Below are 115,343 nucleotides of genomic sequence, written 5' to 3' on the forward strand. Positions count from 1 at the left end.
CGACCGATCGAAGCACTTAGAGCAGATTAAGACTATGAGAATAGACATGGATACCTGTGAGGAAATCCTCATTACCATTACAAGAAATAAAACGAGAAGCCTGCTGACTGCATTCGGTGTTTTCTGGGGAATCTTTATGCTCGTTGCCCTTATCGGCGGCGGGCAAGGATTGGAGGACATGATGAAAAAGAACTTTGAAGGATTTGCCACCAATTCCGGTTTCCTTGTCTCGCAAAGAACGGGCGAGGCTTACAAAGGCTTCCGCAAAGGAAGATGGTGGAATCTGGAATCTACCGATATCGACCGCCTTCGCTCCCAAGTGAAAGAGGTGGAGATCATTACTCCTTCCGTAGCCCGTTGGGGTTCCAAAGCTGTATACGAAGATAAGAAATATGATTGTAGCGTGAAAGGATTGTATCCGGATTATCTCCACATTGAATCGCAGGAAATGGCATACGGCAGGTTCATCAATGAGGTGGATATAAAGGAAGCACGCAAAGTATGTGTCATCGGAAAACGAATTTATGAAAGTCTTTTCAAACCGGGAGAAGACCCGTGTGGCAAATATGTAAGAGTAGATGGCATTTATTATCAAGTGATTGGCATGTCTTCTTCCGAAGGGGACATGAATATACAGGGACGGGCTTCGGAAGCTGTCACTCTTCCTTTCACTACGATGCAGCAAACATATAATCTGGGAGGACGAATTGATGTGATCTGTTTCACTGCGAAGCATGGAGTCAAAGTATCTGAAGTACAACCCAAAATGGAACAGGTCATCAAAGCCGCACATTATATCTCTCCGGATGACAAACAGGCTGTTATGTGCCTGAATGCCGAAGCCATGTTCTCTATGGTCGATAACTTGTTTACCGGTATCAACATACTGGTTTGGATGGTAGGATTGGGAACTTTGCTGGCAGGTGCCATCGGCGTATCCAATATTATGATGGTGACCGTCAAAGAACGTACCACTGAAATTGGGATCCGCCGGGCAATCGGTGCACGACCGAAAGATATTCTGCAACAAATTCTATCGGAAAGTATGGTACTTACCACCATTGCAGGAATGTGTGGAATATCCTTTGCCGTCATGGTGTTGCAACTTGTAGAGATGGGAGCCAACGCTGACGGAGGGGACGTCCGTTTTCAAGTCACTTTCGGACTAGCAATCGGCACTTGTGCCCTTCTAATTGCACTGGGAATGTTGGCAGGTCTGGCACCTGCTTACCGGGCCATGGCTATCAAACCGATTGAAGCGATTCGGGATGAATAAGGAAGTGGAACAGTTATCTGGATATGTGAGGAGTTTAGTTTCAATCATCAATCGTAAATAATAAAATTATAAATAAAATCATGAAAAAGTATCTGAAAATCACATTATTGGTAGTCGTTGCTATCATTCTTGTCGGAACATTCGTATTCCTTTATCAGAAATCCAAGCCTAAGGTAATCACTTACGAAACAGTTAGACCGGAAATGACTGATCTCCAAAAAACGACAGTAGCTACCGGAAAGGTGGAACCGAGAGACGAAATTTTAATCAAACCGCAAATTTCGGGTATTATCGACGAAGTATATAAAGAAGCCGGACAAGCCGTAAGAAAAGGGGAAGTTATTGCCAAAGTAAAAGTAATCCCTGAACTCGGACAACTGAATTCTGCAGAAAGTCGTGTGCGCCTGGCAGAAATTAATGCAACCCAGGCAGAAACGGATTTTGCCCGTGTGAAGAAGTTGTATGACGGTCAGTTAATCAGCCGGGAGGAATACGAGAAAAGTGAAGTGGCTTTGAAGCAGGCTCGCGAAGAGAGACAGACGGCCAAAGACAATCTGGAAATCGTAAAAGAAGGAATTACCAAAAACAGTGCCTCTTTCAGTAGCACGATGATTCGCTCTACCATTGACGGGTTAATTCTGGACGTACCTGTAAAAGCTGGTAATTCGGTGATTATGAGTAACACGTTCAATGATGGAACCACGATTGCTACGGTAGCCAACATGAACGACATGATTTTCCGCGGTAATATTGATGAAACAGAAGTGGGACGTATCCACGAACAAATGCCAATCAAACTGACCATCGGAGCTTTACAGAATCTGACTTTCAACGCTATTCTGGAATATATATCTCCCAAAGGGGTGGAAACCAATGGAGCCAACCAGTTTGAAATCAAAGCTGCGATTACCATTCCGGATTCTGTTCAAATTCGTTCCGGATATTCGGCTAATGCGGAAATCGTGTTACAAAGAGCCAATCAGGTATTGGCAGTGCCCGAAAGTACTGTTGAATTTAGTGGTGACTCTACATTTGTGTACATCATGACAGATTCAGTGCCCGAACAAAAGTTCCAGCGTACACAGGTGACTGCTGGTATGAGTGATGGAATCAAGATAGAAATCAAGAAAGGGGTAACCATTCAGGACAAAATACGTGGTGCAGAGAAAAAAGATAAATAATTGAATCCGATGAAAATAATTCGTAAAACCATATCAGCCCTTCTGCTTGCCGGAGTCGGAATCACCTCCATCCAGGCACAGAACAACTCTTCGCAAGCATGGACGCTGCGGCAATGTATCGACTATGCCATTGAGCATAATATAGAAATCCGTCAATCGGCCAATAATGTCGAAGCAGGCAAAGTGAGTGTAAACACCACTAAATGGGCACGCCTTCCGAATTTGAGCGGTAGTGCCAGCCAAAACTGGAGTTGGGGCCGTACTGCTTCTCCGATAGACAACTCGTATAGTGACATTAACAGCGCCAATACCAGTTTCAGCTTGGGAACAAACGTACCTATATTTACCGGTTTGCAATTGTCCAACCAATATTCACTTGCCAAACTAGATTTAAAAGCTGCCATAGAAGATTTGAATAAAGCCAGAGAAGATATTGCAATCAATGTCACTTCTGCTTATTTACAGGTTTTATTCAATCAAGAATTAAGTAAGATTGCTCATAATCAGGTCGATTTAAGCAAAGACCAGTTAAAACGTATTCAAGGTCTTCAGGGAGTGGGTAAGGCATCCTCTTCTGAAGTGGCCGAAGCACAAGCCCGTGTCGCACAGGATGAAATGACTGCTGTACAATCAGACAATACGTACAAACTATCCTTACTGGATCTCACCCAACTCTTGGAATTACCCACGCCTGAAGGATTTGTACTCGAAAACCCTAAGGAAGAATTAGAGTTCGAATCTCTCACTCCGCCGGATGACATATATACACAGGCACTTACTTACAAACCAAGCATTAAGGCTGCAGAATATCGTTTGCAAGGTAGTCTTAATAGTATTCGTATTGCCCAAAGTGCGTTTTATCCACAACTCTCTTTCAGTGCCGGTCTGGGAAGTAATTATTATACAGTTAGCGGAAGATCAGAAAGCAGCTTCGGCAGTCAGATGAAAAACAATCTGAATAAATATATAGGATTTAATTTGAGCGTGCCAATCTTCAACCGTTTTGCCACAAGAAACCGGGTACGCACCGCTCGTTTGCAACAAATAGATTTATCCTTGAAGTTGGATAACAGCAAAAAAGTACTCTATAAAGAAATTCAGCAAGCCTGGTACAATGCTCTGGCAGCAGAAAGTAAATACAACTCCAGTGAAGTGGCAGTAAAAGCCAACGAAGAGTCTTTCCGCCTGATGAGTGAGAAGTTCAATAACGGCAAGGCTACCTTTGTGGAATACAATGAAGCCAAACTTAATCTGACGAAAGCTCTTTCGGATAAGTTGCAGGCAAAATATGACTACCTGTTCCGGACTAAAATTCTGGATTTCTACAAAGGACAGGTCATTGAATAAAAAAGAAATAAAGTTGAGTTTAGTATAGTAGTTCCTTAAAACATATCCGTTGGTTCATTCGTTATTATAGAAAGAACTAACGGATATGAAGTATTTTATCGCTATAGTGATTGTAATGATTAGTAATACATTTTTAGGAGTTGCTAAACCAATGAAGAATCAAGCAGAAATCTATTTTGCGGGAGGATGTTTCTGGGGAACAGAACATTTCCTGAAACAAATTCGAGGAGTAGAAAGTACTCAGGTAGGATATGCCAACAGTAATGTTGCCAATCCGGGTTATGAACAGGTCTGTTCAGGAAAAACCAATGCTGCCGAAACAGTAAAGGTGGTTTATGATCCGAAAACAGTAGATTTGAATTTACTGCTCGATCTATATTTCAAGACAATCGATCCTACCAGCCTCAACCGGCAAGGTAATGACCGGGGAACACAGTATAGAACCGGAATTTATTATGTAGATAAAGAAGATCTCCCTGTCATCAAGCAGGCAATTCAATTATTATCCGCACAATATAAAACTCCTATTGTCCTAGAAGTAAAGCCATTGACAAATTTCTATCCGGCAGAGACTTACCATCAGGACTATCTGGATAAAAATCCGGGTGGATACTGCCATATCAATCCCGCTTTATTCGAAATGGCACGCAAAGCGAATGCGCCGAAAGCTAAAGTGTATCAAAAAGCGGATGATGCAACCCTTCGTAAGGAATTGTCGGCGGAACAATATGCCGTAACCCAAAAGAATGCCACCGAACCAGCTTTCCACAATGAATACTGGAATGAGCATCGTCCCGGCATTTATGTGGATATTACTACCGGAGAACCTCTGTTTGTCTCTACCGACAAGTTTGATTCAGGTTGCGGGTGGCCAAGCTTTTCCCAACCAATTCAAAAAGATCTAATCGCAGAAAAGAAAGATACTTCGCACGGCATGATACGTACGGAAGTACGCAGTAAAACCGGAGATGCTCATTTGGGACACGTATTCACAGATGGGCCGAAAGAGAAAGGTGGATTACGCTATTGCATCAATAGCGCTTCACTTCGTTTTATCCCGAAAGATAAAATGAAAGAGGAAGGTTATGGAGAATATCTACCACTCGTTAAATAGATATTGAAGAGTTACAAAAGCTAATCGTAACTGTTCATTAGAAAAACAGAACGGTGGATTATCCCATAAGGAAATCCACCGTTTTTAATGTAGTTAAATTAAAAGAGAGAGAAGGAGTTTCACAACTCCGATTTATTTTTATCTGCTGGCAGTCAGCAGAGTTGCTTCATTAGTTGCCGGAGTAGATACATTCATAGCCCAGCTAGCAGCGGATTCTTCAATCCATTTATCATTCCACTTATAGTTCATATAAGCAACCGGCATATTAGCGTCGTTCAGTTCATAAACGCTCTTTTCAACAGATGCGTCGTAAGCTCTGTGAGAGTCATTCCAGCGTGCATATACCAAAGTGATTTCATTAGATGAATAAGTATAATCAATTTTGAAGTACGGTATCCATTTTTCAGTAGAAGCATCCCATTTGAAAGCTTCTTTGGAAGACATTCTCTTCTGATCGTCATAGGTAAAATCATATTTCATGTGGCGATAGAGAGAACCATCGAGTCTGTAAATCACTTTCGATACTACAAGATCATCTACTCTTTCTTCATTAGTAATGAAGTTATTACCCTGTGCCTTCACTGTTGTATTAGCGATTCCTGCAAATACCATAGCAACTAAAACGATCATTCTGAATAATACTGTAGTCTTCATAATTGTATATTTTTTATTTGTTCAACATTCTGTTTTTGTTCTTCTGTTTATTAGACGGATCAAGCGTCTCAAACGGTTGCAACCTTCTGAAGTTTTTTTCATTTTTCTTCGTTGCCCGCTTGCGACTATAGAGATGCAACGAGCGTGCCAAAACGATAACTAGCTAATAATCAAGGAAATCATAAAACAGAACGGTGTACGAAAACGAACAGTTGTACGCTCAAAAGCGAACAACCCATTAAGAAACGAACAAATAAGGAAATAATTTACTGACTAATAATGCTATTAAAAGAATGCTCAAAAGGTTCGTCATACAGTGATTTATATTCCCTGCAGAAATGTTCATAAGTAGTCTTAGCCATATATTGCTTACGCATAGATACATAAGTGGCACATTTGAGTCTAAGAGCCGCTTCATTCACGGAATCGAACCGGAAGATAATATCGGATATTAATAATTTGGTATCATAAGCTTCATGCTCATCTAATAAAGTGGCATACTTTAATAAAGATTCAATCAGGCTGTCTGCTATCCGGCTTTTAAAAGTATCGAGCCACAGATAGTCACACTCATTCAGCAAGCCGCCTTTAGCTGTTAGTGCTGCTATGATTTTAATTCGTTCGGTTGTCAGGCTATCGGGACGAATCCGTTCCGGAAGACATTCATAGTAATCCACAAAAGCTGTTTTATCAAATTGCACCCGCCAGTTACCCGAAATCTTGGAGATAGTGCAACCACCAACAGATTCTACCAACACACGCAACTTAGAAAGATTTACTGCCCGGTTATTTTTGGCACTTACATCATCTTTATCAAACCACAACATAGTCGTGAGTTCTTCCGACGATATTCCATTCTCCGCCGACCGCAAAATCAACAAAACAAACAGCTCACGCAGAAGTGGAGAAAAACGTTGCGAGACTTCCTCACCATTACGGTCAAAAACCTGCAATCCGCCAAACAGGTAAACGGCATTATACCGGGGTAACTTAACCCTTTCTCCTTCATCGCCAAATGAGGTGAGTATCTCAATCCGGTTGCTTGCCTTCAATCTCTTCTGACGCCTACGCCGCCAATGCATTCCCAGGAACACAATCATATCCACCACAATAATCAATAAAATCCAGTACCAGGCGGACAGATGTTGCTCCTCCTTTCCAATCGACAACAATTCAGCATGCCCCTCCACCAACTTCAAATGGGAACGTTTATCACCCAGAATATGAAATCGATACCCCCGGTCCGAGCGAATGCCATGCGACGAAAATGCATAAGAATGTTCATTTGCGGATATATAAACCGAATCTGCCGGGAAACGAACCGAAAAGCCTACTGACATGGTATCAGTCCGGATTGAATCTTTTGGAGAGCCTATCCGCACTTTCTCAACCTCTGAATTACACACCCACAGAAGTTCAGTACCTGCCTGCGGAGAACGGGAAAGAATCAGATTATATAATTCTTTATCTGTACTTTCAATGCGCATCAGCGACTCAAACACCACTTTATCCTGCTCGGGAAGCACAATCTGCAATGTGATAATGCTCCCTTTATCCAGATAATTAAACTGTTTCGTATCAAGTATCTGATCTGCCTTCACTCTCTTAATCTCTTCTGCGGGACGTACAGCACGTACGGATACAGTAAAAGAGAGGCAGAATATCAATAGCATAATCTTTTGCCCTAAAGAATACAATCCTTGTATGTACGATGCCGATAGAAACATTTTAAATACCTGTCTGATAAATAGGTCAACAAAAATAAGCTATTTAACCGATGGCTCAAAATTTTAGTCTTACTTAATAGAGTATTTTTGCTCCGGCTGCCGCCATCTTAGCATACTCATGTGCAACACCTGCCACCTCATACTTGTCCCAGTTCAATGAACAACCGTCTTTGGTACTGATACGCTTCGCCTCTGAAAAATAATACTTACCACGCTGATACCTGTTTGCCCCTTGTGCTTCGGCACCTGCTGAAGTGTTCAATCCGTTACGATCCGTATCTGCCGTGCCCAAATGAACAATCAATTTACGGGCAAACAACGATGCCACCCGGGAAGTAGTTGCGACATCCGTATTTTTCAAGCCATAAGGATAAGCAACATCCACATCGGGCAATGTATACCAACCCGCATTGGCACTTACCGCCCTATCAACACGGGTATCAGGCATAAACGTCACATACCGGTGCACGAACTGCGCTCCGGCAGAATGTCCCCACACATCATATTTATTCCGCGAAGAACCGGTATCTTTCCGGACAGTATCAAAAACGGACTCAATAAGTGAGAATGTCCATTCTGAACGATCAAGCAACGTATTTCCCTGAAACATACCTCCTTCGATATACTGTGCAGTAGAGTAAGTCTCCGTAGGAAACTCAAACACAAATACCATTACCTCCCTGTTGGATGCTTCTGCGCGCCATGCATTCAAATAATCATCGGCATTTCTTTCTAATCCGGGAAATACAAACAACACCGGCATTTTTTTCATATCCCCGTTGACAGGGATATGAAAATGTATGCGGACAGGCCGGTCGGCCAAAGGCGCATATCCGGAATATGTCACGATACCGTCTCCCGGAAGAAACCCGGAGGTTTCTCCCAAAGATTCCGATTCGTCGTCTTTAAAACAACTCGTCATCAATATGGCAATGATTAAAATCAATAAGTTTGCTACACGCATCATTATCAAAAGAGAATATGAAGATTCAACTTAACCTGAAATTCCTTAGATCCTGCCCCCACTAACTGATTGTATGAGGTATATGAACCTGCCAGCTGTAGCTTGAACGTATTATTATTGAAATATTTCGATGCTCCGAAAGTGATGTTATCCGCCTCGCGCAAAACACTCTGTTCAGTCTCCTTCCACTCGGGTTTCACTTTACTGTAAGCAATATCAAGTGCCCATAATTTACGGAAAAGATACCCAGCCTGCACATTGAATCCATTTCCCAAAGCCAGATAATTAGCTATCTGATGCGGTTTCAATTTTGCACCTTCATCCTTTTCTACATAAAGCCCGTTCAAACCGTTCGCTGTTGCATTGACATACTCTGCCAACAAGGAGAAACCATTCCACTTGAAGAGTAAATCGGCAGACAACTTACGATAGTCGGGATAATCCGCAGCACCTTCTTTATCATACATCTGAAAATCATTATGTCCCTCACCTACCATATTACTGGCACCGACATTATAACTATAGGCCGCACCGATAGCCAATTTGGGAGATTTCTCACGAATAAAATCATTAAAGACCATTTCATTACCGCTCGTAAAGAAGCCCAACGGATAAACAGTGACACGTCCGCCATATTTCAACCCACCCAAATCAGGGTCAGTGCTTGATGAACCAAATGAATTGCGTCCGTCACCGGAAGTAACAGCAGCGCCCAAATCGAATCCGAGTTTGCCAAGTGACAAGCGGCTTTCAACAAATAATCCCAACTCACGGCCTGTACGGGAGAAAGTACGATCCATCAATGAATGTTCACCAAAAGCAAGTCCCTGATCGAGCATCATCATCTGCCGGGTATTGGTAAAAGTCTGTTTCTGTCCGGCACTGATTTTCAACTGTTTCCAGGGAGCATACGAAACCCATGCATCCAACAAAGGGTAGGAATCTGCAAAATCTGCCTGTAAAAAGAATCCCAGTTTCTCATTCAGGAACGAACTTTCCAGACTTAAATAAGCATGTTCAATATCAAATCCATATTCCGACTCTGCGTTCTTTATGTCCGTATAATAACCTGATCCCTGGAGATAACCGCCAAAACGCAGTTTCTGACCGGGTGTTCTCAAGTTCAAGTCAAGCAAACCATCTTTCAGTTGCGGAAATGCCTCGTTTCCAATTGTCTGAGCATACATACCTGTAGCCAAAATCAAGGAGAAAACTCCTATTATTATCTTTTTCATATCTTGTATTCTATTTATCGTCATTAATTAATCTATTTCATTTTACGATAGACGCCCAGCGTATTGTTTACTGCAGCATCAATCACGCGGTAGTTGACGAAACCATTGGCTGATTCCGGTTCCAGCAATACTGTCACAAGGGTGGCCAAAGGTTGGGACATGGGAATACGATAGCTGCCGGCCGGAAGAGTAATCGTACGGTTACTGGTATTTGTTACCACATTCAACGGTAAAATACCGGCTACCAAATCATGGCTTTCTACTGCTTTTGTAACAGTGTAACACTCCAGTTCAACCGTTTCAGGAGATTCCAGCCGTTCCAGTTCAACCCCATAATGCTGCAATATTTCCACAGCACGATTTTGGTTGGCGTCCAGATAATAGGCAACAGGGCGTTCGCGGGTCAGTACAACTTCCGATTCGGGAGCGATACGGGCCTCAACAGGCACAGTTATCTCTTTACAGGCTAGCATATCGATAAAATTCAACGGATAGTCGGAAGCGGGTTTCGAACGGAAAGTCACGGCAATATCACCATTATAATGAGCAGATTCATCTACAGCTTTTCGTATTTGATCTTCATGCTCAAAAGTAGTACGGGCAAATGACTCTGCCAATTTATAAACAGTATATACCCTACGTTTATAAGAAGTGCGTCCCAAGCCGACACCACGTACTTCCATCAACATTGAAATAGCTCCACGCAATGCCATGATATTAGTGGAAGAGCGGGGAGAGGAACCGCCGATATTGAATATAATTTCTCCACGATTACTTTTAGTAGTAAAATAGGTATGATGTGTCAGTCCTTCCGCATCAGCCATACGACTAGCTTCAGGCACATAAAAATCGTCTACAACAGCACGTAATGCGGGAGATACATTCGGGTTGCTACTCCACAAAAACATAAAGTCGTTAGGATTGGTAACCAGAAGCCCGTCGGTCACTTCTTCGTAAGAGGCACGAAGCGGTTTGTATTCATGGAAATCGATAAACAAATGAGGTTTGACTGTCAGAGCAACCCGTTGTAAAGTGCGTGCTTCCGGGGTTGACAAAAGAGTCTGGTCACGGTTCAGGTCTATACCATTGGCAGTGAGCCGTTCTCCCTGTTCGCTTCCGTCAATATTTACCGAAGGCAGGATATAGAAATCCATCTTATCAAGCAGGGCAGACAGTTGAGGATCACAGGTCAGTTGCTTCATAAAATATAGAAGTCCTTCCGTACCAGCCGGTTCATTTCCATGTACACATCCTGTATAGAGGACACGTAACTTATCACTTCCTCCTTTGCTCACCTTTATCATAGGTATTTCACGTCCACGCTGAGTACGACCTACAATTTGAAGTTTCACCCATTCCGGATGAGCGGTAGCCAAATCATGCAAGAACGTCATCAACTCACGATAAGTGGTGAAACCATGCTTCTTGGCAAATGCCGGTGTATCCATGTCGACCTGTGGATCGGGGAAGAACTTCGCCGTCACCTTTCCGGTCTGTTGAGCATAGAATGGAAGACCGGATAATAAAAGACAGAGTATTAATAATATTCGTTTCATAGCTTCATCAGAATTTAAATTGGAACAATAGGTTTCCTATCCACTCATTACCATTATAGGTGTATGTACTGTCGGGAGTACGGTTTTCACCATTGCTACGGGCCAGTCCGACAGTTAATTGTATTTTGGCAGCATAATTACGTGTCAGATATTTGGAGACACTAAAATCATAAAAGTTATGTCTGTTGAAATACAGATTATTATTCATATATGAATATTCGTCCGGCTTAAGGTATGTATAACGCAAGTCAAAACTCCAAAGACTGCGAAGCATATATCCTGCCTGAATATTAAACCCTTGCCCCAACATCATTCTATTTTTGATATAAGCTTCTACATTCTGCTCTCCGTTCACGTCAAAGGTAGTAGCGGTGGTGCCATCGTTTCTTACCCGTTTCGTAATAGAAGAAGGAACATATCCCCAGGTCTTCGCATATTCTCCCAACATGGAAAATCCGCGATACTTAAAGGCAAAGTCTGCCACTAATTTAGCATAATCGGGAAGATCTATTTCATCACGGTCATTCATATAAAGAATATCCCCGTTACTACGGCCGCCACGACGGTCGGATGTGCCGTCCGCATAGCTATAAGCAACACCCACACTTAACTTCGGAGTCAGTTCGTAAGCCATATCCCCTTCTCTGCTGCCTCCCATCGAACGGAAAGCTCCAAAAGGAAGATAATTCAGTCGGCCGCCATACTTTAATCCACCATAACGTTTTCCTTCCGAAATCGGACCGGAACCGTCAGTGATGGCAATAGCAGGACGTAGAAGACCTTTGCTGCCTACCCGGAAAGAACTTTCGGCAAAGACTCCCAGTTCACGAATCGTGCTAAATGCAGAAGTGATCTTACTACGTTCGCCAAACTGTAAAGTGTGGGAACTCATCTGTAATTCGTAGTTATCCGTAGGAGTGGAACGCTGCCCAAACGAAACGACCAGTTTAGAACCCCAAGGGCGATAGGCTGCATAAGCATCCATCAATAAGGAACCGGAATCATCGTCTGTCTCACTACCTTTCACCAAGTCGAGTCCCAAGCGGAAACGCAATTTATCATGATAGACACTTCCATCAAAACGCACACGGGCACGTCGCACACGGAAGCGGTTGTACATCTGATCCACATCTTCAAAGCGACGGCTTTCTACCGAGGTTTGTACCATTCCGCTAATAACCAGCTTATTGCCGCCCTGTGTTGTGAGTCTTAAGCCATCCCCCATTTTATAGCGATGGAGAACTACCTTGTTGTCGATATCTGATAAACTTTCATCGCTGGCTTCCACTATTTCGGCGTCATCACTACCTTCGTCTGTCTGCGCCATTACCGGAAGGAACAAGAATAGCCCTATCAGGAATAATAGATATTTTTTCATATCCATGTTGTTTTAGTATTACATTTCAAAATTTCCCTTACGTATCACGATGCCTTCATGCATCATTTCCGCACCACGGGCGTAGACACCCTGCAATTTCCATTTATCATCAAATAGCGTTATATCCGCATCCCATCCTTCCCGGAGTTCTCCTTTTCCTTTCAGTTTCATTGTACGGGCAGGATTCGTTGTTATCAGGCGGAAAGCATCCGAAGGGGCAATACCTCCATCCACTATCAACCGGATTACCTGTTCCAGATTTCGATGTAAGGGTGCCACAGTATAACTGTCTTCCCCGGTAACCGGGTCTTTACGACGCACACCGGCATTACCATCCGATGAGAAAGTCATACGATCAATAGATACTCCGGCATTCAATCCCTCCAATACACTTTCATAGGGTTCGCAATATTTCGTTCCGCCTGTGGAAATATCGATCATTCCCCCCATACGGGCAAATTCAATTCCTTGCAAGAACAGATCGTGCGTACGTCCCATGTGGGTAGGAGAAATATAGCTGATTAATGAAGGATATTCCCGCGCTATCTCAAGCAACAGATCAATGCCTCCGGATAAAGCTCCCAAATGCACATGCATCACTCCGCCCTTGGCAGAAGTAAAGCCCCCCAGACGTACTTGCTGAATGATACGCATCAGCTCACTTTTGGTAGGATAGGAACTACGGTCATCGCTTATAGCTATCTTACAGCCGATCACTTTATCAATGAAAATCAAATCATTGGCAATACAATCTGTCAATGTAGGAGTGGGAAGTCCATAGTAGCCGGTAAGCATATAAGCTGATATACCGTCCATGCATAGTGCTTTTGTTTTAGCATAAAGTGCCGGTAATTGCTTCACGAAGCCATCGGTTCCCAATAGTCCGACTACCGTAGTCGTTCCACAAGCCAGTAAACGGCTAAGCGGCACTTCAGGAGCCAGAGAGAAATATCCGGTTTGTCCGCCTCCGCCAATGATATGTACGTGTTGGTCGATACAGCCGGGAGCAGCATTCATGCCTGCTCCATCGATCACTTCTACTTCTATTCCACGAATATCGATATGGGGTGCGATACAAGCAATTTTTTCACCACAAATAAGCAGGTCGTTCATCCCCTTGTCTTCAGGAGCATAAAGATGTATATTTTGAATCAGTTTGAACATCATAATCAGTATTACTTGTTAAATAAAAAAGTGAATAACTATCATGGCAATCAGTGTGATTGTCAGCGGAATGATATTGCGTTTGGCCAAATCGGTAGCCGATACACCAGCGATCTCCGAGATAGCAATAATCACACCGGCAATAGGTGACGCCGCCCGTCCCATGCTCGATGCTAATTGCATAGGCAATATCATATCTACGGGTGCCATACCGACTTTGGTAGCGATTGACGGAACCAGCGGGCCAAACGAGAAGAAAGAAGCATTGCCACTTCCCATCAGGATGGCAGCCAGGAAAAGAATCAGGATAATGACAATAGAAACCAAAGTTCCAGAGAATCCCAGGCTGGTGCATCCTTCAACCAACGCATCAATGAAGCCAAGACTAATTAATCCCTTAGAGAAGATTTCTGCTGCAACAATCAGTGTCACCACATTGGTAAATACCTTACCCATCCCTTCCCAGAATGATTTCATAGTCACAAAAACCGCTTTAAAGGAACGAAGCCGTATCAACTCGAACAACATGGAAACTGCCAGAGAGACGAACATTGCCGTAGTGGTATCCAACTCGATCGGAGGATCGAACAAGTGTACATACTTCGAGAATATGATTAACAGGAACAATGGCAACACTGGCAAAATCGCATAAATCAAAGGAATATCTACCTTGAAATCTTTCGTATCCACCATTTCAGGCTGTGTACGTCCAGACTGGCGATCCTTGCGGTCAAAATAACGATTGGTGAGATAGTAAACAATCATTAGCAAAATAGTAAGCGGAATGGCCAGCGGAAGCTGGTGTTCAACAAAGTACAGCATATTATTTTGACCGACAAGTTCCGCCGCCCGGGCAGTATTGGCCGAACCGGGGCCCATATCAAAAATGGTACAAGCAGAAATAACAGATACTGCCGTCAAACGACTCACTCCCAAGCCTACCAAAATAGGAAAGATAGAAGCGACCAGCAACAGTCCAAGTCCCGTTGCGCTCGGTGTGCAAATGAAAAGCATTTGCCCGATAGGAATGACAATGGAAGCAGCGATATAAGGAAATTTCTTGAATATGGCCAGCGGTTGCATAGACACATATACCAATGCATCACTAGCCTTTATCTTTTTCATGTAAGCTACATAACCTCCAATAGTCATAATCATCAAACCGACACGAAGCATATTCGATGAAAAAGTTTCTTTGATAATCCGGAAGAGATCGAAAACTGGCGTCCCCGTTGTTTCAGTCAGACTTAGCGAATGCATACCAAGCAGCATACTAAGTGCCAACATCAGAATTCCGGCTACCATCAATACTCCCTGCGGATTATTCTTTTTCATTAGCCAATAAGCCACCAATACAATTACCTGTAAGGCTATAAATGCACCTATATATATCATCATAGTATCCTTTATTTGAATTATTCAGCTTCTACGCCTTTATTTTTAGTAGTAGTCAAATTATTAAATATTCCTGCCGGAATCTTGAAATTTGCACCAGGATTACCACTTAAGTCGAGTTCTGTTAGCTTAACCAGATTCGTCACATTGATTGCCTCCAGTTTATTATTTTTCAGATTAAGAGTCTCCAGATTGGATGTATATGAAAGATTAATAGACGACAACGTGCCATATCCACTTTTCGTACTACCATTACAGTTCAGAACACGTAATTTGGGGTTACCACTCAAATCCAATGAACTAACTCCTGCTGTGTTCACTTGCAAGACTTCCAAATTGCTAAGTCCAGTAATCGGAAGTGCCTCGGTAAACTTATTTGAGGTAGCTGTAAATTCAACCAATCCTGTAAAGAACTGTAATCCATCTGCAGAACTTATCAAAGTTTCCGCAGTTGTTAAACCAGCAGCTTGTAATTCAGTAATCGTGTCCTTCATTTTATTGACATTCATAGAAGTGACAGTAGCTGCAATTGTCTTATCCAATTGATATTCATTTCCCTCTTTCACAACAAGTCCTTGTGGCAACTTGCCAGCTGTTGTCGATAGATAATAAAGATACTCTCCAAAAGCCTGATCCGGGATCGTGAACAATTCACCGTCTTCATCGCCTCCTCCTTCAGAGTCAGCCACCACTCCGACAGCAGTAGTCAATTGGTTCATTAAATCCTCCGGAATAGCAAAAGGAGCAGCCGGGTTATTACTCAAATCAAGTTCTTTCAATGCTGAATAGTTTGAAGGAAGAGTAAACCCATTCTCCTGAAGATTCTGTTTCTTTAAATAAATATGTTCTATCACATTATTATTTGCGAAGCTAATTGTCGAAAGTTTGGTAGACGTATCGGTAGTAGTGTTCCCACCATAACGAAAGCGAACGAGTTTAGTGTTCTGTGATAAGTCCAGTGTTGCAACGCAGTTGTTGTTCATCTCAACCGTTTCAAGTTGGGTCAATGCGGTCAGGTCCATACGTTCCACTGAATTGGAGGTGATCTTCAATGTCTTTAGAGCGGTAAAGAACTGCAAACCGTCCATATCTACAATTTTCACTGCAGCCGTAGCCAACCCTGCACTCTCCAATTTAGATATCTGCGCATCGTTTTTTACCAGATAGAGGTTTTCCACGGTAGCGGCTTTTTGGGTGTTCAGATAGAATTTGCCATTTTCCGCAACAGCCATTTCATAAGGAAGCTTGTTTTCGTCTGTACGGCTACAGTTATAAACAAGGTATTCTCCCAACGCACGATCCTTAATTTCATAAAGGTCTTGTTCACCATCTCCCTGTATATCTTCCACATCATTTGTGGTACAAGATGAGAGTCCTCCAAGCAATAATGCCATGCAAAACATTGCAGTAGTCATCGGTTTGTTCATTCGCATCATAATTTCAAAAGTATTGGTTTTGAGCGTAAAAGTAACATTAACGAGTAAACGAAAAGATTAATACAGACCTTAACAAAAGATTAATATTGCAAATAAAGCGCCTTTTTTTGTATTTTCTTCTTTCTACTGATGAATATAACTCTAAAAATGGGAAAATACTCCGCTTGTTGCCCGAATTATTATCTACCTTTGCAGCGATTATCATATCAAGAAAAAGAAGATGGAAACGTCCAGCAAAAAAAGAATTATCATTCTATCGGCTACCGGTATCTTGCTTACCAGCCTTATTTGTCTCTTTGCATTCCGCAATGTCATTTTATGCCATATCGTTGACAAACGAACTACACGTGCCGAACAAACATACGGTCTACAAATTCATTATCAGGAGTTACGAATGAAAGGCTGCAATGAAGTGGCTTTACAAGGACTTTCTATTGTTCCCAACCAACGGGATACCCTCCTGACATTACAATCCGTCAATGTAAAACTAAGTTTTTGGGAATTACTAAAAGGAGAAATCGAAGTACGGAATGTGCTTATGAATGGCCTGGCAATCAACTTCATCAAGCATGATAGCATAGCTAACTACGATTTCCTGTTCTTTAAACGGCAACAAGAAGCAGAACCCCAACCTGTCATAGAAAGTGACTATGCCAACCGTATTGACCGGATATTAAACCTCATTTACGGTTTCCTGCCTGAAAACGGCCAACTCAGTCAAATCAATATAACCGAACGTAAAGATAGTAATTTCGTTGCAGTCAACATTCCTTCTTTTATTATTGAGAACAATCATTTCCAATCAACCATTCAGATAAAAGAAGATACACTTCCTCAACAACTATGGGAAGCGACCGGCGAACTAAACAGAAGAGACTATACATTAAAAGCATCTCTCTTTGCCCCGGAAAAAAGAAAAATCTCACTACCTTATATAACCCGCCGTTTTGGAGCAGAAGTCACTTTCGACACCCTATCTTATAATATGACTAAAGATAAGCGTGCATCCAATCAACTGCTCCTCAAAGGAAAAGCGAGAGTGAACGGACTTGACGTATTTCATAAAGCCCTCTCTCCTGAAGTAATTCATCTTGATCGTGGACAACTCTGTTACGAGATGAACATAAGCGGGCACTCACTCGAACTGGATAGTACGACCATTGTTGATTTCAACAAACTCCAGTTTCATCCTTATTTGCGAGCCGAGAAAGAGAAAGGAAACTGGCATTTCACTGCTGCGGTCAACAAATCCTGGTTTCCGGCAGATGATCTGTTCAGCTCTCTCCCCAAAGGATTATTCAGCAATCTGGAAGGCATCAAGACAAGTGGCGAGTTGGCCTATCATTTTCTATTAGATATTGATTTTGCACAACTGGATAGTCTCAAACTGGAATCCGAACTGAAAGAGAAAGATTTCCGCATCACAAGCTATGGAGCCACTTCACTCTCCAAAATGTCCGGAGAGTTCATTTATACAGCTTATGAGAACGGAATACCGGTACGGACTTTTCCTATTGGCCCTTCGTGCGCACACTTTACACCATTGGATAGCATTTCCCCCATCCTAAGAATGTCCGTTATGCAAAGTGAAGACGGAGCATTCTTTTACCATCACGGTTTCCTGCCCGACGCCCTACGGGAAGCATTGATTTACGACCTACAAGTGAAACGTTTTGCTCGTGGAGGAAGCACGATCACCATGCAACTCGTAAAGAATGTATTCCTGAACCGTAATAAGAACTTTGCACGTAAATTGGAAGAGGCATTGATTGTATGGCTAATAGAAAATGAAAGATTAACTTCTAAAGAACGCATGTACGAAGTATATCTGAACATTGTTGAATGGGGACCGCTCGTTTATGGTATTCAGGAAGCTTCTGCTTATTATTTCAATAAACGCCCTTCACAACTGAACACGGAAGAAAGTATTTTCCTGGCTTCCATTATCCCGAAGCCCAAGCATTTCCGCAGCTCTTTTGCAGAAGGCGGACAGTTAAAGGAGAATATGGAAGGCTATTATAAGTTGATTGCCAAGCGGCTTGCACAGAAAGGAGTAATAAGTGAAATCGAGGCGGATAGTATCCGCCCCGATATCCAAGTTACGGGCGCTGCCCGGAATAGTCTAGCCGGTGAAAACCCGGAGTCTAGTTCTCCTTCCGCTGAGGAGTAATGAGATTGATATAAATAATAAAGGAATAGGTTATCTTCTTGAACTGCTGCTGTTTCTTTCAGAGGAACGGGAAGAACTTTGAGTGCTATTGCTTCTCGTACTTCCAGAAGAAGAGCGTCTTTCTGTTTGTCCACTAGAGACATTGCTCCGGGTAGAGCCGCCACTGCTTCGAGTAGAACTCGAGCTACCGCTACTCCGGTTAGAAGTGGTACTGCTGCTACGACTGGTAGTACTACCGCTACTGCGACCTGAATCACTGCGACTGGAGCTACTACGACTGGAACTACCGCGACTGGAACTGGAAGAGCTGTTATTTCTCTCGGAACTGTTATTTCTATTATAGGAACTACTATCGTTTCGTTTGCTTGAACTTTCTCTCGAACTGCTACTTGTTTTTCCACTTTCACGATTGGAGGAACTGGAACCAGTTGAACTTCCGCTTGTTGGTCTGCGATTAGAGCTTGAAGAACCGGAACCTGTTTCCGGACGACGACCAGAATTACGATCACTTTCTACTCTATTCGTATTCCCATTTTTATCAGGAGCAACATTGTTACCAGGTCTTCCACTTCCGGACGGTGTAGATGGTCTGACAGAAGTCGAAGGCCGATCTCCTCCAGATTCCGGACGGGGACGTGTTGACGTACCAGGTCTTGTTGTCGTTCCGGGACGAGTAGAAGTATCAGGACGAGTAGAGGTAGTTGGGCGAGACGTACCAGGACGCGTTGTCGATGAACCCGGACGGGAAGAATTACCCGGACGTGTCGGTGCATTATGCGGACGAGTGGAAGTATTCGGACGGAACCGGACAGAACCGAAATCCGAACGACGATAAGAGTGGAATACTCGCTGATCTCTCACCCGATGCGGTGCAGAATAATGGTTGAAATTAGTATATCTGCCCCGATAATAACTCACATGGTGAAAGTGTGGACGATAATGTGCTCCACAATAAGTACGGTAATGGTAAGGCACACCAAAATAAAACAAACTACGATTCGGGTAATTAACATAAACCCTGAAACTCCATTTCCCTCCGGTTACATAGATCGGCCGATAGAAATACTCGGCACCGAGGAACCGGTGATACTGTGCATCACTCAATACCCAGCGAAGATCGTCGTTACGGATATCCAACGCTTCATAATAATCATCCAATGCCCATTCGTAACCACGTGCTACGTAATCCATGATATTACGGACAGAATAAATAAAGTCGTAATTAATTTCATACGCATCATTATATTGCTGTGTACTCAAACTCAATTCATATGCCATCTTATCGGTAAGAAAACGCGTCTCCTTACGTACCTTGCTAGTGCTCATTCCAGCCATTACGGTCATATTGGCAGTCAGACCGACAGCAAAGAGTAAAAACAGTATTCGTTTCATAATTCAATCTCCTATCATTTATTATTCTGATGATATTCCTCAATAAACTTACGCATCTCATCTTTATATGCATTAGAAAATAAAATATCGATCACCTTATTAAAATTCCTCTTATCCCTTACATAAGGATACAGCTTCTTCATCATCTCCACCTGGTCAGGAGTATACGAAATCTCCTTCACTATTTTCACACATTGATTTGAAGTGACATCATACGTTCTCAACATCCGATCGACAAGCTTCTTCTGGTCTTCATTCATAACCGTTATTTTGAGCTTATTGATAAATTCATCAAACTCCGGATCAGTCATCAAACGAGCTTCTTCCACCTGTTCATGATTAGGAAAGACTTCAACGGTAGTGTTCACTGCAGGCGGTACTACAACGGAATGCATCGGTGCAGGTCTGCCATAACCTTTGAACGTATCCATACTAACCACCTCTCTATTTACAAACTGAACGATTATCGTCACAGGTTCCGAAGTAAGTACAGGCGTACCGTTATCACGATGGAATTCCCATTCTTCCATATCACCGTCAAAACGCCGGAAATCAGGTTTTCCTAAAACGGACTCTACCTGCGATTGAGTCATTCCCTGATATATACCCATCATCTGTTTGGTAGATACATAGCTGGTAAAACAGCCACTGACCAATATTCCCAACGCCAAACACAGCATCATATGTATCTTTTTCATAACCGTATCGTTTTTAGTTAATAGTATCAACGTTTACCGTACCCTATCATAAAATCCTTCATCTTTTCCTTGCTGGAGCTAAATGTCAGGGTATTAATCACCGTAAAGAAAGCTTCCTTATCTACAATCCGGGGATACATGATCTTCATAATCTCCATCCGGTCATCATCGAATGTATATAGTTTGGTCAGTTGGAGACATTGGGCAGATGTGAAATCAGAACCAGCCAATGCAGCATTGAGCAACTTCATACGGTCATCTTTAAAAGGCTCATTCTTCATCTCTTTATAAAACGTTTGGAAGAGCTGATCGTTCATCACCCTGTTGTAACCATATCCCGGACGATGTTCTCCCTGTTCGGGACGGCCGGGTCTTTCCGGGCGTATGTTATCACGTCCGTCTACCCATATTTCTTTCACTCCTCTCCCATCAAAATAAACGAAATCTTTATATAATTTTTCTCCTTTCCATACTCGCTCTCCCGCACGGGTAAAGCGGGTGGCAAACACTTCAACAGTATAATGTCCGGGATTTAAATTGGCTATAAAGCAGGTAGTAGTGGGTAAACATATCTGGTTCCCTCCCAGGTAAACAAGAATCGGAGTATTCCCGCCATCGATACGGATTCCGTTAACAGACTGCGCTTGTAAAGAGAGGGCAGCGAACAGGATGCAGAAACTTATTATAATCTTACGCATAGCTTATCTAGTTTTTATTATTTATATCTTTAATCTGATAGCACAAAAATAGGGTGAGGAAACTCCCCACCCCAATGATTCTCTCTATTCGTATGTAGGGAAATCCCTATTCTGTTTAGGAATCCGCCAAAGCAATGCCATCCTCATGCAAGGTAATCAGACGTTTCTTATACAAGTCGCCCACTCCTTTCTTAAAGGTTTTCTTGCTAACACCAAACGTGTCATAAATATCTTCCGCAGGGCTTTTATCATTCAAGTAGATTCGTCCTCCATGCGCTTTGATATAGTCGAGCAGCGTTTTCGAAAAATCGTCAATCTTTTCAAAACCGGGTTTCTGAAGAATCAGGTCTACCTTACCATCTTCACGCACCTGTTTCACAAAAGCTTTCATCTCCATTCCTGTTTCCAACGGACAGAATATTTCATTTTCATACAGCAAACCGCTATACTTATTATCTATAATCGCTTTAAAGCCCAAATCCGTCTTCTGCCAGATAAGGATATTCACTTCTGCTTCCGGAGTATATTCCGGCTTTTCTTTCGACAGATAACGTTCCACCTTTGCTGAAGCCACAATACGATAACTCTCTTCATCCAAATGCGCATGAACCACATATTTCCGTCCAACCTGCATTTTCATCTTCTGCTCGCTGAACGGAACGAACAGGTCTTTCATCAATCCCCAGTTCAGGAAAGCTCCATATTGATTCACCCAGGAGACTTCCAGACAAGCAAACTGACCTACCTGCACCAACGGAGTCAGCGTCGTAGCAATCAGTCTTTCATCCATATCCAGATAAAGAAACACGTTCAAAAAATCTCCTATCTTACAGTCCTCGGGCACATAGCGGGTAGGCAACAAAATCTCACCTTCTTCCTCACCATCGAGATATACGCCGAAATCTACTTCTTTCACGACTTCAAGCTGATTGAACTTTCCTAATTCGATGCTCATATTCTTATCTATTTATTGTAATAAAACACAAAGATAATCTATTTTGAATAGATCCTTCAAACAGTCAGCCATAACTTTTCGTTATCGGGCAAAACTATTTGCAATGAACAATCTGCTTTCTAATATGTTAACTTTGTAGCGACAAAAAGAAAAAGTAAATTATTCACCTTTAAACATATAAACTTATGGAATTTCTAACCAACGAGAAACTTACGATTGTAGGAGCTGCCGGAATGATCGGCTCCAATATGGCACAAACAGCCATGATGATGAGACTCACTCCGAATATTTGCCTGTATGATCCATTTGCCCCGGCTCTGGAAGGAGTAGCTGAAGAATTGTATCACTGCGGTTTTGAAGGTGTCAACCTTACATTTACTTCCGATATCAAAGAAGCACTGACAGGAGCTTCTTACATTGTCTCTTCCGGTGGAGCTGCCCGTAAAGCAGGTATGACCCGTGAAGATTTGCTGAAGGGAAATGCAGAAATTGCCGCTCAATTCGGTAAAGATGTTCATCAATATTGTCCGAACGTAAAACACATCGTTGTGATCTTTAATCCTGCAGACATCACCGGATTGATTACTTTGTTGTATTCAGGTTTGAAACCCTCTCAAGTTTCTACACTGGCTGCCCTGGACAGCACCCGTCTGCAAAACGAACTGGTGAAATTCTTCCATATCCCGGCTTCCGACATTCAGAATTGCCGTACGTATGGTGGTCATGGTGAACAAATGGCTGTATTCGCATCTACAACCAAAATAAAAGGAGAACCTTTGACCGATTTCATCGGCACTACCCGCCTTCCATTGGCAGATTGGGAAGCACTGAAAGTACGTGTCATCCAGGGTGGTAAGCATATTATCGACCTGCGCGGTCGTTCTTCTTTCCAAAGCCCGGCTTATCTTTCTATCGAAATGATTGCCGCTGCTATGGGTGGACAACCTTTCCGCTGGCCTGCCGGAACGTATGTTTCTAACGGCAAGTTCGACCATATCATGATGGCGATGGAAACTTCAATAACTAAAGACGGCGTCACTTATAAAGAAGTAGCCGGAACTCCTGCCGAACAGGAAGAATTGGAAAAGAGCTACGAGCATTTATGCAAACTTCGTGATGAAGTGATTGAAATGGGGATCATCCCAGCCATTAAAGACTGGCACGCATTGAACCCCAATATTGACTAATCAAACAACAATATTAGCGAAAAGCCGAAAAAGAGATGTATTTTCTCTTTTTCGGCTTTTATTCCAATTACTCACATATCACATATACCCCATACTTAGTCCATAAATCTTTCAAGACTCCAATTCAAATGACCATGCAAAGTTGGGGATAATTCATCAATTAAAAAACAGATAAAACGGGGAAAGTACCTAAACTGAAGTTACAGGTACTCAAAATGCGAAATATAGTGATTATCCTATCCAAATTAATGAATAGAATAAAACTGCGTATCGAAGTTTATAGAATATCTGTTATTTTTGAGAAGTACATTCGGAACAAATTCCTTTGAGAACATAATTAATGCTATGCAAAGTAAATCCTTTAGGCAAATCAATCACCGGGATATGTGTACCTTCCAGGCAGAAGGTGCGATGACATTTCTCACAATAAAAATGCGAATGTAAATCCTGCACCACACAATTGCAAGAATTGTCGCAAACAGCATACTTCAAAGAGCCGCTTCCATCATCTATGCTATGTATAAGATGATGAGACAAGAAAAGAGCGATTGTTCGGGATATAGTCGATTTATCGACTGTATCGAGCAGTGTTTCCAAATCAAGCAATGACACCGCACGCTCTGCCTGCATCATCGCTTTTATCACCAGAAGTCTTATGGCAGTTGGCTTGATACCTCTTCTGTCCAACTTATCCAAATAAATATCTTCTTCCATCTTTCTCCTATTTTATCATTTTCTGTATTCTGACAGCATTCATAATGGCAAGTAGCGCAACACCCACATCTGCAAAGACAGCTTCCCAAAGAGTAGCAATTCCACCGGCTCCCAGAATCAATACAAGTAATTTCACTCCAAATGCCAGTGATACGTTCTGCCAGATGATTCTTCGTGTCAGTTTTCCTACCTTTATAGCTTCGGCTACCTTTGACGGTTGGTCTGTCTGTATCACGACATCGGCTGTTTCAATAGCCGCATCACTACCCAGTCCACCCATAGCAATGCCAACATGACTTAGAGCGAGCACCGGCGCATCATTCATTCCATCACCGACAAATGCAATCCGGTTTGCCTCATCCTGCCGCAACTCTTCCAGATGATTCACTTTTCCTTCCGGCAACAGGTCACCATAAGCTTTCGATATACCGAGCTTTTCTGCAAAGTTAGTAACAATACTCTGTTTATCACCGGATAGTATCTGGATGTTTTCAATATTTAAAGCTTTTAAATTGTCAATAGCTACCTTTGCGTCCTCTTTCAAGGCATCAGCCAGCAGCAGATAACCTGCATAACGGTTTCCAACAGCACAGACTACGATGGTATCCGTTATTTCCAACAGTTCTTCCGGATAGGATATATCAAACTTAGACAGTAACCGGCAATTACCGACCAGAACCGTAGTCCCGTCTATCGTTGCTTCCAAACCATAGCCGGCAAATTCTTTTGTACCGGTAACAGCTACACGTTCAATATTTTGTTCTTTCGCATAATTCACAACAGCCTTGGCAATCGGATGAGTACTATCACTTTCTACCGAAGCAACCAGTTTCACTAATTCTTCTTCCGAAACCTCACCTGCACTTTTACAGGCCTGTACCTCAAAGGTTCCTTTTGTCAGGGTTCCTGTTTTATCGAATACCACTGTATTGATCTTAGTGATAGCATCCAGATAATTACCACCCTTGAATAAAATTCCCAACCGGGATGCCGCTCCAATTCCCCCAAAGTAGCCTAACGGAATACTAACCACCAATGCACAAGGACACGAAATCACCAGAAAGACCAAAGCCCTGTATAGCCAATCATTAAATGCAAATACAAATGGAGGATTAATAAGTGAATAGACAAACGGACACAAAACAATTAATACTGCAAGCGCTATAACTATAGGTGTATAAATGCGCGCAAACTTACGAATAAACAATTCAGCCGGAGCCTTACGTTCGGAAGCATTCTGAACAAGTTCCAATATTCGGGCAAGTGCGCTCTTATCAAAAGGTCTCGTTACCTCGAGCCGGATAACCTTATCGGTTACAATCATTCCGGCAAGTACTTCTTCACCTTTCCGAATATTACGAGGAACGCTTTCCCCCGTTAATGCGGCTGTATTGAAGGCAGCCACTTCATTCTGCATGGTTCCATCCAATGGTACCCGTTCGCCTGCCTTTATTTCTATGATTTCACCGACTTTTATCTTTTTAGGGCTTTCAATAACAAGATTGCCTTCCCGGAGCACTAATGCTTTTTCGGGTCTTACATCCAATAAGGCTCCGATATTACGTTTGGCTTTATCTACCGCTTTATCCTGAAACAGTTCTCCTACTGTATAGAATAACATCACGGCTACTCCTTCCGGATATTCACCAATATAAAAAGCTCCCAAAGTAGCTATAATCATTAGAGTGAACTCACTGAAATAGTCTTTTTCCCTGATACTTTCCCAGGCTTCTTTCATCACTGGAATTCCTACCGGAAGATAGGCCACGATATACCATATCAAAGCAACAGATCCTTCACGGAAGAATGCTAAATCGAGAGCATTCATAATTATTCCACCTGCCAGAAGCAGGAGAGAAAATATCACTTTCCCATATTCATGGAATACCGAAACCTTTGCATCAACCTTTTTTTCTGCTGCGCATGAATGAGCGCCACAACTACAATGTCCCATAACATTCATCATTTAGTTGATGCAAAGGTAGCAAATGATTCATGCAACAAAGTTGCAAAATCAGTTTCAGAACATATATCCCAACGAGATCATCAGGTTTCTGTTCTTCATTCCTAAATCTTTTGCCACTTCAACGAGTCCAAAATCATAACTGATGGCAACTTGATATTTCTTGCTGAACTCAACCCCTGCTTTCAGTCCAAGACCGAAATCGAAGCGTTTCAGACCATCGTCTCCAAATATATCTTCGGACATGGAGTTACCTCCAATCTCATCAAAATCAAAATAATCACCGTCAACCTTTGCTTTTGCTTTTCCAAACAGTCCGACAGCAATATAAGGACCTACACTACCAAATAACGAAAAATTATCATTTACAGCATATTTGTACCCAACACGTACAGGCACTTCTAAATAGTATGGATTAAATTTTATGCTCGCAAGTGATCCTCCATCAATTTTAGCACCTTTCAATGTAAGCAATGCAGCGAAGTCCATATAGGCACCACTACCATTCGCATCCTGCGACAATCCCAACTCTGCTTTAACACCTGCGTGAAAACCTATCCTGCTGTCAAAACCTGTAATGGTGTATTTACTAACATTCATACCTGCCATCACACCCCATTTCAGATTGTCTTGAGCATTGATACTCACCGCACTTATCGCTACTAAAGCGAATAATAATAAGGCCTTTTTCATACGAATAAATAATTTAATTATTGTTTAGAAATTATGTGATACAAAAATAATAATAATTCGCACAACTCGGAGAAATTTGGTGAAAATATAAAAAATAAACGATATGAACCCTATGAGGTATAGTCATAGCAAGGGAATCAAACTATTTCAAACGATTTTACGAGATATAGAACAAAAACACTCTGTACAGAGAAAAAACAAAGAATGAAAGACTGTATAACTTAATTAATTGTTATCTTTGCACAGTCAGTCGTAGCGCGACTGTATTGTTTGTTTTAAGAAAAAAAGCGTTTAGCTGGTTTCTGTGCTAGAGAAAAGTCCAAAATTCCAAACACACAGAGAAGCAGATAGATGCTCCTTGCAATACGCGGGGAGTGTTTCCTGTTTGTGTGTTTAGGGCTTGGACTCCCTCTCTGGCGGATAGGCAAATGCTCTCCGCTTTTTTTGTGCCTATAAATTTGCGGTAGATACAAACAATAAATTAGTAATAACTACAAAGGCAAGTCAATTCGGATGGAGCGGCACCTGAACGACTGCAAAGTCGAAAACGCAACATTTAGATGTTGCTACTTACCTTTGAAAATATAAGAGACAGAGGCTAGCTACACCTGCAAGGGGAACAAATGGATTCATCCAGGAGTTCCCCTCTATTTTTGTAAAGATGTGTACTATTGGAAAGACAGATATTAGATCTACATATAAATTTGATGATTCTTATTGTCAACTAAAGTTTTTCCCCGATAGTATAATGATTATCACTGGTTTACATGCTGACAATAAGCCATGACAATAGGCTGACAATAAAAAATTAGAACTTCTATTGTCAGCCTGTTCTTTGATCCCTTTGGAGCAAGATTATAAGATTCGTTCCAATGTGTCGATATACTCTGACTTAATTCCCAACTTGATCCATTTCATAAACTACTGAAGACTATCATTGTTTACAGTAACAATGTCATCGGCATAAAGAACACATACGCTTTATAAAATGAATATGCCCCTGTTAAATGAATGCTACATAGCCGGTATCTTTCACTTACCAAGCAGGTATTGTTTCATTAAAGTGTGTAAGCATTCGGTCTCGTGCGTATTCTCTCCAAACTCTTATAAAGTCAAAAGCCAGACGGAGTACGTCTGGCTTTTGACTTTATAAACCTTTCTTGTTTATCCTTTCCAATTAAATGGCAGTAAATCGGAGTAGTCGTTTTTCTCTTCTCTTTCTTTATCCTGTACTCTAATCACCACGTCCTGCATCCATAGTTTTGGGTTCACCTTATTTTCCCTGCAACATCCCATCAGTGAAAAGAATATTGCCGCTGCGTGTGCTGCCTCATGCGATCCGGAGAAGAGTGTATTTTTTCTGTTTACAGTCAACGGTCTAATAGAACGCTCCACCGGATTATTATCAATGCAGAACTGTGCATCATTGACATATCCGGACAGTTGTTCAAAGCGTGTGTACATATAGAATATGGCCTTGGCAACAGGCGATTTATCGACCGTATGTTCATATTCCTCTTTGCACCATTTTTCCAGTCCTTTGATAATAGGGTACGATTTTTCCCGGCGAAGCTTTACTACAGCCTCGCCTTCCAGATGTTCTATCCTGATTTCCTCCTCCACAGCATACAGTCTGCCTATTTGTTCAAGTGCATACCTTGCTCTGGGAGGGTCATTTCCTTCCGCTTCCACAAACTTGCGCCTGACGTGTGCCCAACAGCACAAGTGCAACTTTCCGGGTAGCGTGTCGAACTCGTCATATACTGCAAAGCCGTCACTCTGTACCACGCGGACCTGTCCTGCCAGCAGTGTGTCTATTCCGCTGCTGCCACGCCCCTTGTGATATTCAAAGAAGGGGGTATGAAACCGGGGCAGATAGAAGTTCCACATATACCCGCGATGAAGAGCACCGGGTCGGTCGCTTTCAAGTACGGGGTGGGGCGTCTCATCGGCCATGACGTAATAACTGTCCTTAACCAGTTCACGAAGCTCATTGTAGATCGGCTCCAAACGCTGTGCGGCAGCCATCATCCAGTTACTTACGGTGGAAGGACTCAGATGGATGCCTTCACGCTCAAAAATGTCCAGCTGTCTGTGCAGAGGCAGGTGATCGTAATATTTGGCGGTGGCAATGTGGGACAGTACACTCTCCGAGGCATTGCTGTGAGGGTGTGCCATTACGGGCATGGGAGCAGTTATGATACGACCGTCGGCAAGCCGGTATTTAGGACGGATGATGCGTCTCACATAGAATCGGGCAGGGCTGACGGCATATTGTTCGCTCACTTCCTCCCCCAGCTTCGTCGCTCCCTCCAGAGAAAGACCTTCCGGCATGGGAATGATGATTTCTTCACGGGGAAGGGACGGATCGATGGGCTTACGGGCGTGGGGAGTAATCTTTTGGGTGAAGCTCTTACGGAAACGATTGTAACCATTCTCCGACCGGGCAGATTTCTCAGCCGTTTTCTGCTCCTCCGCTACCGGGTCATTGACATCGGACGGAGATTCAAAACAGATGCTCAATTGGTTGGCATCTTCGGGAAGATGACGTTTTTCACTGGATTTACCCCATAAACGGCGTGTCAAATCAGCCAATTTCCATCTCAGGTCAGCAATGACGGCTGTACAGGCTGAGATTTCCTCAACTTGGCGGGAATACTCCTGCAAAGAGGCTGCGTATTTTCTCTGAAGTTCCGCATGTTCCTTTTCAAGACGTTCACGTTCCTTGCGCAACTCTTCGTACTCTTCCAAAGTAAAGGTAATGACTGGTTCTTTCACTGCATATCCACTTTTTTATTATGTGGCAAAGTTATCAAAATAAACCTGTACGGCTTGTAGGATGGGAGATTACTTTTCAACTGTTTTCCGATACTTTTTAACAGTAAGCAGCTCATTCAGGCGATTCCAGGAAATTTGAAGAAAATCTCTTTTCCGTTCGTCCTTTTTCAAGAAGAAAGAACTGTGGTTCAGACGACGGCATTCCAGTCGGTATTCGTCCTCGCACCGATAGAGGATATGCAATCTGCTACGGGAACGGTCAAGAAAAATATGACAACTCTGCTCTGACACGCAAGAACCCGTGTGCCGGATGACCTCGCCACAAAGACCGTCAATACCTTTATGGAAATTACAACCATTGGGATAAAGGTAATAAGACCAGAAAGGACTGTTACGGAAAAGACCAAGACCTAAGGGGAGAAGTAGATCCTGAGGAGAATGGATGCCAAGACTGGAAGCCGAAACTTTATAACGACGACCACCATCAAATATGAAAAGAACAGAATCAAAATGGTTAGACTCGGATAAGAGACTACGCAGCTTTTCACTTTCACTAGAAAATACTAATACTGAACACATAATGGATTAAGATGATTATGAAGGCACAAAGGTAGGAAAGAAAAGAAGGGAAAGAAACACGCACGAGCCCGAATGCTTACTAAAGTGTAGGTATTGTTAACTCCCCACGGCCGTGACGAGATCTTCCCACGGCCGTGAGAAGAAGTTACCACGGCTGTGACGAACTAAAGATACCGGTGCTTTAGTGGAACAATACTGACACTCTAGAGGAACTATACAGGCATGTTAGCGAAACTATATAGGTATATTAATGAAAGGATATCACTTTGGAAAGCTATTAGAAAAATGCAGTATTATTTCGGAATATACCCATAAAATTATTGTCTATCAAGTTATTAAAGGTATCATAAGAGATAAAAATAAGGTTGACAGTAAAAGTAGATATATTTTATTGTCAGCCTATTATCAGCATCTATTATCAGGTGATATAACACTGATATTCACACACTTAAATATAATCCTGACAGTTTGACAATAAAACAGGTATAAATCAATAGAAACGATCATAAAATTTTTAATTGGGAAGGGTAAAGAATTTATAAAAGAAAGAAAAAGTTTACTGTTCCCTTAAGAATAAACATCGTTGTAACCATGGTTACAGTAACCACAGTTACTAACACAATTCATTGACTATGAGGTTTTATAATAGGGAAGAAGAACTAAAGGAATTAAAACGAATTCAGCAATCGGCATTTGAGCCGAAGAAGGAAAAATTTGTTGATAGAAGAATTTGGAAAAATTATGGAACCTACTTTTCTATTTTAAGCGCAATTGCGGAGGTAAAAATACAGCAACACCAGGAGAAAAAAGCGTAGGTGACTATCTGAAACAGTACTTAGTCAGGCACGGATTACAGGTTTTCTATGAGCTTAGTACCCCATCACCTGTATTCCGTGCCCAATATAATATCATTGTTGGTTTTCTTCCCGGTCTGTCCGGATAAACTCCAGAAGTCGTTCTACCGCCTCTTCTTCAGGAATATTTTTCTCTACGCACACCTTGCCTTTATAGAGACTGATTTTCCCCCGTCCTGCTCCTACATAACCGTAGTCTGCATCTGCCATCTCACCGGGACCATTCACGATGCATCCCATGATACCGATCTTCAGCCCTTTCAAATGTGAAGTGGCTGCCTTGATACGGGCAATAGTCTTTTCCAAGTCGTAAAGTGTACGGCCGCAACCGGGACAAGATATATATTCTGTTTTGGAGGTGCGGGTACGTCCGGCCTGCAAGATTCCGAAAGCAGTAGCATCAACGACGGCATGGCTCAAGTTACCCTGATTGAACAGGAAGATGCCATCACAAAGACCGTCAAAAATCAAAGCTCCCATATCGGCTGCGGACTTTATCTGCAAATTCTCCGCATCATCTTCCGAATAATGCTGGAAGAAAACAACCGGATTTTGTAAGCCTTCCGTCATTAGTTGATGTACCAGTGCACGGTGCTCACCCAAACGGTTCGGATGATTGCTTTGGGAAACAATCACTACTTCCGGATGATGTTTCAGGCAGGCTATCACTTCATCCGTTTGTGCCATGTAGGGCATAAACAGGAATTTAAGTTCTGCATTACATTCTCCCATTAAAGGCAGCTGTGCATGATTGAATGCAGGCCAGGTTCCGTCTTCTCCCTGCCATACATCCGCATCAAGAATATATTCTACTCCGTCTTCCCGTTGATCGGGCAAGGTTCTTCCGGCATAAATATAGTCCGGTGTGAATTGCGGATTTACCTCTGTCTTCCCGTCCATGCGGTCGGCAATAACCACAGGTACATGTTCACCTCCGATATTACGGACGGCTTTTGTCTTGCGACGTTCGGGAGACAGGTAATTGAATTCCGGTGCTTCCAATCCCGGGATATAAGGATGATCCTGCCTCAACAGAACATAATCCACCAGTTTACGGGCCACCGGGATTTCAGCTTCAGGAGCTTCGCTCAAAGATACCCGAATGGTATCTCCCAATCCGTCACTCAACAGCGCACCGATGCCAAGGGCGGACTTGATACGTCCGTCTTCTCCATCTCCGGCTTCTGTCACCCCGAGGTGTAATGGGAAAGCCATCCCTTCTTTTTCCATGACGTCTACCAACAGGCGGACAGTTTTTACCATGACCACCGTATTGGAGGCCTTGATGGAAATCACCACATCCGTGAAGTTTTCCTCTACACAGATACGGAGAAACTCCATGCAGGACTCTACCATCCCTGCGGGGGTATCGCCATAACGGGACATGATACGATCGGACAGAGAGCCATGATTTACTCCGATCCGGATAGCCGTGTGATTCTCTTTACAGATATTCAGGAACGGGACAAACCGGTCATGGATTTTCTGTATTTCCTGCGCATACTCCTCGTCTGTATATTCCAGTTTTTTAAAAGTACGCGCAGCATCTACATAATTTCCCGGATTGATTCGCACCTTTTCCGCGTATTGAGCAGCCACGTCTGCCACTTTCGGATTGAAATGCACATCGGCAACCAACGGAACCATATATCCCTGGCTACGCAGTCCGATGTTAATATTCATCAGGTTTTCAGCTTCTTTGATGCCCTGGGTTGTGAGGCGGACATACTCTCCACCTGCATCAACAATACGTTTCGCCTGTTCCACACAAGCCTGTGTATCCTGCGTAGACGTGTTTGTCATCGACTGGACACGAATAGAATTGGGGCCGCCCAACGGCACAGCCCCAATATTTACTTCTGTGGTTTCTCTTCGAAAATAATTGAATAGATCCATTAGTTCGTTTTATATTCAAACTTCACTTCTTTCAGTTCTTCGTTTGCTTTTACGATTTTCTTTTTCAGTCCTTCCTTGTAAGCAGCAAAAGCTTCGGCCAGTTTCTCATCGCTCAATGCCAGCATCTGGATGGCAAGGATAGCGGCATTCATCGCTCCGTTGATGGCAACCGTTGCTACAGGAATGCCCGGAGGCATCTGAATGATAGAATAAAGTGCGTCCACACCATCGAGCACGGAACCTTTTACAGGTACTCCGATTACCGGCAATGTAGTGTTAGCCGCAATTACACCGGGAAGGGCGGCAGCCATTCCGGCAGCAGCGATAATTACTTTAATGCCGCGGTTGCGGGCATTCTTCGCAAACTCTTCCACAGCTTCGGGCGTGCGGTGAGCAGAAAGAGCGTTCATTTCGAACGGTACATGCATATCATTCAGCAGCTGTGCAGCCTTCTCCATAACAGGAAGGTCGGACGTGCTGCCCATGATAATACTTACAATTGGAGTCATAGAATAAAAATTAAAAGCCTCTTCACAGCCCTTTCACGAAGAGAGGGGGTTCAGCTACATTCAACTTATATTAGTTATATTTCTGTTTGCACTATCCGTTTACCACGGCTTTATAGGCTTCGGCATCCAGCAGATCTTCTACCGCTTTCACATCAGCCGGCTTCACTTTAATCAACCAACCTTCGCCATAGGGATCTTTATTAACCAGTTCCGGGTTTTCTTCCAATGCTTCATTTTGTTCGAGCACCTCACCTGCTATCGGCAGGAAAAGATCGGAAATAGTTTTCACTACTTCAATCGTTCCGAAAGTTTCACCGGCTTCCAACGTTTCACCAACAGTCGGGATATCGACGAACACAATATCGCCCAATTGTTCCTGTGCATAATCGGTGATACCAACGTATGCAATGTCTCCTTCAACGCGAATCCATTCGTGTTCGTTCGTGTACTTTAAATTCTGTGGAAAGTTCATAATGATTAGTTTTTAGGATTTATACTGTTTTAAAATAAAAATACTCGAAATAAGATGTTACTCACCGGATGAAGTACCAAAAGGGCACATATCAGACCGACAGCAAAACCGGAAAGCACCTCACCCAGCGTGTGATGCCCCAGAACAATGCGTGCAGAGCCCAATATACCGGCAATCAAAATAAACAGGCATAGCCATACGACCGGATTGTAACCGAACAAGGCGCTGAAAGAAATCAAGCCTCCGATCACCCCGCCCATTCCTGCCATGTGCTCGCTCAACTTCCATTTGAGGTTTACTGCAATGCAAATGATAGACACTACCAGAGAAGCAAGAATGATACCAGTCATATACCACGGGATATTCAGCTTACGCATCATCAGCAGACAGAACACATACGAGATGATGGTCAGTAGAATAGGCACATAACGTTTCTTACGTTCACTCAACTCCTGACGGGCAAATCCATTGATTTTACGAAACAGGAAAATGGTAATAGTAGGTGTCAGTATGGTGAAGCAGTAAACGATTCCCAACACTATCAACTTATATTGTATCGGCATGATACGAAGATAAGAAAACAGGAATAACACCAGAAACGATAAAAACGGAATAGAAAATGGAGTAAAGACCATCGAAGTGACTCTCGCCACCTGCAACATCGTCTTATCCGCTATGATATGTTCTCTCTCTCTGTCCATCAGCACTAATACTTAATACTTTATACTTAATACTTTATACTCTCATTTCCGCAGTCTCGCCACGGGGATATTCAGTTGTTGACGGTATTTGGCTACTGTCCTGCGGGCAATGGGATAACCTTTCTCTTTCAATATATCCGCCAATTCATCATCGGTCAGAGGTTTCTTCTTGTCCTCGCCTTCAATACACTCTTTCAGGATCTTACGAATCTCACGGACAGACATCTCTTCGCCATCCTCTGTAGTATATCCGTCGCTGAAAAAGTATTTGAGCGGATAGATACCGTAATTCGTCTGTACATATTTACTGTTACTCACACGGGAGATTGTCGAAATATCCAATCCAGTACGTTCGGCTACATCTTTCAGAATCATCGGTTTCAATAGCGATTCATCTCCTTCCAGGAAGAAAGGACGTTGCAGGTCGATAATCGCCTGCATGGTAGTCATCAAGGTATTCTGACGCTGACGGACAGCATCGATAAATCCTTGTGCCGCATCCATTTTCTGTTTCAGAAACATCATCGCTTCTTTAGATTCCTTAGACTGGTTAGCCCTGTTTTTTGTATGCTCCTCCACCATTTCCGTGAAGTCACGACTCATACGGAGTTCGGGAACATTGCGGTTATTGAGGCTTACATTAATGGTTCCGTCATCATACGTTTCCACCATAAAATCGGGAACTATTTGTTGGAGATTCCTGCCGATTGCTTCTCCTAAAGAAGCACCCGGACGTGGATTCAGTTTGGTTATTTCAGTAATGGTTTCCTGGAAAGTCTCTTCATCAATATCCAGTTTCTTTATAATCTTCTCCCAATGTTTACGGGTGAATTCTTCGTAACATTCTCTGATAATCCTTTCTTCCAGATTCAAGATAGGACTGGGAGTTTTCTCTTCCTCTTTTTTCCGGCAAATCTGTATCAACAGACATTCCTGAAGACTACGCGCACCGATACCTGCCGGGTCGAAGTCCTGTAAGATGCTCAATGCTTCTTCCAGTTCCTCCTCGGTCGATTCGATACCGGCATAAATCGCCAGTTCGTCACAGATACTTTCCAAAGATTTGCGAAGCAATCCGTCATCATCCAATGAACCGATCAGGTATTCCACCAAGTCACACTGGTGCTCTGTCAGGTTGCGTTCACGCAACTGTTCTTTCAGGATTTCATAAAAAGAGGTGGAGTCGGAAAATGGAATATCCTCCGCCTGTTCATCTTTCGAACGGTTGTTCTCTTGCAATTTATAATCGGGAATATCGTCTTCTGTCAGATAGTCACTTAAAGAATCATAGTCATTGGCATCGCTATCCATGCCATCCTCTGCATTGTCGGTATCGGAATATTCATCATCCGCAGCATTCTCTTCCTTACCTTCTTCAAGTGCCGGATTTTCAAGCAGTTCAGCATGGATACGGTCTTCCAGCTCTACTGCGGGAAGCTCCAACAGTTTCACGACCAGAATCTGCTGGGGCGAGAGCGTTTGTACCTGCTGTTGCGCCTGAGATTGTATTTGACGGGAACCTTGTGCCATATTCGTTTTTGCTTTCTACTGTTTCTCGCTACAAAAGTAACTTTTTAACGAGAGATTACACAGATTAGGGAGATAATTTTTAATCCTATAACACAAAATTCGTTATCTTTGTTGCACGAACTTAAAAACTAGGACAATATGTTTGCCAAAGAAACGTATATGCAGCGGAGAGCCCTGCTAAAAAAGAACTTAGGCTCCGGAGTGTTGTTATTTCTCGGAAATGACGAGTGCGGACTGAATTACGAAGATAACACATTCCGTTATCGTCAGGATTCCACTTTCCTTTATTATTTCGGACTTTCATGTGCCGGACTTTCGGCTATTATCGATATAGATGAAGACAAAGAAATTATCTTTGGTGATGAGTTGTCTATCGACGCAATCGTATGGATGGGATCACAGCCGACATTACACGAAAAATGCGAACGTGTAGGCGTAAAAAATCTGATGTCGTCTGCTGACATTGTAAGCTATCTCCATCAGTGTGTACAGAAAGGGAAAGCAGTTCACTATCTGCCTCCTTACCGCCCTGAACATAAGCTGAAACTGATGGACTGGCTGGGTATTCCTCCCGCACATCAGGAAGGTTCTGTTCCATTCATCCGTGCCGTGATCGCTCAACGCAACTATAAATCTGCAGAAGAAATCGTAGAAATAGAAAAGGCTTGCGATGTAACTGCTGATATGCATATTACAGCCATGAAGGTACTTCGTCCGGGTATGTACGAATATGAAGTGGTAGCTGAAATGAACCGGGTGGCCGAATCTAATAACTGCCAACTATCATTTGCTACAATTGCCACTATCAACGGACAGACTCTGCACAATCATTATCACGGAAATAAAGTGAAACCGGGTGATTTGTTCTTAATCGATGCCGGTGCAGAAGTAGAATCAGGTTATGCGGGTGATATGTCGTCTACCATTCCTGCCGATAAGAAGTTCACCACCCGTCAGCGTGAAGTATACGAGATTCAGAACGCCATGCACCTGGAATCCGTAAAGGCTCTCCGTCCGGGTATTCCTTATATGGACGTATATGAGCTGTCGGCCCGCGTCATGGTGGACGGCATGAAGGCGCTCGGATTGATGAAAGGGAATACCGAGGATGCTGTACGCGAAGGTGCCCATGCGTTGTTCTATCCGCACGGATTAGGTCACATGATGGGATTGGATGTACATGATATGGAGAATCTGGGAGAGATATGGGTAGGTTACAACGGCCAGCCGAAGAGCACACAGTTCGGTCGCAAATCGCAACGCCTCGCCATTCCATTGGAACCGGGATTCGTACATACGGTAGAACCGGGCATTTACTTTATTCCGGAATTGATCGATATGTGGAAAGCAGAAAAGAAATTCACTGATTTCATTAACTATGATGTGGTCGAGACTTACAAGGATTTCGGCGGCATCCGTAACGAAGAAGATTATCTGATTACTGAAACCGGTGCTCGCAGACTGGGTAAGAAAATACCTTTGACGCCGGAAGAAGTGGAAGCTTTGCGGTAAAAGCAAACTGTCGGAATAAGACGAGATTATATCTATTACACAATAGCGGAAGTTTTTCATTTATATGAGAAACTTCCGCTATTTTCATCAAAGTACCAAATAATCCATTTCTTTGCACATTTTTTCTACACACTTTTTGCCAAATCTTCCGTAATATTGCATCAGAATTTAATTACTTACTTTTATGCTTAATATAAAATGATGAATTACACCATGAAGAAACTACTTTTATTCGTATGCCTGTTGTCAGTAAGTTTACTATCTGCCGTAGCCGAAAATTATCCTTATAAAAGCGATGTGCTTTGGGTTACTGTCCCCAATCATGCCGACTGGCTTTATAAAACAGGAGAAAAAGCGACGGTGGAAGTACAATTTTATAAATATGGTATTCCGGGAGATAACGTAGTTATCAGCTATGAAATAGGCGGAGATATGATGCCTGCCGATACGAAGGGAAGCGTGACACTGAAAAATGGCAGGGCTGTGGTGCCAATCGGTACGATGAAAGAACCCGGATTTCGTGATTGTCGCCTGAAAGCAACTGTTGACGGAAAAACGTATTCGCATCATGTGAAAGTAGGTTTCTCACCGGAAAAGTTAAAACCTTATACTACTATGCCTTCCGATTTCAATGAATTTTGGGAGAAGGCTAAAGCAGGGCAAAAGGACTTTCCGCTGACTTATACAAAAGAACATGTCGAAAAGTATTCTACGGATAAAATAGATTGTTATTTGGTGAAACTTCAATTGAATAGACGTGGCCAATGCGTCTATGGTTATTTATTCTATCCAAAGAAAGAAGGTAAATTTCCGGTTGTATTGTGTCCGCCGGGAGCAGGAATCAAAACGATCAAAGAGCCTTTGCGTCATAAATATTATGCAGAACAAGGATGCATCCGTTTTGAAATAGAAATACACGGTCTTAATCCTGAAATGAGCGAAGAAGACTTTAAGGAAATCAGCAATGCATTCAATGGCAGAGAGAACGGATATTTAACCAATGGACTGGACAGCCGTGATAATTATTATATGAAACGGGTATACCTGGCTTGCGTTCGCAGCATTGACTTCCTGACTTCCTTGCCAGAATGGGATGGTAAGAATGTGATTGCCCAGGGTGGTAGTCAGGGGGGTGCGCTGGCATTAATCACTGCCGGACTAGACCAGCGCGTGACAGCCTGTGTTGCCAATCATCCTGCTTTAAGCGATATGGCCGGATATAAGGCAGGCCGCGCCGGTGGTTATCCTCATTTCTTCAGAAATTCCGTAGACATGGATACGCCTGAAAAGATGAAGACGATGGCTTATTATGATGTGGTAAACTTCGCCAAACAAATCAAGGCGGATACTTATATAACGTGGGGATTCAACGACGATGTATGTCCGCCGACAACCAGCTACATTGTATATAATGTATTAAACTGTCCCAAAGAAGCATTGATTACTCCGATTAACGAACATTGGACGTCAAATGATACTGAATACGGGCATTTGCTTTGGATAAAGAAACATCTGAAATAATGTTTAGCCCTCTTGTAGAATGACAATATTTAAACGCCGGATAACTGACTTTCATTATCAGTATATCCGGCGTTCAAGCATATTTCTATTAAACTTATTTTAGTTCAAGCCACACCATTTCAGAAACTCGCCCTTCGAAACGGAAGCACAACCTGTAGTAGAATGACCACCACCAAAATATGGATAATCACGATCGGGCACCGCACCTTCGCATCCCCAACCTTCATAATACATATATAGCTTATCTCCGTATTCCAAGACCTCTCCAAACCATATACCACCCTGATCCCAAGTTTCAGCTTCTCCTCTTTTAAAGAATGGTTTTGTATTATTTACTTTTGTCCAATTCAACAAATCATCAGAATAAGCCACATGAAAACGTTCCGGAAAATCAAAATGCCGTGTACTTCCCTGATAAATCATAAACCATTTGTTCACATCTTTCAGACGGAATATACGGGAGCCATTCACTGTCATACAGTCGTGATTGGCCGGTCCACCGCCAGGAGTAAGTATTGTTCGGATTTCAGCGTTATCAAAGCTCATCGGATCCGTAGTAATAGCACAATCTATTTTCATATGTGAACCATTGTCATAACCGTAGCCGTAGAATATATAGTATTTTCCGTCATGAAATATTGCGTCACTGCATCCTACCCCATCACGTAGCATAACAGCATCGCTAAATGTATATCCACCATCTGCCGAGTATCGGCACGCCAGCGATCCGCGACGATCTGCATCAGCTGTACCTCTCACTGCCTGATAGTAGAAATATAGTTTCCCATCTCCGCCCATTACCGGAGCACAATCAAGTAAATGCAGTTCGTCACACGTTCCTTTCGCCCCATGTGGAATAACCGGATTAGTCGGGTATGCTTCCCATCCTCCTACAGGATTGAATGAGCTTGCACTTTGTCGAAAAAGTCCAATCTGGTCATGATATTCATTCATTGCGTCATAGCCGCTTCCTCGTGCATACATCCACCAATTTCCGTCAGGTGATTCTGTCGGAGACAAAATTGCAGCATTGGCAATATGTTCGCACATCCAACGTTCAGCCCCTTGATAGGTCAACACAGGATTAGCTTCATAGCGAGTTAATAATTGTTCAGCCTCATTATTTGGTCCGACAATATCATCAAAATAATATACATCTCCTGCCCCGCCCGCAATGCCGGCATCAAAAACAATCACAATTTTGTCATAAGTCTCATCGGGAAGATTCCATGAAGTAAAGTCAAAAGTCAATGTTTCCCACTGATTGGCTACCGTTGTCTTAACGTTCTGCATCTCTTTACTATCTGCCCCACCGGTACTCTCCAGTTTGAAATAAACAGGACTTCCCACTTTAGGCGAGTAGACTTTTACCGTAAAACGTCCGCCATTCTTAGAGAAATTAAACTTTGAGTTATATCTGGACGTAACAGGTTCTGACCAGATAAGTTCCCATTGGTCACCTGCCGCAACGACTTTTCCACACTTACTGCTCGTATTTATACCGCTCATATGAGGATTATCCACAATGCTATACTCTAGCCGGTCATTGGTACGGAATGTGACAAGTGAGGTTTCGAAATTACAATAATTAATATATTGTTTTTCACCCGGCTCCGGTTCCGGCTCTGTTTTCACACCTGTCTTTTGGCGAATATTATCAAAATACCATTCTTCCCCCGAACCCGTCTCACCAGCATCAAAAAGGATAATCACTTTATCATAGACATTATCCGGCAAATTCAATACCGAGAAATCAAACTCCAATGTTTCCCATTCATTAGCTACTTTAGAAACGACGTTCGAGATTTCCTTAGCATCTGCCCCCAACGAGCTTTCAAGTTTAAAGAAAATATGACCGCCTACTTTGGGAGAACGTACCTGCATGCTAAAACAAGCACCGTCTTTTGTAAAATCAAACTTTTTCGCCAACGGATCAGACCAAATCAGTTCCCACATATCACCTGCAGAAACAACCTTTCCACATTTGTTACTGGCATTGACACCCTCTTTATACGGATTATCAACAATATTATACTTCAACTGGTCATTGGTATGAAATGAAACGAGTGTTGTCTCGAAATTACAAAGATCCACAAACGTTTCCTCTTCAACAGGCGGTTCTACAGGCGGCACAATCGAATTTTGTGCCGTTGTTTCATCGCTACAGGAAAATGCGGTCAATGCCAGTACCCATAAATAGCTTTTTATCTTCATTGTTTTCATTTTCTACAAGTTTATAACATTCATCAATTAGTCGGATAACCCGGATTTTGTTCCAACTTCGGATTGGCCAAACGTTCTTCACGCGGAATGGGGAATAAATTACGATAAGAATCGCTGGAATCATGCAAGAACCATTTCTTTGTAGTAAACTGTCCGAAACGAATGAGTTGTTGACGTCTATGACCTTCCTGACAAAATTCCCAGGCGTATTCCTGTAAAAAACGGTCATCATTCAGTTCGGATACTTTCAAGACCTTGTCACCGGTAAAATCGGTAAAAGCACGTTTACGAACATCATTGATAAGATTTACGATATCCTGAGTAGCCACCTTTCCACCTTTGCGATACATTGCTTCAGCTTTCATGAAAAAGACATCAGCGTAACGGAATAATACAAAATCATTAGCCAGCGTGTTCAAAGCTCCTTTTTTTACTTCATATTTATTGAGACGGGCTCCTGTCTGTTCGCCTGTAGTCGGTATATCATCCCCCTCGAACAAAGGAACATCTTTTGTGTAACAAAGTAATTTTCCCGCATCACGAGGGTCCCAAGGATCGCAATACATAGGAGCACCGGGTGTACCGAACTGCCCTGTATTATCATACAACTGCCCAATCATCCATGATTTCTCAAATCGCTTATCATCAGAATGATAACTATTGGCAAACTCCGGCGTAGCACAGCAGCCACCCCAGAAACCCGTTATAGTGGCGGCATGATACTGATATTTCCAATGTTGTGTCCACAGGTGGGGAAGGAAAGTACCTTCGCCATCATAAATATCATCATTACTGATACCCATAATGATTTCAGGCGAATCTTCATTATTGGTCACAAAAGGAGATTTATAATCTGCCTCCAACTGATATTGATGTGAACCGATAATATCGTCACACAGTCCTATCACTTCATCCCAATAAGTTACTCCCTTAGCTTCCCATACTTCTGCATTCAAATAAACCTTGGCCAGTAGCATGGAAGCAGCATTCTTATCCCAACGACCATAACTTTTATCAGCCAAATGTTCTATATTTTGAGAGATTTCATTCACAATGAACTTAAATACATCCGCACGTTTTGAAGTTTCGGGCAGCCATCCTTCCGGAATATCATATTGAGTTACCAACGGAACATTGCCGAACATATCTATAAGTATGTAATACCAGAAGGCACGCGCTACCTTAAGCTCTGCCATAATCATATCATTATCGACACCGGCATTAGTAAACTCGAATAATAACCGGTTGCAATTGTTGATAGCCGTATAAGCCCTGCGCCAGTTACCCAGGAAATGAGCATCGTCATAAAGCCACTTATGTTGATTCAGTCGAAAATAGATTCCACCATCATACCAGGAGCCTCCACGCTTCGGAGTCACCCACAGGTCTGAACATTCTTCATTCGTATATAGATAGCAGCCGGCTGTATGGGCATCAAAACCACCATATAGCATTTTCAAGTCATTATAGACTTTTCCCAACGCTCCGGGTACATCCTTATCGGTGAAACCTTTAAAATATTCATCCGCCGTAAGTTGGTCATAAACTTCTTCTGTCAGGTCGGTGCATGAGCTGAATCCAATCAAGGAGAGCAGCAAACCGCATATAATCTTTGTACTTTTCATTGTCATTCAGTATTAAAATCCTATTTTTACTCCAAGTGAAAATGTTCTCGTTGTCGGATATCCGGTATAGGAATCCATTCCCGGAGTCAGTCCGTTAAAGTTGACCTCCGGATCTACGCCTTTATATCCGGTAAATGTATAAAGGTTCAAACCCGAAAGATAAACCCGCAAATTCTGTATCACCGAAGATTTCAACTTGAAATTGTATCCTAATGTCACGTTATCGATTTTCACATAGTCGCCATTTTCAATATAGTAGCTTACGTAAGCCGGTGACTTTCTTACATACTGTCCATAAACCTTATCCAGCAAGGTTTTCGGGTAATTAAACTGTGTTCCTTTTTCGAATGTCTCATACAGCATACGATACTGATTCAATATCTGATAGTCAAATGCTCCGCGAAGTGACACCGTCAAATCAAAGTTCTTGTAGGATAATGCTGCTGTAAATCCCGCTCTCATAGTGGGAATACCATTTCCGAGCACAGTACGGCTGCTATTATCGCCATATTCTCCTCCTTCAATAACCCATTCGCCACTTTCCGTCATACCGATACTTTTCCATCCATAAAAATTACCGATAGCTCCGCCTTCTTTTACCAGATGAGTGGATTTTTGTACCGGCGCACCGGTAGAACCTAATTCAAGAAAATCTCTTTGATATTTCTCATTCGAGAGTTTCTTCAATTTATTGGTATTATAGGAAAAGTTTGCTGTCAAATTCAGTTTCCAATCCCGGTTATTAACAACCAGTCCTGATAATACGGCTTCTACTCCGGAGTTTTCTACCGTACCGACATTGGCCAGTGTAGTGGAAGCCAAGTTAGGAGGCACCGGCACATTATAGGTATATAGCAAGTCTCTGGTCTCTCTCCGGTAATAGTCAATAGAACCCGACAGGCGGTTTTTAAACAAGGCAAAGTCCAGACCGATATTTAACTCATGTTTTTCTTCCCACTTCAAATCAGGATTGGCATTTTCAGTCGGAGCCACTGTCCGCACCCATTGCCCGTTTATCAAGACCGGATCACCAAACGCATAACGCAAATGAGATTGATAAGGATTGGTCGGTTCAATACCCGTTACACCATATCCGACTTTTAGTTTCAGTTCATTGACAAATTTAACATTCCGCATGAATTTCTCCTGCGAGATACGCCAGGCACCAGACGCTGCATAAAACAAACCCCACTGATGATTTTTACCGAATTTGCTGGAACCTTCATAACGTAAACTACCCGAAAACAGATATTTCTCATCATAATTGTAATTCACGCGCCCAAAGAAGGAAATCAGTTTGTTCATAAATTTATGTCCGTCCATAGACGCAAGTCCTTCTTTTAACGCCATTCCCAAACCGGGTTTCGCGTAGCCCAAGGCATCTGTCGGATAATTATAATTGTACAAATTAAAATTCTGTTCTTCAAAATCATTATAGCTATATCCTCCAAGTATGCTGAAATCGTGTTGTTTGATTGCTTTAGAATATTGTCCGTACAGTTCTAATGTCTTTGATTCATTATACATCGCTTCACGCCACACTTGTCCATCGTGTATGTCATCGTAATTACGGGTAGCAAATGTTCCGTTATTATTATTGTAAGTCCGCAGGCTTCCCAATGCAGTTAATGACAGTTCTTCTATCGGTCGGTAGACAATCTTACCGGTAGAGGTGAATTCATTCCATTTCAAGTCTTTCTGATATTCATTTATCAATCTTACCGGGTTCTCAACTTCATAGAAAGTAGAATATTTACCTGTATTTGCATCGTAAACCGGATTCGTCGGATTTCCTGTCAGGGTAGCAAAATAAACAGCTCCCTGATCGACTGCCGAACCTTTCACTATCACATAATTGATGTCTCCGCCTACTGACAATTTTCCATCAAAAAAGCTACGGTCCAGTCCTATTTTAAAAGTAGTCCGCTCCTGGTCGGTATTTTTCATAATGCCTTCCCGTTTCCGGTAATTCACACTGGCATAATAATTGGTTTGTGCATCTCCACCCTGCAAGGAGATATGATGAGTATGACTCCAGGCATCGCGGAACACTTTATCTTTCCATACGGTATTTGCCCCTCCATCGTTAATAACGGAAACCAGACCGTCTGTTAATTCCGGCAGTCTGCGGAATTCATCAGGAGAAAGAACATCTATCTCATTAGAAATTTGTTCGAGACTAAGATAACCGTGGTAAGATAGGGTCGCCTTCCCTGTACTCCCTTTTTTGGTTGTAATCAAAATAACTCCGTTCGTTCCCCGTGTACCATAAATGGCAGCAGCCGAACCGTCTTTCAAAACGTCAATCGTTTCAATATCATCTACCGATATATTATTTAATGTACCGGGCACTCCATCAATAACGACAAGAGGCTGCTGATTGCCCGTGAGTGTGGATACACCGCGCAACATAAGCTGTACACCACTATCATTCGGATCTCCCGAAGTAGTATTAATGGCCAAACCCGCCACTTTGCCTTGCAATAACTGAAGCGGAGAAGTGACAGCTCCCTGTACGAATTGATCGCTGTTGACGGAAGATACGGCATTAGTCAAAGTACTTCTTTTGACTGTTCCGTATCCCACCACCACGACATCGTCAAGTACAGTGACGTCCTCCGACATTTTGATCTGAAGATTTGTTTGCGAAGGCGCCACTGATTTTTCTATTGTTACATAACCTATTGAAGAAAACACAAGCACAGGATGTGCACCTGTCAATGTTAACGTAAAAGCCCCGTCGAGGTCCGTGCTGACTCCGTTGGTGGTTCCTTTTTCTACTACTGTCACTCCGGGTAGACCGCTGCCGTCAGCGTCTTTCACTGTTCCAGATACTTTCCTGCCTTGTGCTGATATGCTTACAGCAATCAGAAACAGGAAAACACTTAACATGATTTTTTTAAGTTCCAATGTTCCATTCATATGTACTAGTTTTTGTTAATAAGATGTATTGTTTACTCCGCAAACTTAGACAATTGTACATTTTAGGGGATGGACAATTATTTCAAATGGATGGATAATACATCTAAAGGAGCTATTTATGAGTTTTTTAGCTATTTTCGGGCATTATGCCTGATTCACGCCACTGCTTGGGAGACTGTCCGAAACATTTTTTAAATGCACGGCTGAAATAATAAGAATCAGAGAATCCTACTTCATATGCTATTTCGGCAACTGTCTTATCTGTCTCTATCAGCAAACGGGCAGCATACTTCAAACGTATATTCTGAATAAATTCATTGATAGACTGTCCTGTAATTGCATGCAGTTTACGGTAAAGGGATGCTTTACTCATGCCCAGTTCATTGCACAGGAAATCAACATTAAGCTCCGTATCAGCCAGATGTTTAAACACAATGGCTACAGCTTTATTCAAAAATTCTTCATCTGAATTTGAATGAGTAACTTCCACATTGGACAGGTCAATATCAATTTTATATTTTTGTTTCGCCTTGAAACTATTATAAAGTAGGTTTCTAATTCGCAGTTCCAGCAGAGACAATTCAAAAGGTTTGGTCATATAAGCATCTGCTCCCGACTTATATCCGGAATATTTATAACTATCCTCCGACAATACGGTCATTAAGATTATTCTGATATGACTCGTTTCTATATTACTTTTCAAAGTCTTGCACAAATCGTATCCACTCATCTCTTTCATCTTCACATCACTGACAATGATATCCACTTTCTGTTCTGCAATAAAAGAAATTGCAGCCTCAGCACTATCCACTACCGAAACCTTGAATGAAGCTGATAGATAATCGGTAATAATCTCCCGCAAATCCTGGTCATCCTCCGCAACGAGTACATGAGTACCCTCACACATTTTTATAAATTCCGGTTCGGAGAATTCCTCGTTATCCGTATTCTGATAGGGATTCTCTGAGAAAACATCCAATCTGTAATCTACCACCGACCTGGGAGTTGCCTGTGCCAAATTATCACGAAGCGGTATGGAAAAACAAAAACTGGTTGTCTCTTTGGGCAAAGAGGTTGCCGTGATTTCCCCCTCATGCATTTCTACCAATGACTTCACATAGGAAAGTCCGACCCCAGACGAATATCTGTCATAGGAGCTATTGGTAAAGAAACGCTCGAATATAAAAGGTAATTTCTTCGGGTCGATTCCGTCTCCCGTATTGGTAAGCGTGGTAGTTACCTGCCCGGCATCAGACTTCACTTCAATAGTAATGGTACCGTTCTGATTGGTATACTTATAAGCATTCGACAGAAGGTTATCAAAGATCTTCTCCAACTTATCCGCATCGGCATGAATCATCATATCTCCTTCAAAGCCTTTTATTTCGACATGAATTCCTTTAGATTCAAACATCAGCGTATGTTTATGTAACACAGAGACTATGAACTGTTCGTATTGAATAGGTTCTATATGTAGTTTCAGATGTTCCAACTCTCTGAAGGCGAGCAATTCATTAATGAGATTCAACAGTTTATCTGCATTCTTCTTGATTATATTATAATAATGGTTAGCATTCGACTCCTTCACACGATTCTCCATAAATTGGTTGACAGGACCTAATATGAGAGAAAGAGGAGTTTTAAATTCATGAGATATATTCACAAAGAATTTGAATTTCAATTCATTTATTTCCTGGTCTTTTTTCCTTTCCAGCTTTTCCAATGCAAGTGCATGTTTACTTCGGGCATTGGTAAACAAGAGGAAAATTAAATAAAAGGCCGAGCCTAAAAGAATCAATGTAAACGATAGTTTGGCAGGAAGCCGCTGCCACCAGGGAGGACGAATATAGATATTTAGAGTGCGCTTGTTGTCTGCCAGATTTCCCTCTTTATCTACCGTGCAGATGCTCAACTGATAGTGTCCATAATTCAATCCCGTAAAGTCGATTCTGGTTTTGCTGCCCAATTTGTGCCATTGCCCATCCTGACCGGAAAGTTGGTAGGCAAACTGCGGACGATTGTAAGGTTCAAACACATTACATGTAAAATCCACTCCCCAGGAGGTATTACGATAATCCAGGCATATTTCATCTATGATATTCAAATCCTGATGTAGTACATTGTCTTGCCCGATTGTTTGTTTCTCACCATTAATGTAGAGGTTATTCCACCATATCGGGTAGATATACGAGTCATTTTTTTCCTGTTCCGGTTCTACTACAACTAGTCCTTCAGTACTCCCGAAATAAAGTTTACTTCCGATATTTGCCCCTGCTTTATAATTGAAACGGTTCGTAGGCAGACCGTCATTAATGGTATAATGCGTAAAAAGAGAGAAATCAGGATTACATTTACACAATCCCTGATTAGTAGATAACCAAATCTGATTATTCTTATCTTGCAAAATGGCATATATTGTATTATCACACAAACCATTCTTCTCAGTATATCGGCAAATTGACAAATCGGCAGGATTGATGATAGCAAGTCCGGTATTCTCCGAGCCGACAGCTATCCTACCATCATTCAACTCACGAAGGGTTATATTGTTATAAACTTGTTCCGGCAATGCTACGACTTTGTAATTCTGTGATTTATCTAGTAAAAAGACTCCGTAATTATAAGAAGCAATCCATATATTACCGCGTTTATCTTCTAATAAGTCCCAGACAAAAAGATCGGCAGGTAACTCTACAGCAGCACGTTCAATGGTGTGGGTAACGGGATTATACACACACAATCCGCCAAACTGCGTCCCTACCCAAATCGTACCCTTACTATCTTGCAAGATACAATATACATTATTGTATGAGATACTCTTCGAGTCCTGAATATGTTGCCGGTAATGCTTGAATAAAGAACTACCTTTGGAAAGAAGATTCACTCCACCATAATAAGTGCCAATCCAAAGATTCTGCTGATTGTCAACACAGAGTGAATGTATATTGTTACTGCTGATATTACTATCATCCGTATTTAATATACCGATCAAATCATGGTTCATATTAAGAACAAATAATCCGTAGTTTTCTGTCCCTACAAGAATTTTTTCATTTTCACAAAGAATGGAACTAATGGCTCCCCGTTGAATCGAATAATCCCCTTTATTGGCAGCCACTGTGTGGAAAAGTCCCGAATGAGCATAATGTACATTCACTCCACCAAAGAAAGTGCCTATCCACATATTCTTCTTTTCATCCGCATAGATACAATAAATGGCATTATCAGACAAACCGTCCGTTTGAGTACTTTTGGCATATACATACTCTATTCCTGCCTTAGTACAGAGTGTAATACCTTTTTCTGTTCCTATCCAGATATTACCTTTCGCATCCGCTCCAAAATCACGTACTATGTTATTGGAAAGATTCTGCTTTTCTTCACAATAATGGACGGAACATAGCTTTTTTCTATCCAGCCGGAAAGCACCGTCTCCATTGCTTCCAATCCAAAGGTTTCTGTCTTCATCCTCATACAGCCTATTGATATTCTCATGGCAAGGGAGTTGTTCATAAGATAAGGTTTTAAACTCTTTCCGGTCACGGTCATATTTTGACACCAGCCCGTTTCCACCGCCTACCCACAAGCTCTGGTCTGTATCCAGTAATATGGAATAAATAAGATTAGTGACACGGGCATCTGCCGAATCATACAAGCTCTGATAAACAACATTTGTGCCGGCAGCGATATCCAGCTTATTAATTCCCCGGTCTGTTCCTACCCAAATAATGCCGTCTATATCTTCTTTCATACAAAGTATGATATTGGAAGATAAACCAACGGGAGATTCTTTTTCATCGCTATATCGGGTATATTGATTGGATAACCTGTTATAAAGGTACAACCCGTGATCCGTACCGAACCACAGGTTGTTTTTAGAATCTTCATAAACGAAGTATATTTTTGACCGGAAATCATTCTTCAAGTGTTTGAAGGTATATTCTTCAAAACTATATCCATTATAACGATAGGCGCCATATGTCGTAGAGAACCACATATATCCCCTGCTGTCTTTAAATATATTCCACACCCAGGTATATTTAAGCCCCTCCCCACCGGAGACATGCCTGAAAGACATATCGCCAGCCCAAGTCCTGATATGTAATAATAGTATTATAAATACAAAAACAATACGTAGTTTCATCAATTATCGTGGTTTTATGATCTCATAGTCAAAGATATAAAAAATAGTTATGCAGATTATTTTTTAAGCATACTTTTAAGTGTTATTCCGGGCTGTACTCCCCAATTTGCGGAAATTCTGTAATCCGAAGTGTAGTACATCCATAAGGAATTAATTCGATATCCTCTATTTCCTGGGCAACTTCAGCACCAAACATCACTGTGTATGGCAAAGGACCGGCACTCTTGTTATATGATTTCCAGTTTGGCATCATCCGCGCCTTTGTTTTTATAGTGATAGGGGCATTAGCTACATTCCATGGATAGCCATCTTCCTTATTGACTTCGTTCACTTTACTCAAATCTACTTGATAGTGTTCCTGCATATTCTCTTTGGTAGTTTCAATCAGTGTGTAATTCCAAGGAGTCTTGGCTATATGCTGATAATAACTAAGTCCTTCCGCTCCATTCTTTATTTCCTGTTGTTCCACATCTATTTTAAGTGCATAGACAAGAGGTCCTCTCTCCACACTACGTGAATTTTCTTTCCAAACACTCAACTTTACTTCTGGAGTAAATGTGATATCAAGTTTATCTCCTTTTTTCCACGTTCTCATGATAGTAACCAGATTGTTTGAATCTGCTGTATATGAGACCGGTTCACCATTGACTTTTACCACGTTTCCAGTACTCCATGCAGGTATTCTGAAAACAAACGGGAAAGCTGCCTCCTTACTAATATCTGCTACTGTAAAGGTTATCTGTTCGCCGAACGGGTAACTGGTATCTTCTATTATATGTACGTTTACATCATCACCTACTTGTGTAACTACTTCCGACGGAGCATACAATGTTGCAGCAACACCTTTATCAGCCGTAGCATACCATAAATTTTGTACAAACTTAGGCCATCCCTGATGCATATTTGACGTACAACAAGGATAACCCGTCAATAAGCCAAAACAATTATCTAATCCTGAATGATTGACATCGAAATTCCGCTGATGTTGTGACAGTTCTATTTGGTTTACTTGCTGAAAATACTGCCGGGTCTGAAAATGGTCATCTACATGTGCCGGTAGAGCATTATAGGTCACTTTCTCCAAAAGTTCTGCAAAACGCGGATTACCAGTGATTTTATACATGGTTTCCAAAGAGAACATGAACTCTACAATTCCACATAGTTCTATTCCTTGTGTCGGATCATTACCATGAATTGCCTCATCCACACTGAACATCCCGATAGGATAACCCTGAAAATCACGAAGATCATCAAGGGCTATATCCAAAGCATCCAGATATTTAGTTTGAGGATCTGCTTGATAATATACAATAGGAGTTTTCATACCTTGTGCTAAGTTGACCCCATGTATTGTTCCTACTTTTCTCAACATCTCACGTTTAAGAAATAAATCAGTATAAGGTTCCGTTTGTTCATAAACTAATTTACCCAATGTCAACAGGTCATTATTTCCTGTTATATTATAAAGCCAATATATCATCATCAAATTATCACCGCCACGCATTCTTGCCCAAAATGTCCACTTATCCAGCGGAGTTTCTTTCAGGTTTTTGAGCTGATAGTCGAAGTATTTCGTCATAAAATTTATGACTCTTTGGTCGTTTGTAGCCAAGTAATACTGTTGCAGTATTTTTAGAACTACCATTCTGGGCCACCAATCCTGACAATTATCTCTTTGCAGACCGGCTTCAAAAGGATAATCTTTTTCAGGACCAAAATATCCACTTTCCTTTTGACTTTGTAATGCCCATTCTACCCAAGGTTTCGTCTTTGCAATCAAAGCGGAATCTTTAAGGATATAAGCTAAAGGAAGTAAACCATCAATCCAATAAGGGCCACGCTCCCATTGATCTCCATCTCCTCCGAGCCAGCCATTTCTGTCTCCCATCACTTCCGGATATAAAACATCCAGATTTCCGGTGGCTCCTTCTTTCTGCCTTATCAACATTTCTCTGATCCATCCTTTCGGTGAGATACTTCCCAAAGGCAGTTCTGCAAACTGGTTCATGACTAATGGCGCACGATTGAATCCTTGTTGCGTTGTCGCAACTTTCTCTGTTCGTGTGCAACTGTTGAAGCATAGAAGTGATAAACCACCCACAATGATACCTAAACTAAATAGTTTCATAATATACCTTATCAATTTAATATTAGAATTATGTATTATCACTTTTTTGATAGGAGCAAAAATAGGGCTTATACTTCTGAATGGAATGGATTAACAATTCAATAGGATGGACAAACGGCTCAAAAGGGAAATAACAAAGGTTAAAGAAGAGTTATCAAAGGGGGAGAATAAATAAAAAGCCCTTTGTCTTCCATGAAGAAACCAAAGGGCTTTTTATTTGTTTACTTGTTTTTAATCATTCCATCTGGATGCGGGCAATTCTTTTTTCCCATAACCTTTTTTCCAGGCATACGCTTTTCTCTTCCTGAGATAAAGCGTATCGCCACAATGTTTCATTGCCTCCCAATTAAAGATAGAATGGTGACAGATGATCTTTTCAAACCAATAAAGTATGTGATAAGTCACGAATGGCAGCACCATCCACCACCATGAAAACAAGATTGATAAAATAAGTGCTGGTATCAGGGTTAAAGAAAAACATTCCCAATACTGTCTGGCATGAATTCGGAGTTCCATATCTTCCCAGACTTCCAGATATTTATAGCGGGTAAAGAAAAACCAGCCTAACATAAAATAGTGTTTCTTCCCTTTTCCTAAGAACCACTTTGCTAAAAGACTATTATAAAAAATCATATTCACATTTTTTTTGTTGCATGTAGTCCCTTCTTAACAGCAAAAGTAATCAAAGGTTCAATATTTTAAAGTTTTGCATAACAACCATAACATTCTTTCCCTAAATATCACTCAAATATTGTTTATTTTTGTGTTCCCTTGCTTCACTACAACAAAAGGTTTATTTGTATTTTCTGCAAAGGAAACACAATTCACGAATATATCCTAATTTTTCTGCTTAATATTTAAAGCTGCTTCCTCCTAAAAATTCACGCAACAAAGAAGTAGGCGGAATTTCCTTATCCTGTACCGGAACAAAGTATTTGATAAACTTCAACAACCGGTAGGCTTCGCAATATTCAGGACAGTTACGCGGAACACCCATCAAAATAGGCTCTGCATGCAATCGAAGTACGGCAAACTCAAAAAGCAGCGCTGAATTAAACATGACATCAGCATTCTCCTGATAAGGGAATATCCATTTGTCTTCACCGGCACGTACACTAGGCCAGCGTGATATGGTTTCACGTGCAGAATATCCCCGATAATTAAAGTCTCGGATGATACGGCGCAACAAGCGGTTGTCAGTAGTTGGAATCCAGTTATGGTCATCCAACGAAATAGTGGTCAATGCTGAAACGTAAATCTTGAATTTCCGTTCGGCTGGTATATGCGGTGTCAGTTCCGGATTTAAGGCATGAATACCTTCCAGAATCAGAATCGTATTATCTTCTATTTTCAGTTTATCACCTTTATATTCCTTTTTGCCAAGAGAGAAATTAAAACGGGGCAATTCCACCTCCTCTCCACGAAGAAGCGCCTGCAGCTGTTGATTAAACAATTCCAGATCGAGCGCATAAAGTGATTCATAATCATAGTTTCCGTTTTCATCCAAAGGGGTTTCCTCACGGTCTACGAAATAATTATCCAAAGAGATCGGGAATGGCTTCAAGCCATTTGTCATCAGCTGAATAGAAAGCCGTTTGCTGAATGTTGTCTTTCCCGAAGAAGACGGTCCGGCAATCAATACCAGTTTTACCCGGTTGCCGTTTTCACCACGATGGAAGATAGTGTCGGCTATCTGCGCTATCTTTTTCTCCTGCAATGCTTCCGCCACATTAATCAAGTCAGTGGCATGCCCTTCTTCACAGGCAAGATTAAAATCTCCGGCATTATTAAGCCCCATGATATAACTCCAGTTCAGATATTCTTTAAAGACATCCAGCATTTTTTCCTGCTTCACGACCTCTTCGAGCATATTCGGGTTTTCCCGGCTCGGAATCCGGAGTAGCAACCCGTCATAATACTTCACAATATCGAACAATTTAAGATATCCGGTGCTGGGCAGCAGATTACCATAATAATAATCAATAGTATCACCCAACGTATAATAATAGGTATAAAGAGAACCGGAAGTTTCAAGTAATCTCACTTTATCATTCATCCCCCGCTCACTGAAAACCCGTACCGCTTCCGCCGTATGACATTCAATGCGGTGATAAGGAATATTTTCCGCAATGATCTCCTGCATCCGTTGCTTGATACGCGTCACATCCTCGAGTTCAATGGGGCGTCCAATCCGCAAATTGCAGAAATAACCTTTTGAAACAGGATGTTCCACAAACAATTTTCCCTCGGGAAAGAGTTCCGTGACAGCCTTAAACAAGACAAAACAAAGCGAACGGACATAAGTACGCATACCGGACTGATCTCTCACATCCAGAAACTCTACATCCTTATTGTTATATACCCTGAAATTAAGTCCCTCGGAGCGATTATTGACCTTGGCACTCACTACTTGATAAGGAAAATTAAGATTAAAACCGTAATAAATATCCAAAAGTGAGCTTCCGATAGGGAATTCTTTGGAAATATTGTTATTTTTGCAACATATTTGTAACATCTGTTTCATCGAGTTCGTTAAAAGGTGAATAATTTGGGACTAATATACTTATAATCAGATTGAGAACAAATAACCATTAAAAATATTATAGATGGAATATTCTTTTTATGATTTTTTAAAGCTCATAGGCTCATTGGGACTCTTCCTCTACGGAATGAAAATCATGAGCGAGGGCTTACAAAAGGTCGCGGGTGATAGATTGCGAAGTATTCTAACGGCAATGACTACCAATCGGGTAACGGGAGTTCTAACAGGAGTGTTGATTACAGCCCTTATCCAGTCTTCTTCAGCAACGACGGTGATGGTCGTTAGTTTCGTGAACGCCGGGTTACTTACACTTGCCGAATCCATCAGCGTTATTATGGGTGCCAATATCGGTACTACTGTAACTGCCTGGATCATTTCAATTTTCGGTTTTAAGGTCGACATGGCTGCCTTTGCTCTTCCACTTCTAGCCATCGCTCTTCCGCTTATCTTCTCCGGTAAAAGTAACCGCAAGTCCATTGGTGAATTCATTTTCGGTTTTTCTTTCCTCTTCATGGGGCTCTCTTATCTGAAAGCAAACGCCCCCGACCTGAATGCCAACCCGGAAATGCTCGCCTTCGTACAGAACTACACAGATATGGGATTCTTCTCCATTATTCTGTTCTTGCTCATCGGTACCATACTGACCATGATTGTGCAAGCCTCTGCAGCCACCATGGCAATCACATTAATTATGTGTGCCAACGGTTGGATTAGTCTGGAACTAGGAGCAGCACTTGTATTAGGAGAGAACATCGGAACTACGATCACGGCCAATCTTGCCGCACTTACAGCCAACACACAGGCTAAGCGGGCAGCATTGGCCCATTTTGTTTTTAATGTGTTCGGTGTCATCTGGGTATTGGTTATCTTCCATCCTTTCATGGAGTTTGTGAACTGGGTAGTAGATACATTCTTCCAGACAAACAACCCTGAAGTTGCCATTTCTTACAAGCTGTCTGCTTTCCACTCTATCTTCAACATCTGCAACGTATGTATCCTGATATGGGGTGTGAAACTGATTGAACGTACCGTATGCGCTTTAATTCATCCGAAAGAAGAAGACGAAGAACCTCGCCTGCGGTTTATCACTGGTGGTATGCTTTCCACTGCTGAACTTTCTATTCTTCAGGCACGTAAGGAAATCCATCTTTTCGCAGAACGTACGCACCGGATGTTCGGCATGGTGCAGGATCTGTTACATACGGAAAAGGATGACGATTTCAATAAACTGTTCAGCCGGATAGAGAAATACGAAAATATCAGCGACAATATGGAGCTTGAAATAGCCAACTACCTGAATCAGGTATCCGAAGGCCGTTTAAGTTCTGAAAGTAAGCTGCAGATACGCGGTATGTTGCGTGAAGTGACAGAAATTGAAAGTATTGGCGACAGCTGCTATAATCTGGCACGTACCATCAACCGGAAACGTCAGACTAATCAGGACTTTACCGAGAAACAATATGAGCATATTCATTTCATGATGAAGCTGACTAACGACGCACTTGCGCAAATGATTGTGGTAGTAGAAAAAACAGAGCATCAGAGCATTGACGTCAACAAATCCTTCAACATCGAAAACGAAATTAATAATTATCGTAACCAACTGAAAAATCAGAATATTCTGGACGTAAACAACAAAGAATATGATTATCAGATGGGAGTTTACTACATGGATATTATCGCCGAATGTGAAAAACTTGGTGACTATGTAGTGAATGTAGTGGAAGCCAGCAGTGATGTGAAAGAGAAAAGAGCTTCTTAACAGATAAAATAGAGTATAAAAAAGGAGAATCAGTTGTATCAATACATACCTGATTCTCCTTTTTATATCTAATAGTATCTTTTATAAAATCAATTATATACGTATGATTCAGCCAAACGCCAGAACAAGGTAGATTCCGGAACCGTAGTTGTACGAAGCACTTTTGCAGTTCCACCTTCCGAGGCCGGATTTATGTTGGCAAAAATATTCCATCCCTTATAAAAAGAGCAGTTACTATAATAGTATGATTTGTCACTGCCTGTCAATGTAAAAGGACGGTCGGCATACTGATAACTCACCAGTGTAGCTTTTCCGGCAGAAGACCCTTTACCAGACCAGTTGGAAATAGCAATTCGCCCCACTCTTTTATCTCCATTAAAAACAAAGAAATCTCCTAATGTCGCCACAAGAGCATCCGCATCATCAGAGGTTCCTGTCCAATAACCACTCATACCATTACGCCGATCTACTGTCTGGAGCTTTTCCGAAGGAAAACTAGCAGGAAGTGTCATTACTATTTGCCCGTTCTCATAAGGAAAACTAAGAGTCTCAATCACTTGCCAATCAACACCCGTCACTTTCACCTCAACCCGGTTAAATGTGAAGTCCGCAGGTATATTCTGTATATCTTTTACTATAATCGTGCTATAATCCGGAACATCCGGAGCAGGAGGTTGCTCTTCATTCTCATCATCGCTACAACCAGCCATCAGAATACTGAATATCAATAATACAAAGATAACAGGGTATGATAAATACCTTAGATCGGTCATGACAGTTGCTCTATTATACATAACTTCCGATTTTTGCATCAAAGATATTACATTTATAATCAGCAGAATAATTTCCAACCATAAAAATAAAAAATGACCGGGTATATATTTATACACCCAGTCATTCTCCTCTTAATAATTCTCTCTCTTGGTTTTATCCTTCGTACGGTTCAAAGTCTTCTTTTCCGACTCCACATAATGGACAGGTCCAATCATCAGGAATATCTTCAAATGCTGTTCCTGGTTCAATTCCACTTTCCGGATCTCCTTGTTCGGGGTCGTAAATATATTCACAGACCGTGCAAATGTACTTTTTCATAACGTTCGTATTTTTAATTGGTTTTCTAAATAATATAACACAAATAGCAAGATATTTGTTCAACACTATTTTTAAACTAAAGAAAAAAACTATCTTTGTAGTCATATTATCAAGCTAAAACAACAATATTATACTATGCTTATAGCACTATTGTCTACCTTAATAGTTTTATGCGCAGTCCTACTAATCAGTTTTTTATGGGAACGTAGGAAATGCCTGCGGATGCAACACCGATTGTTCCGTGAATCCAGAAAGTTGGAACGTACCAGCCATATCGCCGGTGCCATCTTAAAGAATGTACATGCTTTTATCCTATTAATAGACAATGATTTCAAGGTACTGAAGACCAACTATTATCAAAAAACCGGAACTAAAAAAGGAACAGAAGAGAAAAGAGTAGGCGACCTGTTGCAATGTCGTAATGCTTTGGCAGCCGAAGGAGGTTGCGGCACACATAGTTTCTGCGGTTCTTGCCCGATACGTACCGCCATACGCCAAGCTTTCGAACAGAGACGAAACTTCACGGATCTTGAAGCCACTTTATCCGTAGTTACGTCTGATAATACTACCGTGGAATGTGATGCAGTCATATCCGGTTCTTACTTCCTTCTGAATGAAGAAGAGAACATGGTAATCACCGTACACGATGTCACCCGCCGAAAACAAGCTGAAAAGGAGCTACGGCTAGCCAAAGAAAAAGCAGAAAAAGCAGATATTTCAAAATCTGCCTTTTTAGCCAATATGAGCCATGAAATCCGTACCCCTCTCAATGCTATTACCGGATTTGCAGAGGTATTAGGCAGTGCAACGACAGAAGAGGAAAAGGCTCAATATCAAGAAATCATAAAAATGAATGCCGACCTCCTGATGCAACTGGTCAACGACATTCTCGATATGTCAAAAATCGAAGCCGGAACATTGGAATTTGTACAGACAACGGTTGACGTCAATCAGTTACTTTCAGATTTACAACAACTTTTTCAAATGAGAGTCGATGACGCCGGAGGAAAGATACAAATTATAGCGGAACCGTCCCGCTCTTCCTGTATGATTCAAACCGACCGGAACCGGGTGGCACAAGTGCTTTCCAACTTTGCCGGCAACGCCATTAAGTTCACCCATGAAGGTAGCATCCGCCTCGGCTATGAAGCTAGGGACACCGAGCTTTACTTTTATGTCAGGGATACCGGAGCCGGAATTCCGGCAGAGAAATTACCGGATGTATTCGAACGCTTCGTGAAACTGAATAAAGATAAAAAAGGAGCCGGACTGGGACTTTCCATCTCTCAAACTATTGTCGCCAAACTTGGCGGTCAAATCGGGGCGGATTCCGTAGAAGGTGAAGGCTCTACATTCTGGTTTACAATTCCTTATCGGTCATGTGGTAAACCACGCTAACAAATTCGACTTCATAAAAAGTTTTAATTAAACATTCTATCACAATTTTATGTTGTATTTTTGCGGTTCAAACTAAACGCATGTATCTGCATGAGTACAAATAAAAATGACTATTATCATTTAGGACTTACTGATGACGAAGTCCTACAAAGCAGGGAGAAAAATGGTATTAACCTGTTAACGCCCCCCAAGCGTCCTTCTCTCTGGAAACTTTATCTGGAAAAATTTGAAGACCCGGTTGTCCGTGTATTATTAGTAGCAGCCGCTTTCTCGTTAATCATCTCCATCATCGAAAACGAATATGCCGAAACAATCGGAATTATAGCCGCTATCTTATTGGCTACCGGAATCGGTTTCTTCTTCGAATATGATGCCAGTAAGAAGTTCGATCTGCTGAATGCGGTCAATGAAGAAACCCTGGTAAAAGTGGTCCGAAACGGACGCGTACAGGAAATCCCTCGTAAAGACATAGTGGTAGGTGATATCGTCATTCTGGAAACAGGTGAAGAAATTCCCGCTGATGGAGAGTTGCTGGAAGCTATCTCTCTGCAAGTGAACGAATCCAACTTGACCGGAGAACCTGTTATTAATAAAACTACTGTGGAAGCTGATTTTGATGAAGAAGCCACTTATGCCTCCAATCTGGTGATGCGTGGCACTACAGTGGTGGATGGACATGGTAGCATGCGCGTGCTGCATGTGGGAGATGCTACTGAAATCGGAAAAGTAGCCCGACAGAGTACAGAGGATAACCTCGAACCCACCCCGCTGAACATACAGCTCACCAAACTCGCAAATCTGATCGGAAAGATCGGTTTCACCGTTGCCGGTCTGGCTTTCCTTATTTTCTTTGTAAAAGATGTAGTACTATATTTTGATTTCAGTTCGCTGAACGGATGGCATGAGTGGCTTCCGGTTTTCGAACGGACACTGAAATATTTTATGATGGCAGTTACGCTGATTGTAGTAGCTGTGCCTGAAGGATTGCCAATGAGTGTCACGCTTAGTCTGGCATTGAACATGCGTCGTATGCTTTCCACCAACAATCTGGTACGGAAAATGCATGCTTGCGAAACAATGGGAGCCATCACCGTGATTTGTACGGATAAAACCGGTACACTGACTCAAAATCTGATGCAAGTGCACGAACCCAATTTCTATGGTATCAAAAATGGCAGTGACTTGTCTGATGACGATATCAGCGCACTTATCGCAGAAGGAATCAGCGCCAATTCAACAGCTTTCCTTGAAGAATCAACCAATGGAGAAAAACCCAAAGGCGTAGGAAATCCAACTGAAGTGGCTTTATTGCTCTGGCTTAACAAACAGGGAAGAGATTACCTGCAACTCCGCGAACAAGCTCATGTTCTCGATCAACTCACCTTCTCTACCGAACGGAAATTCATGGCAACTCTAGTTGAATCTCCACTGATCGGCAAAAAAATACTTTATATAAAAGGAGCTCCTGAAATTGTTTTGGGTAAGTGTAAAGAAGTTGTTCTGGATGGACGGCAAGTGGATGCGGTAGAGTATCGTTCTACAGTGGAAGCACAACTGTTGAGCTATCAGAATATGGCTATGCGTACACTTGGATTTGCATTCAAGATTGTCGGAGAAAATGAGCCGAACGATTGCACGGAACTTGTTTCAGCCAACGACCTCAATTTCTTGGGAGTGGTTGCCATCTCCGACCCGATTCGTCCGGATGTACCTGCTGCGGTTGCGAAATGCCAGTCTGCAGGTATCGGTATCAAGATCGTGACCGGTGACACTCCGGGAACTGCCACGGAAATCGCACGCCAGATAGGTCTTTGGAACCCTGAAACTGATACGGAACGAAATCGAATCACCGGTGTTGCATTTGCCGAATTGAGCGATGAAGAAGCACTGGACAGAGTGATGGACTTAAAAATCATGTCTCGCGCCCGTCCGACAGACAAACAACGTCTGGTACAACTGCTTCAACAAAAAGGAGCAGTGGTAGCGGTAACCGGAGACGGAACGAATGATGCCCCGGCTTTGAATCATGCTCAAGTAGGTTTGTCAATGGGTACAGGTACTTCTGTAGCTAAAGAAGCCAGTGATATTACATTGCTCGATGACTCCTTCAACAGTATCGGAACCGCTGTTATGTGGGGACGTTCACTGTATAAGAATATCCAGCGTTTCATCGTTTTCCAGCTAACGATTAACTTTGTGGCATTGCTTATCGTTCTGCTAGGCTCCGTAATCGGTACGGAACTTCCGCTGACTGTAACACAAATGTTATGGGTGAACCTGATTATGGATACTTTTGCCGCTTTGGCTCTTGCCTCCATTCCACCCAGCGAAACGGTGATGCTTGAGAAACCTCGTCGCAGTACCGATTTTATTATCAGTAAGGCAATGCGGGCTAATATAATAGGTGTGGGCTCTATCTTCCTCATCGTACTGCTCGGAATGATTTATTATTTCGACCACAGCACGCAAGGAATGAATGTACACAACCTGACTATTTTCTTCACCTTCTTTGTCATGCTGCAATTCTGGAACCTGTTCAATGCCCGTGTATTCGGTACTACCGATTCGGCATTCAAGGGACTTTCCAAATCGTACGGGATGGAGCTTATTGTACTGGCTATTCTTGCCGGACAATTCCTCATCGTACAGTTCGGTGGAGCCGTATTCCGCACGGAACCGCTCGACTGGCAAACCTGGCTTCTTATTATAGGCGTTTCGTCCACGGTGTTATGGGTTGGAGAACTTGTTCGCCTTGTTCAACGTATTATTCACAAAAAAGACAGAAATGAAAAGTAAAGGAATAAAAAACCTTCTTATTGATTTAGGTGGTGTACTTATCAATCTCGACCGCCAACGTTGCATTGAGCACTTTCAGAAATTGGGGCTCCAAAACGTGGATGCATTGCTGGATATCCAGAACCAGGACGGACTCCTGATGCAACAGGAAAAAGGATTGATTACACCTGCCGAATTCCGTGACGGAGTTCGTAAAATGATAGGCAAAGCAGTTAGCGACAAACAAATAGATGCAGCCTGGAATAGCTTTCTGGTAGATATACCCACACAAAAACTGGATTTATTATTAAAATTACGTGAGAAATATGTCGTCTATTTATTGAGCAATACCAACCAAATTCATTGGGAATGGACATGCGCTCATTTGTTTCCTTACCGCACCTTTAAGGTGGAAGATTATTTTGAAAAAACGTACCTCTCTTTTGAAATGAAAATGGCCAAGCCCGAACCGGAGATATTCAAGGCAATCATAGAGGATGCCGGTATCGAGCCGAAAGAAACGCTTTTTATTGATGACTCTGAAATGAACTGTAAGACAGCCCAAAATTTAGGAATTTCTACCTATACAGCGAAAGCAGGCGAAGACTGGAGCCATCTTTTCAACCTCAAATAATTTTAGAGATATGCAGATTATACGTGACACATCGGCAATTACCCCGGAACCCTGCGTAGCTACCATCGGTTTCTTTGATGGAGTACATGCAGGACATCGCTATCTGATTCAGCAAGTGAAAGAGATAGCCGCCGCCAAAGGTCTACGCTCTGCATTGGTTACTTTTCCCGTTCATCCCCGAAAAGTGATGAATGCGGAGTATCGTCCGGAACTTCTGACTACCCCCGAAGAAAAAATAAGTCTGCTTGCAGACATCGGGGTGGACTACTGCCTGATGCTTGATTTCACTCCGGAAATTTCCCGGCTCACTGCCCGGGAGTTTATGACACAGTTGCTAAAAGAGCGTTATCAGGTAAAATATCTGGTTATCGGCTATGACCATCGTTTCGGGCATAACCGCAGCGAAGGTTTCGAGGATTATGTACGTTATGGAAAAGAAATTGGCATAGAAGTGATTCGCGCCAAAGCGTATACCAGCAATATAGAAATAGGGGACGAGCCCAACATTCCGGTAAGCTCTTCCCTGATCCGTAAACTTCTTCATGAAGGAGAAGTTAGCCTCGCCGCCCATTGTCTGAAATACGAATATTTCCTTGACGGGATCGTAGTAGGCGGCTATCAGGTAGGCAGAAAGATAGGTTTCCCAACAGCCAATTTACGGGTGGATGATCCCGATAAACTGATTCCTGCCGATGGCGTATATGCCGTATGGGTAACATTTGACGGGAAAACGTATATGGGGATGCTGAATATAGGTGTCCGCCCGACGATAGACAATGGTCCGAACCGGACGATTGAGGTGAATATCCTCCACTTCCATTCTGACATATATGATAAATTCATCCGGCTTACTTTTGTTAAACGGACACGTCCCGAACTGAAATTCTCCAGTATCGACGAGTTAATAACACAGCTCCATAAGGATGCTGAAGAGACAGAAACAATTCTTAAAAAATAGATTCTTATGCAAAAGTCATTTATGAGCATCTCTTTGGTGGTAATAGCTATATCCATGTTAGCTATGTTTATCTATAGTTTCTTTACCACTAAATAAAAAAACATGAAAACGGCTATCAAGTTAGTATTAATAGACCTTCTCATTGCGCAGATTATTGCTCCAATCCTGATTATGATTCCCTGTACGATCTATTTGTTCGTCACCACGGGAAATCTGGATAAAGTCACTCTGACGCAAATGATTATGATCCCGGCACAACTAGCCGGTCAGATTATGATGGGTATTTATCTATGGAAAGCCGGTTATATCAGTAAAAAGAAGGCAACATGGTTACCTGTGTCAGCCCCTTATCTGGTCTGTAGTGCCATTGCAATCCTCACTTGCGGGTTTGCAGTCTCCTCACTAATGAGCCTGCTGGATTGGATTCCTAATATCATGGAACAATCTTTCAACATTCTCCAATCCGGTTGGGGCGGCATTCTTGCAATAGCCATCGTAGGTCCCGTACTTGAAGAGTTATTGTTTCGCGGAGCCATTACACACGCTTTACTTCAGCAATACAATCCGACTAAAGCAATTCTGATTTCCGCACTTCTGTTCGGTGTCTTTCATATAAATCCCGCCCAGATCCTTCCGGCTTTTCTGATCGGTATCCTGCTGGCATGGACTTATTACAAAACAGGCAGTCTGATACCTTGTATACTGATGCATGTACTAAACAACTCATTGTCAGTCTATCTTAGCATCAAATATCCCGAAGCTGAAAATATGGACGACCTGATTAACGGTACCCCGTATCTCATCGTCCTATTCGGGTCAATCCTCCTGTTTATCGGTATCATACTGACCATGAACCACCTGACTTCCCAAAAGCAGCAATAAAAAAGGGAAGTTTTTACTTCCCCTCTTTCGCTTTGAATGCTAATGCATACATTCGTATTTGTTTTACCATCGACAGCAAACCGTTGCTACGCGTTGGCGATAGATGCTCTTTCAGTCCGATCTTGTCTATAAAATAAAGATCTGCATTTAAGATTTCATCAGGAGTATGTCCGGAAAGGACTTTAATCAACAAGGCAATAATCCCCTTTACAATCAAAGCATCGCTTTCTGCTTTAAAAACGATTTTACCATCCACATCATCCGCTTGAAGCCATACCCTGCTCTGGCACCCTTCAATCAGATTTTGTTCCGTCTTATATTTTTCTTCAAGTGGTTCCTGCTCATTCCCCAGATCAATAAGTAATTGATAACGGTCCATCCAATCGTCGAAGTCACTGAATTCCGCAATCACTTCATCTTGTAGTTCATTAATTGACATTATAGTAATTATTTAATTAGACAATATACCAGTGTGCGAATAGCAGATGCCGTATTTAAAACCGGCATATCAATCTATCAACACCTTATTATATTATTTCTCAATTCTATTATTTCTCATTGTAAATCACTTCCAATACCGTTTGACCAACTGCTTTCAACGTATTCTTATCAATATGTTCCATATTGTCATTGACAGTATGCCATGTCGGGGTAAAATCACCTTCCTGATTGTAGGGAATAATATCGATCGTTTTAATACGTGCCAGACGATTTATGAACAGATGGTCGTCTGTTACAAATCCTCCGTTTCCATCCATGAAAGTCTTTCCGTAACCCGCTTTCTTTGCCGCTTTCCAAACCTTCTTATTTATGTCCGGAGCAAATTCTTCCGAATACCCTTCTTTCATAAACACACTGCCTTCACCCCCTACCATATCGAGCAGGATACCAAAACGTGCATTATATCCTTGTACATGAGGATTACGTGCCCAATACTGCGATCCCAGACACCAGAATTCCTCCTTATGCTTTCCTGTATAAAACTGTGGCGCACCATAGTCCTCTGCATCCAACAGAATGATATCAATCCCCAATTCCGGTTGTTGCTGATTGACCAGACGAGCTATTTCGAGCAAAGCTCCTACCCCACTGGCACCATCATTTGCACCCAGAATCGGAGTTTTATGGTTCTTCTCGTCAGGATCGTTATCAGCCCATGGGCGTGTATCCCAATGTGCAAACAAAGCGATTCTCTTTTTACTTTCCGGCTTATAAGAACCGATAATGTTTCTCGCTTTCAACAGCGTACCGTCATAAGCAATCAAATCAGCATATTGATTAGTCACTTGAGCACCGAAAGCCTCTAATTGGCCGGCAAGGTAATTGCCACAGGCTACATGTTCTTTAGTGTTAGGAACACGAGGTCCGAAATCTACCTGATTCTTTACATACAAATAAGCACTATCCGCATCAAACTGAGGTACATTCACAACTGTCTTTTCGTCTTGTTCACTCGTACTATTTGCCTTGTTACCTCCACCGCAAGAGAATGCTGATAATAACAAAAAGGCACTCATTAATACTATCATAGTTTTCTTTTTCATCGTCCTTTTATCTATTAAAGCCTCAAAATTAGTCATTTTCACCACAGCATCGTTCAGATGGAATGGATTATTAACATATAAACTTTAGTTCCACATTTTTCTTTCCCACCACAAGCTCTACTTTTGCACCGTTGATAAGCGGAAGATTATGAGTCACATGTCCCACCGGGAAATTGAAACACACGGGATAATCATACTCTTTTACTAAATCTGCCAAAGCAGCATACAGTTCCTTGCCCAACGAACAGTCTTCTTCATATTCTGTAAATTGACCGATAATCAATCCGGACAGTTTTTCTAATACGCCCCCCAGTTTCAAATTATACATCATACGTTCGATGGCATGCGGACGTTCACTAACATCTTCAATAAACAGTATAGTGCCTTCTGCCGGAATATCATAAGGAGTGCCACGCAAACCGTAGGCTACCGCCATGTTACCGCCATGCAAAACGCCTTGTGCCGTCCCCTGCTTGTTCAGTTTATGCTTCTCGCACATGTAAGAAGGAATATTTCCCAATAGAATATCCTTCAGATAGTTCGCACAAAGATCGTCTTCCGGTTCCACCGTAAGATGACGTGCCATCAATGAATGAAGGGAAGCATATCCATTTTTCTGAAACAAATTGTGCAAGGCGGTTATATCGCTAAAGCCCAGTAACCATTTCGGATGTTCACGAAAGGCCGTAAAATCAATTTTATCAATCAAATGTACCGCCCCGTACCCTCCACGACTACAAAGAATAGCCTTCACTTTAGGGTCGTCCATCGCATCCTGCAAATCTTTCAGCCGCTGCTTGATTGTCCCGGCATATCTTCCGGATGAACTTCCGGCATGCTTTCCTATAGCCACTTTCAAGCCCCATGATTCCATCCGTTTCTTGGCTCCTTTCAGGAATTGTTGGTCTATCTTACTCGAAGGTGATACAATAACCACTTTATCACCTTTCTGCAAAAAAGGAGGAAATTGAATATCCATATATGTTCTTATTTTATTGACTTTCGTTGATAAAAACGCACCCAGTCCACTTCCATTTCTACCGGAAGATCCTCGGGAGAGACTGCTCCCACCCACGAGCCTCCCAACTGCATATCAATCAGCAGATAAAAGGGCTGATTAAAAGGGAATTGTCCTTCTTCTTTCGTTTGTATGCGGGGGTAAGTAAACGTATGTACATCATTGACATAAAATGAAAGACTGTCCGAATACATTTCGACTGCAAAAATATTGTAGCGGTCAGGGTGAATCACTCCCGTAGAATGTGATACCGGATGATCCTTGATTCCCAGCGTATAAGTGTAATGGGAATGGACTGTCTGATAAGCAATAGAATCGCTATTCAAACGTTCCATGATATCAATCTCACCGCCAGATGGCCATGCCGCTCCTTCAGGCAACATCCAGATGGCAGGCCACGCTCCTCCCGCCGCATTCAACTTGGCACAAATCTCAATACGCCCGTTCGTAAAAGCCTTTTTACCTTTTGTATACACACCACCTGTCAAATAAGGGGCAGTGTCATTGCGTTGGGTATGATTGACAATACCTCTCAACACCAGTTTGCCTTTACGCATGGCATAGCAGGAATCAAAGTCTGTCATATAGTTATTCCAGTCTGACTTACCTCGTGGAATCTTGCTCCAGACCTGTGAATCGAAACTCTTTTTCTGATTAAAGTTCTCTTCCCAGATCAAAGACCAACCGGAAGACGTCTTGCTGCTTTTACAGGAAACAAGCGTCCAACAAAGGAGAATTAAGCTAAGAAATAATAGATTTTTAAACTGTTTCATGGTGCTTTTATTTTATTGGGGGATTTATTTGCAAAAATACAGGAAAAAACGGTTCCATGCACATCCAACAGCCAAAACAAATAAAATATAGCAAAATGTTACATAATGGATGTAATTTTTTGGGTTATAATCATTATTTTTTCAATCATTTTTCTGATATTTGCTAAAAATCTAACGTTATGGAACCTATTCTAAATTTTGCCCAGTTAACGGCTCATCTTAAAAAACTAAACCATAGAAAACGAATTGCCGTGGTCTGTGCGAACGATCCTAACACTGAATATGCCATCTCCCGTGCTTTGGAAGAAGGGATTGCAGAATTTCTGATGATTGGAGATTCTACCATTCTGAAGAAATATCCCACGCTCAAACAATATCCTGAATACGTAAAAACCATCCACATAGAAAATCCGGATGAAGCGGCGCGCGAAGCTGTCCGCATTGTGCGTGAAGGAGGAGCGGATATTTTGATGAAAGGGATTATCAATACGGACAACTTACTGCATGCCATACTCGACAAAGAAAAAGGTTTGTTACCGAAAGGGAAAATCCTCACGCATCTGGCAGTAATGGAAATTCCTACTTACCATAAACTGCTTTTCTTCTCGGATGCCGCCGTCATTCCGCGTCCTACTTTACAGCAACGTATAGAAATGATCTGGTATGCTATCTGCACCTGCCGTCACTTTGGCATCGAACAACCGCGTGTCGCGTTGATTCACTGCACAGAAAAAGTGAGTGCCAAGTTCCCTCATTCACTAGATTATGTGAATATCGTAGAACTTGCCGAAGCGGGAGAATTCGGAAATGTGATTATTGACGGTCCGCTGGATGTACGTACTGCCTGCGAACAAGCAAGTGGTGATATTAAAGGGATTGTATCTCCTATCAACGGACAGGCAGATGTCTTGATATTCCCGAACATTGAGTCGGGTAATGCATTCTACAAATCCGTCTCTCTGTTCGCACAGGCAGAAATGGCAGGATTGCTGCAAGGTCCTATTTGCCCTGTAGTACTTCCATCGCGTAGTGATTCCGGCTTGTCCAAATATTACAGCATTGCAATGGCCTGCTTACAAGTGTCAGGAGATTGCAAATGCAGAAAACAAGTCAGCCAAGTCACCGGCTCATCATTCTAAATTCACCACTAAAAGCCTACTATTCATGAAAATTCTGGTTATCAACCCCGGTTCTACTTCTACTAAAATAGCAGTTTACGAAAATGAAACTCCGCTGTTTGTCAGTAATATAAAACATTCTGTAGAAGAACTATCCGCTTTTCCGGAGGTAATAGACCAGTTTGAATTCCGGAAAAACCTGGTGTTACAAGAATTGGAAAACAATAAGATACCTTTTTCTTTTGATGCAATCATCGGACGCGGCGGTTTAGTAAAACCGATACCAGGCGGAGTGTATGAGGTAAATGAAGCCATGAAACGTGATACCGTACATGCCATGCGTACCCATGCCTGTAACTTAGGAGGGTTGATTGCCAGCGAGCTGGCTTCTACATTACCCAACTGTCCGGCTTTCATTGCTGATCCGGGAGTGGTGGATGAATTGGAGGATATAGCACGCATTACTGGTTCTCCTTTAATGCCGAAGATCACCATCTGGCATGCATTAAACCAGAAAGCAATCGCCCGCCGCTTTGCCAAAGAGCAGGGAACCCAATACGAAAATCTGGATTTAATTATCTGCCATCTGGGAGGTGGCATCTCTGTCGCAGTCCATCACCACGGACGAGCCATTGACGCCAACAATGCATTGGACGGTGAAGGTCCTTTCTCACCGGAACGTGCCGGTACACTTCCCGCCGGTCAACTGATCGACCTATGTTTTAGCGGTCAACTCACCAAAGACGAATTGAAAAAACGTATCTCCGGACGCGCCGGACTGACCGCCCATCTAGGTACAACCGATGTTCCCGCCATTATACAATCTATCGAAGAAGGAGATAAAAAAGCGGAACTGATACTGGATGCCATGATTTACAATGTTGCAAAAGCAATAGGAGCCAGTGCCACCGTACTTTGTGGGAAGATAGATGCCATCCTTCTGACAGGAGGTATCGCCTATTCGGACCATGTGATTTCAAGACTGAAAAAGAGAATCTCTTTCCTGGCTCCCATCTATGTTTATCCCGGAGAGAATGAAATGGAGTCGTTAGCATTTAATGCCATAGGAGCACTAAAGGGGGAATTGCCGATACAAATCTATAAATAGGCAGTCGCACAAAAAGGCTATTCAGTTATAAATACGACATTGTTTCCTTTAATTAAGGACAACTCCTCCTGATAAACTCTGCAAAGTTACAGAATAGTTTTCCCCCTGTAGCATTTGATATTGCTTTGCAAAAAGTTTATATCTGGTCTTTGCCTCCTTATATAGCCCCTGCTTACAATAAGCACCGATGATTATACGCAATGATTTTTCATTCAACGGGTCTAAATTAAAACTAGCATTAGCCATCGCAATAGCTTTGGTATATTTCTCTTCTTCATACCACACTTCTGCCTGTCTGCTTAATGTAGGTTCTAATTGCGCCTCCACCAGTGCCTTGAAATGGTCGAATAAAGGAATATCCAATGATTTCAGGAAAGCTCCCTGCGATACAATCTCACAGAGTCGTTCATATTGTTCTTCTACAGGATTACCCGTCAATATCTCCATACATTGCAGATAATCACAATAACAAGGTTCCTGCAATATCAAACGAAAAACATTCTTCTCATAAACAAGAGAAATGCCATCCAATTCAGCCAGTGTTTTCCGCAGATGGTTCAGGGTAACTCCCCGGATATTCTTTACCTTATTCTCTGTCTTGTCGGGCCATAATTGTTCACTCAATTCTTGCGAGGTGATTCCTTCGGAAAGACTATATTCGAAAATCAAGATGAAAGCTTGTTTTAGTTTAGGACTGAACAAGTAATTAATTTCCCGATTATGCCGATCCCTGACTGAAAAGTTTCCAAATAAATAAATCGAATTAGGACGATTATGCAGGTTATCCACAATTTCCCCTTCTCCCTCCGGCAACTCCGGTTCCTCATTATCAATTTGATTTTCGGAACGATTCTTTCTTTTTATAAAAATATAAATAGAAACAACAGCCAACAAAGCCGCAATGACAATAACGCCAACAAGCATGATCCAGAAAAATAGACTCGAAGTGTCGTCTACTTCCATCTGCTCTTTTGTGATGGGTGGAAAAGAGAGACTATAAATATTGGAAACTGATGCCTGATCTTGATTATCAAATTCTAAAGTCACTGCATAAAGTTCGTTTCTATTTGCATTGTAATAAAGATTAGCATTGGTTGCTATCTTATCAGAACGCATAGGAATAGAATCACCGTATACTTGGTAAGACCCATCGGATATGGAGAACCGATACAGGCACAAATACGACTGGGAATAATGTTCCGGATAGAACAAAGTATAGAAAGTAGAATCCCCTGGTAAAATCATATTTCTTACCGGCACCATGTTTGCTTGATTCCATTTAATTTCCCACATCTTTTTCAGATGATTCGTATTCAAGTCCAGTTTGTAGAGGTCATAGTAGTATCTTCGCTCAATAGCCTGATCCCCGGACTCATTCCCCATTCCTCCAAAGATATACAGAGAATTGGAAGACGGTTCGTATCCCATAGAAGTAAAATAACGCGGATCAATATGATCGCCCGTATATTTGATTTCACTCCATTTCCCTGTCACCACATCCATCGCATAGAACCGATTAGAAAAGCGATGGTTACCAAAACCGCCAAAAATAATGTACCGATGATTGGTCTCATCATAAAAGGCACTATGATGATGCAGTTGTGTAGGCAGAACATCATAGCTCAATGGAGTCCACTGGTTATTATGCCAATCATACCATGCACTTGCATACCCGCTAAAAGGCGGATCATAAACTTCATAAGCATACAACCGTTCTTGCCCGGTATCGACAAAACTCGTGCCCAAACGGAATTTCATCGGACAAGGAGCAGCATATTCTTTCGTGTTGGAAGTGCCGTTCGTTGTATTATAAGTTGTTATCTGCTTGTCATTAAAATAATAAATTTCCTGGTTGTGAACATTAAACATAGCCCCCGCCACTTCATTCGATTCAAAGGCTACTTTATGTCGCCAGAAATAAGCATCGTTTATCATCCATACCGGACATACCACTTCACCGATACGGCTTCCCTCCGAATCGTGCACTTCATTTCCTTTGTTTTCATTCAAGGGAAATAAGAAAGTAGTTTTATCATCTTTGACGGACAAATTACGAATCCCGAAAGAAGGAATATCAATAATATATTCACTACGTCCGAAATACATCACCGGCTTCCAGCTTTGCTCTGCAAAATTTAAGTCCGGACAAGTTGATCTCTCTTTATTAACCTTTAATGTGACGTCGTTTTTAACCAGATTAAATAGGATTTGCACCTGTTGCCATCGTCGGCGATTGAACTCTTCCTTATTCAAATGCAACGTAACCAGATTCTGTTTTCCTTCTTCATTCAGCTTGAAAATTACATCCTGTTCCTCACTATTAAAGGACAATGTATAAATAAGATTCTGCTTTTCATTCTTGATACGGAGCACATTTCCTCTCATCGACGTTTCTGGTGCCGCATAGTCGAAGGCAATATCAAGCCGGTCTTTAAACGTGTGACTTTTATAGGCAAAGACATTGTATGAGGTTCTGTTTTCAATCGAATTTTCGTCTCTCTGAAATTTTAAGCCTTGAGCACATAAATGATTCGACAAAAAAAGAACACCAATACAAACAATAACAGTAAGGTATATTTGTCTATTCCACATAGATGATGACTGATCTTATAGATTCATGCGGAACAAAGATATATTTTTAGAGTTGAATAACATAATAAAAAGAATACTTTTGCGATAGTTTCTTTAGCGGGGTTAACAAAAAAAGCCCCCATTAACCGCCGCATTAATCCGATTTTAACCACGACTTTAACCCCGAAGCTATACTTTTGTCATGTCTCAACCGGTTGGGACAGTCAACGTTGGCAACACATGAAAACACTGAAAAGTGATTCATAACAAAAGAAATGTAGTCAAATAATTAATTGAATTAACCTTGTATGAGAAATGCATTAAAACCCTGTTCGACAAAAAGTTCCTTAATGGTTCTGTTGTTGATGTTTTTAAGCATTCCTTCATCCGCATCAGAAAAGACGGAAAAGAAGGAAGGCAAATCAGACAGCGAGATCGTATGGCAAAATCAGACGAAAACGAAAAGAATAACAGGACGTGTCACTAATAAAGAAGGTGAGCCACTGCCTGGCGTTAATGTAATGGAGAAAGGTACTCAAAATGGAACGATCTCTAATTTGGACGGACTATATACATTGAATGTATCAGATAAAAATCCACAGGTCGCATTTACCTATATTGGATTCAATCCTGTCACAATCAATATCGGTAGTGCTTCCGTTTACGACATTATCATGGAAGAAACTATTAATGAAATGGATGAACTGGTAGTGGTAGGTTATAGCCAACAACGGAAAATCAGTTCTATCGGTTCGCAATCCTCATTGAAAGTATCGGATATAAAAATGCCTTCCGCAAGTCTGACTTCCGCTTTGGTGGGTAGATTGTCTGGCGTTATTGCCGTTCAGCGTACGGGAGAACCGGGAAAGGATGCATCGGATATATGGATTCGAGGATATTCCACGCCCAACAATTCGAACCCGCTGATGATTGTGGACGGAGTGGAACGTCCGTTCAATGATATCGATCCGGGAGATATAGAATCTATTACCGTACTTAAAGATGCGTCCGCTACTGCTGTGTATGGTGTGCGTGGTGCAAATGGAGTGGTTATCGTAAAAACGAAACCGGGTATCATAGGCAAGCCGGTAGTCAATGTAGACTATTACGAAAGTTTTACCCAATTCACCAAACAGCCTAAATTCGCTGATGGTATCACTTATATGAATACAGCCAACGAGGCATTAACCACCGACGGGTTATCGCCAATGTATCTGCCCTCTTACATTAAAAATACAGAATCGGGCATGGACCCGCTTCTATATCCGAACGTAGACTGGCAAAAAGTAGTATTCAAAGATTGGGGACATCAGCGACGCGTCAATGCAAATATACGGGGAGGTAGCCAAATGGCACAATTCTATGCTTCTATCAGCTATTTCAACGAAAAAGGAATGGTACGGGAAAATGATTATGAGAATTATAATACGGGCATCAATTATGACCGGTACAACTTCCTCACCAATCTGTCTATGAAAGTCACCAGTTCAACTACCGTAGAAATCGGAGCACAGGGACATTTGGGGAATGGTAATTATCCGGGAGTTAATACCGAATCGATTTTCTCCTCAACCATCGAAGTTAACCCGGTTTTGTACCCGGTGATGTTTCGTGCTAATGGAGTAGAATATGTTCCGGGACTCCACACGCAAGGTGGTAACCGCAATCCGTATGCAGAAGCTACTAAAACAGGATACCGCAAAACGATGGATAATAAAATCATGGCGAATGTACGGTTGACCCAGGATTTAAGTATGCTGACCGAAGGGTTAAAATTAAGTGTCATGTATGCATACGACGTTTCCAATCGTCGTGAATCCTCTTATACGAAAAGAGAAAATACATATTACTTCGCCGACCGCACAGGTGAACCGTATGATGCAGCCGGAAATCCCATCTTAAAAACTACTTGGGATCAGGGTAGTAATGCCCTAGCTTTCAGTGGTACTTTCGGTGGTTATCGCAAAGATAATCTCGAAGCTTCCCTGAATTACGACCGCGTATTCGGTAAGCATCGTGTAGGAGCAATGTTCGTATATACCCAACAAAGCAAAACCATCAATGATGCCGGTGATTTTATTGGTTCATTACCTTATCGCCTGCAAGGTATTGCCGGCCGGGCTACTTATTCATGGCACGACCGTTATTTTGCCGAATTCAATATCGGATACAATGGTGGGGAGAACTTCCCTAAAAGCAAACGCTTCGGTACTTTCCCTGCATTCGGTGTCGGCTGGGTACTCTCCAACGAGAAATTCTGGGAACCGATTCAAAATGTATTTTCATTCATGAAGGTACGCTATACAAACGGCCGTGTCGGTAGCAGCGACGTGGATGGTGCAGCCAGACGTTTTATGTATATTGACCAATATGACTGGGCGGCTGACTATGGGGATACTTTCGGTAGCAACGTCGGAGTTGACGGAGTCCGCATTAAAAACCCGGCTACTCCCTTAACTTGGGAAATTGCTCACAAGCAGGATTTAGGTATCGACTTGAAATTCTTCCGTGACGAGCTATCTGTTACTGTTGACTTCTACAAGGAAAATAGAAAGCAAATTCTATTAAACCGCACCAACTCCCTACCCGGATTCGCCGGATTCCAGGAAACGCCTTATGGCAACGTAGGTAAAACCAGAACAAAAGGATACGACCTGTCACTGGAATATTTCAAGCAATTCAATAAAGACCTGGCACTGACCGTAAGAGGTAATTTCACCTATACGGATGTGGTCTGGGTGGATGATGACACTCCTGACAAAAAGTTTCCCTGGAGAAACAGAGAGGGACATAGCCTGAAAGCTCTGGAAGGCTTTACCGCCGACGGACTATATACGCAACAGGATATCGACGCCATAAAGAACTGGCTGGCATTGCCGGAAGCGCAAAGACAAAATACGGCACAACCTTTCCCTACTCCGTATAAGGTAGGCTTGAACCAAGTGCGTGCCGGTGATATCAAGTACAAAGACCTGAATGGAGACGGCACTATCAATGATGATGATATTTCCTGGATAGGAAACGGAGATATTCCCAAGATTAACTATGGATTCGGATTCAACCTTGATTACAAAGCTTTCTCTATTGGAGCATTATTCCAGGGAACTGCCAAAGCCGACCGTTTGATTTCCGGATTTGTGCATGCCTTCAATAATTCTTCCGCTGGAAATGTTTTCAGTAATATCGACGACCGCTGGACAGAAAATAATCCTAACCAGAATGCATTCTATCCCCGCCTTTCTTATGGTAACGATGCACCGGGAAATCAGAATAACTATGTAAACAGCACCTGGTGGTTAAAAGATATGAGTTTCTTCCGTTTGAAAAGCCTGCAACTTTCATATCGTATCCCCGAGACTTTATGCCACAAATTGAATATCAAAAATGCAAGTGTCTATATGATGGGAACCAACCTGTTTACCATCTCCGGCTGGAAACTGTGGGACCCTGAACTGGGAACGAATGACGGTAACAAATATCCGAATACGACGGCATATACGATAGGACTTAATTTCAGTTTTTAAAAGCAGACAGATATGAAAAAGATATATATAAATTGGAGTACATTAATACTGTTATTACTTACAATAACATCTTGTAATGATTATTTCGACCAGGTGCCCGAGAAAGACATGCTCTCTCTGGAGAAGATATTCGAAACCCGCGAAGGGGCTTTGAAATACTTAGCCTCTGTGTACACTTATCTACCGGATGAGTTTCGTCAGCGAAACTCTGCCAACGGTGTTAATACTCAAGGTACTTCCGGTGCATGGGTAGCAGGATGTGACGAAGCTGAATTTGCATGGGATTTCTGCGAAACACAACAAATAAACAATGCTTCCTATACTCCTGAATCCGGTTTCGTTTATGATTATTGGTATAAGTACTACAAAGGAATACGTTCAGCCACCTTATTTATAGAGAACCTTTACCGGTGTCCCAATTTGTCACCGGGAGACTATGACCAGTGGACGGCCGAAGCCAAAGCGTTAAGAGCGATTTATTATTATTATCTCTTCCGGTTATATGGGCCTGTTCCTATCCTGGAGGAAGTAATCTCGGAAAATGCTTCTGCAGAAAGCCTGCAAATCTCACGTAACAGTGTGGAAGAAGTAGTCAATTACATTATTATTCAACTGCAGGAAGCCAAAAGAGAAGGATTGATAGACAATATCAAACTCTCAAAAACGTTAAGTTCAAAATATAATGGTCTGGGACATATTGACAGAGCCATTGCGCAAACATTCATCCTTCAAACCAGAATGTTGGCAGCCAGTGATCTCTTCAACGGAAGTAACTCATACTATGCGGGATTAACCAACAAAGATGGAAAAAAACTATTCCCCGCTTACAGTGAAGAACAAAAGAAGCAGTTATGGGCAGATGCGGCCAATGATGCGAAAGAATTTATAGACCGTTATGTCGGTAATGGTTATGATCTCTGCCGTATCAAGACAAACGGTGTATTAGATCCTTATTTGTCTTATCGCGAAGCTGTAAGAGGTTACATTTCAGAAATGCTGAATGTTTCATCCGGTTCGGCTGCCGAAATGATCTTTTTCAGAGAAAGAGTGAAAGCGTCAGATATTCATTACGAAAGAACTCCGAAACATTTCGGACTACCCAGTAGTGTCAGTGCCTCCAGTAGTATGGCTGCTACCCAGGAAATGGTGGATTCTTACTTCATGGCCAACGGATTGAAACCGATTAACGGATATGAATCGGATAATAAAACTCCTGTTATCAACACGGCTTCAGGCTACGAAGATAATGGTTTCTCGTCTTCCGATTATCTGGACCCTATAACCAAACGCATATTTGCTCCCAAAGGAGCACTAAAAGCATGGGTAGGACGTGAACCGAGATTCTATGCCGATATCACATTTGACGGACAGAAGTGGTTGAATGAAAGTGACGGAGTGGTTTATACAAGTCTGCAATATAGTGGTAATTCCGGTCGTGGGGTAGGTAACTCTAACGACTACTCGAAGACGGGATATATAGTACGCAAATCAGCTCCGCTGGCTGAATGGGATGTAAGCGATCGCATTTGTATTTTAATCCGTTTAGCCCAGATTTATCTGGATTACGCTGAAGCATTGAATGAAAGTGATCCTGGTAATCCGGACATTCTCGTTTATCTGAACCTGATTCGCGAACGTGCCGGAATCCCTCAATATGGAAATGGTAATGGAAAAATTCCCGTTCCGGCAGATATGCGTCAAGCCATCAGAGATGAACGCCGTGTAGAACTTTCATTCGAAACTCAACGCTATTTTGACGTGAGAAGATGGTGTATTGCCGAAGAAACAGAAAGTAAAGCGATTCATGGAATGAATATCAATAAAGACGGTAACGACTTCTTTGTACGTACGAAAGTAGAAGACCGCATCTTCGAAAAGAAGCATTATCTTTTCCCGCTTCCGCAGAAAGACTTGAACATAAACAGAAATCTGGTACAAAACACCGGATGGGATTAATTAATAAAATGAAAAACAGAACGTATATGGAAAAACGATATAATACAAACTGGTACATGACTCTGATGTTCATGTTATCAATGGTAGTATCCTTATCTTTCTCGGCATGTTCGGACGATGACAAAAACAGTTCGGAGCAAGATATGATAAATACTTATGTTACTAAGTTTCAAGAGCAGATTAGTGAAATGACAGCATTAAGAGACGATTCTCCTTATGGTCTCCAACAGGGAATGTATCCCGAAGAAAGTAAAGATATTCTCAATAGCGCCATTGAGAAACTGGAACAAGTCATAGAGAACCTGTCAAACGGAAGTTATGTGGAGCCTGCCAAAAGTAAGTTTGAGCAACTACTGGCAGAAACCAAACGGGCTATCTCCAATTTCAAAGAAAGCATCCGCACTACCGACTATGTGGATCCTAACGAAGATTACGAACTTTATGTGAATGGTCATCAAGGCGGATATATTGATTTTGGAGTCAGTCCTAATTTCTCCCGTTTTGGCTCGGAAGGACAACAGACTTTCACCATCGAACTTTGGATGAAAGTAAAATCTCAAGAAGGTTTTGGTTCCGTCATTTCTACCTTTGTGGAGAAAGGAGATGACAACGATCCGAACCATTATCGCAAAGGCTGGTGCGTAAATCTGTTCGACCAAAAATCATTACGTATGAGTTATGCTTCCGATAACTGGAACTTGATGGAACCAGGATTCGAATTCAACACGCTCAACGAATGGGTACATTTTGCAGCCGTAATGAATGAGAAAGGTTTCAACGGAGAAACGAACGGCAGCGGTAGCCCGATCATCTGCAAAATCTACCTGAACGGTGAACTCAAGACAACACGGGCAAAATCAGATATGGCAGGAAATTATACCTCCAATACTCTCGAAAATACAGCAATGGTAGCATTCGGTCAAATGGATCCGGTCAGTGGTATTAAGGGAGATCGTAAAGTAGAAGGATATATTAAGCACTTCCACATTTGGAAATCTGCCAAATCTGAATCGGATATTAAGAAACTGGCTCAATATCAGTTGTTGGTAACCGGAGACGAATCTGATCTGGTGTGCGGATGGCCTTTCAACAGACTCCCTGATGATTTCAACAATGTCGAAGATTTGACAGGAAGGTATTTCGCTTCTTTGAAAGGAAATTTTCAATGGGTAAATCTAAAATAAATGGATGACAGTGGTTTGCTCTGGTAGTAAAATACCGGGCAAACCTACCTTAAACAAAAAATTATGGTATTGAAAAGTAGTTTTATTCTGTTTTGTATATTCTCTTTCGGTGGTATAAGTTGTATTGCACAACATTCCAAAGAGCAAACGATGTTTCAGACATCGCAGCCGTGGCGTCCGACACTGGATAACAGAGGAGATGTCGCCATCATATATGGAATCAATGGAAATCCGACCGACAAAACGCGGGCCGTACCTTTTACACAACGTGTACACTCCTGGCGCGATCGCGGATATACCACTCATTTCATGACAGGGATCGCCTGGGGAGAATATCAGGACTATTTTACCGGAAAATGGGACGGAGTACCTCACATGGACGAAGGACAAGTGAGGCAAGAAGGAGATACTATCTGGCACGGACATCAAGTGCCCTACATTGTTCCTACAGAGAATTATCTGGCCTATATAAAAGAAGCACATGTAAAGAAGGCCATTGATGCAGGCATTGATGCCATCTATATGGAAGAGCCCGAATTCTGGGCACGTGGTGGATACAGCGAGGCTTTCAAACGGGAATGGAAGAAATATTATGGTTTTGATTGGCAGCCTCAACATGAATCGCCGAATAATACCTATTTGTCGAATAAGTTGAAATACCAGTTGTATTATCATGCTTTGAAGGAGGTATTCACTTACGCTAAAGAATATGGTAGAAGTAAAGGGATGAATGTACGTTGCTATGTGCCTACTCATTCGCTTCTCAATTATTCTCAATGGATGATTGTAAGTCCGGAGGCCAGCCTCGCATCTTTGGATTGTGTGGACGGATACATCGCACAGGTATGGACAGGTACTTCACGGGAACCTAATTTCTACAGCGGTATTCAAAAAGAACGGGTGTTCGAAACTGCCTTCGTCGAATATGGTTCCATGGAATCAATGACAGCACCTACAGGACGTAAGATGACTTTCCTGACTGATCCGATCGAAGACCAGCCACGGGATTGGAGTGACTATAAAAAGAATTACGAGGCTACCTTTACAGCACAACTGCTTTATCCCCGTATCTCTAACTATGAGATCATGCCTTGGCCGGAACGAATCTACGAGGGTTGGTATCGGGCAAGCGCCAATAGCGACGAACGTATCCGAATTCCGCGCCATTATTCCACCCAGATGCAGATTATGATTAATGCACTGAACCATATGCCTGTATCTGATAATCAAGTCAGCGGCAACAAAGGAATCGGCGCATTGATGAGCAACTCATTAATGTTCCAGCGTTTTCCGGAACATGCCGGGTATAGCGATCCATATCTATCCAACTTTTTAGGACAAGTTCTTCCTTTTCTGAAACGTGGAGTACCGGTATCTACCGTACATATAGAAAATGTGGAATATCCCGAAACCTGGAAAGAACTGAAGATTCTTCTTATGTCCTATTCGAACATGAAACCGATGTCACCGGACGCCCATAAATTTATTTCTCAATGGGTACATCAAGGAGGCATACTTGTGTACAGTGGCCGGGATAATGATCCATTTCAGTCTGTTCAGGAATGGTGGAATACAGGAAACCAATCTTATCAAAATCCTTCCGCTCATCTCTTTGAAATGATGGAGATGACAGCTTTTCCACAAACAGGAGAATACAAGTATGGAAAAGGAACTGTATTTATTCTCCGGAACGACCCGAAAGAATATGTATTATCTGCCGGAGGTGATGAAGAGTTGGTAAAAACAGTATCCACCCTCTACCAGAAGAAAACGAAAGAATCTCTTTGTTTTAAAAATTCTTTCGTGCTTGAACGAGGAATGTATAAGATTATTGCAGTACTGGATGAAAGCGTGACTAATGAACCGTATATCGCAAAAGGGAAATACATCGACCTTTTTGATCCCCAATTACCTGTATTGGAAATAAAAGAAGTTTCCCCCGGTACACAGGCTTTACTGATTGACATGGATCGAGTGGATAAAAAGAAGAAAAGCCAGGTTCTAGCATCTTCCTGCAGGATATACGATGAAAAAAGTACTGCGCACACTTATTCATTCACAGGAAAAGCTCCTGTGAATACATCCGGAATGATGCGTATCCTATTACCCGCACGCCCAAAGAGTTGCACAGTCACGAATAATGACAACAGACTTCAGTCGACTGCGGAATGGAAATGGGATGCAAGCAGTAAAACTTGTCTGCTTTCTTGCGAGAATCATCCTGACGGAATTGCAGTCAGCATCGAATGGTAGTAACAGAAAGATAAATAATGAGAACAATGAGGTATATTATCAGCGTAATCGTCGCTTCCTTCTTACTAGTGAGTTGTAGTAATGAAAGATTAGCCAATCCGTCGCAATATGTCAATCCGTTTATCGGAGCGAGCACAAGTACCGGATTAGCCGGAACTTATCATGGAATGGGTAAAACCTTTCCGGGAGCAACAACTCCCTACGGCATGGTTCAGGTAAGTCCTCAAACCATCACTGGTGGAGATAATTCTTCCGGATACAGCTATGAACATAAAACGATAGAGGGATTCGCCTTTACACAAATGAGTGGTGTAGGCTGGTATGGCGATTTGGGGAATTTCTTGACTATGCCTACTACCGGTAAGCTTCAGTTGATCGCAGGACGTGAAGACGGTTCCATCCAAGGATACCGCTCGTTGTATGACAAAAGTTCGGAAGAAGCTTCCGCCGGTTATTATTGTGCTACACTGACCGATTATAACATCAAGGCGGAAGCAACAGCCGCCTCACATAGTGGTATTCTCCGGTTTACCTATCCTGCCAACTCTCAATCCCGTATCCAGATTGATCTGGCACGACGGGTTGGAGGCACTTCCACTACCCAATACATTCAGGTTAAAGATAAACACGCCATTCGTGGCTGGATGAAGTGTACTCCTGAAGGAGGCGGTTGGGGAAATGGTGATGGGAAAGCGGATTATACAGTCTATTTTTACGCTGTATTCAGCAAACCACTGAATCACTACGGTTTCTGGAATGCAGAGATTCCGGATGACTGGAACCGTAAGAAAGATGATGTAATAAGTGATTCCTATCTGCAGCAAGTAAGCCAGGCGCCAATTATTAAAGACGTTAATGAAATAGAAGGTAAACATATCGGCTTTTTCACAGAGTTTGCAACAGAAGAAAATGAAGAAGTAACCATGAAAGTCGGTATTTCATTTGTCGACATGGTAGGGGCAGAAAACAACTACAAGCAGGAAATCGCAGCGAAAGACTTCGATGAAATCCGGCAGGAAGCGGTTGAGAACTGGAACAATGAGCTGTCTCGCATGGAAGCAAGGGGAGGCAGTGAGGAGGGAAAAACAGTCTTCTATACGGCTTTATATCATACAATGATTGATCCCCGTATTGTTACCGACGTGGATGGAAGATATGTTGGAGGAGACGGGAAAGTGTATGAAAAGGAAGGATTTACCAAACGCTCTATCTTCAGCGGTTGGGACGTATTCCGCAGCCAGTTTCCACTCCAGACTCTGATTAACCCGAAGATGGTGAACGATGAAATAAACTCATTAATTTCATTAGCCGAACAAAGTGGGTACGAATATTACGAACGCTGGGAATTTCTGAATTCCTACAGTGGTTGCATGATTGGTAATCCTGCTTTATCAGTACTGACTGACGCCTATCTAAAAGGGATACGGGGATATGACGTAAATAAGGCCTATAAGTATGCTCGAAATACCGCCAACAAATTTGGTAACGGAGAACGGGGGTACATAGTATTAAATGTTTCCGAAACGCTGGAATATGCTTATTTTGACTGGTGTTTGTCACAACTGGCAACTGCTTTAGGACATAAGGAAGACGCCTCTCACTATATGCTCCGCGGGCAAAACTATCGTAACACTTTCGATCCGGAAGTCGGATGGTTCCGTCCTCGCCATGCAGACGGTGTTTATGACTTATGGCCTGAAAATGCACGCACAATAGAAAGTTACGGATGTGTAGAGTCCAACTTGTATCAACAGGGATGGTTTGTCCCCCATGATATTCCGGGTATGATTGAATTGATGGGAGGAAAAGAGAAAACTTTGAACGATTTATCTTCTTTTTTCGAAAAGGCTCCCGAGAGTCTGCTTTGGAATCAATATTACAATCATGCAAATGAACCTGTGCACCTTGTTCCTTTCTTGTTCAATCATTTAGATGCTCCATGGTTGACACAGAAATGGACACGCCATATTTGTGACAAGGCTTACAGGAATGCAGTGGAAGGTATAGTCGGTAACGAAGATGTGGGACAAATGTCCGCTTGGTATGTGCTGGCTGCATCAGGGATACATCCCTCCTGCCCCGGAAGTACGCGTTATGAAATAACCAGTCCCGTATTCAACGAGATCCGTATTCATCTGGACCCGGATTATTTCAAAGGTAAGAAGTTTGTCATTCGAACTTTGAACAATTCAAAAACAAACCGGTATATCCAGAAAGCCCGTCTCAATAATCGAGAGTACAACAAATGTTATCTTGATTTTAAAGACATTGTCGCAGGTGGTATACTTGAACTGACTATGGGAGCTGCTCCTAATCCAAACTGGGGCATCGAAAAAGAATAAAACAATAAGAATATTAATATCTTAAATAAAAGCACTATGAACCTGAAAATGAATATACTTGCAGTAATATGTTTCTTTGGAATAACAATTACCGGTTGTAATGATTCCGATGTAAAGTATGGCTATAATAATGATTATGAGATTGAAGATAACGGGAATGGTTCTTCGGAAGGCACCATATCGTATGAAACGTTGTTTGATCCTATTCACGATGCAGGGCAATACACTTTTCCGGAAATGAAAAGAAAACCGGCACGTTATTGGTCATGCATTGATGCACTGGTAGGCTCTAACCGTAATGCTCCGGACTTGGATAGCAAGGGAGTACAGTATCATTTGCTTTGTCAGTCTATTGCCGGTTTGGTGAACAGAGCGGTAGACGAAGGGAAAAGTGATATAGGTATCTGGTTAAGAGATGAAGAACACAGGGATTCTTATGCGGTGGCATTGAACGGAGTTCAGGCAATGGATGTCACAGAGCAGGGATTACAAACCGGTACTGAATTAGCTGTCAACACTTACCCGGATGAGGACGGATTCAAAAGAAATGTACGACATCTATTCGAAGGATATGTATTGACGGATGTACGGAATAATCCGGAAAGCAGTATTGTAGCTTCAGTTGCCGCTCATGTACACAATTCTATCATAGTAGATGTACGCGACGAACAGACGTTTAAAAATGCAGGTTATGAGATGAAGTATGATGCCCGTAACAAAACAACCCGCAATGCTTGGGAAGAATTCAAGGATAAATGCAACAACGAAGGATTGGTATTGATGCCGGTCAATACGGGTGAACTACGTGATTTTGCCATCCAACACGGATATTTTGTCATTAACTTAAATAGCAGTTATGCCGTACCTGACGGAGCAAACAAAGAACTACTGAAAGAGGTACTTGCCTGGCTTGCTCCCGGTGCTCCCGTTTATGGTTGGGAACAGGTTATTCCTGAAGTGGATTTTGTAGGGCCAGCATCACTGACCGGACATATCTGGATACCTAATGACTGGAGCTATAATCTTGCATTTACCTCACTGGACTATAAGAATCGTCAGTCGGCCAATCTTGCCAAAGTAGTCAATCCCAAGAATATAGACTATTCCTTGCATAAAAATTTCTATTCATTTTATCTAAGTGACGGAGATAATGTACAATGGATGATGAACCACTTTGTGGATGAGTATTATATGGATCCAAACGCAGAATCCACGTATATGGGATTCGGTATTCCGGTCATCAACATAGCCATGCAGTCGCCGGACCAGTTTAAGGAGATTATGAATATGCAGAAATCAAACTATACATTGATTGAAGCATTAGGAGGTGGATATATGTATATCGACACATTCGGGAAAGATGCGCCGGAAGGCCGTTCAGAGAGCTTGAAAAAGGCTGCTGCGAAAGTTGCTGCCAGCATGCGTCAACACCGAATTAAAGTATTGGGGTTACATGCGAGAGATTACACCAATGAAGAAGCTTGCAAAGAAGCCTACCAGGCATTTATCGATGCCAACGATCAACTGGAAGGTATTCTGGTTATCAGTCTGACGGGTTACGCAGATGGTGGAGGAAAAACATATTGGCTGACAAATAAAGACGGACTCCACATACCTGTTATCACCGCCCATTATGCTTTATGGAACCATGAGGGTAACAATATGCGCAACGAAGGTTCTCCGGCGTATCTTGCCAGACTAATGAAAGAGAGTGCCCAGACGAACGGACAGACATTCTCTGTCATTTCACTTCATGCATGGAGTAACTTCAATGATATGGGACAAAACCCAAGCGAAACTTCGGAAATGAACCCGCAGAACACAGGTAACCTGAAGGGAGCGAGTGCAGCCAAACTGGTAGAACGTCATCTGGGCGATGATTTTAAAGTGGTGTCTGTACAAGAGCTAATCTGGCGCATCCGGATGCAGTATTATCCGGAAGAGACCCAACAATATATTAATACTTTAAAATAAAATCATTGAAAATAAAGAGTGAACTGATGAAACGAATCGTTGTTATCCTTCTCGGCTCCTTGTATGGAATGGTAGGAATAGGAGCGCAGGAAGCCATGACACCTACCGACTTGCAATGCGAACATCTAGTAAATCCACTAGGAATAGATGCTACCCATCCACGTTTTTCCTGGAAACTCCAAAGTTCCCGGCAAGGAGTGACACAACATTCATACCGCATCATCGTAGGGACTGATTCTCTCGCTGTCGCTCAAGGTAAAGGAAATAGTTGGGATAGCGGAATAGTCGAATCAGATTGCACGCTATCCCACTATCAAGGAAACAAGCTCCTCCCCTTTACACGTTATTTCTGGAAAGTACAGGTAGAAGAGCAACCAGATACCCTTCAAACAAGTTCGAAAATACAGGCTTTCGAAACCGGTATGATGAAAGTCGACAACTGGCAAGGAGCTTGGATCACCGACCGACAATCGAAAGAACATCACCCTGCACCTTATTTTCGTAAAGTTTTTCATTCGGGCAAACCTGTTAAGGTTGCCCGTGCCTATATAGCAGTAGGTGGTTTGTATGAACTCTTTCTTAATGGAGAAAAGGTTGGAAATCATAGGCTGGATCCTATGTTCACCCGATATGACCGGAGAATATTATATGTAACGTATGATGTAACATCTCATATCCGGAAAGGGAAAAACGCAATCGGCGTTATTTTGGGAAATGGTTGGTACAATCACCAAGCATTGGGAGTATGGGGCTTCGCCGATGCTCCCTGGAGAAATCGTCCCACTTTCTGTTTAGATTTACGTCTCACTTACGATGACAATACTACGGAAGTCGTCTCTACCGGATTGGATTGGAGGACATCAGGGGGAAGCATCATCCGCAATAACATCTATACCGGTGAAAACCAAGATGCTAATAAGGCTCAACCAGGATGGAACTCCGCAAATTTTGATGATTCGCAGTGGAACAATGTCAATCTTTGTTCTGCTCCGTCACAGAATATAGTGGCTCAACAGTTATATCCTATCCGGAATGTAGAAACAATCCCGGCACAATACATGAATAAATTGAATGATTCACTCTATGTATTCGATTTGGGAAGAAATATAGCAGGAGTTACACAACTGAAAATTGAAGGAAAAGCAGGAACGATTGTCCGGCTGATACATGCCGAACGGCTCTCACCAAACGGCAGAGTAGATTTGGGGCGTATCAGCAATTTCCATCGTCCGACGGATGAAGAGGATTTATTTCAAACCGATACTTATATCCTTTCCGGAAAAGGGAAAGACACCTTTATGCCTAAATTCAATTATAAAGGATTCAGGTATGTGGAAGTGTCATGTAGTGAGCCGACGGAATTAAAGAAAGAATGCCTGACCGGTTATTTCATGCATAATGATGTACCGGAAGTAGGAAATGTAACTACCTCCGATCCAATCATTAATAAAATATGGAAGGCTACAAATGTATCTTATCTTTCTAATTTATTCGGATATCCTACCGATTGCCCACAAAGGGAAAAGAACGGTTGGACAGGAGACGGACATCTGGGAATAGAAGCAGGATTGTATAACTATGACGCACTGACTATCTATGAAAAGTGGCTTGCAGATCATCGGGATGAACAACAACCCAACGGGGTTCTCCCTGATATTATTCCGACATCGGGATGGGGATATGGAACAGAGAACGGACTTGACTGGACAAGTACAATCGCACTTATTCCCTGGAATGTCTATTTATTCTATGGAGACAGTAAACTACTGGAAGACTGTTACGAAAACATCAAAAGGTATGTAGATTATGTAGATCGTAATAGTCCGCAATATTTAAGTGATTGGGGACGCGGAGACTGGGTGCCTGTCAAAACACTATCATCCAAAGAACTAACTTCTTCCGTTTATTATTATGTAGATACCAACATATTGGCACATGCGGCCAAGCTATTCGGGAAACAGGATGACTACGAAAAATACACTGCTTTAGCTGAAAATATCAAAGAAGCGATTAACAAGAAATACCTGAACCGGGATACTGGCATATATGCCGGAGGCAGTCAGACAGAATTAAGTGTTCCACTTATGTGGGGAGTGGTTCCGGAAGATATGAAAGCCAAAGTAGCCGCAAATCTTGCGAACAAAGTACAGAAAGACGGATGTCATGTAGATGTAGGAGTATTAGGCTGCAAAGCATTGTTGAATGCTTTAAGTGAAAATGGTTATGCCGATCTGGCTTTTCAGGTGGCTGCTCAAAAAGACTATCCTTCCTGGGGATGGTGGATTAGCAACGGAGCAACGGCACTGGTAGAGAACTGGGATTACCAAGGCGCAGGTGAATTTTCAGATAATCACATGATGTTCGGAGAGATTGGAGCATGGTTCTATAAAGCTTTAGGAGGAATCAAACCGGACTCCAAACACCCTGGATTCAGACATATTCTTCTTGCCCCCCATTTTGTAAAAGGGCTAAATTACGCCAACATCAGTTATCAATCGCCAAGTGGTCTGATTGTTTCCAATTGGAAACGTAAAGGGAAAAAGATAATTTATGAAGTGACAATTCCTGCTAACTGTACAGCAACATTCACAATGCCTGCTAATATAAAAGACAGTCGTACGGTTGCTTTGGAATCAGGCACACATGTCTTTGAATTACAAACTACTGCAAAATGAATCAAGAGAATAATAAAGGCATGTTGATTCATGCCTTTATTATCTTATTTCCTCCCTACAGGGCGGACGCATAGTCAATGGCAATATCAAGCCGGTCTTTAAACATGCGACTTTTATAGGCAAAGTCATTGTATGAGGTTCTGTTTTCAATCGAATTTTCGTCTCTCTGAAATTTTAAGCCTTGAGCACATACATGGTTCGACAAAAAAAGGACACTAATACAAATAATAACAGTAAGGTATATTTGTCTATTTCACATAGATAGTTGAATAACATAGTAAAAAAACACTTTTGCGATAGTTTCTTTAGCGGGGTTAATAAAAAAAGCGCCTATTAGCCATCGCATTAACCACGATTTTAACCACGACCTTAACCACGAAGCTATACTTTTGTCATGTCTCAACCCGTTGGAACATTCAACGTTGGCAACACATGAAAACGCTGTGATTACTTCGCAAGCTATAAACTCAAAAAGAAAATTATGAAGAAATGTTGGTTATTATTTTTAGTGCTTAGCTGCACGCTTCTTGCCCAGTCCAAAGACTGGACACAATACGTTAATCCGTTAATGGGAACACAATCATCTTTTGAATTATCAACAGGTAACACCTACCCTGCCATTGCCCGCCCTTGGGGAATGAATTTCTGGACGCCACAGACCGGAAAAATGGGAGACGGATGGCAATATGTCTATACAGCCAATAAAATCCGTGGATTCAAACAAACTCATCAGCCCAGCCCATGGATAAACGATTACGGACAGTTCTCCATTATGCCGATGGTGGGTAAACCTGAATTCGACGAAGAAAAGCGGGCTAGCTGGTTCGGACACAAAGGAGAAGAAGCAACTCCTTATTACTACAAGGTGTATCTGGCCGAATACGATATTGTCACGGAGATGTCTCCGACCGAACGTGCTGTTCTCTTCCGGTTCACTTTCCCGGAAAACGAACATTCGTATATTGCAGTCGATGCATTTGACAAAGGTTCTTTTATTCAGATTATCCCAGAAGAAAACAAAATTATTGGTTATAGTACACGAAATAGCGGAGGAGTTCCCGAAAACTTCAAGAACTATTTCATTATTCAATTCGATAAGCCTTTCACCTATAAAGCCACTGTGAATAATGGAAGTATTCAAGAAAATGCAACCGAACAGACTACTGACCATGCAGGAGCCATTATAGGCTTTAAAACTCAACGTGGAGAACAAGTACACGCACGCATCGCTTCTTCCTTTATCAGCTTCGAACAGGCTACAAGGAATATGAAAGAATTAGGAAATGACAATCTGGAGCAGATAAAACAAAAGGGACAGAAAGCATGGAACCAGGTACTGGGAAAAATCGAAGTGGAAGGAAGAAACCTCGATCAATACCGCACTTTCTACTCCTGCTTATACCGTTCGTTACTTTTCCCCCGAAAATTCTACGAACTGGACGAAGCCGGAAAACCTGTTCATTACAGCCCTTATAACGGGCAAGTTCTACCGGGATATATGTTTACCGACACCGGATTTTGGGATACCTTCCGGTGTCTTTTCCCATTACTGAATCTGATGTATCCGTCGATGAATAAAGAAATGCAGGAAGGGCTCATCAATACCTACAAAGAAAGCGGATTCTTCCCCGAATGGGCCAGCCCCGGACACAGAGACTGCATGATAGGAAATAATTCGGCTTCCGTACTGGCAGATGCTTATTTAAAAGGTATTAAAGTAGAAGATGTGAAAACCTTGTACGAAGGGTTAATACACGGAACAAAGAGCGTACATCCCACCGTATCTTCCACAGGAAGACGCGGATACGAATATTATAATAAGCTGGGCTATGTCCCTTATGACGTAAAAATCAATGAAAACACTGCCAGAACTTTGGAGTATGCCTACAACGACTGGTGTATCTATCAATTAGCCAAAGAATTAAAGCGACCGGAAAAAGAAATACAGCTCTTTGCCAAACGGGCAATGAACTATAAGAATGTATTCGATAAAGACTCCAAGCTCATGCGAGGAAAAAATGAAGATGGAACATTCCAATCTCCATTTTCACCATTGAAATGGGGAGATGCATTTACCGAAGGAAACAGCTGGCACTACTCATGGTCTGTATTCCACGATCCACAAGGATTAATTGACTTAATGGGAGGAAAAGATATGTTTATCACTATGCTGGACTCTGTATTCTCCGTACCTCCTGTCTTTGATGAAAGTTATTACGGGCAGGTTATTCATGAGATTCGTGAAATGACAATCATGAATATGGGGAATTACGCGCATGGCAACCAACCAATCCAACACATGATCTACCTATACAACTATGCCGGCCAACCCTGGAAAGCGCAGTATTGGCTACGCCAGGTCATGGATAAAATGTACACACCGGGACCTGACGGATATTGTGGAGATGAAGATAACGGGCAGACTTCGGCATGGTATGTTTTCTCCGCATTAGGTTTTTACCCCGTATGTCCGGGAACCGACGAATATGTCGTTGGAGCTCCTCTTTTTAAAAAAGCAACCTTACATCTTGAAAACGGTAACAGCCTCATCATCCAGGCAACCGACAACAACAAGAAGAATATGTATATTCAAACAATGAATCTGAACGGCACAGAATATAAAAAGAACTATCTACGCCATGAAGACTTATTAAAAGGAGGAAACATCAACTTCCAAATGGGAAGTCAGCCCAATTTAAACAGAGGAACAGAAGAGGAAAGTTTTCCTTACTCCTTCTCTAAAGTCCTAAAAAAGATTCGTTAAATTCATAAAAAACAAGGGACTGTTTAATTAAGTTTCATGTTGATAAGTTTGCCTCTATTATGGAAATCCATAGCAGAGGCAAATTTTATTCTTCAAGACTTATTAGGGGATATTCATTAAAAGGAAAAAATGATCTCCTTATTCATCAACGTTTCAAAATCAGGAAAAGATAGATGAGCCACACACCTTATAGCAACACGTATGCTACTTATCTCTTAAGAAAGAGTTACTTCTTCCAATAAGGCAAGCTCCCAACTACGCCAAACAATCGTTATTAACTTCAGCCCACCTTTTGCTCTGGCTTCTGCCACCAGTTCGTCTTCGCTATAACGAAGCAACTGCCCACGTGCCTCATCGGCAAGGACACGTATTTCTTTTTCCGAAGCACCGGCTTTTGCATATTTCACCTCAAGCAGATAAGTGAAAGGAGGCAATACAGGAACCGACGGACTAGGTCTGAATAAGAAGTCTGCAAAGCCTTTATTCAATTCGTATTCCGGATAGAGCTGGTAATAACGATACATTCCTAAGTACGCAAGCAAGAAACCTTTAATATGCGCTTCACCTTCAATATATTCACGAATACGACTTTGCTCACGAACAGCGTCGGCAATAAAATCGAACAAAGGTTTCCAGTCCCCCCTGAAAGCCATATTCTCAAATAAAGCACTCATCTTGTTCATATCAATTTTAAAGATACCGTGCTTGATGTAGCCTTGTATCAAGAAATTAAATAGCTGCTCTCTTACAACTAAATTCGGCACATGCAAAATAGGTCTTCCCACCATATCTACACCTTTAATGGAGAGAAGCCCGAAATAGAATAGCAAAGACTTGAAGTTACTAGGATCCGTCATCTCCAATGCAGAAAAATGAGTAACGATGTCAGTAGTAATCTCTCCCTGCTCGGCTATCTCTTTTATAACGGAAAAATTCTCTCCCAATCCGTGATCGAGCTTTATCAAGTATGTCAGTTTGTTGAAGTCGGTACGAATATTGGGGTCTACAATTTCTTTAGGCTTTTTATGATGAAGTACAAAAGATTTCAGAAAATAAAGAGTCATATCGGAATTAAACATACACTGCTCCAATGTATCTTCACTAAAGCAATAATTGTCATAATTAGGTTTCATCATGGCAACTATTTCATCTATAGATTCTTCAAGTACTCCCTCCTCTTTATAATATGTCAGCATTTCACGCAATTCCTTCTCACTAAAGCCAACCAAATCATTAAACCAAGGATCAGTCGTTATATTAGTTCCGATATTAAATCCACTTGTGACATCATCCATCGTCACCGGACTCACCCCGGTAATAAACAACCGTTCAAGGGCAGCCCCTGTTCCTGTTGTAGCGGATTTTATCACGTTAAAGAAGCCACGAATGAAACCTTCACCATGCGTTGCTTTTCTATAAAACTCGGTACCGTAGGTTGAAAGAATGGTATTGGTGAAATTATCGTATTCATCAATAAGCAAATAAATGCGGAGATTTCCTTTACGGCTAGCATAGGTACTGATTGCCGATAAAAAAGCACCGGGGTCTTTTTGTGTACCTTCATCCAGAATCTCCCAGATTTCTTTTCCAAGCAAACGCTCGTATTTGTACACGAAGTCCTTCAGCTTGTTACAGCAATGAAGTTTAAACGATTGTTCAACCTCATTGACATTAGAACTCACTTCTGAAAAGTTAAACCGCATAATGAGAAACTGATTGTGAAGTTTCGTCGGATGCTGGCCTATGTATAACTGACCAAACAGTTCATCAAACTGCTCTGCGTAATTTACATCATAATAAGTTTCTAACATTGCCAAAGTCAGACTCTTCCCAAATCTACGGGGACGTATCAGAAATAGATAAGGCGGTTGCATTTCTATTTTTTCAATGAACATCGTCTTATCCACATAATAATAATTTTGTTTCCGGATTCGACCAAAATCAGTTATTCCATAAGGTATTTGTTTCATCATATTGCGATTCCTTTCAGTTTGCGATTCCTTTCAATTTATCTGTTTTTTTATTTCTGCAGACTTTCTTCAATATGCTGCAAACGACGTTCTAAAGCGGCATACTTTTCATCCTTTTCTTTTAAAAGACGCTCATAAAGTTCGGTGATTTTGTCGATAGGATTGAAATTGTTAACTCGATTGTCCTCACCAACTTCATCAACAAATCCAATATTAGCATTTGTGGCTGCATTACCATTATTTGTAATATTCTCAAACACCACCGTCTGTGCATCCTCCTCCAAAGTCTTGAGATAATCGAAAGGCACATTCAACGCCCGTGCAAAGCGTTGCAACATTTCATCATCAATCACTCTCATCTTCTCATATTTAGAAACAGCAGGCTGTGAGAGATGTACTAATTCACTCAAACCCTCCTGGTTCATATTCTTTTCAACACGGGTACGACGTATATTGCGTCCGTGATGGACTCTCCCAATAATCAAATCTTCTGTTTCCATTTTTATTTTCTTTCTTTTTAAAATCCAACAAATATACAAATGAAAAGTTTCGCTCGAAGCAAATATACGAAAAAAACGAATAGATGTGATAATATGAATAAAAGGAATATTACAACCTGCCAAATAGAATAAAATGAATACATCAAATAGCGTGTAATGTGTTAAATAATTACGAACTTTACCACACAAAAGAATAGCAAAACAAAAGAGCTAACCGACATGAAAAGAATATTAACAAACAAAGAATATAGATTCATAAAAGAGCTCAAAGGATTGATGGATAAATACAATGTAGTAATCTCTACAGATGCACAAGGAAAAATTGAGATTGTGGTGAATGAAGACAATGAACCGTTTGACTTTGAAGCAGAAAACACGATCTATCTAGGAGCTTGCTTTTCTAATCACGAACTAAATGAATTACTGGAAAGAAACCTCGCACATATAAAACGAATAGAAGAGGAGTATAAAACAAACTAATAAACTGACCTATATAATCGAAAAATCATTAATCCTTTTTTCTATATAAATACCCCACCAGTTCCTTTTAAACCAACGGCCTCTTCCTTTTAAAGGAAGGGGTCGTTGGTTTAAAAGGAACGAGGCTTTGGTTTTAAAGCAAGAAAAACGAGTTTATTAGCGGGTATATTCACCTGTATCATAAACTTTTTGAGCAAAAAAGCTCTTTCAAAGAAATTTTTCTCATATCTTTGCGACGTGTTAAGTTAATAAATTGATTAAGGTCGATTTTTGACTGTTTCGAATCGGGAAGTATGGGGGTACTTTCCGATTCTTTTTATATAAAACAGCTCAACTCCGAATGATACTAATAAAAAATCCCGTTTTTTTAAAAAAACGGGATTTAATGCAAAGAAAAACAAACTCGACTTAACCAAAGCAATAAATTAAGTCAGAGTCAGATAACAAAATTCTATCGACTATCTCGTACCAGCTGTTTAATCCTTCACACAGCGGATAGACTGACCAAAAGTAGGCAACTGATACATAAGTCCCGGATTCGGCCATTTACCCAAAAACATACTCCATACGGCATGAGGATCTTCGGAAGATGATGCAGCTATCGAAGCAGTATGGTAGTATCCGGTCTGCCCTGCATACTCCAATCCACCATCCTTATTACGACGCCTTCCCGCAGAAGGAAAGAATACAGAAGCCTTATTAGACTCATTATAGACTAGAATGCCCAAATATGCCGCTTGCGCATTATCCGATGATACACAATAAGGATAATTCCCTTCATCCTTCCCCATCTTAATAGGTCGGCGGTCAAAGAAACCATCGGCATAAAAACCGATAGAGAATTTTACATGTTCTTGTGCTTCATCCGTATCATCTTTGTTTTTCCAGAAGTTCTGATATCGGTCTACCTTAATTCCACCCGCTTCCGCTGAACCATCATATCCTCCAAGATTTGAATTCATGCCAGCATCTCCACTCAATGGGTTTATAAATAAAGACTGCCGTAACTCGGAAAAAGCTATATCACTGCTATAATCTACCAAATTTGTCTTAGTGACATTTTTATCGGTATCAACAATCACATGATCGCCATCCTGATCTATATTATTAGGATACGGTCCATTATAAGAGACCCTGTCAATATACCCGTCTGACGGGCGATGGTATCCTTCAGGACAAGATTCAAAAACGTCTGTATACCCATAATCGTATATAATTTCCGGTGAAGCAGAAGCCGCTCCCCACACTGGTAGAAACAGCTTATACGATTCATTGAGGAACTGTATATCTTTATTCCAATGATCTATAGTAAGGGCAGTAGGATGATAAGCCAACCGGAAATAATCCTGATCTGCATTCTTGGGAAGTCCCCATTGAAAGAAAGCCCCAACCTGTGTTGGATACTTTACAAACTTTGCCTGCTTATGATCCACCGGAGTATACAGAGCATTACTACCGTTATAATAAGCCGGTGAGGTCAGATTATAAGGTGATAACTTGCGGGCATAATCACGGGATTTACCTTGTAATGGCCCCTTCTCTATAGGGTCTGCAGTTCCCGGCCGCATAAGATAATCGGGTTCCTCCCCCTGTCGGACATATAGATATTCTGTACTATACCACACGTGATCGTCTCCTGTCCCCCATCTACCTCCATAGCGTTCCACTTTAACCCTGGCATATCTTGGAGTTGTTGCCGTATTTTTTCCTTTTACACCAATACGGAAATAGACACGTCCCCTACCTTCCACATAGGTTCCTCCTTCTCCTTTATAAGCATTAGGCAACACCTGATAGTGTTCAGGATTCCCCGGATCATCCATTCCGACACGAGGGTCGAAGCTTGGAGTAGAACTCAAGACAACAAAATCACCGTTTTCTACAGTCGCTCTCCAGGGAGAAAGTGCTCCTAAATCTTCCGGACGTTCACCTGCCCCTGCTATCCTACCCTGCTGTCCGGTAATAATCCTTTCACCAACCTCATCATCTCTGAAAAAAGCACCTGTATATCCAGTTCCGTATGCATCAAATACAAAACGCTTTCCATCTTGGGCAGTATTAATCTTTATTTCTCTTTGCAGTTTACCACCATCTTCATCCTCCACAGACAAAACAATCCGGTAAGTTTCACGGGCACCTTTTACATTCCGTTCATCAAGCAATATATCCATATATCCTGTACCGGTTTGAGACGCTTTATCATAGGTGTACAGAAAACGGGAAGTAGCGTATGTTATCGTAGTCCCATTGTCCCGGGTATCATTCTGTTTTAACACAAGGTCATTAAATATCTTTTCTGTTTCGTCCGTAGCAGTACCCGTGGCGCCCACATACAATTCAGGTAATACTTTCACTATCGGCATGTTGGAAGTGAAAGAAATTCGCGCTCCGTTAAAATCGGTAATACTGGTTTCCAAAGCCGACAGGTTCAGGACTTTAACGCCCGCTATGTCCCAATCTTCATCCACGTCCTCCCACTCCGATGCTATAATATTTACCTGCAGCGGGTCTTGTATATATCCTGTCAGATCGAGTTTTGTATTTTTAGGCAAGCTATAATTCACCGGATTCGAATTTATCTTCAACTCACAAGACGGACTATAATTATCTACCATGTCAACTGTGAAAATCACAGCCTCATCTTCGTCATTGACAGATACCGGTTCACTTGCCGGCAAGATAATACGGTTGACTTTCTTGTCCCATCCCCATTCGACCGTAGGAGTGCCGTCGGCAAAATAATTTCCATTGTCGGTTAAGGTAAACTTACGTACTACATTCCTTTCAATAGCCGGACCATCATAACCTGCGGTCAGCGGAACAAGGTTGGGGATATTACTGAATATTACTCCTTTAAAAGCACCATTCAAATTATCTACCGCCTTCAGTTCAACATCTACCCTCACTCCAAGTCGCTCCAAAGCCAATAGTAGCATGGACACTGTCGTACCATTTTCCAATGTGGCTCCCTGCCCATCGGAAAGTACGGTTACCTTTTTTATCTCCTGCATCATCGGAATGACTTGTTCCGATGAAAAAAAACTTGCCGGATAAGCAATATGGTCCAAATCACTGTAATTACTTATGGCTTCCAACTTCGTTTTAACCGGTATATGGGGAGGTTCATTAGCCAGAAACACAAAATCATACGTTCCCGGATCAATAGGATGCCGAATGATATCTCCTGTTGATGCTGTATAATATACATTACTAATCTTATTTCCCGTTGTTCTGTCAAATGCCAGAATACGCAGGGTACGTACTACCCGATCTTCCGGAGTACCCTCGTGTGTGGTTGCTCCCAGAGGTGTTATCCCTCTCACTGTCAGAAATGTCCCTTCCACAGGATTCTCAGTGAAAGTTTCATCTATACAAGAAGAAAAGACAATCAGCAATACCGCATAAAGCCAATTTCTATATATTCTATTTCCACTCTTCATCATTCATTGTTTCCTTTTACACAACATCAAACTCTCTCTCTATTCTCAATATGCAAATATCGTGAATTCGGGCAACTCTATGAATTATATCCATTTCTGATATAAGCAATAAACGGATTGAATAACAACTGATTATGCAAATCAAAGGCACATATATTGTAAAATGCAAAAAGCGTATTGGCAACGCATCAGCATTTGCGAATTTCACATAATTCGCAAAATTCAAGTTTCGATATTCGAAATTCGCAACGAATAGATTCCTATACATCCATACACAAAAAAGCCCTTGAACAATCACGCTTCAAGGGGAAGGTATCGCCTCATTGATACCATGCTTTCTGAAAAGTGGAATTAAAAAAAATAGTCTGAAAACTTAGTTTTCAGACTATTCATTATATAGAAGATATGACTCTTTTACTTCTTTTCCGGTCTTGGCATCAACACTTTTCTTGAAAGTTTGAATTTACCAGTTTTCTGATCCACATCAATCAGTTTTACTTCGATTTCATCACCTTCCTTAATTCCAGCTTCTTCTACTGTTTCCAGACGCTTCCAATCAATTTCAGAGATGTGCAGCAAACCATCCTTGCCCGGCAAGAATTCGATGAATGCACCGTAAGGCATAATAGAACGAACTTTACCTTTATAAACTTCGCCTACTTCAGGAACAGCAACGATTGCTTTAATCATGCGCATTGCATTATCAATACATTTTTTGTTTGTTCCGGAAACTTCGATGCGTCCCATACCATCAATTTCTTCGATAGTAATCACAGCACCGGTTTCTTCCTGCATACCTTGGATGATCTTTCCACCAGGGCCGATTACAGCACCGATAAATTCTTTAGGAATTGTCATCGTTTCAATGCGTGGAGCATGTTCTTTCAGGTCGGCACGTGGTTCAGCGATTGTTTCAGTAATCTTACCCAGGATGTGCATACGTCCTTCTTTTGCCTGATTCAAAGCACGTTCCAGAATTTCGTAAGACAGACCGTCTACCTTGATATCCATCTGAGTAGCCGTAATACCATCTTTTGTTCCTGTTACTTTGAAGTCCATATCACCCAAGTGGTCTTCGTCACCCAGGATATCAGACAATACAGCATATTTCTCTTCGCCCGGATTCTTAATCAATCCCATAGCGATACCTGATACCGGTTTCTTGATCTTCACACCAGCATCCATCAATGCCAATGTTCCGGCACATACAGTAGCCATAGAAGAAGAACCGTTAGATTCGAGAATATCTGAAACCACACGTACTACATACGGATAGTCAGCAGGAATCTGTCCTTTCAAAGCACGCCAAGCCAAGTGACCGTGACCAATTTCGCGACGGCCTACACCACGTTGCGCTTTTGCTTCGCCTGTAGAGAAAGGAGGGAAATTATAATGTAATAAGAAACGTTCTTTTCCGTGTTCCAAAACATCGTCAATGATCTTCTCATCCAGTTTGGTACCCAGAGTAACAGAAGTCAGTGATTGTGTTTCACCACGAGTAAAGATAGCAGATCCGTGAGGACCAGGCAGAGGACCAACCTCACACCAGATCGGGCGGATTTCAGTAGTCTTACGACCATCCAAACGCTTACCTTCGTCAAGGATAGAACGGCGCATTGCTTCTTTTTCTACATCGTGGTAGTAACGGTCGATCAACGCACCCTTTTCGTCCAACTCTTCTTCAGAGAATTGAGCTTTAAATTCTTCACGAATAGCTTCGAAAGCAGCAAAACGTTCGTGTTTGTTATTGTTTCCGGAAGCGGCAACAGCATAAGCTTTTTCGTAACATGCTTCACGAACAGCCTTACGCAAATCTTCGTCGTTCACTTCATGGTTGTATTCACGTTTCACTGTTTTTCCAACCTCTTCAGTCAACTCCATCTGAGCTTTACAATGAACCTTGATAGCTTCGTGAGCTACTTTCATTGCTTCCAGCAATTCAGCTTCGGATACTTCGTGCATTTCACCTTCTACCATCATGATGTTCTCATAAGTAGCGGCTACCATCAGATCCATATCAGCTTTTTCCAGTTGTTCAAAAGTAGGATTGATAACGAACTGACCGTCGATACGTGCTACACGTACTTCAGAAATCGGTCCGTTGAAAGGAATATCTGAAACGGCAAGTGCTGCAGAAGCGGCAAGTCCTGCCAATGCATCCGGCATATCCACACCATCAGCAGAAAAGAGGATGATGTTCACATATACCTCTGCGTGATAATTATCGGGGAATAAAGGACGGAGAGCACGGTCGACAAGACGGCAAGTGAGAATCTCATAATCAGAAGCTCTACCTTCTCGCTTGGTGAAACCACCAGGGAAACGGCCGAATGCCGCAAATTTTTCTTTGTACTCTACCTGTAAAGGCATAAAATCTGTTCCGGGAACTGCATCTTTAGCGGCACAAACAGTAGCTAACAACATGGTGTTTCCCATGCGGAGCATTACAGAACCGTCTGCCTGTTTTGCCAACTTTCCCGTCTCGAGTGTGATGGTTCTTCCATCAGGTAACTCGATTGTCTTAACAATTGGGTTAATCATAAAAATTGTTTTATCTATACTTTTTCTTTCAAAATTCCTGCAAAGATATACATTTATCGTGGTAATTAGGTGGAAATGAGGTAAAAAGTTAGTGGCGAACTGATTTTTTTTCAAAATTAGGATGAAGAACACAGCGAAATGCTTTGACTAATCTCGAAAAGAAGTATATTTGCATCTCGTTAATAACACACACTATATGAAAAAGGTTACTTTTGCAGCGCTCGCCGCACTTACTATTACTGCTTGTAGTTCCGGCCCTAAATTCCAGGTGAACGGGGATGTATCAGGAGCCGACGGTAAAATGCTTTATCTCGAAGCTTCCGGTCTGGAAGGTATTGTTCCGCTCGATTCAGTGAAGCTGAAAGGGGAAGGTACATTCAGTTTCAAGCAGCCTCGTCCCGAGTCATCCGAATTTTACCGTTTGCGGATCGACGACAAAATCATCAATTTTTCTGTAGATTCTATCGAAACGATTCAAGTCAAAGCTCCGTATGTGGATTTCTCTACTACTTATACGGTGGAAGGTTCGGAAAACAGCAATAAGATAAAAGAACTGACGTTGAAGCAGATTCGCCTTCAAAAAGAGGTGGACAATTTACTGGCATCCCTGCGCAGCAACGGAATAGGGCATGATGTGTTTGAAGACAGCCTGGCAACATTGCTCAACAACTATAAGGAAGATGTCAAAGTGAACTATATTTTTGCTGCTCCCAACACGGCGGCAGCTTACTTTGCCCTGTTCCAGAAGCTCAATAATTATCTGATATTCGATCCGTTGAACAATAAAGACGACGTGAAATGCTTCGCAGCTGTTGCTACGAGCCTCAACAACGCGTTCCCTCATGCGGTACGTTCCAAGAACCTTTATAATATTGTAATCAAAGGAATGAAGAATACGCGCCAGCCGCAAACGAAAGCTCTGGAAATTCCGCAGGATAAAATCGTAGAAACCGGTATTATCGACATTGCCCTGCGTGATGTGAAAGGAAATGTGCGCAAGTTGACCGACCTGAAAGGCAAAGTGGTTTTGCTCGATTTCTCTGTATTCCAGTCGCCTGCCGGAGCTCCTCACAACCTGATGCTCCGCGAACTGTATAATACATACGCTAAAGAAGGACTGGAAATATACCAGGTATCTCTCGACGCGGACGAACACTACTGGAAAACAGCGGCAGACAACCTTCCATGGGTCTGTGTGCGCGATGGAAACGGAGTTTACTCTACCAACGTAGCTGTATATAATGTTCGTCAGGTTCCATCTATCTTTTTGATTAATCGTAACAACGAATTGAAGCTTCGTGGCGAAGATATTAAGGATTTGGAAGCAGCTGTCAAGTCATTACTCTAAGTTGTTATAATTTAGCATATTTCATTTAAATATGTTACATAGCATCTTTTTTCACTTGACACGTATCACTTAAAAGGCTATCTTTGCAAAGAAATAATGAAAAGAGGGTTCCAACATGGCTCATGTTGGAATTCTTTTTTGTTTATATGACCATTTAAAACAATTAAAGGAGGAAAACATCATGGCTTATATGTCAGAAGAAGGTTACAAGAAACTGATGGCGGAACTGAAGGAACTGGAAACAGTGGAACGCCCGAAGATCTCTGCGGCAATAGCCGAAGCCAGAGATAAAGGAGACTTGTCTGAAAACGCTGAATACGATGCAGCAAAAGAAGCGCAAGGTATGCTCGAAATGCGTATCAACAAATTGAAAGCTACCATTGCAGATGCAAAAATCATCGATGAATCTAAATTGAAAACAGATTCCGTACAGATTTTAAATAAGGTGGAACTGAAGAATGTAAAGAATGGCATGAAGATGATTTATACCATCGTTTCAGAAAGTGAAGCTAACCTGAAGGAAGGAAAGATTTCCGTTAATACCCCGATTGCACAAGGTCTGCTTGGCAAGAAGGTGGGTGATGTAGCAGAAATTACTGTTCCACAAGGTAAAATTGCACTGGAAGTAGTAAACATATCAATTTAACGTAAAGGCAGGTCTCCGTGTGGGGCTTGCCTTAATTTATCAATAAAAGTTATGGCAACAATATTCAGTAGAATCATCGCAGGAGAAATCCCCTGCTACAAGGTGGCGGAAAACGACAAGTTTTTTGCTTTTCTCGATATCAATCCGTTGGTAAAGGGACATACATTGGTAGTGCCCAAACAGGAAGTAGACTATATTTTCGATTTGAGCGATGAAGACCTGGCTGCTATGCATGTGTTTGCAAAGCAAGTAGCCTGTGCCATTAAAAAAGCATTCCCTTGCCAAAAGGTAGGCGAAGCTGTTATCGGACTGGAAGTACCTCATGCACATATTCATTTAATTCCTATTCAAAAGGAATCGGATATGTTGTTTTCGAATCCGAAACTGAAATTGTCGGATGAAGAATTCAAGTCCATAGCGCAAGCAATCAACTCCTCTCTATAAAACATGATGATGAAATAATGAAAGGCATTCCGTGATGGAATGCCTTTTTTCTTTACTTTTCTTTACTTTCGGCCACTTCAACTAGGTAAACTCCAATACAAATAAAAATGATTGCAAACGTCTGCGTCCAGCTAAAACGGTCTTGTCCGAGAGCAAGGGAGGTAATGGTCGCCACAATCAGAATCAGATAACCGTAGATAGCGACTACCGTTGTCTTTAGATATTTCAAACCGACAGGCAACAGCATATAACTGATAGTGGTCGGGAAAATCAATACGAACATCAGAATAAGGAAAGGTGTCCAATGGAACGGCATGGAGAATACCGGGGCATCAAACCCTGTAATAAACGTGACTATAATGGCAGACACGGCAGCACCGGAAAAGGTATATCGCAACATCGTTATCGCTCCAATGGCCGTGAGGATGCGCTGACTAAGAATCAGATAGACAGCATACACCACAGAACTTAGAAGACAAAGCATATTCCCCGTAAAAGCATCAGAGGCCAAATCATCGCTTTGCTGGGTTAGGATGCAAACCAACGCTCCTATCAGACCAATAGAAATTCCTATTATTTTTTTAGCGCCCGCCTTCTCTTTATAAAAGAATATCATGATAAGAAAAACCCAAATAGGCTGGAGACTGGTAAATATGGAACTGGAGACAGGAGTTGTTTTACTCAATCCGGCCAGATAGAGAAACATAAAGCCGTAAAGTCCCAAAGCCCCCAACAGAAAGAGGAGCCATTTATCTCTGGTTGACGATTTCTCCGGAGGCATAAACCACCCGATCACCCAAAAAGCAGCTGCTGCAAATGTGCAACGAAGCGTGGCTCCTGTCAATGGACTCATCCACAAAGGCAGAAGATACTTTAAGGCATTCATATTTAAACCGCTAAATACTTTCGAGACAGCCATGCTAAGATTGGCTTCCAGTTTCTTATTCTTCATTTTCTATTTTAATTGGTCGTTAAACAAAAAGGTATTACGGCGCCGATATGCCCAGAAAAGAGTAACAATAGTTATCAGAAGATTAAAGATAAAAGGAAACTCCTGTGATTGGGTATGGAATATCCACTGGAAAAAATCGACAATAAAGGGATAAAGCAAGATAGCCAGATAATTCATCATCATCACAAACGCCAAAGCCAATGTGGTCTTTTGCGGCAGTGCGGTCTGGGTGGTCTTATCATAAAGCATAGGCTGGATAATGCCATATCCCAAGCCAACCAGGATACATCCGGGAATAATCAACCATTCGATCGGAGCTATCCAGATTAACAACAGTCCCAACGCTATAGACAGCAGGCTGTATGCTTTCGTACGTCCTTTCAGCAAGGCTACAATTTTATTCAGACAAAACCCCGGAGCGGTGATGGCCAGAAAGAAAAGTGAAATCATCAATCCTGAATTGCCACTGGAAAAGTGATGCTTTTCCATTAAGAAAGGTAGATTGAAGATCACTACTACCACGATATATGTTATCACGCCATAGAAGAGCATCAACTCTATCAGATGTTTGATGTGAATACCGTATTTGCTACCTCCTATATCTATGGAAGTAGATTGTTCGGAGGCTTCGTTGTCTTTTGTAGTATCTGCAGAAGAGGAAGGAGAGGGTGTAAAAGCGACTTCTCCTGTCCGGTCTTCTTTCAAATGTCCTACCAGCAGAATGGAAATCAATGGGAGGAGATAGACAAGGAAAGGCAAATGCCAGCTGACTTCTGCAAGATAGCCCGTTACGGCAGTTGCTATCACTAACGTGAAATTAGTAATAGCGGAGCTTAATCCGAACTGTTTCACCCGATAGGTTCCTACAAAGTATCTGGAAACCAATCCGGTAGATAAAGGGATAATCAAACCGGAACCGATACCGAGCAAAGCACTTACCACAATTAATTGCCACATTCGATTGGAAATCAGATACAAAACGCCGCTCGCGGCAAAAAGCCAGAGTCCGACCTTTAATACACGGACATAATCGACTTTCTCTGTCAGTTTACCACCCAGCAATATAAAAGGAATAATGAGCAGTGATGGCAGCGAAGTCAACATCTGTATGTCCAGATCCGTAGCTTCCGGAAATATCTTCGTAAGATCACCCAATATAGGTGAAACAGCCAGTCCCGGCAATGAAGTCAATGCCGAAATAGACCAGATGGCAATTAAAGTAATAAGAGGAATTGTTCCTCGTCCCGTCTGTATCTTCATAATGCTTATTCGTTAAAAGTTTAGGTTTGAAGAAAACAATAGTCGCCTTATAAAGTTCAAAAGACGTATATCCGGACTTTATTGCTTTAAAAGCATCAAAACCATTCTTTGAATCAATAAAATTCAGGAATAAGATAAAAAAACAGTCAACCGTTATCAGTGGATTATGATGCTACAAGGTGCTATGAGCAGGATTCTATTCTCAAACCATTCTCATCCCTTTGAGAAAAAATTCTCATAGTAATGAGAATAATTTCTCATCGTAGTGAGAATTTTTTCTCATTGCGATGAGAATGTTCCTTTGTTAGGAGGAAGTCAAAGCAACAACTGCCAATGTGCCGGGAAGCTCTTCCATACAGGAAAACTCGCCCCCTTAATAAACGCCAAATAATGTAAAAGCCGGAAACTTTCAAACCTATCTGCTGTTGTTGTGGGAAATTCGACGGGGAAAATCCCCATCGCCCTAAACCTTTAAAAAAACAAATTAGTATGGAAGATTTAAATTTCAGAAAAGGTGATGCAAAAACCGATGTATTTGGTTCAGACAGAATGTTACAACCCTCTCCGGTAGAGAAAATACCTGATGGACCTACTACTCCTGAAGTCGCCTATCAAATGGTGAAAGATGAAACATTTGCTCAAACGCAGCCTCGTTTGAATCTGGCCACTTTCGTTACCACCTATATGGACGAATATGCTACCAAGCTGATGAATGAGGCCATCAACATCAACTACATTGATGAAACAGAATATCCGCGTATCGCTGTGATGAACGGTAAATGTATCAACATCGTTGCCAACTTGTGGAACTCTCCTGAAAAAGATACTTGGAAAACAGGTGCTTTGGCTATCGGTTCTTCAGAAGCATGTATGTTGGGTGGTGTAGCTGCCTGGTTGCGTTGGCGTAAGAAAAGACAAGCACAGGGCAAACCATTTGATAAACCAAACTTTGTTATTTCTACAGGTTTCCAGGTTGTTTGGGAAAAGTTTGCACAGTTGTGGCAGATTGAAATGCGTGAAGTGCCTTTGACACTTGAGAAAACCACTCTTGACCCCGAAGAAGCTTTGAAAATGTGTGATGAAAACACCATCTGTATCGTACCGATTCAAGGTGTTACATGGACTGGACTGAATGATGATGTCGAAGCATTGGATAAAGCTCTGGATGCTTACAATGCCAAGACCGGTTATGACATTCCTATCCACGTAGATGCCGCCAGTGGTGGTTTCATCCTTCCGTTCCTGTATCCGGAAAAGAAATGGGACTTCCGTTTGAAATGGGTACTTTCTATCAGCGTATCCGGCCACAAGTTTGGTTTGGTATATCCGGGACTCGGATGGGTTTGTTGGAAAGGCAAAGAATATCTGCCCGAAGAAATGTCATTCAGCGTCAACTATCTGGGCGCCAACATTACACAGGTAGGTTTGAACTTCTCTCGTCCAGCCGCACAAATTCTGGGACAATATTATCAATTCATCCGCTTAGGATTCCAGGGTTACAAAGAAGTGCAGTACAACTCCCTGCAAATTGCCAAATATATCCATAGTGAAATAGCCAAGATGGTTCCGTTCGTTAACTACTCTGAAGATGTTGTGAACCCGCTATTCATCTGGTATCTGAAACCGGAATATGCAAAGAGCGCCAAATGGACTTTGTATGATTTGCAAGACAAACTGTCTCAACATGGTTGGATGGTTCCTGCTTATACATTGCCTTCTAAACTGGAAGATTATGTAGTGATGCGTGTCGTTGTTCGTCAGGGATTCAGCCGTGACATGGCAGATATGCTTCTGGGCGACATCAACAATGCCATCGCCGAACTGGAAAAACTGGAATATCCAACTCCTACCCGTATGGCTCAAGAAAAGAATCTTCCGGTAGAAGTCAAGATGTTCAACCACGGTGGTCGTCGTAAAACCGTAAAAAAATAAAATGATCTATGGATAAAAAAGTAACACTCGCTCAATTGAAAGAAGTGGTACAGGAGGCATACGATCAGGTAAAGACCAATACCGGCGGCAAGAATGCCGACTATATTCCTTATCTGGCAAATGTCAACAAGGATCTCTTTGGAATCAGTGTCTGCCTGCTCAACGGGCAGACCATCCATGTGGGAGATACTGACTATCGCTTCGGTATAGAATCCGTATCCAAAGTACATACGGCTATCCTGGCACTGCGTCAATACGGTGCTAAAGAAATTCTGGACAAGATTGGAGCCGACGCAACAGGCTTGCCCTTCAATTCAATCATCGCTATCTTGTTGGAGAACGATCATCCGTCTACCCCACTGGTAAATGCCGGAGCCATCTCTGCCTGCAGTATGGTGCAACCTATCGGTGACTCTGCCAAGAAATGGGATGCCATCGTAGGAAATGTGACAGACCTATGCGGCAGTGCCCCGCAACTGATTGATGAATTGTACAAGTCGGAATCGGACACCAACTTCAACAACCGTTCTATCGCATGGCTGCTGAAGAATTACAATCGGATTTATGATGACCCGGATATGTCATTAGACCTTTACACCCGCCAGTGTTCATTGGGAGTTACTGCATTGCAGCTTTCCATCGCAGCCGGCACAATCGCCAACGGTGGTGTAAACCCTGTGACTAAAAAAGAAGTTTTTGATGCCGTCCTGGCTCCTAAAATCACTGCCATGATTGCCGCCGTAGGTTTCTACGAACATACCGGCGACTGGATGTACACTTCCGGTATTCCTGCTAAAACAGGTGTAGGTGGTGGTGTGATGGGCGTACTGCCCGGACAGTTCGGTATTGCCGCATTTGCTCCTCCTTTGGATGGTTCGGGCAACTCCGTGAAAGCGCAATTAGCTATTCAATACATCATGAACAAGCTGGAATTGAATGTATTTAGCAACAACCATATCACCGTTGTTGACTAAAATTCTCTCAATCTCTTTTATAAGAAAGGTAAAGGTTACTATCTATTGATAGTAACCTTTTTCTATTCCCCTTACCCTCTTGATTTCCCGCCAATGTTTCAATACAAACGGCATCATTTTTCAAATGCTACAAATTGAACTTACCCCTGAACAACTCTAGTTATTAAAATGAGATAGCTGTTATTAACCCGGATAAGGTAAAGTTTGATTCATTCAATAACGGTTATAACAGCGTCGTGTCTTGTCTCTTCTCAACAAAGATAGAAAGTAATACCTCTTTTCCACCCCTTTTCCTTCGCTGCTTATAAAGAAAAGTAATAATGCTGTTAAGAAAAGTGACGACGCTATCAAGAAAAGTAATTCATCTTTGGTTTTCAACACCTTACATTCGTTATCACTCCACCAGCTTTCTTCATCTTATCCGCAAGCACATTATGATGTACTTGCTTTCTGTACGGCTGCTTTTTCTGCCAACTCTTTTTTCTCAGAAGCCTTTTTCTCTAGTTCCTCCTCTTCGTAATATTGTTTTCTACGCTTGTTGGATCGCTGAATCAGATTTGTAATATAAACCGTAAAGATAGGGAACATCATCATACCCAGAGCAGCCAACAAAACGGAAAGCACACGTCCGGTCACCGTCTGCGCTATGATATTCGAACCGACGGTAGTAACGTCCATAAAAGCCCACCACAAAGCATCTCCATAACCATTCACCAAGGGATTCACCCGATGCTCAAGCACAAAAAATGCCAGACTGGAAAAATAAACTGTTGCCAACAACATCGTCAGATAAGAGACAAACAAACTCGAAGCACGATTGTAGGTCAACCAGCCGACCACAATGGCAAGTGCATATCCTCCTCTCAATAAAGGTATGAAACGGAGCAGATAGGTGATCTCATCCGAAAATGTCCACCCATAATAAGCGATAATATTCTGATAAGGAATCGCCACCAATAAAAAGATAAAATGTGTCCGCAAATAACGCCCCTTATGTTTTGCCAGAAAGAACTCCAATACAAAATCAAAAAGAAACCAAAGACAGATAAATAGCTGTACTTTCATGTAAGAAGATTGTGTATAGAAAGGAATTCCCTTAAAAGTATCCACCGAGATACTGATAACCAGGAATAAGGACATTACTAATATAATAATGTGAAGAATGCCGTAGATCCCCTTTTTCCCGAAAATAAAATCTGAAAGTGCTGATTTCATAACTACTTAGTTTATAATAAAATGATTCATTTATAATTTAGACTGTTTAGAAACAATCGAAGAAAGCGATTGTTTCGGAAGAAGTAAATCCGAGTTTACAATCTCCCATTTCGGGGATGTTAATTAACGAACTTTGAAAGAGATTGCGGAAACATCTCGCGCAAAATGTTGTTATAACACTGACTTTAAAATATTTTTCACTTAAAACCTTAACTTATGGCGAATATTAAAAATGCAGTGAAGCTGGGCGTGTTTACCCTGGCTATCATGAACGTTACGGCAGTAGTATCCTTGCGTGGACTACCAGCCGAGGCCGTATATGGAATGAGTTCGGCCTTCTATTATCTTTTTGCAGCTATTGTCTTTCTAATCCCTACATCGCTCGTTGCAGCAGAGTTGGCGGCGATGTTTCAGGATAAGCAGGGTGGTGTGTTCCGGTGGGTAGGCGAAGCCTACGGCAAAAAACTGGGATTCCTCGCCATTTGGGTACAATGGATCGAAAGTACGATCTGGTATCCGACAGTGTTAACGTTTGGTGCCGTATCTATCGCTTTCATCGGAATGAATGACGTACATGACATGTCACTGGCAAACAATAAGTATTACACGCTCGTCGTAGTGCTTATCATCTACTGGCTGGCTACTTTCATTTCTCTGAAAGGTATGAGCTGGGTAGGTAAAGTTGCCAAAATCGGTGGTATGGTCGGTACAATTATCCCGGCTGCCCTGTTGATTATCTTGGGAATCATTTATCTGGCAAGCGGCGGACATTCCAATATGGATTTCAACAGCAGCTTCTTCCCCGACTTTACCAACTTTGATAATGTTGTTCTTGCTGCCAGTATCTTCTTGTTTTATGCCGGTATGGAAATGGGTGGTATCCACGTAAAAGACGTAGAGAATCCTTCCAAAAACTATCCGAAAGCCGTATTCATCGGTGCACTTATCACAGTGTTGATCTTCGTTTTGGGTACTTTTGCATTAGGTGTGATTATCCCTGCAAAAGATATCAACCTGACTCAAAGTCTACTCGTCGGCTTCGACAACTATTTCAGATATATTCATGCTTCCTGGTTGTCACCAATCATTGCTGTCGCTCTTGCATTCGGTGTACTGGCAGGTGTATTAACATGGGTTGCCGGTCCGTCAAAAGGTATATTTGCCGTAGGTAAAGCGGGGTATATGCCTCCGTTCTTCCAGAAAACAAACAAACTGGGTGTACAGAAGAATATCCTGTTCGTACAAGGTATCGCTGTAACCGTATTAAGTCTGTTGTTCGTCGTTATGCCGTCCGTACAGAGCTTCTATCAGATTCTGTCACAGCTGACAGTTATTCTTTATCTGATTATGTACTTGTTGATGTTCTCCGGAGCTATCGCATTGCGTTATAAGATGAAGAAACTCAACCGTCCATTCCGTATTGGTAAGTCTGGTAACGGTTTGATGTGGTTTGTTGGTGGTCTTGGCTTCTGCGGATCATTGCTTGCCTTTATCCTCAGCTTCATCCCGCCCAGCCAGATCTCTACAGGTAGCAACACCGTTTGGTTCTCCGTACTGATTATCGGTGCTATTATCGTTGTTGTTGCTCCGTTTATCATCTATGCTTCCAAGAAACCGTCTTGGGTAGATCCAAACTCCAATTTCGAACCGTTCCACTGGGAAGTTCAGGCTCAACCTGCCACTGTCAATGTCAGTGCAAATAACGCTAATGCTGCCCGTCCTACCGCAACTTCTGCACATACAGGAGGAGCAACCGGGGCAAGTACAGCTAAGCCTGGTGCAACCGTTTCTAATGCAGCAGCTCCTGATGCGGCATCCTCTGGTGCCACCGCTTCCGGTGCTACTCCATCAAGCAGCAGTTCTGCTACATCCGGCGGAAATTCTACTTCCGGCAAAGCATCTCCGGGAACCGGAGACAAAGATAAGGATGCACCTAAGTCGTAAAGACTAAGTGTTCATCCTGTTCACAAAAAAGTAAGAGGCTATTCAAACAGCCTTGAACTTATAAAATTACCCTCACTACAGTGAAGTGCTCCCCTTTAGTCGGTTATAAAACCTTTGAGATGCACTTCACGGTTGTAGTGAGGGTAATTTATTTTAGGGATTTTTGCAGACCCTCTTATTTAGAAGTATGCCAACCATCATTTAATAGATACAATACCCAGCGATTGGAGATTACTTTATTGCCTGTGGCTTTATCAGTTCCGGTTTTATCACCCGTGGCAACACAAAACTGAAAGTAGATCCCCGGTTAATTTCCGAATCAAGTTCAAGATTTCCACCCAGATTTTGGATGATCGTTTGCGAAAGAGTCAGTCCAAGTCCTGTCCCCTGCATTTCACGATCTAGTTTTATGAAACGTGAGAATATTTTTTTCTGTTCCTCTTTCGGTATGCCAATGCCTGTATCAGACACAACAAAGCAAACCTCTTCCGTTCCTTTCAGGCGGCAACCAAAACGAATTTCACCCGATTCGGTGAATTTCATTGCATTATGTAACAGGTTGGACAATACCTGAATGATACGTTCCCGTTCCGAATACATCATTATAGGTTGTATGTGTGCCTCGCAAACCAATTCCACCGACGAGTTATTCAATCTCGTCTTAAAAATTCCCTCCAACTCTCTTAGTAAATCATTGGCATCAAACTCCGTATAAACAAAATCTACTGTTCCCGATTCTATTTGAGAAAGATCGAAAATATCATTCACCAGGCGCAACAAGCGTTCATTATTCTCTGCAATAACATCAGCATACATTTTTCGTTCCTCTTCACTGGAAGCCGATACCATCAAACCGGAAAATCCGACAATCGCATTTAGCGGTGTACGTACCTCGTGACTCATATTAGCAATAAAGGCAGATTTCAATTTATCAGCAGAAATGGAATGTTCTCTTTCAATAGACAGCAGCCTTTGCGCATTTTTCAGCTCCGTCACATCATAAACAGTCAACACCATATAATCTTCACCATGAATATTCAAATAAGTGCCCGATACCGATACATCGCAAGGAGTCACCTTCGTTTCATCCTCACTTAATAACTTCATGGAAGCTTCCAGATTTTTAAAACTTGCTTTCTTGTAAAAAGCTTTTCCGATAGACGCACGGATACAACATAGTTTGCATTGTTCATGCTGACCACATTCACCGGCTGCAATCGCATTTCTACAATGCAGCAAATCCCCGACTCTTTTGGTAACTCCACCTACCTGAATCGGAAGACGGTTTAAAGAATAATAATTGGTGTCACAAACCACAAAATCCTTGTCAATCAATAAGAAGTAAGCATTGATATTTTGCAAAACCAGAGCCAACTTTTTAAGTTCATTCTCCTTGTTTTCCTTCGAATGCACCTCTTTCTGGAGTGACTGGCACTTTGCCCACATATAGATGAAGGCAGCTAACAAAACTATTATAACAATAATCGCCAGTGATGACATAGTAATAGAGTGTTTATATTGTTTTGATCGTTTCAGTGCGTAAATTTATAAAATATGTCGCATAAATAGCTGTTTATCTACATATTTATTCTAACAAAAATGCATTTATATTTCCACGAGTCAGAAATTGGTAAAAATTTCCCTTTAAGTTATTGCGGTATTAAAAAATATACTTATCTTTGCACCCGCAAACGAGAAAGGTGCCATAGCTCAGTTGGTAGAGCAAAGGACTGAAAATCCTTGTGTCCCCGGTTCGATTCCTGGTGGCACCACTTCTTAAGCAATCGGAATGTAGCGCAGTTGGTAGCGCACTACGTTCGGGACGTAGGGGTCGGGCGTTCGAGTCGCCTCATTCCGACAAATATAAAGGGTAGCTTTCTGGAGTACAGTAAGTTGCCCTTTATTTCTATTCAGTCACTTGAACAAATTCGGGACGGATATGTAATAAAACACAACCTATTATATCATGAAAAACAGGATTTATCTCTTTACAGTAGCAGTAGCTTCTTTTATGTGCATCAGTTGTACAAAGACTCAAACTACCCTCTCCGAGAATGAAAAGACAGTCAATCCTCCCATCATGGGATGGAGTTCATGGAATGCATTTCGCGTAGACATCAGCGAAGACATCATCAAGCATCAAGCCGACCTGATGGTGAAAAAAGGTCTGAAAGATGCCGGATATCATTATGTCAATGTTGATGACGGCTATTTCGGAAAGCGTGATGACAACGGGATTATGCATACCCACGAACAACGTTTCCCGAATGGGATGAAACCGATTGCGGATTACGTTCACGGCCTGGGAATGAAAGCTGGTCTCTATACCGATGCGGGCAACAGTACATGTGGCTCCATGTGGGACAATGATGCAGCAGGCATAGGAGCTGGTATCTACGGACACGAACCGCAAGACGCCCAATTATACTTTGGCGACTGGGGTTTCGACTTTATCAAAATTGATTACTGCGGAGGAGATGCGCTGGGACTTAATGAAAAGGAACGCTACACTTCCATCCGGAACAGTATAGACAAAGTAAACAAAGATGTTTCCATCAATATTTGCCGATGGGCCTTCCCGGGCACTTGGGCTAAAGATGCGGCAACTTCCTGGCGTATCAGTGGAGATATTAATGCACATTGGGGATCATTAAGATATGTAGTCGGAAAGAATCTCTACCTGTCGGCTTATGCCGGAAACGGACATTATAATGACATGGATATGATGGTCATCGGATTCCGCAACGACAGTAAAGTAGGTGGACAAGGTCTTACTCCGACAGAAGAAGAAGCTCATTTCGGTTTGTGGTGTATCATGAGCTCTCCTTTGCTTATCGGATGCAATCTGGAAAACATGCCGGATTCTTCGCTCGAACTGCTGACAAATAAAGAACTGATCGCCCTCAACCAAGATCCACTGGGCTTACAGGCTTATGTAGCGCAACATGAAAATGAAGGTTATGTACTCGTGAAAGATATTGAACAGAAACGTGGGAATGTACGTGCAGTAGCTCTTTACAATCCTTCTGATACCATCTGTAGTTTTTCCGTGCCGTTCTCTTCACTGGAATTTGGAGGAAACGTAAAAGTACGTGATCTGGTAAAACATAGCGATTTAGGAAACTTCTCCGGTACCTTCGAACAAACGCTTCCTGCACACAGTGCCATGTTCCTCCGCATAGAAGGCGAAACACGTCTGGAACCGACCCTCTACGAAGCGGAATGGGCTTACCTACCTCTTTTCAATGACCTTGGCAAAAATCCTAAAGGTATTATTTATGCCCATGATAAGGAAGCCTCCGGCAAAATGAAAGTAGGTTTCCTTGGCGGACAACCTGAAAACTATGCCGAATGGCGGGAAGTATATAGCGAAAATGGCGGACGCTATGATATGACCATCCATTATTTATATGGCAAAGGACGACAAATAGAACTGGACGTAAACGGTATCATTACCAAAATCGACTCTCTGGGAGAGGATAATGGTCATAACCAAATCACAGTTCCCGTTGAATTAAAAGCCGGATACAACACTATTCGCATGGGTAATAGTTATAACTGGGCACCGGACATCGACTGCTTCACTCTGAAGAAAGCGCTGTAATTTGACTATATAACCTCATATATTAAAAGGAGCAATAACGGAATAAATATGCCTCAGGCATTTTAAAATCCATTATTGCTCCTTTTTAGTTTAGATACTGTCTAGTAATTCGTATCCTATTTTATCTCTTCATACCTGTTCCTGTTTATTCCGGTGTTATCGTAATTTCCGCTTTCTCCCTTACATTCACCTGCAAACGTGCATCTTCTGTCAGAGGTGTCCAGACCACCCGCTTACATTCTCCTTTCTGCAGATCATTAGAGTGACGATCGCTACCACTCAGATATTCCGTCCCCACTTCTGTATTCTCAAATGTCCATCTCCATACACCATCCAAATTCAGATAGAAGTTTTCAATTTTACTATCCTTTGCATGAAAGTCCAGCCCATTTCCCTGAATATCACACGAGCCAAACCGGCAAGAATCCAATGATATGTTATAACGATTACCACGGACAAACAATGAATCTGTTTCAATACCTATCAGATTCAATTTCAAACCTTCTTCACCGGTAACTATACCAGTCAGCGAATCCACAGCCAAACTCACATCAAAACCACTCACAAAGATATAATCTCTGTCCCGATACTTTTCCGGAATATTGTTCACATTAAGATCTAACTTCATAAACAAAGTATCATTCTTTTGGGTAACATTCAAATAGTCACCTTTCGGATATGAAACCAGTTCTTTCCCTGACGAAGCAGCAGTAGATCCTATTTTCATTTCGCCGCTAATAAACACACGTCTCGCTTCAGATACTCCATCCTGGCTGGTAAACACCTTTATAACATGTACGCCATTCAAATCCATTTTCACCTGTTCATTACCCAAAAAGACTCCATCTTCCTGATAAGGCTTCCCCGACATAAATATGAAAATAATAGTTGCCACAATTACAATCAATCCGGAAACGAGAAGGCCTATAAATATATAAGTAGTACGTTTCATAAT

General features: G+C 42.0%; 79 protein-coding genes and 2 tRNA genes (1 of these 81 cut by a window edge). 35 read left to right on the forward strand and 46 right to left on the reverse strand.

Annotated features, from left to right (window positions below):
* The 5 genes from H8796_RS02315 to msrB all read left to right on the forward strand — a co-directional run.
* Nucleotides 1-30, forward strand: the end of a protein-coding gene (locus tag H8796_RS02315) for an ABC transporter permease (RefSeq protein ID WP_117936736.1). Its footprint begins 1,230 nt before the window's first position; only the last 30 of its 1,260 coding nucleotides appear in the window; its start codon lies beyond the left edge, outside the window; its stop codon occupies nucleotides 28-30.
* 4 nt (nucleotides 31-34) lie between these two features.
* Nucleotides 35-1,276 (forward strand): ABC transporter permease, encoded by a 1,242-nt coding sequence (locus H8796_RS02320; protein WP_117936738.1) that lies wholly within the window; start codon nucleotides 35-37, stop codon nucleotides 1,274-1,276.
* Between the two features lie 80 nt (nucleotides 1,277-1,356).
* The gene (locus tag H8796_RS02325) at nucleotides 1,357-2,457 is read left to right on the forward strand and encodes an efflux RND transporter periplasmic adaptor subunit (RefSeq protein ID WP_117936740.1); all 1,101 of its coding nucleotides are present in this window, start codon (nucleotides 1,357-1,359) and stop codon (nucleotides 2,455-2,457) included.
* A 9-nt stretch (nucleotides 2,458-2,466) separates the two neighbouring features.
* Nucleotides 2,467-3,804 (forward strand): TolC family protein, encoded by a 1,338-nt coding sequence (locus tag H8796_RS02330; protein WP_117936778.1) that lies wholly within the window; start codon nucleotides 2,467-2,469, stop codon nucleotides 3,802-3,804.
* An 85-nt stretch (nucleotides 3,805-3,889) separates the two neighbouring features.
* Nucleotides 3,890-4,918, forward strand: coding sequence for a peptide-methionine (R)-S-oxide reductase MsrB (gene msrB / locus H8796_RS02335; RefSeq protein WP_117936742.1), 1,029 nt, complete (start codon nucleotides 3,890-3,892; stop codon nucleotides 4,916-4,918).
* Nucleotides 4,919-5,056: 138 nt separating this feature from the next.
* On the opposite strand, the gene H8796_RS02340 is transcribed toward msrB, so the two are convergent.
* The 9 genes from H8796_RS02340 to H8796_RS02380 form a co-directional block, all read right to left on the reverse strand.
* A complete protein-coding gene (locus tag H8796_RS02340) occupies nucleotides 5,057-5,572 on the reverse strand; it encodes a DUF3836 domain-containing protein (RefSeq protein ID WP_009000159.1) in 516 nt (171 codons plus the stop codon).
* Between the two features lie 266 nt (nucleotides 5,573-5,838).
* Nucleotides 5,839-7,245, reverse strand: a complete 1,407-nt coding sequence (locus tag H8796_RS02345; protein WP_233530322.1) for a hypothetical protein — start codon at nucleotides 7,243-7,245, stop codon at nucleotides 5,839-5,841.
* A gap of 127 nt (nucleotides 7,246-7,372) precedes the next feature.
* Nucleotides 7,373-8,266, reverse strand: coding sequence for a hypothetical protein (locus H8796_RS02350; protein ID WP_117936746.1), 894 nt, complete (start codon nucleotides 8,264-8,266; stop codon nucleotides 7,373-7,375).
* A 2-nt stretch (nucleotides 8,267-8,268) separates the two neighbouring features.
* Nucleotides 8,269-9,498, reverse strand: a complete 1,230-nt coding sequence (locus H8796_RS02355) for a porin (RefSeq protein ID WP_117936748.1) — start codon at nucleotides 9,496-9,498, stop codon at nucleotides 8,269-8,271.
* 32 nt (nucleotides 9,499-9,530) lie between these two features.
* Nucleotides 9,531-11,054 (reverse strand): M14 family metallocarboxypeptidase, encoded by a 1,524-nt coding sequence (locus H8796_RS02360; protein ID WP_117936750.1) that lies wholly within the window; start codon nucleotides 11,052-11,054, stop codon nucleotides 9,531-9,533.
* Between the two features lie 7 nt (nucleotides 11,055-11,061).
* Nucleotides 11,062-12,432 (reverse strand): porin, encoded by a 1,371-nt coding sequence (locus tag H8796_RS02365; RefSeq protein ID WP_117936780.1) that lies wholly within the window; start codon nucleotides 12,430-12,432, stop codon nucleotides 11,062-11,064.
* A gap of 18 nt (nucleotides 12,433-12,450) precedes the next feature.
* A complete protein-coding gene (iadA, locus tag H8796_RS02370; RefSeq protein ID WP_117936782.1) occupies nucleotides 12,451-13,596 on the reverse strand; it encodes a beta-aspartyl-peptidase in 1,146 nt (381 codons plus the stop codon).
* 18 nt (nucleotides 13,597-13,614) lie between these two features.
* Nucleotides 13,615-14,991: a C4-dicarboxylate transporter DcuC gene (dcuC, locus tag H8796_RS02375; protein ID WP_009000166.1), complete on the reverse strand. Its 1,377-nt coding sequence runs from the start codon at nucleotides 14,989-14,991 to the stop codon at nucleotides 13,615-13,617.
* A gap of 20 nt (nucleotides 14,992-15,011) precedes the next feature.
* Nucleotides 15,012-16,427, reverse strand: a complete 1,416-nt coding sequence (locus tag H8796_RS02380) for a leucine Rich Repeat (RefSeq protein ID WP_117936752.1) — start codon at nucleotides 16,425-16,427, stop codon at nucleotides 15,012-15,014.
* Between the two features lie 220 nt (nucleotides 16,428-16,647).
* Here H8796_RS02380 and H8796_RS02385 point away from each other — a divergent pair, with 220 nt between their 5' ends.
* Nucleotides 16,648-18,597: a transglycosylase domain-containing protein gene (locus H8796_RS02385; RefSeq protein ID WP_117936754.1), complete on the forward strand. Its 1,950-nt coding sequence runs from the start codon at nucleotides 16,648-16,650 to the stop codon at nucleotides 18,595-18,597.
* 30 nt (nucleotides 18,598-18,627) lie between these two features.
* On the opposite strand, the gene H8796_RS02390 is transcribed toward H8796_RS02385, so the two are convergent.
* From H8796_RS02390 to H8796_RS02405, 4 genes are all read right to left on the reverse strand, one after another.
* On the reverse strand, nucleotides 18,628-19,989 hold the full coding sequence (locus H8796_RS02390; RefSeq protein WP_117936756.1) for a hypothetical protein: 1,362 nt from the start codon (nucleotides 19,987-19,989) through the stop codon (nucleotides 18,628-18,630).
* A gap of 14 nt (nucleotides 19,990-20,003) precedes the next feature.
* Nucleotides 20,004-20,687 (reverse strand): DUF4476 domain-containing protein, encoded by a 684-nt coding sequence (locus H8796_RS02395; protein ID WP_117936758.1) that lies wholly within the window; start codon nucleotides 20,685-20,687, stop codon nucleotides 20,004-20,006.
* 26 nt (nucleotides 20,688-20,713) lie between these two features.
* On the reverse strand, nucleotides 20,714-21,385 hold the full coding sequence (locus H8796_RS02400) for a DUF4476 domain-containing protein (protein ID WP_117936760.1): 672 nt from the start codon (nucleotides 21,383-21,385) through the stop codon (nucleotides 20,714-20,716).
* A 115-nt stretch (nucleotides 21,386-21,500) separates the two neighbouring features.
* Nucleotides 21,501-22,340: a S1 RNA-binding domain-containing protein gene (locus tag H8796_RS02405; RefSeq protein WP_117936762.1), complete on the reverse strand. Its 840-nt coding sequence runs from the start codon at nucleotides 22,338-22,340 to the stop codon at nucleotides 21,501-21,503.
* Nucleotides 22,341-22,525: 185 nt separating this feature from the next.
* Here H8796_RS02405 and H8796_RS02410 point away from each other — a divergent pair, with 185 nt between their 5' ends.
* Complete coding sequence (locus H8796_RS02410) at nucleotides 22,526-23,527, forward strand: malate dehydrogenase (protein ID WP_117936764.1); 1,002 nt, start codon at nucleotides 22,526-22,528, stop codon at nucleotides 23,525-23,527.
* A gap of 291 nt (nucleotides 23,528-23,818) precedes the next feature.
* Here the strand turns inward: H8796_RS02410 and H8796_RS02415 are convergent, their stop codons facing one another.
* The 10 genes from H8796_RS02415 to rpoN all read right to left on the reverse strand — a co-directional run bounded on the left by H8796_RS02415 (nucleotide 23,819) and on the right by rpoN (nucleotide 36,216).
* Nucleotides 23,819-24,241 (reverse strand): Fur family transcriptional regulator, encoded by a 423-nt coding sequence (locus H8796_RS02415; protein ID WP_117936766.1) that lies wholly within the window; start codon nucleotides 24,239-24,241, stop codon nucleotides 23,819-23,821.
* 7 nt (nucleotides 24,242-24,248) lie between these two features.
* Nucleotides 24,249-26,195, reverse strand: a complete 1,947-nt coding sequence (locus tag H8796_RS02420) for a heavy metal translocating P-type ATPase (protein ID WP_187343928.1) — start codon at nucleotides 26,193-26,195, stop codon at nucleotides 24,249-24,251.
* A gap of 66 nt (nucleotides 26,196-26,261) precedes the next feature.
* A complete protein-coding gene (locus H8796_RS02425; RefSeq protein ID WP_009000187.1) occupies nucleotides 26,262-26,897 on the reverse strand; it encodes a porin family protein in 636 nt (211 codons plus the stop codon).
* Nucleotides 26,898-28,061: 1,164 nt separating this feature from the next.
* A complete protein-coding gene (locus H8796_RS02430) occupies nucleotides 28,062-29,675 on the reverse strand; it encodes an IS66 family transposase (RefSeq protein ID WP_117932118.1) in 1,614 nt (537 codons plus the stop codon).
* A 69-nt stretch (nucleotides 29,676-29,744) separates the two neighbouring features.
* Complete coding sequence (gene tnpB / locus H8796_RS02435; protein WP_117932120.1) at nucleotides 29,745-30,254, reverse strand: IS66 family insertion sequence element accessory protein TnpB; 510 nt, start codon at nucleotides 30,252-30,254, stop codon at nucleotides 29,745-29,747.
* A 908-nt stretch (nucleotides 30,255-31,162) separates the two neighbouring features.
* A complete protein-coding gene (locus H8796_RS02440) occupies nucleotides 31,163-33,004 on the reverse strand; it encodes a 4-hydroxy-3-methylbut-2-en-1-yl diphosphate synthase (protein ID WP_008774594.1) in 1,842 nt (613 codons plus the stop codon).
* The gene (purE, locus tag H8796_RS02445; protein WP_004296231.1) at nucleotides 33,004-33,513 is read right to left on the reverse strand and encodes a 5-(carboxyamino)imidazole ribonucleotide mutase; all 510 of its coding nucleotides are present in this window, start codon (nucleotides 33,511-33,513) and stop codon (nucleotides 33,004-33,006) included. Before purE ends, H8796_RS02440 begins: the two co-directional genes overlap by 1 nt.
* Nucleotides 33,514-33,604: 91 nt before the next feature.
* A complete protein-coding gene (gcvH, locus tag H8796_RS02450; RefSeq protein WP_009000195.1) occupies nucleotides 33,605-33,985 on the reverse strand; it encodes a glycine cleavage system protein GcvH in 381 nt (126 codons plus the stop codon).
* A 29-nt stretch (nucleotides 33,986-34,014) separates the two neighbouring features.
* Nucleotides 34,015-34,686 carry a phosphatase PAP2 family protein gene (locus tag H8796_RS02455; protein ID WP_009000196.1) on the reverse strand — a complete coding sequence of 224 codons (672 nt, stop codon included), beginning with the start codon at nucleotides 34,684-34,686 and terminating at the stop codon, nucleotides 34,015-34,017.
* 42 nt (nucleotides 34,687-34,728) lie between these two features.
* Complete coding sequence (rpoN, locus tag H8796_RS02460) at nucleotides 34,729-36,216, reverse strand: RNA polymerase factor sigma-54 (protein ID WP_117937156.1); 1,488 nt, start codon at nucleotides 36,214-36,216, stop codon at nucleotides 34,729-34,731.
* A gap of 138 nt (nucleotides 36,217-36,354) precedes the next feature.
* On the opposite strand from rpoN, the gene H8796_RS02465 reads away from it, so the two are divergent.
* Nucleotides 36,355-37,728, forward strand: a complete 1,374-nt coding sequence (locus H8796_RS02465; RefSeq protein WP_117937154.1) for an aminopeptidase P family protein — start codon at nucleotides 36,355-36,357, stop codon at nucleotides 37,726-37,728.
* A 213-nt stretch (nucleotides 37,729-37,941) separates the two neighbouring features.
* Nucleotides 37,942-39,249 carry an acetylxylan esterase gene (locus tag H8796_RS02470; RefSeq protein WP_117937166.1) on the forward strand — a complete coding sequence of 436 codons (1,308 nt, stop codon included), beginning with the start codon at nucleotides 37,942-37,944 and terminating at the stop codon, nucleotides 39,247-39,249.
* A gap of 99 nt (nucleotides 39,250-39,348) precedes the next feature.
* On the opposite strand, the gene H8796_RS02475 is transcribed toward H8796_RS02470, so the two are convergent.
* From H8796_RS02475 to H8796_RS02505, 7 genes are all read right to left on the reverse strand, one after another.
* The gene (locus H8796_RS02475) at nucleotides 39,349-41,472 is read right to left on the reverse strand and encodes an exo-alpha-sialidase (RefSeq protein ID WP_233530379.1); all 2,124 of its coding nucleotides are present in this window, start codon (nucleotides 41,470-41,472) and stop codon (nucleotides 39,349-39,351) included.
* 23 nt (nucleotides 41,473-41,495) lie between these two features.
* Nucleotides 41,496-43,097, reverse strand: coding sequence for a RagB/SusD family nutrient uptake outer membrane protein (locus H8796_RS02480; protein WP_117937164.1), 1,602 nt, complete (start codon nucleotides 43,095-43,097; stop codon nucleotides 41,496-41,498).
* A gap of 12 nt (nucleotides 43,098-43,109) precedes the next feature.
* Nucleotides 43,110-46,019 carry a SusC/RagA family TonB-linked outer membrane protein gene (locus H8796_RS02485; protein ID WP_117937148.1) on the reverse strand — a complete coding sequence of 970 codons (2,910 nt, stop codon included), beginning with the start codon at nucleotides 46,017-46,019 and terminating at the stop codon, nucleotides 43,110-43,112.
* 127 nt (nucleotides 46,020-46,146) lie between these two features.
* Nucleotides 46,147-50,163, reverse strand: a complete 4,017-nt coding sequence (locus H8796_RS02490; protein ID WP_117937146.1) for a hybrid sensor histidine kinase/response regulator transcription factor — start codon at nucleotides 50,161-50,163, stop codon at nucleotides 46,147-46,149.
* Between the two features lie 82 nt (nucleotides 50,164-50,245).
* Entirely contained in the window at nucleotides 50,246-52,291 is a 2,046-nt protein-coding gene (locus tag H8796_RS02495; protein WP_117937144.1) for a beta-L-arabinofuranosidase domain-containing protein, read from the reverse strand.
* Nucleotides 52,292-52,522: 231 nt separating this feature from the next.
* On the reverse strand, nucleotides 52,523-52,924 hold the full coding sequence (locus H8796_RS02500) for a hypothetical protein (RefSeq protein ID WP_117937162.1): 402 nt from the start codon (nucleotides 52,922-52,924) through the stop codon (nucleotides 52,523-52,525).
* 217 nt (nucleotides 52,925-53,141) lie between these two features.
* The gene (locus H8796_RS02505) at nucleotides 53,142-54,815 is read right to left on the reverse strand and encodes a nucleoside kinase (RefSeq protein WP_117937142.1); all 1,674 of its coding nucleotides are present in this window, start codon (nucleotides 54,813-54,815) and stop codon (nucleotides 53,142-53,144) included.
* 82 nt (nucleotides 54,816-54,897) lie between these two features.
* Here H8796_RS02505 and H8796_RS02510 point away from each other — a divergent pair, with 82 nt between their 5' ends.
* Nucleotides 54,898-56,595 carry a Na/Pi cotransporter family protein gene (locus H8796_RS02510; RefSeq protein ID WP_117937140.1) on the forward strand — a complete coding sequence of 566 codons (1,698 nt, stop codon included), beginning with the start codon at nucleotides 54,898-54,900 and terminating at the stop codon, nucleotides 56,593-56,595.
* 89 nt (nucleotides 56,596-56,684) lie between these two features.
* Here H8796_RS02510 and H8796_RS02515 read toward each other — a convergent pair whose 3' ends face one another.
* Nucleotides 56,685-57,407: a hypothetical protein gene (locus tag H8796_RS02515; protein WP_117937160.1), complete on the reverse strand. Its 723-nt coding sequence runs from the start codon at nucleotides 57,405-57,407 to the stop codon at nucleotides 56,685-56,687.
* A gap of 115 nt (nucleotides 57,408-57,522) precedes the next feature.
* Nucleotides 57,523-57,687 (reverse strand): rubredoxin, encoded by a 165-nt coding sequence (gene rd / locus H8796_RS02520; protein ID WP_004306971.1) that lies wholly within the window; start codon nucleotides 57,685-57,687, stop codon nucleotides 57,523-57,525.
* A gap of 222 nt (nucleotides 57,688-57,909) precedes the next feature.
* On the opposite strand from rd, the gene H8796_RS02525 reads away from it, so the two are divergent.
* The 5 genes from H8796_RS02525 to H8796_RS02545 all read left to right on the forward strand — a co-directional run bounded on the left by H8796_RS02525 (nucleotide 57,910) and on the right by H8796_RS02545 (nucleotide 64,334).
* On the forward strand, nucleotides 57,910-59,085 hold the full coding sequence (locus H8796_RS02525) for a HAMP domain-containing sensor histidine kinase (RefSeq protein ID WP_117937139.1): 1,176 nt from the start codon (nucleotides 57,910-57,912) through the stop codon (nucleotides 59,083-59,085).
* 90 nt (nucleotides 59,086-59,175) lie between these two features.
* Complete coding sequence (locus H8796_RS02530) at nucleotides 59,176-61,881, forward strand: calcium-translocating P-type ATPase, PMCA-type (protein ID WP_009000205.1); 2,706 nt, start codon at nucleotides 59,176-59,178, stop codon at nucleotides 61,879-61,881.
* Complete coding sequence (locus H8796_RS02535) at nucleotides 61,871-62,494, forward strand: HAD family phosphatase (RefSeq protein WP_004327137.1); 624 nt, start codon at nucleotides 61,871-61,873, stop codon at nucleotides 62,492-62,494. The genes H8796_RS02530 and H8796_RS02535 overlap by 11 nt, the downstream gene beginning before the upstream one ends.
* A 10-nt stretch (nucleotides 62,495-62,504) precedes the next feature.
* A complete protein-coding gene (locus tag H8796_RS02540) occupies nucleotides 62,505-63,452 on the forward strand; it encodes a bifunctional riboflavin kinase/FAD synthetase (protein WP_117937137.1) in 948 nt (315 codons plus the stop codon).
* Between the two features lie 102 nt (nucleotides 63,453-63,554).
* Entirely contained in the window at nucleotides 63,555-64,334 is a 780-nt protein-coding gene (locus tag H8796_RS02545; RefSeq protein ID WP_004296247.1) for a CPBP family intramembrane glutamic endopeptidase, read from the forward strand.
* 13 nt (nucleotides 64,335-64,347) lie between these two features.
* Here the strand turns inward: H8796_RS02545 and H8796_RS02550 are convergent, their stop codons facing one another.
* The 4 genes from H8796_RS02550 to H8796_RS02565 form a co-directional block, all read right to left on the reverse strand.
* A complete protein-coding gene (locus H8796_RS02550; RefSeq protein WP_004306960.1) occupies nucleotides 64,348-64,773 on the reverse strand; it encodes a SufE family protein in 426 nt (141 codons plus the stop codon).
* A 109-nt stretch (nucleotides 64,774-64,882) separates the two neighbouring features.
* Nucleotides 64,883-65,878 carry a M28 family peptidase gene (locus H8796_RS02555; RefSeq protein ID WP_117937136.1) on the reverse strand — a complete coding sequence of 332 codons (996 nt, stop codon included), beginning with the start codon at nucleotides 65,876-65,878 and terminating at the stop codon, nucleotides 64,883-64,885.
* 70 nt (nucleotides 65,879-65,948) lie between these two features.
* Entirely contained in the window at nucleotides 65,949-66,857 is a 909-nt protein-coding gene (locus H8796_RS02560; protein WP_009000209.1) for an LD-carboxypeptidase, read from the reverse strand.
* Nucleotides 66,858-66,865: 8 nt separating this feature from the next.
* Nucleotides 66,866-67,669 carry a glycoside hydrolase family 16 protein gene (locus H8796_RS02565; RefSeq protein WP_117937134.1) on the reverse strand — a complete coding sequence of 268 codons (804 nt, stop codon included), beginning with the start codon at nucleotides 67,667-67,669 and terminating at the stop codon, nucleotides 66,866-66,868.
* Nucleotides 67,670-67,848: 179 nt separating this feature from the next.
* Here H8796_RS02565 and H8796_RS02570 point away from each other — a divergent pair, with 179 nt between their 5' ends.
* Nucleotides 67,849-68,808 (forward strand): phosphate acyltransferase, encoded by a 960-nt coding sequence (locus H8796_RS02570; RefSeq protein ID WP_004296252.1) that lies wholly within the window; start codon nucleotides 67,849-67,851, stop codon nucleotides 68,806-68,808.
* A gap of 25 nt (nucleotides 68,809-68,833) precedes the next feature.
* Nucleotides 68,834-69,895, forward strand: a complete 1,062-nt coding sequence (gene buk / locus H8796_RS02575; protein WP_009000211.1) for a butyrate kinase — start codon at nucleotides 68,834-68,836, stop codon at nucleotides 69,893-69,895.
* Between the two features lie 48 nt (nucleotides 69,896-69,943).
* On the opposite strand, the gene H8796_RS02580 is transcribed toward buk, so the two are convergent.
* Nucleotides 69,944-72,280 (reverse strand): DNA-binding transcriptional activator, encoded by a 2,337-nt coding sequence (locus H8796_RS02580; protein WP_117937132.1) that lies wholly within the window; start codon nucleotides 72,278-72,280, stop codon nucleotides 69,944-69,946.
* 494 nt (nucleotides 72,281-72,774) lie between these two features.
* Here H8796_RS02580 and H8796_RS02585 point away from each other — a divergent pair, with 494 nt between their 5' ends.
* From H8796_RS02585 to H8796_RS02620, 8 genes are all read left to right on the forward strand, one after another.
* Entirely contained in the window at nucleotides 72,775-75,990 is a 3,216-nt protein-coding gene (locus H8796_RS02585; protein WP_117937130.1) for a TonB-dependent receptor, read from the forward strand.
* 12 nt (nucleotides 75,991-76,002) lie between these two features.
* Nucleotides 76,003-77,946, forward strand: coding sequence for a RagB/SusD family nutrient uptake outer membrane protein (locus tag H8796_RS02590; RefSeq protein WP_117937128.1), 1,944 nt, complete (start codon nucleotides 76,003-76,005; stop codon nucleotides 77,944-77,946).
* 26 nt (nucleotides 77,947-77,972) lie between these two features.
* Nucleotides 77,973-79,130 (forward strand): DUF4972 domain-containing protein, encoded by a 1,158-nt coding sequence (locus H8796_RS02595; RefSeq protein WP_158570826.1) that lies wholly within the window; start codon nucleotides 77,973-77,975, stop codon nucleotides 79,128-79,130.
* Between the two features lie 63 nt (nucleotides 79,131-79,193).
* A complete protein-coding gene (locus H8796_RS02600) occupies nucleotides 79,194-81,383 on the forward strand; it encodes a hypothetical protein (protein WP_117937124.1) in 2,190 nt (729 codons plus the stop codon).
* A 26-nt stretch (nucleotides 81,384-81,409) separates the two neighbouring features.
* Nucleotides 81,410-83,725, forward strand: coding sequence for a GH92 family glycosyl hydrolase (locus H8796_RS02605; protein ID WP_117937122.1), 2,316 nt, complete (start codon nucleotides 81,410-81,412; stop codon nucleotides 83,723-83,725).
* A 36-nt stretch (nucleotides 83,726-83,761) separates the two neighbouring features.
* Nucleotides 83,762-85,699 carry a GxGYxYP domain-containing protein gene (locus H8796_RS02610; RefSeq protein ID WP_117937120.1) on the forward strand — a complete coding sequence of 646 codons (1,938 nt, stop codon included), beginning with the start codon at nucleotides 83,762-83,764 and terminating at the stop codon, nucleotides 85,697-85,699.
* Nucleotides 85,700-85,725: 26 nt separating this feature from the next.
* Nucleotides 85,726-88,374: an alpha-L-rhamnosidase gene (locus H8796_RS02615; RefSeq protein ID WP_117937119.1), complete on the forward strand. Its 2,649-nt coding sequence runs from the start codon at nucleotides 85,726-85,728 to the stop codon at nucleotides 88,372-88,374.
* A gap of 481 nt (nucleotides 88,375-88,855) precedes the next feature.
* Nucleotides 88,856-91,138, forward strand: coding sequence for a GH92 family glycosyl hydrolase (locus H8796_RS02620; RefSeq protein WP_117937117.1), 2,283 nt, complete (start codon nucleotides 88,856-88,858; stop codon nucleotides 91,136-91,138).
* Between the two features lie 215 nt (nucleotides 91,139-91,353).
* On the opposite strand, the gene H8796_RS02625 is transcribed toward H8796_RS02620, so the two are convergent.
* Both H8796_RS02625 and H8796_RS02630 read right to left on the reverse strand, forming a co-directional pair.
* Nucleotides 91,354-93,111: an ATP-binding protein gene (locus tag H8796_RS02625; protein WP_117937115.1), complete on the reverse strand. Its 1,758-nt coding sequence runs from the start codon at nucleotides 93,109-93,111 to the stop codon at nucleotides 91,354-91,356.
* A 47-nt stretch (nucleotides 93,112-93,158) separates the two neighbouring features.
* Entirely contained in the window at nucleotides 93,159-93,608 is a 450-nt protein-coding gene (locus H8796_RS02630; RefSeq protein ID WP_117937113.1) for a helix-turn-helix domain-containing protein, read from the reverse strand.
* Nucleotides 93,609-93,827: 219 nt separating this feature from the next.
* Between H8796_RS02630 and H8796_RS02635 the strand changes: the two genes are divergently transcribed.
* Nucleotides 93,828-94,088 (forward strand): hypothetical protein, encoded by a 261-nt coding sequence (locus tag H8796_RS02635; protein ID WP_117937111.1) that lies wholly within the window; start codon nucleotides 93,828-93,830, stop codon nucleotides 94,086-94,088.
* A 476-nt stretch (nucleotides 94,089-94,564) separates the two neighbouring features.
* Here H8796_RS02635 and H8796_RS02640 read toward each other — a convergent pair whose 3' ends face one another.
* Together H8796_RS02640 and pnp are read right to left on the reverse strand one after the other, a co-directional pair.
* Nucleotides 94,565-97,531, reverse strand: coding sequence for a hypothetical protein (locus tag H8796_RS02640; protein ID WP_117937109.1), 2,967 nt, complete (start codon nucleotides 97,529-97,531; stop codon nucleotides 94,565-94,567).
* Between the two features lie 411 nt (nucleotides 97,532-97,942).
* Nucleotides 97,943-100,069 (reverse strand): polyribonucleotide nucleotidyltransferase, encoded by a 2,127-nt coding sequence (pnp, locus tag H8796_RS02645; RefSeq protein WP_004323285.1) that lies wholly within the window; start codon nucleotides 100,067-100,069, stop codon nucleotides 97,943-97,945.
* A gap of 196 nt (nucleotides 100,070-100,265) precedes the next feature.
* Here pnp and H8796_RS02650 point away from each other — a divergent pair, with 196 nt between their 5' ends.
* The 3 genes from H8796_RS02650 (at nucleotide 100,266) to H8796_RS02660 (ending at nucleotide 102,507) form a co-directional block, all read left to right on the forward strand.
* Nucleotides 100,266-101,417, forward strand: a complete 1,152-nt coding sequence (locus H8796_RS02650; RefSeq protein WP_117937107.1) for a DUF4369 domain-containing protein — start codon at nucleotides 100,266-100,268, stop codon at nucleotides 101,415-101,417.
* A 181-nt stretch (nucleotides 101,418-101,598) separates the two neighbouring features.
* Nucleotides 101,599-102,063, forward strand: a complete 465-nt coding sequence (gene greA, locus H8796_RS02655) for a transcription elongation factor GreA (protein WP_032844195.1) — start codon at nucleotides 101,599-101,601, stop codon at nucleotides 102,061-102,063.
* Nucleotides 102,064-102,114: 51 nt separating this feature from the next.
* Nucleotides 102,115-102,507, forward strand: coding sequence for an HIT family protein (locus H8796_RS02660; protein ID WP_004296262.1), 393 nt, complete (start codon nucleotides 102,115-102,117; stop codon nucleotides 102,505-102,507).
* 52 nt (nucleotides 102,508-102,559) lie between these two features.
* Here the strand turns inward: H8796_RS02660 and H8796_RS02665 are convergent, their stop codons facing one another.
* Entirely contained in the window at nucleotides 102,560-103,459 is a 900-nt protein-coding gene (locus H8796_RS02665) for a DMT family transporter (protein WP_117937105.1), read from the reverse strand.
* 3 nt (nucleotides 103,460-103,462) lie between these two features.
* Complete coding sequence (locus tag H8796_RS02670; RefSeq protein ID WP_117937103.1) at nucleotides 103,463-104,719, reverse strand: MFS transporter; 1,257 nt, start codon at nucleotides 104,717-104,719, stop codon at nucleotides 103,463-103,465.
* A 489-nt stretch (nucleotides 104,720-105,208) separates the two neighbouring features.
* Here H8796_RS02670 and H8796_RS02675 point away from each other — a divergent pair, with 489 nt between their 5' ends.
* On the forward strand, nucleotides 105,209-106,651 hold the full coding sequence (locus tag H8796_RS02675; protein ID WP_004296269.1) for a glutamate decarboxylase: 1,443 nt from the start codon (nucleotides 105,209-105,211) through the stop codon (nucleotides 106,649-106,651).
* Nucleotides 106,652-106,659: 8 nt separating this feature from the next.
* Nucleotides 106,660-107,625 (forward strand): glutaminase A, encoded by a 966-nt coding sequence (gene glsA, locus H8796_RS02680; protein ID WP_004296270.1) that lies wholly within the window; start codon nucleotides 106,660-106,662, stop codon nucleotides 107,623-107,625.
* 432 nt (nucleotides 107,626-108,057) lie between these two features.
* On the opposite strand, the gene H8796_RS02685 is transcribed toward glsA, so the two are convergent.
* On the reverse strand, nucleotides 108,058-108,840 hold the full coding sequence (locus H8796_RS02685) for a potassium channel family protein (protein ID WP_117937101.1): 783 nt from the start codon (nucleotides 108,838-108,840) through the stop codon (nucleotides 108,058-108,060).
* 216 nt (nucleotides 108,841-109,056) lie between these two features.
* Here H8796_RS02685 and gadC point away from each other — a divergent pair, with 216 nt between their 5' ends.
* On the forward strand, nucleotides 109,057-110,784 hold the full coding sequence (gadC, locus tag H8796_RS02690) for a putative glutamine/gamma-aminobutyrate antiporter GadC (RefSeq protein WP_117937099.1): 1,728 nt from the start codon (nucleotides 109,057-109,059) through the stop codon (nucleotides 110,782-110,784).
* A 231-nt stretch (nucleotides 110,785-111,015) separates the two neighbouring features.
* Here the strand turns inward: gadC and H8796_RS02695 are convergent, their stop codons facing one another.
* Complete coding sequence (locus tag H8796_RS02695; RefSeq protein ID WP_117937097.1) at nucleotides 111,016-112,284, reverse strand: HAMP domain-containing sensor histidine kinase; 1,269 nt, start codon at nucleotides 112,282-112,284, stop codon at nucleotides 111,016-111,018.
* Between the two features lie 199 nt (nucleotides 112,285-112,483).
* On the opposite strand from H8796_RS02695, the gene H8796_RS02700 reads away from it, so the two are divergent.
* The 3 genes from H8796_RS02700 to H8796_RS02710 all read left to right on the forward strand — a co-directional run bounded on the left by H8796_RS02700 (nucleotide 112,484) and on the right by H8796_RS02710 (nucleotide 114,388).
* A tRNA-Phe gene (locus H8796_RS02700) sits at nucleotides 112,484-112,556 on the forward strand.
* Nucleotides 112,557-112,569: 13 nt separating this feature from the next.
* A tRNA-Pro gene (locus H8796_RS02705) sits at nucleotides 112,570-112,642 on the forward strand.
* A gap of 108 nt (nucleotides 112,643-112,750) precedes the next feature.
* Nucleotides 112,751-114,388: an alpha-galactosidase gene (locus H8796_RS02710; RefSeq protein WP_117937095.1), complete on the forward strand. Its 1,638-nt coding sequence runs from the start codon at nucleotides 112,751-112,753 to the stop codon at nucleotides 114,386-114,388.
* 145 nt (nucleotides 114,389-114,533) lie between these two features.
* On the opposite strand, the gene H8796_RS02715 is transcribed toward H8796_RS02710, so the two are convergent.
* The gene (locus H8796_RS02715) at nucleotides 114,534-115,340 is read right to left on the reverse strand and encodes a hypothetical protein (RefSeq protein WP_117937093.1); all 807 of its coding nucleotides are present in this window, start codon (nucleotides 115,338-115,340) and stop codon (nucleotides 114,534-114,536) included.
* Nucleotides 115,341-115,343 lie beyond the last annotated feature (3 nt).

Origin of the sequence: Bacteroides sp. M10 (genome assembly GCF_014334015.1) — a bacterium.
GTDB classification, from domain to species: Bacteria; Bacteroidota; Bacteroidia; order Bacteroidales; family Bacteroidaceae; genus Bacteroides; species Bacteroides intestinigallinarum.

Coding starts and splice junctions, on each gene's coding strand:
- rpoN (WP_117937156.1), bottom strand. CDS start 36,216: ATGGCACAAGGTTCCCGTCAAATACAATCTCAGGCGCAACAGCAGGTA.
- H8796_RS02660 (WP_004296262.1), top strand. CDS start 102,115: ATGGCAACAATATTCAGTAGAATCATCGCAGGAGAAATCCCCTGCTAC.
- H8796_RS02710 (WP_117937095.1), top strand. CDS start 112,751: ATGAAAAACAGGATTTATCTCTTTACAGTAGCAGTAGCTTCTTTTATG.
- H8796_RS02640 (WP_117937109.1), bottom strand. CDS start 97,531: ATGATGAAGAGTGGAAATAGAATATATAGAAATTGGCTTTATGCGGTA.
- H8796_RS02515 (WP_117937160.1), bottom strand. CDS start 57,407: ATGCAAAAATCGGAAGTTATGTATAATAGAGCAACTGTCATGACCGAT.
- rd (WP_004306971.1), bottom strand. CDS start 57,687: ATGAAAAAGTACATTTGCACGGTCTGTGAATATATTTACGACCCCGAA.
- H8796_RS02665 (WP_117937105.1), bottom strand. CDS start 103,459: ATGAAGAATAAGAAACTGGAAGCCAATCTTAGCATGGCTGTCTCGAAA.
- purE (WP_004296231.1), bottom strand. CDS start 33,513: ATGACTCCAATTGTAAGTATTATCATGGGCAGCACGTCCGACCTTCCT.
- H8796_RS02390 (WP_117936756.1), bottom strand. CDS start 19,989: ATGAAACGAATACTGTTTTTACTCTTTGCTGTCGGTCTGACTGCCAAT.
- H8796_RS02535 (WP_004327137.1), top strand. CDS start 61,871: ATGAAAAGTAAAGGAATAAAAAACCTTCTTATTGATTTAGGTGGTGTA.
- H8796_RS02365 (WP_117936780.1), bottom strand. CDS start 12,432: ATGAAAAAATATCTATTATTCCTGATAGGGCTATTCTTGTTCCTTCCG.
- H8796_RS02685 (WP_117937101.1), bottom strand. CDS start 108,840: ATGAAATCAGCACTTTCAGATTTTATTTTCGGGAAAAAGGGGATCTAC.
- H8796_RS02620 (WP_117937117.1), top strand. CDS start 88,856: ATGAAGAAATGTTGGTTATTATTTTTAGTGCTTAGCTGCACGCTTCTT.
- H8796_RS02475 (WP_233530379.1), bottom strand. CDS start 41,472: ATGAAAACAATGAAGATAAAAAGCTATTTATGGGTACTGGCATTGACC.
- H8796_RS02400 (WP_117936760.1), bottom strand. CDS start 21,385: ATGCGTAAGATTATAATAAGTTTCTGCATCCTGTTCGCTGCCCTCTCT.
- H8796_RS02530 (WP_009000205.1), top strand. CDS start 59,176: ATGAGTACAAATAAAAATGACTATTATCATTTAGGACTTACTGATGAC.
- H8796_RS02540 (WP_117937137.1), top strand. CDS start 62,505: ATGCAGATTATACGTGACACATCGGCAATTACCCCGGAACCCTGCGTA.
- H8796_RS02610 (WP_117937120.1), top strand. CDS start 83,762: ATGAACCTGAAAATGAATATACTTGCAGTAATATGTTTCTTTGGAATA.
- H8796_RS02385 (WP_117936754.1), top strand. CDS start 16,648: ATGGAAACGTCCAGCAAAAAAAGAATTATCATTCTATCGGCTACCGGT.
- H8796_RS02550 (WP_004306960.1), bottom strand. CDS start 64,773: ATGTCAATTAATGAACTACAAGATGAAGTGATTGCGGAATTCAGTGAC.
- H8796_RS02465 (WP_117937154.1), top strand. CDS start 36,355: ATGTTTGCCAAAGAAACGTATATGCAGCGGAGAGCCCTGCTAAAAAAG.
- H8796_RS02525 (WP_117937139.1), top strand. CDS start 57,910: ATGCAACACCGATTGTTCCGTGAATCCAGAAAGTTGGAACGTACCAGC.
- H8796_RS02415 (WP_117936766.1), bottom strand. CDS start 24,241: ATGGAAGAAGATATTTATTTGGATAAGTTGGACAGAAGAGGTATCAAG.
- H8796_RS02560 (WP_009000209.1), bottom strand. CDS start 66,857: ATGGATATTCAATTTCCTCCTTTTTTGCAGAAAGGTGATAAAGTGGTT.
- H8796_RS02325 (WP_117936740.1), top strand. CDS start 1,357: ATGAAAAAGTATCTGAAAATCACATTATTGGTAGTCGTTGCTATCATT.
- iadA (WP_117936782.1), bottom strand. CDS start 13,596: ATGTTCAAACTGATTCAAAATATACATCTTTATGCTCCTGAAGACAAG.
- H8796_RS02360 (WP_117936750.1), bottom strand. CDS start 11,054: ATGAAACGAATATTATTAATACTCTGTCTTTTATTATCCGGTCTTCCA.
- H8796_RS02490 (WP_117937146.1), bottom strand. CDS start 50,163: ATGAAACTACGTATTGTTTTTGTATTTATAATACTATTATTACATATC.
- H8796_RS02510 (WP_117937140.1), top strand. CDS start 54,898: ATGGAATATTCTTTTTATGATTTTTTAAAGCTCATAGGCTCATTGGGA.
- glsA (WP_004296270.1), top strand. CDS start 106,660: ATGGATAAAAAAGTAACACTCGCTCAATTGAAAGAAGTGGTACAGGAG.
- H8796_RS02410 (WP_117936764.1), top strand. CDS start 22,526: ATGGAATTTCTAACCAACGAGAAACTTACGATTGTAGGAGCTGCCGGA.
- gcvH (WP_009000195.1), bottom strand. CDS start 33,985: ATGAACTTTCCACAGAATTTAAAGTACACGAACGAACACGAATGGATT.
- H8796_RS02555 (WP_117937136.1), bottom strand. CDS start 65,878: ATGAAAAAGAAAACTATGATAGTATTAATGAGTGCCTTTTTGTTATTA.
- H8796_RS02605 (WP_117937122.1), top strand. CDS start 81,410: ATGAGGTATATTATCAGCGTAATCGTCGCTTCCTTCTTACTAGTGAGT.
- H8796_RS02595 (WP_158570826.1), top strand. CDS start 77,973: ATGGAAAAACGATATAATACAAACTGGTACATGACTCTGATGTTCATG.
- H8796_RS02505 (WP_117937142.1), bottom strand. CDS start 54,815: ATGAAACAGATGTTACAAATATGTTGCAAAAATAACAATATTTCCAAA.
- msrB (WP_117936742.1), top strand. CDS start 3,890: ATGAAGTATTTTATCGCTATAGTGATTGTAATGATTAGTAATACATTT.
- H8796_RS02590 (WP_117937128.1), top strand. CDS start 76,003: ATGAAAAAGATATATATAAATTGGAGTACATTAATACTGTTATTACTT.
- H8796_RS02635 (WP_117937111.1), top strand. CDS start 93,828: ATGAAAAGAATATTAACAAACAAAGAATATAGATTCATAAAAGAGCTC.
- H8796_RS02580 (WP_117937132.1), bottom strand. CDS start 72,280: ATGAGAGGAAATGTGCTCCGTATCAAGAATGAAAAGCAGAATCTTATT.
- H8796_RS02485 (WP_117937148.1), bottom strand. CDS start 46,019: ATGAATGGAACATTGGAACTTAAAAAAATCATGTTAAGTGTTTTCCTG.
- H8796_RS02650 (WP_117937107.1), top strand. CDS start 100,266: ATGAAAAAGGTTACTTTTGCAGCGCTCGCCGCACTTACTATTACTGCT.
- H8796_RS02320 (WP_117936738.1), top strand. CDS start 35: ATGAGAATAGACATGGATACCTGTGAGGAAATCCTCATTACCATTACA.
- H8796_RS02600 (WP_117937124.1), top strand. CDS start 79,194: ATGGTATTGAAAAGTAGTTTTATTCTGTTTTGTATATTCTCTTTCGGT.
- H8796_RS02420 (WP_187343928.1), bottom strand. CDS start 26,195: ATGGGACATTGTAGTTGTGGCGCTCATTCATGCGCAGCAGAAAAAAAG.
- H8796_RS02495 (WP_117937144.1), bottom strand. CDS start 52,291: ATGAAACTATTTAGTTTAGGTATCATTGTGGGTGGTTTATCACTTCTA.
- H8796_RS02570 (WP_004296252.1), top strand. CDS start 67,849: ATGGAACCTATTCTAAATTTTGCCCAGTTAACGGCTCATCTTAAAAAA.
- H8796_RS02500 (WP_117937162.1), bottom strand. CDS start 52,924: ATGATTTTTTATAATAGTCTTTTAGCAAAGTGGTTCTTAGGAAAAGGG.
- dcuC (WP_009000166.1), bottom strand. CDS start 14,991: ATGATATATATAGGTGCATTTATAGCCTTACAGGTAATTGTATTGGTG.
- H8796_RS02405 (WP_117936762.1), bottom strand. CDS start 22,340: ATGAGCATCGAATTAGGAAAGTTCAATCAGCTTGAAGTCGTGAAAGAA.
- H8796_RS02585 (WP_117937130.1), top strand. CDS start 72,775: ATGAGAAATGCATTAAAACCCTGTTCGACAAAAAGTTCCTTAATGGTT.
- H8796_RS02380 (WP_117936752.1), bottom strand. CDS start 16,427: ATGATGCGAATGAACAAACCGATGACTACTGCAATGTTTTGCATGGCA.
- buk (WP_009000211.1), top strand. CDS start 68,834: ATGAAAATTCTGGTTATCAACCCCGGTTCTACTTCTACTAAAATAGCA.
- H8796_RS02395 (WP_117936758.1), bottom strand. CDS start 20,687: ATGAAAAAGATACATATGATGCTGTGTTTGGCGTTGGGAATATTGGTC.
- tnpB (WP_117932120.1), bottom strand. CDS start 30,254: ATGTGTTCAGTATTAGTATTTTCTAGTGAAAGTGAAAAGCTGCGTAGT.
- H8796_RS02455 (WP_009000196.1), bottom strand. CDS start 34,686: ATGGACAGAGAGAGAGAACATATCATAGCGGATAAGACGATGTTGCAG.
- H8796_RS02675 (WP_004296269.1), top strand. CDS start 105,209: ATGGAAGATTTAAATTTCAGAAAAGGTGATGCAAAAACCGATGTATTT.
- pnp (WP_004323285.1), bottom strand. CDS start 100,069: ATGATTAACCCAATTGTTAAGACAATCGAGTTACCTGATGGAAGAACC.
- H8796_RS02350 (WP_117936746.1), bottom strand. CDS start 8,266: ATGATGCGTGTAGCAAACTTATTGATTTTAATCATTGCCATATTGATG.
- H8796_RS02470 (WP_117937166.1), top strand. CDS start 37,942: ATGAAGAAACTACTTTTATTCGTATGCCTGTTGTCAGTAAGTTTACTA.
- H8796_RS02480 (WP_117937164.1), bottom strand. CDS start 43,097: ATGAAAAGTACAAAGATTATATGCGGTTTGCTGCTCTCCTTGATTGGA.
- H8796_RS02630 (WP_117937113.1), bottom strand. CDS start 93,608: ATGGAAACAGAAGATTTGATTATTGGGAGAGTCCATCACGGACGCAAT.
- H8796_RS02330 (WP_117936778.1), top strand. CDS start 2,467: ATGAAAATAATTCGTAAAACCATATCAGCCCTTCTGCTTGCCGGAGTC.
- H8796_RS02615 (WP_117937119.1), top strand. CDS start 85,726: ATGAAACGAATCGTTGTTATCCTTCTCGGCTCCTTGTATGGAATGGTA.
- H8796_RS02670 (WP_117937103.1), bottom strand. CDS start 104,719: ATGAAGATACAGACGGGACGAGGAACAATTCCTCTTATTACTTTAATT.
- H8796_RS02565 (WP_117937134.1), bottom strand. CDS start 67,669: ATGAAACAGTTTAAAAATCTATTATTTCTTAGCTTAATTCTCCTTTGT.
- greA (WP_032844195.1), top strand. CDS start 101,599: ATGGCTTATATGTCAGAAGAAGGTTACAAGAAACTGATGGCGGAACTG.
- H8796_RS02695 (WP_117937097.1), bottom strand. CDS start 112,284: ATGTCATCACTGGCGATTATTGTTATAATAGTTTTGTTAGCTGCCTTC.
- H8796_RS02545 (WP_004296247.1), top strand. CDS start 63,555: ATGAAAACGGCTATCAAGTTAGTATTAATAGACCTTCTCATTGCGCAG.
- H8796_RS02340 (WP_009000159.1), bottom strand. CDS start 5,572: ATGAAGACTACAGTATTATTCAGAATGATCGTTTTAGTTGCTATGGTA.
- H8796_RS02355 (WP_117936748.1), bottom strand. CDS start 9,498: ATGAAAAAGATAATAATAGGAGTTTTCTCCTTGATTTTGGCTACAGGT.
- H8796_RS02715 (WP_117937093.1), bottom strand. CDS start 115,340: ATGAAACGTACTACTTATATATTTATAGGCCTTCTCGTTTCCGGATTG.
- gadC (WP_117937099.1), top strand. CDS start 109,057: ATGGCGAATATTAAAAATGCAGTGAAGCTGGGCGTGTTTACCCTGGCT.
- H8796_RS02345 (WP_233530322.1), bottom strand. CDS start 7,245: ATGCTATTGATATTCTGCCTCTCTTTTACTGTATCCGTACGTGCTGTA.
- H8796_RS02425 (WP_009000187.1), bottom strand. CDS start 26,897: ATGAAAAAGGCCTTATTATTATTCGCTTTAGTAGCGATAAGTGCGGTG.
- H8796_RS02440 (WP_008774594.1), bottom strand. CDS start 33,004: ATGGATCTATTCAATTATTTTCGAAGAGAAACCACAGAAGTAAATATT.
- H8796_RS02625 (WP_117937115.1), bottom strand. CDS start 93,111: ATGATGAAACAAATACCTTATGGAATAACTGATTTTGGTCGAATCCGG.